The sequence below is a fragment of the Baekduia sp. genome (assembly GCF_035996765.1).
Taxonomy (GTDB): domain Bacteria; phylum Actinomycetota; class Thermoleophilia; order Solirubrobacterales; family Solirubrobacteraceae; genus Baekduia.
This window is the reverse complement of record NZ_DASYJG010000026.1, coordinates 1-115,343: the sequence shown is the minus strand read 5'-3', so window position 1 is coordinate 115,343 and position 115,343 is coordinate 1. Positions and strand designations below refer to the sequence as shown.

General features: G+C 69.8%; 90 protein-coding genes and 1 pseudogene (1 of these 91 running past the window's edge). 52 read left to right on the top strand and 39 right to left on the bottom strand.

The features are described from left to right. The 3 genes from VGO10_RS05600 to VGO10_RS05590 all read right to left on the bottom strand — a co-directional run. On the bottom strand, positions 1-194 hold the 5' portion of the coding sequence (locus VGO10_RS05600) for a hypothetical protein (protein ID WP_327466029.1). Its footprint begins 37 nt before the window's first position; only the first 194 of its 231 coding nucleotides appear in the window; the start codon lies at positions 192-194; the stop codon falls past the left edge of the window. Between the two features lie 123 nt (positions 195-317). Next, positions 318-950 carry a TetR/AcrR family transcriptional regulator gene (locus VGO10_RS05595; RefSeq protein ID WP_327466027.1) on the bottom strand — a complete coding sequence of 211 codons (633 nt, stop codon included), beginning with the start codon at positions 948-950 and terminating at the stop codon, positions 318-320. An 80-nt stretch (positions 951-1,030) separates the two neighbouring features. Next, positions 1,031-3,004 (bottom strand): TetR family transcriptional regulator, encoded by a 1,974-nt coding sequence (locus VGO10_RS05590; protein WP_327466025.1) that lies wholly within the window; start codon positions 3,002-3,004, stop codon positions 1,031-1,033. Positions 3,005-3,148: 144 nt separating this feature from the next. Between VGO10_RS05590 and VGO10_RS05585 the strand changes: the two genes are divergently transcribed. Further along, complete coding sequence (locus tag VGO10_RS05585; protein ID WP_327466023.1) at positions 3,149-4,282, top strand: TetR family transcriptional regulator; 1,134 nt, start codon at positions 3,149-3,151, stop codon at positions 4,280-4,282. Positions 4,283-4,500: 218 nt separating this feature from the next. After that, entirely contained in the window at positions 4,501-5,535 is a 1,035-nt protein-coding gene (locus VGO10_RS05580; protein ID WP_327466021.1) for a TetR family transcriptional regulator, read from the top strand. Here the strand turns inward: VGO10_RS05580 and VGO10_RS05575 are convergent. Beyond that, positions 5,532-6,242, bottom strand: a complete 711-nt coding sequence (locus tag VGO10_RS05575) for a TetR/AcrR family transcriptional regulator (protein ID WP_327466019.1) — start codon at positions 6,240-6,242, stop codon at positions 5,532-5,534. The genes VGO10_RS05580 and VGO10_RS05575 overlap by 4 nt on opposite strands. Positions 6,243-6,453: 211 nt before the next feature. Here VGO10_RS05575 and VGO10_RS05570 point away from each other — a divergent pair, with 211 nt between their 5' ends. From VGO10_RS05570 to VGO10_RS05550, 5 genes are all read left to right on the top strand, one after another. Further along, the gene (locus VGO10_RS05570; RefSeq protein WP_327466017.1) at positions 6,454-7,197 is read left to right on the top strand and encodes a hypothetical protein; all 744 of its coding nucleotides are present in this window, start codon (positions 6,454-6,456) and stop codon (positions 7,195-7,197) included. Positions 7,198-7,315: 118 nt separating this feature from the next. Next, positions 7,316-8,464, top strand: coding sequence for a hypothetical protein (locus tag VGO10_RS05565; protein ID WP_327466015.1), 1,149 nt, complete (start codon positions 7,316-7,318; stop codon positions 8,462-8,464). Between the two features lie 56 nt (positions 8,465-8,520). Next, positions 8,521-9,258 (top strand): hypothetical protein, encoded by a 738-nt coding sequence (locus tag VGO10_RS05560; RefSeq protein WP_327466013.1) that lies wholly within the window; start codon positions 8,521-8,523, stop codon positions 9,256-9,258. A 6-nt stretch (positions 9,259-9,264) separates the two neighbouring features. Then, positions 9,265-11,331, top strand: a complete 2,067-nt coding sequence (locus tag VGO10_RS05555) for an MMPL family transporter (protein ID WP_327466011.1) — start codon at positions 9,265-9,267, stop codon at positions 11,329-11,331. A gap of 125 nt (positions 11,332-11,456) precedes the next feature. Then, the gene (locus VGO10_RS05550; RefSeq protein WP_327466009.1) at positions 11,457-11,888 is read left to right on the top strand and encodes a hypothetical protein; all 432 of its coding nucleotides are present in this window, start codon (positions 11,457-11,459) and stop codon (positions 11,886-11,888) included. Here VGO10_RS05550 and VGO10_RS05545 read toward each other — a convergent pair. The 4 genes from VGO10_RS05545 to VGO10_RS05530 form a co-directional block, all read right to left on the bottom strand. Beyond that, positions 11,885-12,478 (bottom strand): TetR/AcrR family transcriptional regulator, encoded by a 594-nt coding sequence (locus VGO10_RS05545; protein ID WP_327466006.1) that lies wholly within the window; start codon positions 12,476-12,478, stop codon positions 11,885-11,887. The two genes, VGO10_RS05550 and VGO10_RS05545, sit on opposite strands and share 4 nt — an antisense overlap. A 194-nt stretch (positions 12,479-12,672) precedes the next feature. Continuing rightward, positions 12,673-13,383, bottom strand: a complete 711-nt coding sequence (locus VGO10_RS05540) for a TetR/AcrR family transcriptional regulator (RefSeq protein ID WP_327466004.1) — start codon at positions 13,381-13,383, stop codon at positions 12,673-12,675. A 54-nt stretch (positions 13,384-13,437) separates the two neighbouring features. Continuing rightward, positions 13,438-14,049, bottom strand: coding sequence for a TetR/AcrR family transcriptional regulator (locus tag VGO10_RS05535; protein WP_327466002.1), 612 nt, complete (start codon positions 14,047-14,049; stop codon positions 13,438-13,440). 123 nt (positions 14,050-14,172) lie between these two features. Further along, positions 14,173-14,919, bottom strand: a complete 747-nt coding sequence (locus tag VGO10_RS05530; RefSeq protein ID WP_327466000.1) for a hypothetical protein — start codon at positions 14,917-14,919, stop codon at positions 14,173-14,175. Positions 14,920-15,117: 198 nt separating this feature from the next. On the opposite strand from VGO10_RS05530, the gene VGO10_RS05525 reads away from it, so the two are divergent. Genes VGO10_RS05525 through VGO10_RS05500 form a run of 6 tightly spaced genes read left to right on the top strand, consistent with a single transcriptional unit; the run spans position 15,118 to position 23,597 of the window. Next, on the top strand, positions 15,118-16,485 hold the full coding sequence (locus VGO10_RS05525; RefSeq protein ID WP_327465998.1) for an MlaD family protein: 1,368 nt from the start codon (positions 15,118-15,120) through the stop codon (positions 16,483-16,485). Then, a complete protein-coding gene (locus VGO10_RS05520; protein WP_327465996.1) occupies positions 16,482-17,813 on the top strand; it encodes an MlaD family protein in 1,332 nt (443 codons plus the stop codon). The genes VGO10_RS05525 and VGO10_RS05520 overlap by 4 nt, the downstream gene beginning before the upstream one ends. Then, on the top strand, positions 17,810-19,249 hold the full coding sequence (locus VGO10_RS05515; RefSeq protein ID WP_327465994.1) for an MlaD family protein: 1,440 nt from the start codon (positions 17,810-17,812) through the stop codon (positions 19,247-19,249). The genes VGO10_RS05520 and VGO10_RS05515 overlap by 4 nt, the downstream gene beginning before the upstream one ends. After that, positions 19,246-20,739 carry an MlaD family protein gene (locus VGO10_RS05510; RefSeq protein WP_327465992.1) on the top strand — a complete coding sequence of 498 codons (1,494 nt, stop codon included), beginning with the start codon at positions 19,246-19,248 and terminating at the stop codon, positions 20,737-20,739. Before VGO10_RS05515 ends, VGO10_RS05510 begins: the two co-directional genes overlap by 4 nt. Further along, positions 20,736-22,112, top strand: coding sequence for a hypothetical protein (locus tag VGO10_RS05505; RefSeq protein ID WP_327465990.1), 1,377 nt, complete (start codon positions 20,736-20,738; stop codon positions 22,110-22,112). The genes VGO10_RS05510 and VGO10_RS05505 overlap by 4 nt, the downstream gene beginning before the upstream one ends. Before the next feature lie 3 nt (positions 22,113-22,115). Then, a complete protein-coding gene (locus VGO10_RS05500; RefSeq protein ID WP_327465988.1) occupies positions 22,116-23,597 on the top strand; it encodes an MlaD family protein in 1,482 nt (493 codons plus the stop codon). Between the two features lie 20 nt (positions 23,598-23,617). On the opposite strand, the gene VGO10_RS05495 is transcribed toward VGO10_RS05500, so the two are convergent. From VGO10_RS05495 to VGO10_RS05460, 8 genes are all read right to left on the bottom strand, one after another. Further along, positions 23,618-24,196 (bottom strand): TetR/AcrR family transcriptional regulator, encoded by a 579-nt coding sequence (locus tag VGO10_RS05495; protein WP_327465986.1) that lies wholly within the window; start codon positions 24,194-24,196, stop codon positions 23,618-23,620. A 72-nt stretch (positions 24,197-24,268) separates the two neighbouring features. After that, positions 24,269-25,567, bottom strand: coding sequence for a hypothetical protein (locus tag VGO10_RS05490; protein ID WP_327465984.1), 1,299 nt, complete (start codon positions 25,565-25,567; stop codon positions 24,269-24,271). 80 nt (positions 25,568-25,647) lie between these two features. After that, the gene (locus VGO10_RS05485) at positions 25,648-26,553 is read right to left on the bottom strand and encodes a hypothetical protein (protein WP_327465982.1); all 906 of its coding nucleotides are present in this window, start codon (positions 26,551-26,553) and stop codon (positions 25,648-25,650) included. Position 26,554: 1 nt separating this feature from the next. After that, positions 26,555-27,184: a hypothetical protein gene (locus VGO10_RS05480; protein ID WP_327465980.1), complete on the bottom strand. Its 630-nt coding sequence runs from the start codon at positions 27,182-27,184 to the stop codon at positions 26,555-26,557. Positions 27,185-27,680: 496 nt separating this feature from the next. After that, entirely contained in the window at positions 27,681-29,015 is a 1,335-nt protein-coding gene (locus VGO10_RS05475) for a helix-turn-helix domain-containing protein (protein WP_327465978.1), read from the bottom strand. Between the two features lie 212 nt (positions 29,016-29,227). After that, positions 29,228-29,884, bottom strand: coding sequence for a helix-turn-helix domain-containing protein (locus tag VGO10_RS05470; RefSeq protein ID WP_327465976.1), 657 nt, complete (start codon positions 29,882-29,884; stop codon positions 29,228-29,230). A gap of 140 nt (positions 29,885-30,024) precedes the next feature. Then, positions 30,025-30,402 carry a PIN domain-containing protein gene (locus tag VGO10_RS05465; RefSeq protein ID WP_327465974.1) on the bottom strand — a complete coding sequence of 126 codons (378 nt, stop codon included), beginning with the start codon at positions 30,400-30,402 and terminating at the stop codon, positions 30,025-30,027. Next, positions 30,399-30,668 (bottom strand): hypothetical protein, encoded by a 270-nt coding sequence (locus VGO10_RS05460; protein WP_327465972.1) that lies wholly within the window; start codon positions 30,666-30,668, stop codon positions 30,399-30,401. Before VGO10_RS05460 ends, VGO10_RS05465 begins: the two co-directional genes overlap by 4 nt. A 119-nt stretch (positions 30,669-30,787) precedes the next feature. Here VGO10_RS05460 and VGO10_RS05455 point away from each other — a divergent pair, with 119 nt between their 5' ends. The 5 genes from VGO10_RS05455 (at position 30,788) to VGO10_RS05435 (ending at position 33,840) form a co-directional block, all read left to right on the top strand. Next, entirely contained in the window at positions 30,788-31,429 is a 642-nt protein-coding gene (locus VGO10_RS05455) for an RNA polymerase sigma factor (RefSeq protein ID WP_327465970.1), read from the top strand. After that, positions 31,426-31,656 (top strand): hypothetical protein, encoded by a 231-nt coding sequence (locus VGO10_RS05450; protein WP_327465968.1) that lies wholly within the window; start codon positions 31,426-31,428, stop codon positions 31,654-31,656. Before VGO10_RS05455 ends, VGO10_RS05450 begins: the two co-directional genes overlap by 4 nt. 103 nt (positions 31,657-31,759) lie before the next feature. Next, complete coding sequence (locus VGO10_RS05445) at positions 31,760-32,203, top strand: hypothetical protein (protein WP_349258919.1); 444 nt, start codon at positions 31,760-31,762, stop codon at positions 32,201-32,203. Between the two features lie 136 nt (positions 32,204-32,339). Continuing rightward, on the top strand, positions 32,340-32,567 hold the full coding sequence (locus VGO10_RS05440) for a helix-turn-helix domain-containing protein (RefSeq protein ID WP_327465964.1): 228 nt from the start codon (positions 32,340-32,342) through the stop codon (positions 32,565-32,567). Further along, positions 32,479-33,840, top strand: a complete 1,362-nt coding sequence (locus VGO10_RS05435) for a type II toxin-antitoxin system HipA family toxin (protein WP_327465962.1) — start codon at positions 32,479-32,481, stop codon at positions 33,838-33,840. Before VGO10_RS05440 ends, VGO10_RS05435 begins: the two co-directional genes overlap by 89 nt. Before the next feature lie 20 nt (positions 33,841-33,860). Here VGO10_RS05435 and VGO10_RS05430 read toward each other — a convergent pair whose 3' ends face one another. Then, complete coding sequence (locus VGO10_RS05430) at positions 33,861-34,439, bottom strand: hypothetical protein (protein ID WP_327465960.1); 579 nt, start codon at positions 34,437-34,439, stop codon at positions 33,861-33,863. 33 nt (positions 34,440-34,472) lie between these two features. On the opposite strand from VGO10_RS05430, the gene VGO10_RS05425 reads away from it, so the two are divergent. From VGO10_RS05425 to VGO10_RS05410, 4 genes are all read left to right on the top strand, one after another. Next, positions 34,473-34,961 (top strand): HIT family protein, encoded by a 489-nt coding sequence (locus VGO10_RS05425; protein ID WP_327465958.1) that lies wholly within the window; start codon positions 34,473-34,475, stop codon positions 34,959-34,961. Positions 34,962-35,131: 170 nt separating this feature from the next. Continuing rightward, complete coding sequence (locus tag VGO10_RS05420) at positions 35,132-36,358, top strand: glycosyl hydrolase (RefSeq protein ID WP_327465956.1); 1,227 nt, start codon at positions 35,132-35,134, stop codon at positions 36,356-36,358. 35 nt (positions 36,359-36,393) lie between these two features. Next, entirely contained in the window at positions 36,394-38,115 is a 1,722-nt protein-coding gene (locus tag VGO10_RS05415) for a hypothetical protein (RefSeq protein ID WP_327465954.1), read from the top strand. A 168-nt stretch (positions 38,116-38,283) separates the two neighbouring features. Beyond that, a complete protein-coding gene (locus tag VGO10_RS05410; protein ID WP_327465952.1) occupies positions 38,284-39,315 on the top strand; it encodes a methyl-accepting chemotaxis protein in 1,032 nt (343 codons plus the stop codon). 48 nt (positions 39,316-39,363) lie between these two features. Here VGO10_RS05410 and VGO10_RS05405 read toward each other — a convergent pair whose 3' ends face one another. Both VGO10_RS05405 and VGO10_RS05400 read right to left on the bottom strand, forming a co-directional pair. Continuing rightward, on the bottom strand, positions 39,364-39,789 hold the full coding sequence (locus VGO10_RS05405; RefSeq protein ID WP_327465950.1) for a hypothetical protein: 426 nt from the start codon (positions 39,787-39,789) through the stop codon (positions 39,364-39,366). After that, positions 39,786-40,682 (bottom strand): TetR family transcriptional regulator, encoded by an 897-nt coding sequence (locus VGO10_RS05400; RefSeq protein WP_327465948.1) that lies wholly within the window; start codon positions 40,680-40,682, stop codon positions 39,786-39,788. The genes VGO10_RS05405 and VGO10_RS05400 overlap by 4 nt, the downstream gene beginning before the upstream one ends. Positions 40,683-40,919: 237 nt before the next feature. Here VGO10_RS05400 and VGO10_RS05395 point away from each other — a divergent pair, with 237 nt between their 5' ends. From VGO10_RS05395 to VGO10_RS05385, 3 genes are all read left to right on the top strand, one after another. Further along, on the top strand, positions 40,920-42,206 hold the full coding sequence (locus tag VGO10_RS05395; RefSeq protein ID WP_327465946.1) for a TetR/AcrR family transcriptional regulator: 1,287 nt from the start codon (positions 40,920-40,922) through the stop codon (positions 42,204-42,206). Between the two features lie 225 nt (positions 42,207-42,431). Next, the gene (locus VGO10_RS05390) at positions 42,432-46,736 is read left to right on the top strand and encodes a hypothetical protein (protein ID WP_327465944.1); all 4,305 of its coding nucleotides are present in this window, start codon (positions 42,432-42,434) and stop codon (positions 46,734-46,736) included. Next, entirely contained in the window at positions 46,733-50,566 is a 3,834-nt protein-coding gene (locus tag VGO10_RS05385; protein WP_327465942.1) for a hypothetical protein, read from the top strand. The genes VGO10_RS05390 and VGO10_RS05385 overlap by 4 nt, the downstream gene beginning before the upstream one ends. A gap of 15 nt (positions 50,567-50,581) precedes the next feature. On the opposite strand, the gene VGO10_RS05380 is transcribed toward VGO10_RS05385, so the two are convergent. The 3 genes from VGO10_RS05380 to VGO10_RS05370 form a co-directional block, all read right to left on the bottom strand. Beyond that, a complete protein-coding gene (locus VGO10_RS05380) occupies positions 50,582-52,081 on the bottom strand; it encodes an alkaline phosphatase family protein (protein WP_327465940.1) in 1,500 nt (499 codons plus the stop codon). A gap of 24 nt (positions 52,082-52,105) precedes the next feature. Further along, complete coding sequence (locus VGO10_RS05375) at positions 52,106-52,684, bottom strand: TetR/AcrR family transcriptional regulator (RefSeq protein ID WP_327465938.1); 579 nt, start codon at positions 52,682-52,684, stop codon at positions 52,106-52,108. 135 nt (positions 52,685-52,819) lie between these two features. Further along, on the bottom strand, positions 52,820-54,769 hold the full coding sequence (locus VGO10_RS05370) for a TetR/AcrR family transcriptional regulator (protein WP_327465937.1): 1,950 nt from the start codon (positions 54,767-54,769) through the stop codon (positions 52,820-52,822). 106 nt (positions 54,770-54,875) lie between these two features. Here VGO10_RS05370 and VGO10_RS05365 point away from each other — a divergent pair, with 106 nt between their 5' ends. The 4 genes from VGO10_RS05365 to VGO10_RS05350 all read left to right on the top strand — a co-directional run bounded on the left by VGO10_RS05365 (position 54,876) and on the right by VGO10_RS05350 (position 65,127). After that, on the top strand, positions 54,876-56,009 hold the full coding sequence (locus tag VGO10_RS05365) for a TetR family transcriptional regulator (protein ID WP_327465936.1): 1,134 nt from the start codon (positions 54,876-54,878) through the stop codon (positions 56,007-56,009). A gap of 159 nt (positions 56,010-56,168) precedes the next feature. Then, positions 56,169-57,164 carry a hypothetical protein gene (locus VGO10_RS05360; RefSeq protein WP_327465935.1) on the top strand — a complete coding sequence of 332 codons (996 nt, stop codon included), beginning with the start codon at positions 56,169-56,171 and terminating at the stop codon, positions 57,162-57,164. Positions 57,165-57,220: 56 nt separating this feature from the next. Beyond that, the gene (locus tag VGO10_RS05355; RefSeq protein WP_327465933.1) at positions 57,221-61,174 is read left to right on the top strand and encodes a hypothetical protein; all 3,954 of its coding nucleotides are present in this window, start codon (positions 57,221-57,223) and stop codon (positions 61,172-61,174) included. A gap of 41 nt (positions 61,175-61,215) precedes the next feature. Further along, positions 61,216-65,127: an NHL repeat-containing protein gene (locus VGO10_RS05350; protein ID WP_327465931.1), complete on the top strand. Its 3,912-nt coding sequence runs from the start codon at positions 61,216-61,218 to the stop codon at positions 65,125-65,127. 53 nt (positions 65,128-65,180) lie between these two features. Here VGO10_RS05350 and VGO10_RS05345 read toward each other — a convergent pair whose 3' ends face one another. After that, positions 65,181-65,621: a hypothetical protein gene (locus VGO10_RS05345; RefSeq protein ID WP_327465929.1), complete on the bottom strand. Its 441-nt coding sequence runs from the start codon at positions 65,619-65,621 to the stop codon at positions 65,181-65,183. A 281-nt stretch (positions 65,622-65,902) separates the two neighbouring features. On the opposite strand from VGO10_RS05345, the gene VGO10_RS05340 reads away from it, so the two are divergent. Together VGO10_RS05340 and VGO10_RS05335 are read left to right on the top strand one after the other, a co-directional pair. Then, entirely contained in the window at positions 65,903-66,520 is a 618-nt protein-coding gene (locus tag VGO10_RS05340) for a hypothetical protein (protein WP_327465927.1), read from the top strand. Beyond that, complete coding sequence (locus tag VGO10_RS05335) at positions 66,517-67,611, top strand: hypothetical protein (RefSeq protein WP_327465925.1); 1,095 nt, start codon at positions 66,517-66,519, stop codon at positions 67,609-67,611. The genes VGO10_RS05340 and VGO10_RS05335 overlap by 4 nt, the downstream gene beginning before the upstream one ends. A gap of 48 nt (positions 67,612-67,659) precedes the next feature. On the opposite strand, the gene VGO10_RS05330 is transcribed toward VGO10_RS05335, so the two are convergent. Beyond that, complete coding sequence (locus VGO10_RS05330) at positions 67,660-67,980, bottom strand: helix-turn-helix transcriptional regulator (protein WP_327465923.1); 321 nt, start codon at positions 67,978-67,980, stop codon at positions 67,660-67,662. A 158-nt stretch (positions 67,981-68,138) separates the two neighbouring features. On the opposite strand from VGO10_RS05330, the pseudogene VGO10_RS05325 reads away from it, so the two are divergent. Together VGO10_RS05325 and VGO10_RS05315 are read left to right on the top strand one after the other, a co-directional pair. Further along, positions 68,139-68,902: pseudogene (locus VGO10_RS05325) on the top strand (MBL fold metallo-hydrolase). A 246-nt stretch (positions 68,903-69,148) separates the two neighbouring features. Continuing rightward, the gene (locus VGO10_RS05315) at positions 69,149-70,165 is read left to right on the top strand and encodes a TetR family transcriptional regulator (RefSeq protein ID WP_327465919.1); all 1,017 of its coding nucleotides are present in this window, start codon (positions 69,149-69,151) and stop codon (positions 70,163-70,165) included. A 21-nt stretch (positions 70,166-70,186) separates the two neighbouring features. Here the strand turns inward: VGO10_RS05315 and VGO10_RS05310 are convergent, their stop codons facing one another. After that, complete coding sequence (locus tag VGO10_RS05310) at positions 70,187-70,390, bottom strand: hypothetical protein (protein WP_327465917.1); 204 nt, start codon at positions 70,388-70,390, stop codon at positions 70,187-70,189. Between VGO10_RS05310 and VGO10_RS05305 the strand changes: the two genes are divergently transcribed. The 3 genes from VGO10_RS05305 to VGO10_RS05295 all read left to right on the top strand — a co-directional run bounded on the left by VGO10_RS05305 (position 70,389) and on the right by VGO10_RS05295 (position 79,847). Further along, entirely contained in the window at positions 70,389-74,762 is a 4,374-nt protein-coding gene (locus VGO10_RS05305) for a hypothetical protein (RefSeq protein WP_327465915.1), read from the top strand. The two genes, VGO10_RS05310 and VGO10_RS05305, sit on opposite strands and share 2 nt — an antisense overlap. A 9-nt stretch (positions 74,763-74,771) precedes the next feature. Further along, positions 74,772-78,323, top strand: coding sequence for a hypothetical protein (locus VGO10_RS05300; protein ID WP_327465912.1), 3,552 nt, complete (start codon positions 74,772-74,774; stop codon positions 78,321-78,323). 216 nt (positions 78,324-78,539) lie between these two features. Then, the gene (locus VGO10_RS05295; protein WP_327465910.1) at positions 78,540-79,847 is read left to right on the top strand and encodes a peptidylprolyl isomerase; all 1,308 of its coding nucleotides are present in this window, start codon (positions 78,540-78,542) and stop codon (positions 79,845-79,847) included. A gap of 27 nt (positions 79,848-79,874) precedes the next feature. Here the strand turns inward: VGO10_RS05295 and VGO10_RS05290 are convergent, their stop codons facing one another. Further along, complete coding sequence (locus VGO10_RS05290; protein WP_327465908.1) at positions 79,875-82,256, bottom strand: excinuclease ABC subunit UvrA; 2,382 nt, start codon at positions 82,254-82,256, stop codon at positions 79,875-79,877. 63 nt (positions 82,257-82,319) lie between these two features. On the opposite strand from VGO10_RS05290, the gene VGO10_RS05285 reads away from it, so the two are divergent. Then, positions 82,320-82,919: a helix-turn-helix domain-containing protein gene (locus tag VGO10_RS05285; protein ID WP_327465906.1), complete on the top strand. Its 600-nt coding sequence runs from the start codon at positions 82,320-82,322 to the stop codon at positions 82,917-82,919. Continuing rightward, the gene (locus VGO10_RS05280; protein WP_327465904.1) at positions 82,919-84,166 is read left to right on the top strand and encodes a glycosyltransferase; all 1,248 of its coding nucleotides are present in this window, start codon (positions 82,919-82,921) and stop codon (positions 84,164-84,166) included. The genes VGO10_RS05285 and VGO10_RS05280 overlap by 1 nt, the downstream gene beginning before the upstream one ends. 22 nt (positions 84,167-84,188) lie before the next feature. Here VGO10_RS05280 and VGO10_RS05275 read toward each other — a convergent pair whose 3' ends face one another. Then, positions 84,189-84,995, bottom strand: a complete 807-nt coding sequence (locus VGO10_RS05275) for a chitosanase (RefSeq protein ID WP_327465902.1) — start codon at positions 84,993-84,995, stop codon at positions 84,189-84,191. Continuing rightward, positions 84,995-85,180, bottom strand: coding sequence for a hypothetical protein (locus VGO10_RS05270; RefSeq protein ID WP_327465900.1), 186 nt, complete (start codon positions 85,178-85,180; stop codon positions 84,995-84,997). The genes VGO10_RS05275 and VGO10_RS05270 overlap by 1 nt, the downstream gene beginning before the upstream one ends. On the opposite strand from VGO10_RS05270, the gene VGO10_RS05265 reads away from it, so the two are divergent. The 3 genes from VGO10_RS05265 to VGO10_RS05255 all read left to right on the top strand — a co-directional run bounded on the left by VGO10_RS05265 (position 85,173) and on the right by VGO10_RS05255 (position 87,993). Continuing rightward, positions 85,173-85,484: a hypothetical protein gene (locus VGO10_RS05265; RefSeq protein WP_327465897.1), complete on the top strand. Its 312-nt coding sequence runs from the start codon at positions 85,173-85,175 to the stop codon at positions 85,482-85,484. The two genes, VGO10_RS05270 and VGO10_RS05265, sit on opposite strands and share 8 nt — an antisense overlap. A 499-nt stretch (positions 85,485-85,983) precedes the next feature. After that, positions 85,984-87,477, top strand: coding sequence for a hypothetical protein (locus VGO10_RS05260; protein ID WP_327465895.1), 1,494 nt, complete (start codon positions 85,984-85,986; stop codon positions 87,475-87,477). Between the two features lie 165 nt (positions 87,478-87,642). Then, on the top strand, positions 87,643-87,993 hold the full coding sequence (locus tag VGO10_RS05255) for a hypothetical protein (RefSeq protein WP_327465893.1): 351 nt from the start codon (positions 87,643-87,645) through the stop codon (positions 87,991-87,993). 1 nt (position 87,994) lies between these two features. Here VGO10_RS05255 and VGO10_RS05250 read toward each other — a convergent pair whose 3' ends face one another. The 3 genes from VGO10_RS05250 to VGO10_RS05240 all read right to left on the bottom strand — a co-directional run bounded on the left by VGO10_RS05250 (position 87,995) and on the right by VGO10_RS05240 (position 91,281). Then, positions 87,995-88,966 carry a hypothetical protein gene (locus VGO10_RS05250; protein WP_327465891.1) on the bottom strand — a complete coding sequence of 324 codons (972 nt, stop codon included), beginning with the start codon at positions 88,964-88,966 and terminating at the stop codon, positions 87,995-87,997. Between the two features lie 530 nt (positions 88,967-89,496). Further along, the gene (locus tag VGO10_RS05245; RefSeq protein WP_327465889.1) at positions 89,497-90,264 is read right to left on the bottom strand and encodes a class I SAM-dependent methyltransferase; all 768 of its coding nucleotides are present in this window, start codon (positions 90,262-90,264) and stop codon (positions 89,497-89,499) included. A 129-nt stretch (positions 90,265-90,393) separates the two neighbouring features. Beyond that, entirely contained in the window at positions 90,394-91,281 is an 888-nt protein-coding gene (locus VGO10_RS05240) for a class I SAM-dependent methyltransferase (RefSeq protein WP_327465887.1), read from the bottom strand. A gap of 105 nt (positions 91,282-91,386) precedes the next feature. Between VGO10_RS05240 and VGO10_RS05235 the strand changes: the two genes are divergently transcribed. From VGO10_RS05235 to VGO10_RS05225, 3 genes are read left to right on the top strand one after another with little or no spacing between them, the layout of a single operon-like run. Further along, entirely contained in the window at positions 91,387-92,115 is a 729-nt protein-coding gene (locus tag VGO10_RS05235) for an alpha/beta hydrolase (RefSeq protein ID WP_327465885.1), read from the top strand. An 18-nt stretch (positions 92,116-92,133) separates the two neighbouring features. Continuing rightward, complete coding sequence (locus VGO10_RS05230) at positions 92,134-92,481, top strand: hypothetical protein (RefSeq protein WP_327465883.1); 348 nt, start codon at positions 92,134-92,136, stop codon at positions 92,479-92,481. Next, entirely contained in the window at positions 92,445-92,924 is a 480-nt protein-coding gene (locus VGO10_RS05225) for a GNAT family N-acetyltransferase (protein ID WP_327465881.1), read from the top strand. The genes VGO10_RS05230 and VGO10_RS05225 overlap by 37 nt, the downstream gene beginning before the upstream one ends. On the opposite strand, the gene VGO10_RS05220 is transcribed toward VGO10_RS05225, so the two are convergent. Then, positions 92,911-93,054, bottom strand: a complete 144-nt coding sequence (locus VGO10_RS05220; RefSeq protein ID WP_327465879.1) for a hypothetical protein — start codon at positions 93,052-93,054, stop codon at positions 92,911-92,913. The two genes, VGO10_RS05225 and VGO10_RS05220, sit on opposite strands and share 14 nt — an antisense overlap. A gap of 77 nt (positions 93,055-93,131) precedes the next feature. Between VGO10_RS05220 and VGO10_RS05215 the strand changes: the two genes are divergently transcribed. Continuing rightward, on the top strand, positions 93,132-93,542 hold the full coding sequence (locus VGO10_RS05215; RefSeq protein ID WP_327465877.1) for a YciI family protein: 411 nt from the start codon (positions 93,132-93,134) through the stop codon (positions 93,540-93,542). A 6-nt stretch (positions 93,543-93,548) separates the two neighbouring features. Next, the gene (locus tag VGO10_RS05210) at positions 93,549-94,781 is read left to right on the top strand and encodes an RNA polymerase sigma factor (protein ID WP_327465874.1); all 1,233 of its coding nucleotides are present in this window, start codon (positions 93,549-93,551) and stop codon (positions 94,779-94,781) included. A 9-nt stretch (positions 94,782-94,790) separates the two neighbouring features. Here the strand turns inward: VGO10_RS05210 and VGO10_RS05205 are convergent, their stop codons facing one another. Next, complete coding sequence (locus VGO10_RS05205; RefSeq protein ID WP_327465872.1) at positions 94,791-96,320, bottom strand: hypothetical protein; 1,530 nt, start codon at positions 96,318-96,320, stop codon at positions 94,791-94,793. Positions 96,321-96,804: 484 nt separating this feature from the next. On the opposite strand from VGO10_RS05205, the gene VGO10_RS05200 reads away from it, so the two are divergent. Both VGO10_RS05200 and VGO10_RS05195 read left to right on the top strand, forming a co-directional pair. Then, positions 96,805-100,722: an NHL repeat-containing protein gene (locus tag VGO10_RS05200; protein ID WP_327465870.1), complete on the top strand. Its 3,918-nt coding sequence runs from the start codon at positions 96,805-96,807 to the stop codon at positions 100,720-100,722. Continuing rightward, a complete protein-coding gene (locus VGO10_RS05195; RefSeq protein ID WP_327465868.1) occupies positions 100,719-104,483 on the top strand; it encodes a hypothetical protein in 3,765 nt (1,254 codons plus the stop codon). Before VGO10_RS05200 ends, VGO10_RS05195 begins: the two co-directional genes overlap by 4 nt. Positions 104,484-104,539: 56 nt before the next feature. Here VGO10_RS05195 and VGO10_RS05190 read toward each other — a convergent pair whose 3' ends face one another. Beyond that, the gene (locus tag VGO10_RS05190; RefSeq protein WP_327465866.1) at positions 104,540-105,121 is read right to left on the bottom strand and encodes a dihydrofolate reductase family protein; all 582 of its coding nucleotides are present in this window, start codon (positions 105,119-105,121) and stop codon (positions 104,540-104,542) included. Positions 105,122-105,233: 112 nt separating this feature from the next. On the opposite strand from VGO10_RS05190, the gene VGO10_RS05185 reads away from it, so the two are divergent. Further along, positions 105,234-105,689: an ester cyclase gene (locus VGO10_RS05185; protein ID WP_327465864.1), complete on the top strand. Its 456-nt coding sequence runs from the start codon at positions 105,234-105,236 to the stop codon at positions 105,687-105,689. Positions 105,690-105,708: 19 nt separating this feature from the next. Here VGO10_RS05185 and VGO10_RS05180 read toward each other — a convergent pair whose 3' ends face one another. Further along, positions 105,709-107,706, bottom strand: coding sequence for an Ig domain-containing protein (locus VGO10_RS05180; RefSeq protein ID WP_327465862.1), 1,998 nt, complete (start codon positions 107,704-107,706; stop codon positions 105,709-105,711). Between the two features lie 161 nt (positions 107,707-107,867). Further along, a complete protein-coding gene (locus tag VGO10_RS05175) occupies positions 107,868-109,631 on the bottom strand; it encodes a hypothetical protein (protein ID WP_327465860.1) in 1,764 nt (587 codons plus the stop codon). Between the two features lie 82 nt (positions 109,632-109,713). Here VGO10_RS05175 and msrA point away from each other — a divergent pair, with 82 nt between their 5' ends. Further along, entirely contained in the window at positions 109,714-110,229 is a 516-nt protein-coding gene (gene msrA, locus VGO10_RS05170) for a peptide-methionine (S)-S-oxide reductase MsrA (protein ID WP_327465858.1), read from the top strand. A gap of 40 nt (positions 110,230-110,269) precedes the next feature. Here the strand turns inward: msrA and VGO10_RS05165 are convergent, their stop codons facing one another. Together VGO10_RS05165 and VGO10_RS05160 are read right to left on the bottom strand one after the other, a co-directional pair. Continuing rightward, entirely contained in the window at positions 110,270-111,337 is a 1,068-nt protein-coding gene (locus VGO10_RS05165; protein ID WP_327465856.1) for a DUF2855 family protein, read from the bottom strand. A gap of 96 nt (positions 111,338-111,433) precedes the next feature. Continuing rightward, positions 111,434-112,921, bottom strand: coding sequence for a glycine-rich protein (locus VGO10_RS05160; RefSeq protein WP_327465854.1), 1,488 nt, complete (start codon positions 112,919-112,921; stop codon positions 111,434-111,436). Between the two features lie 157 nt (positions 112,922-113,078). Here VGO10_RS05160 and VGO10_RS05155 point away from each other — a divergent pair, with 157 nt between their 5' ends. Then, positions 113,079-113,630, top strand: coding sequence for a dihydrofolate reductase family protein (locus VGO10_RS05155; protein ID WP_327465852.1), 552 nt, complete (start codon positions 113,079-113,081; stop codon positions 113,628-113,630). Positions 113,631-113,665: 35 nt separating this feature from the next. Here VGO10_RS05155 and VGO10_RS05150 read toward each other — a convergent pair whose 3' ends face one another. Further along, on the bottom strand, positions 113,666-114,079 hold the full coding sequence (locus VGO10_RS05150; protein WP_327465850.1) for a hypothetical protein: 414 nt from the start codon (positions 114,077-114,079) through the stop codon (positions 113,666-113,668). A gap of 411 nt (positions 114,080-114,490) precedes the next feature. On the opposite strand from VGO10_RS05150, the gene VGO10_RS05145 reads away from it, so the two are divergent. Continuing rightward, on the top strand, positions 114,491-115,303 hold the full coding sequence (locus VGO10_RS05145) for a hypothetical protein (protein WP_327465848.1): 813 nt from the start codon (positions 114,491-114,493) through the stop codon (positions 115,301-115,303). Positions 115,304-115,343 lie beyond the last annotated feature (40 nt).

The window sequence follows — 115,343 nt, the reverse complement described above, 5'->3', positions numbered from 1 at the left end:
ACGGCCCGGTCACGGACGTCACGCAGCCGGCGCAGCTCGGCGTCGGCGGTCGCGACCGAGTGCAGGTCGATGCCGCCGCAACACGGACATCTCGGGACCGAGAGCGGGCTGAGGAGCGTGTGGGCGCCGCAGTCCAGGCATCCGAGCCTGTGAGCGCCCCGATCGGTCTTGATCTGCCAGCTGGCACGAGCCATGGCGGTCTTCCTTGTCCGCGGTTGCCGAAACTGCTGGCTCCAACGCCGGGACCTGGCCGAACTGGCGGCACGTCGCCGGCGCTCAACGGATGATGGAGTCGACGCGCTCCAGGCCGCTGAGAGCTATGCCGTCGCCACGACGCGCGCCGCCTCTTCCAGCCCGAAGAACGCCGCGATGCACACGTGGCTAACCGCCGGCAGCGCTGATGGCAGCTCATGCAGCCGCCGGTCCAACGCATGCCGGCGCAGCACCTCGAAGATCCCGCCCGTGATGATCTGCGACACGAGCTCGGGCCGTGGCGGCACGTGGCCCATGGCGGCAAAGCCTGGGCCGAGGAACTCGCCGAAGACGTCGAGCACGGACTTGTGGCGCGCGGCGGCACGCGGGCTGAGGATCGGCGGTACGAGGATCGACAGCGATGCCAGTGCCGGGGAGGCGGCCAGGAAGTCCAGCAGCACGCCGAGCGAGCGGTGGGCGGCCGCGCCGCAGTCGCCGGGGTCACCCATGAAGGCGTTGGCGACCGCAGAGAAGGTCTGCTCGGCGCCGGTCTGCAGGGCGTCCAGGACGCACTCCTCCTCGGTCTGCCAGTACCCGAACACGGTGTCGTGTGAGACGCCCGTGCGCGCCGGGAGGTCGGTGAGCCGCACCAGCTCGTAGCCGCGCTCATACGCAAGATCAGCGAAGGCCACCAACAACCTTTCGCGCTCGTTGCCCGGGGTGAACGTCGGGCCTTTGACAAATATTTGATGAGACATCGGCGTTTCCGGCCGATCCTACGCCCGGAGACAGGCGCGTGTCCACCTACAGACAGAAATTGGCGCCGAAGAGGCGTGGTTCAGGTGTCGACGGCAGCCGCTGCGGCGAACGGCAGCTGCGCGATCTCCGAGGCCCGCTCGGGGCCGAAGAAGGGCGCGACCGACAGGTAGCTGATCTCCGGCAGCGCGGCCGGCAGCTCGTCGATGCGGTCCTCTGCGACATAGGTCCGCAGCACGCCGAAGACGCCCTCGGCCAGCATTTCGGTGACGACGCGCGGCTCGGCGGGGATCGGATCTTCGGGAGCCACGGTCGGGGAGATCGCGTCGAAGAAGACCGACGCGTAGCGCGCCCGCCGGGCCAGCGCCCGCGGGCCGAGGTGCTCGACCGCCTCGACGGCCAGGTGCAGCATGTCGGGCTCGGCCGACATCTGCGCGAGCATCGCGCCCAGCGCACGGTGCACGGCCAGCGCGCCGTCGCGCGGGGCGGAGGCGAACGCCGCGGCCATCGCGGCGAACGTCCGGTCGGTCCACGCGTCCAGCGCCTGCAGCGCGCAGTCGGCGGGCGTGTCGAAGTACTCGCCGACGACGGCCGCGTCGACCTTGGCCCGACGGGCGGCCTGCTTGAGCGTCGTCGCCGCATAGCCCTGCTCGGCGACGAGCGCGGCGAACGCCGCAGCGACCCGCTGGCCGTCGTTGACGGGCTCGGGGACCGGGACGATCACCGGGACCGGCGCCAGGCCGGAGATGTGCAGGGCCTCGGCGTCGCCGACCGCGGGCGCCAGCACCGCGTAGGTGAGATGTGGTGCAAGTTGCTGGACATCGGCGGCGTGGCCGTCGGCGACCCAGGAAGCCACCAGCCCCGCGATCCCGCCGGCGATCGCGTAGGACACCAACTCGGAGACCTCGTGGTCCCCCGGGCGGCCACGGCCGAAGAGATCGCCGAACGCGTAGTACGCGTTGTCGACCTTCTCCACTGCCTCGCGCCCGATCGTCAACATGTCGCTGAACCCGAAGCGCGCGAGGTCGGGCTCCTTGGCAACGTAACCAACCCAGGCCCGCACACCCTCGCGCACCGCGGCGGGCCAGCTCTTCTGCGAGGAAGCGGCCGCCCACGTGCGGGCAAAAAGCTTGCCGAAGGCCAGGTCGTAGACCGCGGTGAAGGCCTCGTGCTTGGAGGAGAAGTGCTGGTAGAAGGTCCGGATCGAGATCTGCGCCTCGGTCGCGATCGCCGGGATGCCGATGTCGGCGTAGCCCTCGCGGGCGGCCAGCGCGGTGACGGCGCGCAGGATCCGGTCACGCTGATGGGGGACGACGAACTGGCGCGGCAGGCGCTGGACGTTGCGTGGGAGACCGCGTGTGCGGGGCGCCCCGTCGGCCAGCGGCGTCGGCCGGCCGGGCTTGGGCAGCGGGAGCGGCGTGGCGGTCAGGTAGGTCGCCGCCCAGGCCGCGAGCTCGTCGCTGGCCTTGACGAGGCTGCGCGCCTTGCCCGCGCGCACGCGCCGTTCGAAGGCCTGCAGGCTGCCGGCGGCGACGACCCAGAGCGATGCCTCGGAGAGGCCGGCGGGCGCGGGGAGGTCCGACAGCGCCTCGGCCAGCAGCACGCGCAGCCGCGTGACGAGGCCGCGCCGGTAGGCCGGCCCCGCGGCGCCTGCCGCGAAGACGTCGATGAGCACCAGGTGCGCGTGGGCGGGTCGCGCAGCAGCCTGCTGGGCCAGCGGCTTGAGGACGGCGGCGACCGCGGCGGTGACGTCAGCGGGGGGAGGGTTGCTGCGCCGTGCGGCGGCGACCGCGTCGCACGCATCGCGCACGATCGCGTCGCAGGTGCCGAGCAGCAGTTCGAGCTTGCCGGGGTACTGGGCGTAGAGGTCGCGCGGCGCGACCCGCGCGCTCGCGCAGATGTCACGGATGCTCGTGTCCTGCAGACCGCGCTCGGCGACCAATGCCACGAACGCGTCCTGGATGCGCTGACGATGCAGCCGCGCGCGATCCTCGGGATCCAGCGCGGACGGGCCGCGGGGGAGACGCTGCTCGGTTGGGCGAGGCTCGGACGCCATCTAGAGAAGACCATACGGATGCGCCAAAGCAAACGGTATGTGTGTTGGTGCGATTGGCAGCTTTCGGAATCGGTCTTTACCCCATCAGGTTGACCTGAGGTCTAGGGTGCTCCCCGCGTGTCGGCGAGGCCCCCAGGAGCTGCGATGGCGCCGCTTCCCCGCGGACGCGGCGGGCTGCCGCCGCAGGCCAGCGCGTTCCTGCAGCGGGCGCGGATGCTGGACGCGACGGCGCGCGTGGTGGCGCGGGACGGCTATGCGGCCGCGACGGTCAGTGCCATCCAGGCGCGAGCCGGCGTCTCGCGACGCACCTTCTATGACGCCTTCTCCAACAAGGAGGCCGCGGTCATCGCGGCGCTTGACCTGGCCGCGCGCTACGCGCTGCCGCAGATCCTTGCTGCGGAGGCGGGGCAGCGCGGGTGGGCGGCGGGCGTCGACGCGGGGCTGTCGACGTATCTGCACCTGCTCGATCGTGACCGCGCCTGGGCGGCGCTCTGCCTCGTCGCCGTGCCCGCCGCGGGGGAGGCGGCGCTGGCCCATCGGGACCGGCTGTGGGCGCCGGTGGTGGCACGGTTGGCACCGAGCGCAGGGACCCGTCCGGCGGCGGCCGGGGCGCTGGCCGCGCTCGACAGCGCGCTGCGGGCGGGGCTGGCAGAGCCGCAAAAGCCCTTGATGGCGCTGCGTCCGGAGGCCCTGGAGCTGGTGATCGGCCCGGTGCGGGGCGCTGCGGCGGCGCGGCGCCAGGCGGCGCGCCTGCCGGTCGCGGTCCAGGTGCGGGAGACCGACGCCGGCGAGGTCCGCGCGCTGTTGACGGGTTCGGTCGGCGGCGACGCGTCTGCCGCCGGCGACACCGAACGCCAGGCGGCCATGCGTGCCAGCCTCGGCCGTGCGTTGCGCGACGGCGACGGTCCCGCGCTGTTGCAGGCCGTCGTCGGCTGGCAGGAGCAGCGCGCTGCTGGCGAGCCGGTCGACGAGGCGCTCCGTCGCCGCGCGCTCGAGGGCCTCCGGAACGCTTGGTCCTGCGGGCTGCCGCTGACCGACGTGGCGGCCGGGCCGCCTGGCGCGTGGCTGCCGCGCTCGGCGCGCGACCGCATCCTGGCCTGGCTGACCGAGCACCCCGACGCCACGGCCACCGAGATCGCCGCCGGCGTGGGCATCGGCCATCACTCGACCGTCCACCGCGCGCTGGCGCAACTCGCGTGCGCCGGTGCGGTGCAGCGGCGCCCAGGTCCCGGCCGAGCCGCGCTCTGGCGAACGGCAAATCTGACTAAGAATTTTTGACTTACCTCTGTTCTTGACATTCGTAGACCCGACCATCTACGGTGAGGCAACGTCAAGCCGGAAACGGCGGCGTACCTCCAAGCGTCATCACCGGCGCGCGGGACACGACCGAAGGACACCATCGTGGGCCGATCCAACCCCGACGCGGCGGGCGCCGCGTCGACGCCATGCTGGGCGCGCCGCCGCGCGCTCGACCCCCGCACGGCGGGGTGCCGGCGATGAGCGGCGCGCAGGCCAACCGGCCGCGGCTGACGGTCGTCGAGGCAGGAGACGAACCCACCCACCCCACGGTCCGGCGCGCCTCGCGCGCGGCGCAGCCGCAGCTCCAGCGTGCCCGGCTCATCGCCTCGATGACCGCGCTCTCGCGCGAGCGCGACTGGCACGGCCTCTCGGTCGACCGCATCTGCGAGCACGCCGCGATGTCGCGGCGCACCTTCTACGACCACTTCACCGACGCCGAGGACTGCTTTGCCAGCGCGATCGAGGAGGCGCTGGGGAGCCTCTGGGACGAGGTCGCCGAGCAGGTCGACGCGGCCGGCGACGAGTGGGCCGCGCAGGTCACGGTCGCGATCGTCACCTTTCTCGCCGCGCTCGAGCTCGACCGACCGCGCGCGTGGATGGCGATCATGGAGCCGCTGTACGGCAACGGCCGCGCTCGCGCCGCTCGGCAAGTTGTCGTCGATCGCTTCGTCGCGTTGCTGGAGCGCGGCCCGGCCGACGAGCACGGCGACCGCGTCCCGGCCAACACCGCCGCGGGGACGATCGGCGGCCTCTGGGAGTTGGCCCTGCAGTACGTCTCCGGTGGTGACGACGCCGTCGGGCTCGACGAGGCGGCCGGCTCGGCGATCTTCCTCGCGCTGTCGCCGTTCGTCGGGCGCCACGAGGCCATGCGCCACGCCTTCGGCTCGCGCAAGCCGTCGGAGGTCGTGACCGAGGCGCGGGAGCGCGGGGCCGACAACGCTGTGTCAGACGTCGACGCCGAGGTCACGGCAACGGCGCTCCGCCTCACCGAGCTGGCGGCCGCGGCCCTGCGCCACATCGCCGCGCATCCGGGCTGTGGCAACGTTGACGTCGCCGATGCCGTGGGCGTCACCCACGAGAGCCAGATGAGCCGGCTGCTGCGCAGGCTGGCTGATGACGGGCTGGCGGAGAGTCGCCGAGAGGGGCGCAGCCACGCGTGGGGCTTGACAGAGCGCGGCGCCGCAGTGGCGGCGCGGCTGGCCGCTGAGGAGCGGCGCGCGGATCGGACCTAGGCGCTGGCGCTCTCGGCGCGCGCGAGGCGGCGCCGTTCCTTCTTCAAGATCTCCTGCGCGATCTCGCTGCCGACGTAGGGCTGCAGCAATGCGAAGACGAGATCCGGGAGCAGTCCCGGCAGCTCGGCGTATCTCCCCGCAAGCGCGCGCGAGTAAATGACCTCGTAGATCCCGCCGACCAGCGTCTCGGCGATGATCGGCGCCGGCCGCTTGGTCTTCGGCAGCTCGCCCGCGGCGGCTTGGTCGATCAGCGAGGCCATGGCGCTCATGATCGTGTTGCGCCGGGCGATCGCCTGCGGGCCCGCGGCGAGGACCTCGACGATGCACATGTCGGCGAAGGTCGGCTCCGACGCGATGAACTCCAGCAGCGCGCGGAGACACTCGCGAGCGCGGTCGACGAGGCCGTCGGCCGCGTCGTAGGCCTCCTGCACCCGGGCGAGCAACTGCGCCGAGACCTCGTCATAGGCGGCCAGAAACGCGTCTTCCTTGCCCCGGTAGTTGTCGTAGAACGTTCGGCGCGAGACACCGGACGTCACCACGATGTCCTCGACGCTCATCGCGACGTAGCCCGAGGAGCTGCAGACGTCGGCGACCGCGGCCAGGATTCGCTGACGCTGGTTGGTGACGACGAACTGCCGCGGCAAGCCGTGGCGGCCGGCCGGCAGCTGGTAAGGCTCGCGCGCGCGCTTCTTCTTGTTCTCGGCCACAGGGGAAACATAGCTGTACCGGAGGCTGTTGTCTGCGTCTCTTGGCACAGATCTATGTACGAATCTGGTGAAGCTCTCTGGCCGAATTGGTTGGGGCCCTGCGGAACGGGAGTCGAGCCGCGAACGGTGTCCCGTTTTTGATCCGGTCTTTATGTAGGGATGAGGTTGTGTCTAGACGCCAGCAGGAGCCGGGGGATACGCTCCGCTGCTCATGCGCGTCCGCCCGTCGTTCTTCGTCCTGGCCGCGCTCGCGGTCGCCACCGCGGCCGGCTGCGGCTCATCCTCGGATTCCGGGAAGACCGCGACGGCTGGGCGGGTGGGCACGGGGACCACGGTTGCCACCACGCCCGACGGCAAGCCGACCACCTCGCCGGTGTCGGTGCTGGGCTCCAGCGTGGATGTCAAGGCCGGTCAGGTCGATGTCGCGCTGCGGCTGCGCCAGCCCGCAGACACCGACCCGCCGATCGCCAAGACGGCGCAGCTCAGGCTGCCCAAGGGGATCGACTGGAAGGGTGGGGACACGGTGTCCTGCGACGAGGCGACGCTCAAGCGCGGCCTCGACGCCTGCCCGCCCGGCGCGGTCATCGGCAGCGGCGAGGCCGTCGGTCTGACCGACCAGGCCAAGACGGTCGGGGTGATCAACGTCGTCAACGGCGGTGAGGACGACGTCTACCTCTCGACCACCGTCAGTCATCCGGCCTACGTGAAGACCGTCGTGCCCGGGAAGATCTCGAAGACCGATGACGGCCTGAAGCTCGATTTCACCTTCCCGCCGGATCTGCAGACGATCGCCGGCGTCCCGGTCGGGCTTCAGTCGCTGCGGCTCACGATCAAGCGCGGACCGTCGATGGTGGTCCCGGATTGTCCGGACAACGGCTGGGACTACGACGCGCGGGTGGGCTTCGACGACGGGACGCAGGTCGAGCACGAGGGCAAGGCGACCTGCAGCAGCTGATTGACCAACCCTCGTAAGTGGTACACGGCGACCCAAGTGGGGCGCCGTCACGGTGTGGCACCCCTGCCGACATTAGGACACACGGACGTACCCCAAAGCGCTACGCTGCTCGGCAGTTATGACCCGCGCTGCGAACCTTCCTGTTTCGCCGGTCTCTGCAGGCCGGCACGGTTTCCCGGACGTCTACGTGCGCTACATGCAGCGCACGCGGATCTTCGACACTGCCTGCAAGGTCGTCACCGACCGCGGTCTGCTGGAGGCCAGCTTTGACCACATCCAGCAGCCGACCGGCGTCACCAAAGGTCGTGTCTATGACCTTTACCAGACGCGTGACAACCTGGTGGTCGACGCGATGGCACACGCCCTCACGTTCGCCCAGATGCGTGTCTGCGCGGCGTTCGACCGTGCGCCCACGCCTGCGGAGGGCCTCGACGCCGCGGTCTGGTCGCTGCTGGACGTCGCCTCCAACGCCCCGCAGTGGACGCGGTTCGCGCTGCTGGAGGCGACTGCGGTCGGACCTGACGCTTGGGATCGCCGCGATCGCGCCCTGGCACCGGTGCGCGACCGCCTCAAGCGCCTCATGCCGGCCGACCGCCCTAAGGACGCGCCGCAGTGGAGCGTTGAGGCCGTCTTCGCGGCGCTCCGCCCCCAGCTCGTGGGCGAGGCGATCCTGAAGCCGACCCCGCGCCTGCATCGCGATCTCGTCAACCTCGTCCGCACGATGTGCGGCATGCCGCGGGCCACCGCGACGGTCAAGCGCCCGCCGCGCGACCGTCGCAGCACCGGGATGGTCGGCCGCGTCACCGAGGCCTTCTTCGCGCTCAACGGCGACAAGCACGGCGTCGACGCCCTGCGCGCCGAGCTCGACGTCGCCATCGAGCGGCGCCACGGCCCCGCGCTCTCGCACGCTGTGCGCTGCCTCGTCGCGCGCGACGACGAGCACGACAAGCGCTTGGCCGGTTTGCGCAAGCCGATCCTCGAAGCGCTGCCCGATGGCTGGATCTTCGGCACGCCGCTGCGGTATCCGGGCCCGAGGCCTTACAGCCTCAACTCCAGCCGCCTCCGCGTGCTGGAGGTCGTGCGCGAGACGCCTGACGCCGACGAGGACGCCGTGCGCGGCGCTATTCGCCTGACCGCTCAGACCTGCCGGCGGACACTGCGGGACCTCAACGAGCTGCAGTTGCTCCACCAGCAGCGCGGCGACCGCTGGCGCGTGACCGTCCACGGCCAGGCGCTGCTCGAGGGCGACGCCACGCTCACGGCCTGATCAGACATGTTGACGTTTGCCAAACCACCAGCGTTCCTCTAGCGTCGGCTGCAACTATGCGCTCCCTCGCTCGTCGTCCCCTCCTTCTCACGGCCCTCGTCGCCGTTGCCGCCCTGGTCACAGCGGCCCTCGCCTTCGGCCAGGATCTGGTCCCGATCAAGATCACGTCGGTCACCAAGGTGACGCCCAACAAGGCGGGCACGCCGAAGCATCCGCAGGGGATCAACATCGACGTCAAGACGAAGATCGACACCCCGCGCGACTACGACCCGCCGCTGGCCCAGACCGTCGACGTGTGGATCTCCAAGGGCGGCAACTACAACGGCGGCAAGTACCCCACCTGCTCGCCGCAGACGATGGAGCGTCGCGGCATCAAGGCCTGCCCCCCGAAGTCGATCATGGGCCACGGCACCGGCGTAGCCGACGCTGACGGCGTCGCCTCGATCCCGGACATCACCGTCGTCAACGGTGGCCCCACCAGCGTCTCCTTCTACACCGTGCTGAAGAACCCCGCGCGCGTGCAGAAGGCCGTCACGGCGACCATCGCCAAGCTCCACAGTGGCCCCTGGGGCTACAAGGTCCATGCCTCGATCCCGCGCAGCCTGCAGATCGTCGCCGGCATCCCGCTGCGGGTCGAGAGCCTGCACGTCAACGCCGGCTACAAGTCCTACGCCCGCGACTGGATCGTTACCACCATGTGCCCCTCGGGCCACAAGTGGAAGTACCACGTCGAGGTCCACTACGAGACGGGTCAGATCGCGAAGTTCGACGGCGCCGTGACCTGCCGCAGCTAGATCACGATGCATGGACGACGACGGGCGCTGGCCGTTCTCGCGGTCTGGGCGGCGCTCGTCGCCGTCGCGGCGCCGCTGGCGGTCGGTGGCTCTGACCACCTGACGGGCGGGGGCTTCGAGGTCCCCGGCTCAGGCTCTGCCCGGACCGAGGCCGCGCTGCAGCGTGGCGTCTCCGGCGACCTGCGCGGGACGATGCTGGGCGCGGTGCTCGTCGCACCGCGTGGCGCGCCCCGTGCGGACTATGTGGCCGCGCTGGACGCGCTGCAGCGCGCGGTACGGGCGACGCCCGAGGTCAAGCTGGTGCCGGAGACCAAGGAAGCCGCGCTGTACTACGCCAAGCAGCAGCCCGGCCGGCCGGTGATCGTCCCCTTCGTCACCGGGGTCGACGAGTTCCACGCCCCCGACGTCGGCAAGGAGCTGCGGCGCCACCTCGGCCTGGAGGACGGGCGCCACTACGGCCAGGTCCAGGTGCACCTCATCGGCCAGGGCGCGCTGTGGGCGGGGATGGTGGACCTGACCAAGAAGGACCTCGCCAGCGCCGAGCGCGTGGGCTTTCCGGTCATCCTGGTGATCCTGCTGGTCGTCTTCGGCTCGCTGACCGCCGCGGCGCTGCCGCTGATCATGGGCGGCGTGGCGGTGCTCATCACCGGTGGGATCATCGAGCTGCTCGCTCGGCACACGCTGATGAGCTTCTACACGCCGAACATGGCGTCGATGATCGGGTTGGGCGTCGCGGTCGACTACTCGCTGTTCGTCGTCGTCCGCTACCGGGAGGAGCTCCGCGACGGCGCCACGCTGGAGGAGGCGCGCCGCACCGCGATGCGCACGTCGGGCATCGCCGTCGCCTTCAGCGGCGTGGCGGTCGTCATCGCGCTCGCCGGCCTGCTGCTCGTCCCGACCGCGGCCATCCGCTCGATGGCCGCCGGCGCGATCATCGTCGTGCTCGTCTCGATGCTCGCCTGCGCGACGTTGCTGCCGGCGCTGCTGACGGTCGCGGGCAGGCGCATCAAGCCCGGAAAGCCAAGCGGCCGCCGGTTCGGGGCCTGGGCGCACAGGGTCACCGCGCGCCCCGCTGTCTGGCTCGCCGCCGCGCTGGCGCTGCTGATCCTCCTGGCGGTGCCCGTGACCGCGCTGCACACCGGCGACGGCGTGCTGCGCCAGTTCCCCAAGGGCTCGGAGGTTCGCAAGGGTTTCGAGGCGGCGATCACCACCAGCCGCGGGCCGGGAGACGGCGCGCCGCTGAAGATCCTGACGCCGCCGCCGACGCTCGACGCCGCCGTCAAGCTGCTGCGCGCCGACCCCGAGGTCGTCCACACGGGCGTGCGGACCCGAACCACGGACAAGCGCTACATCCTCATCATCGTCACCCCGCGTCACGACGCCGACGCGCCGGTCTCCAAGCAGTTGATCCACCGGCTTCGGCGCGACCTGCCGCACGGAACGCTGGTTGGCGGCAACACGGCCGCGCAAGTCGACTTCAACCACGCGATCACGGGGTCGCTGTGGAAGATCGCGGCCTGGGTCCTGATCGCGACGTTCGTGCTGCTGCTGGTCATGCTGCGGTCGGTCCCGCTCGCGCTGCAGGCCGTCGTGGCCAACGTGCTCAGCGTCGCGGCCAGCTACGGCGTCCTGACCGCCGTCTTCGTCTGGGGCTGGCCGGACGGTGTGCTGGGCTTCGACGCGCCAGGTTATCTGGATACGGTCACGATTCCGATCGTCCTGGCGGTCGTCTTCGGGCTCTCGATGGATTACGAAGTGTTCTTGCTTAGCCGCATCCGCGAGCGGCGTCTGCAGGGCCGCTCGACCCGCGAGGCGGTGCAGGACGGCCTGGCCTCCAGCGGCTCCACGATCAGCGGCGCTGCGCTGATCATGGTCGCCGTCTTCGGGAGCTTTGCCCTTACGGGCGTGCCGGTGATTCAGGAGGTTGGCCTCGGCGCCGCCGTGGCTATCGCGGTCGATGCGACCATCGTGCGACTGGTGTTGGTGCCTGCGGCGATCGCGCTGCTCGGCGACCGCGCCTGGTCGACCAGGCCTCACGGTGGTCGGACGCGCGTCCCGGAGATCGTCCACTGAAAGACCCTCCAGCGGTTGAGAGGCTTGAGAAACAAATCGGCAAACGCTTCCGTTTCTGCTATTGACCTGCCTCTCTGGCAGCCCTATGGTCGCTCTCCGTAATCACCTCAGGGGAGGTCCCACACATGCTCAGCACGGATGTTCAGCGATCGTTCGGTGACGCTTATCTGGAGGCCACCGCGGCCATGCGCTCGCGCTTCGAGGCGCGGGTGCTGGAGGCTGACAACTGGACCGAGGGGCTCGCGCTGGCCCTCAGCGATCTGGCCGACGGTGTGCTCGCCGATCCCGAGACGGCACGCATGACGGTCACCGACATCCGCTTCGCCCACCGCGACATGCTGTGCATCTGCGACGAGGATCGCCAGGAGACGGTCGCCTCGCTCGCACGCGGGTGGCAGCACCACCACGCCGGTCGCCGCGTCCCCGAGCTGCACTTGGAGTTCCTCTGCGGGGCGATCGGGCACGTGATCGCCGGCGCGTTTGCGCGCGACGAGCTCGACGACCTTCACGCTCGCCTCTTCGGGCTGCTCGCCTTCGCCGACGAGCGCGACCGCTAGGCCGAGCGGCCGACGCGCCGCCGCAGGCGCCGCTGCTCGTTGGCGGCCTCCGTGGCGCCCAGATACGGGAGCAGCGCGGAGTAGGCCAAGTCGGGCAGCAGGTCGGGCAGCTGGTCGATCCGCCCACGGATGACGCGGGCGTAGAGGATCTCGTAGATGCCGCCGACGATGCCTTCGGCGATCAGCTCCGGCGGTCGCCCGCGCTTGGGCAGCTCACGGTCGGCAGCCGCGACGACGAGCTCGGTGAGCTGCTGCAGGGTCTTGTCGCGGAGCGCCACTGCGTCGGGCCCGGCGCTCATCACCTGCACCAGGCACATCTCGGCGTAGTCGGGGTTCTCTGCGAAGAACTGCAGCAGCGCGCCGATGGCGCCCTCGATGCGGGCGGCGAAGCCGTCGGCCTCCTCGTAGGCATCGCGCACCGCGGTCAGGACCCTGCCGCTGATGTCGTCGTAAGCCTGGACGAAGCCGTCCTCTTTCGACGAGTAATAGTCGTAGAAGCTGCGGCGGGAGATGCCTGCGGTGGCGATGATGTCCTCCACCGACATCGCGGCGTAACCCGCGACGCTGCTCACGTCGGCGATGGCCTCCACGATGCGGGAGCGTTGGTTGCGTACCACTTCGTCACGCGACAGCTTGTGGCGGCCTGACGGCAGGTGGTGGGGCTCTCGAGGCAAGGGGCTCACAGGGACGGAAACGTACCCGTGTCCGCGACAGAATGGAACCCCTACCCGCTGAGAAGCACGGAGCGAAAACATCAGTGTGAGCCCAAAAGGCTCTCACCGCCTTACGGTGTGAGCGTCGGGTCCTTGGCGCGAGCCGCGGCTGCGGTCACCGCATGGCGGTACTCGGCACCCGCCACCTCGGTGCCGACGAACGGCAGCAGGACGCTGTAGAGCAACGCGGGCAGGAGGTCCGGGAGCTCAGCCGTCCGGTTGGTGACCACGCGCGAGTAGATCACCTCATAGACGCCGCCGACGACGGTCTCGGCGGTCACGCCCGACACGATCACGGGCGGATGGTCGGGCGCCGGAGGGGTGAGGAACAGCCGGAAGTCGGCCATGGCGCTCATCCGGCGCTCCAACGCCTGGGGGCCCGCTGCGACGGCCTCGACGATGCAGACATGGGCGAGCTCGGGCTCGCCGGCCATCAGGTTCAGAAAGGCCGCCAGCCCGCGGCGCACCTTGGAGGCCCAGGTGCCGCCGGTGGCGTAGGCCCCGGCCACGCCGATGCGCAGCTGCTCGACGACGAAGTCGTAGGCCGCGAGGAACGCCTGCTCCTTGTTGGAGAAATGGTCGTAGAACGTGCGCCGCGACACCCCGGCCAGGGCGATGATGTCCTCGACCCGCGTGGCGCCGTAGCCATTGGCGCTGACGGCGGCCATCACGCCGCCGAGGATCCGCTCACGCTGGTTGGAGATGACGAAGTCGCGCGGAAGCCCGTGGCGACCCGAAGGCAGTTGGTGTGCGGCGCGGGCGTGCGGAGAACGTTGGATCATCGCTTTCGGCGAGGAACATACACGTCTCCGTCACGTGGCGCTAGGTGTTTTCTGTCAATCCGATGCGCGAAGGGTGACGAGTTCGACTAACGCCGGAGTCAGACGCGGCAGCGCCTGGTGCTCTCCGGCCAGCACGCGCTGCTGGACCAGGCGGTGCAGAGCACCGAAGCGCGCCTGTGCCAAGGCGTCGGCGCTCACCGCGCTGGACTTCGGGCCCGGGATCGTGCAGGCCGACAGGCGACGCGCCAACGTGTCCATCGCCGTCTCGTAGGCGGCGACGCCCGTCGGCCCGGCGGCGAGGATCTCGACGAGCAGCAGATGGGCGTGCGCCGGCCATGAGGCCAGGTAGCGCATGAGCCGCCCCAGGGCGGCCTCGAGCTCCTGCGGGCCTTCATCGACGGCGCGCAGGCAGTCGGCCAGCACCATTTCGTGGGCTTCCAGGAGGCAAGACTCGCGGCCGTCGAAGTAGGCGTAGAAGGTGCGGCGCGAGCCGCGTGCGAGCTCGATGACGTCGTCGACGCGGACGTTGGCGTAGCCGTGCTTGGTTGCCGCGCTGGCCATCCCGGCCAGCATCGCGCTGCGCGGGCGGGCCGGCCACCAGGCCGGAAAGGCGACGGCGCCTTCGCGCAGGACGGTACGCCGTGTGAGGTTCGGCCCAGAGGTCACGGCCAGGGATCCTATGAGAGACGTCAATGTTTGCCGAGTGACGGGAGCGCGGAGGCCTTAACGAGCGAGCGCCCGGGCTTGGCGCCCGGGCGCTCGTTTCAAACGAGCTGCTTGAGGCCTAGCTCACTTGGAGCAGGGCGTGCTGCCGTCGTACGTCGCCGAGCCGACCGGCGCGCCCGCGCTGTCGGGGGCGAAGCCCGTCGTCAGCTCGAACGGGTACTTGCCGCCCGAGCACGAGGTGGTGGCCAGCCAGTCCTTGGCGTAGGACTTGCCGCCGGACGTGATCTTGATGTCGCGCAGCGCGATCGGCACACCGGCCACGACCTGCAGGCTCGCCGGGACGACGAGGTGGAGCTTGTAGGCCCACTTGCCCGACATCTTGGTGATCGTGCCCGGAACCGGCTTGGCGACGCGGGCCGGGTTCGTCAGCACCGTGAACAAGAAGACCTTGCTGCCGCCGCCGTTGACGACGGTGATCTTCGGGGTGGTGAGGACCTGGTCGGCGTAGGCGGTGCCGCTGCCGGTGCCCATGATCGACTTCGGCGGGCACTGCGAGACGCTGCCGCGCTCCATGACCGACTGGGCGCACTTGGCGTACTTGGCGCCGTTGTAGAGCGAGCCCTTGGGGAAGAAGACGTCGGCGGTCTGCACGACCGGCTTGTCGACGTCGGGCGACGTCTCCCAATGCACCGTGTAGGTGAGCTTGACGCCCTTCGGCTTCTTCTTGGTGCCCGCCTTGCTGGGGCTGACGGAGACCTTGGCGGTCAGCACGGTGTTGGACGTGTTGGAACCGGATGACTGCGCCAGCACCGGCGCGGCAACCGCCACGCTGCAGGCCAGCAGCCCGACGGGAATCATGACTCTGCGCAAGGGACAACTCCTCCTGGAGACGAAAACGACGATGTACCCGAAACCGCGGGAACGTCGAAAGGTTGCGGCGCGTCCTGCACGATGCGCCTGGGCCGACGCTAGCGGATCGAGACACATGCCTGTTGCTTCACTTGTCCGAGGCCATGTACGATCGTCGCCGCTGCGGAGCCTGGAGGGCTTTGCGCGGGAGGAACCACCTTGACTGCTCCGTCCCATCAAGCCCGCCCTTGGCGGTGGGCGCCCCTCGCACTGCTCGTCGTCGCGGCCATCGCGCTGGTCGTCGTCCTGCGCGGCTCCGGCGCGCACCACTACCGCGTCGTCTTCGCCAACGCCGGCCAGCTGGTCAAGGGTGACCGCGTGCGCATCGGCGGCACGCCCGCGGGCAGCGTCACCTCGATCGACCTCACCGGCGACGGACAGGCTGCGATCGAGGTCAAGGTCAACCACCGCTTCGGGCCGCTGCGCGAGGGCACCACCGCGACGATCCGCCAGATCGGCCTGACCAGCGTCGCCGGCCGCTACATCGACATCAGCCCCGCCCCGACCTTCCGCCCTGCGCTCGACGACGGCGCGACGATCGGCGGCGACAAGACGACACCGATCGTCGACCTCGACCAGCTGTTCAACACGCTGGACCCCAACACGCGCAAGGGGCTGCAGCAGTTCATCGAGGGCTCGGCCTCCTGGTACGAGGGCAAGGAGCAGCAGGCCAACGCGTCGGCTCAGGCCTTCCCGGCGGCGCTGTCGGGCCTCAACCAGCTGGCGACCGAGCTGAGCTCCGACGACGCGAACCTGAGCCGCTTCCTCGTCAAGGCCGGCGATGCGCTCGGCGCCCTCGCCGAGCACAAGGAGCAGCTGACCGACCTTGTCTCCAACACCCGGGCGACGACGGCGGCGCTGAGCGCCAACACGGCCTCGCTGGACCAGGCGCTGCAGCACGTCACGCCGGCGCTGCGCAAGGGTACCGACGCGTTCATCGCGCTGCGGCCCGCGCTCAAGCAGCTGCGCACGCTGGTCAACGTGTCCGGTCCGGCGACCAAGAACCTCGCGCCCTATGCCCGGCAGCTGCGCCCCGTGCTCCAGGAGGCAGTGCCGACGTTCCATCAGCTGCGCGAGATGTTCGCCCAGCCCGGCGCCGACAACGACCTGCTCGACGCGCTGCAGGACCTGCCGGCGCTCGACAACCTCACCAAGACCGGCTTCGCCGAGGGCGAGAAGTCGCTGCAGCAGAGCGCGCCGATCTTCTCGTTCGCGCGCCCCTACGTGCCCGACCTCGTCGGCTGGGTGCGCGACTTCGGCCAGGTCATGGCGACCTACGACGCCAACGGCCACTACGCCCGCACGCTGCCGGTCTTCGACGCCTACTCGACCGCCGACGGCGTCCACCTGACGGCCAAGCCCTACGCCGACCGTGGCCGCGACGCCAACCTCAAGACCGGCCAGCTGCGGCGCTGCCCGGGCGCGGCGGCGCCGGCGCTGCCGGACGGGTCGTCGCCGTTCGTCGACAACGGTCCGCTGGCCAACCCCGACTGCGACCCGGCGCAGCGGCCGGGAGCCGGCGGATGACGCGCGCCCGCATCGTCGCGGCCGCGACGATGGTCGCCGTGTGCGTCGTGGCCGGGTTGGCTATCGGCGCCGGAGACGGCGGTGGCCATCGCTACCTCGTGCGCGCGGTCTTCGACAACTCGAGCTTCGTGATCCCGGGCGAGGACGTGAAGATCGCCGGCGTCAAGGTCGGCAAGATCGACAGCCTCGACCTGACCAAGGACAACAAGGCCGTCGTCGTACTGGACATCACCGATCCGGCCTTCCAGTCCTTCAAGACCGATGCGCGCTGCCGCATCGCGCTGCAGTCGCTGATCGGCGAGCAGTTCGTCGACTGCGTGGCCACGGGCGGCGGCAACGACGGTCGGGCCGAGGCGCTGCCGGCCATCAAGGACGGCCCGGGCAAGGGCCAGCACCTGCTCTCGGTGTCGCACAACACCACGCCGGTCGGGGTCGACCTGCTCAACAACATCATGCGCCAGCCCCAGCGCGACCGCTTCAAGCTGATCATCAACGAGCTCGGCGCGGGCCTGGCCGCCAACGGCGAGAGCCTGCGCGCAGCCGTCCGCCGCGCCAACCCCGCGCTCCAGCAGGCCGACAAGGTCGTCGCGATCCTCGCGCGCCAGAACCAGATGCTCGGCAAGCTCACCGACGACTCTGACACCGTGCTGCGCCCGCTGGCCCAGCACCGCAAGGATCTGGGCGGCTTCGTCGACACCGCCGGGCAGACCGCAGTCGCAACGGCCAAGCAGGGTGACGCGCTGGAGCAGAACTTCGCCAAGCTCCCCGCCTTCCTGCGGGAGCTCAAGCCGGCGACGCAGCGCTTCGGCGCGCTCGCCGATCAGATGACGCCCGCCGTCGCCAGCCTCTCGGCGCAGGCGCCGGCGGTCAACCAGGCGATCAAGGACCTCGGGCCCTTCTCGCTGTCGGCGACGCCGGCGCTCAAGACGCTCGGCAACGTCGCCGACCGCGGCCGGCAGACGTTCCCGAGGATCGGCGGGCTCGTCGACAGCCTCGGCAACCTGTCCAAGCCCCTGCAGCCGCTGGCCTCCGACCTCGGCAATGTCTCGTCGAGCTTCGACACCGCCGGCGGCTTCGAATCGCTGATGCGGTTCATCTACTACTACACCGGCAGCGTCAACGGCGAGGACGCCCAGGGCCACTTCATCCGCTCGACGGTCGACGTGACCAACTGCGTCCAGCGCTCGACGACCTCGCCGGGCTCCTGCCCCTCGACCTTCGAGAAGGGCGCGGGCGACGACGCGGCGTCCGCCAGGGCGACCGCGGCGAAGACCAAGGCCACCACGACGCTCCTGGACTACCTCCTCGGACAGGACGGCGGCAAGTGAACCGCCGTCGCAACAGTTCGATCGCCGGCAACCCGATCCTCATCGGCGGCGTCGCCGTCCTCGTGACGATCGTGGCGGTGTTCTTGTCCTACAACGCCAATCACGGGCTGCCGTTCGTCCCGACCTACGACGTCAAGGTCGAGCTGCCCGACGGGTCGGGCCTGATCCGGGGCAACGAGGTCCGCCAGGGCGGCCATCGCGTCGGTGCCGTCGCGAAGGTCTCGCCCTACACCAAGCCCGACGGCACCGCCGCGGCGATCGTCGACCTCCATCTCGAGAAGGACGTCGGCCCGCTGCCACGCGACACCACGGTGCGGATCCGCCCCAAGTCGCCGCTGGGCTTGAAGTACGTCGCGATCCACCGCGGCAGCGAGAACGCGACCTATCCGGCCGGCTCGACGATCGCGCTCGTCAAGGGCGCGACGCGGCCGGTCGAGATCGACGACTTCTTCTCGATGTTCGACAAGCCGACGCGAGACGCGTCGCAGCGCAACCTGATCGAAGGCGGCAACGCCTTCGCCGGTCGCGGCGGCGATCTCAACGAGGCACTGCACAACCTCAAGCCGCTGGTCACCCACGGCGAGCCGGCCGCGCGCAATCTCGTCGCTCCCAAGACCGGCTTTGCCCGGCTGTTCCCGGCCTTCGCCCAGGCGGCCAACGAGGCCGCGCCCGTCGCCGAGCAGCAGGGCGACCTCTTCGCCAGCCTCAATCAGACCTTCACCGCTTGGAGCTCGGTCTCCGACGACCTGCAGCAGGCGATCGCGCTTGGGCCCAAGGCCCTGGACACCGCAACGCGGGAGCTGCCCGCCCAGGCGGCCTTCACGCTTGACAGCGCCGAGCTCTTCCGCCGCTTCCGGCCCGCCTTCGCGGAGCTGGCCGCCGCCTCCCCCAACCTGGCCGTCGCCTTCCACGCCGGCACCACGTCGCTGCGGCGCTCCTCCCAGCTCAACGGCCGCCTGGTCACCACCCTTCAGCAGCTGGAGGCCTTCGCCGCCGATCCGCGCGTCATCCCGGCGCTGGACCGGCTGACCGAGACGGCGACACTGCTGAAGCCGATCCTCGCGTTCCTCACCCCTGCGCAGACCAAGTGCAACTATTTCGGGTTGTTCTTCAACAACCTGGCCAGCGCGCTGTCGGAGAGCGACGTGGTCGGCAGCATGCTGCGTTTCGGCGTCGTCTCGCTGCCGCAGCTGCCCGGCAGTGAGGCGGGTCCGACCGCGGTGCCGTCCAACGGCCCTGCCGGCAAGGACTTCTCCTCGATCGACGACTCCTTCCTGCACAGCAACCCCTACCCCAACACGGCGGCGCCGGGGCAGACGCAGGAGTGCGAGGCCAACAACGAGGTCTACAAGACGGGTGTCCAGCAGATCGGCAACCAGCCGGGCAGCCAAGGGCTCAACACCGAGAAGACCGGTACCTGGAAGGCGACGCCATGAGGCGCAACCACAGCCTCGGCATGGCGCCGCTGAAGGCCGGGCTCCTCGCCCTCCTCATCCTCCTCATCGGCTGCTACTTCGCCTTCACCAAGAAGGTGCCGTTCCGCCATCACTACACGGTCAACGCCGTGGTGAGGAACTCCAACCTGCTCCTGCCCGGCTCGCCGGTGCGCATCGCCGGGGTGACCGTCGGCAAGGTGGCTAAGGTCGGCCGCTACCGCAACACGTCGATGGGCGAGATCGCCATGAACATCGACAAGGTCGGGCTTCCGATCCACAAGGACGCGACGCTGAAGATCCGCCCGCGGCTCTTCCTGGAGGGCAACTTCTACGTCGACCTGCAGCCGGGCACGCCGTCGGGCCCGGTCATCGACGACGGTGACCTGATCCCGGTGACGCAAACCTCAACGCCGGTCCAGATCGACCAATTGCTCACCGCGCTGCAGTCCGACACGCGCGGCAACCTGCAGCAGGCGCTCCAGGGCCTCGGCGCGGGCTTCGGCAGCGCGCCGAGCGCCGCCGACGATGCCCAGCAGGTCCCCAGCGTCCGCGGCCTCACCGGCGGTCAGGCGCTCAACCAGGCGCTGACCACGTCGCCAAAGGCGCTGACCGGCACGGCTAAGGTCACGACCGGGCTGCTCGGCACTGAGCCGCACGACCTCAGCCGCACGATCGACGGCCTCGGCCGCGCCGCCGCCGGCCTTGACGAGCACGAGAGCGACCTCGGCAGCCTGGTCACCCACTTCAACGCGACGATGGCGAACTTCGCCGCCCACTCGGCGCAGCTCTCGGCGGCCGTCGACCAGCTGGGACCGACCGCCCAGGCCGCCGACGGCGCGTTCGCGCGGCTGACCACGGCTGCCGCGCCGACCGCGACCTTCGCGCACAACCTCTCCCAGAGCCTGCCGGAGCTGCCGGCCACCATCAAGGCCTCCGGGCCCTGGCTCACGCAGGCCAAGCAGCTGCTGACCAAGCAAGAGCTCGGCGGCCTCCTCGACCAACTGCAGCCCGGCACCGCCAACCTCGCCCAGCTCGGTCATGCGACCAAGGTCTGGCTGCCCAAGATCACCGCCTTCAACAAGTGCATCACCAAGGTGATCATCCCGACGGGCAACATCAAGGTCGACGACGGGGACTCCTCGGCCAATGTCGAGAACTACAAGGAGTTCTGGTACGCCATGGTCGGCCAGAACGGTGAGGGGCAGGGCTTCGACGGCAACGGCTCCCTGCTGCGCCTGTCGGCGGCCGGCGGCGGCAACCTGATCCGCAGCGGCAAGTCCAACTACGTGCCCGAGGCCTACCTGGCCAACGCGACGCTGCCGCCGCTGCGGACCCGCCCGGCCTTCGCCGGCCAGCTGCCGCCGATCAACCGCAACGCGCCGTGCTACCTCCAGCCGGTGCCCGACGTCAACGGCCCGGACTCTGTCGGTCCGGCCGACGGCTCCAAGCCCGACGCGGCCTCCTTGCCCGCACCGGAGAAGGTCAAGTGAGAGGTAGCAGCCGCGCGGCGCTCTACAACGGCCTATGGGTCGTCGCGATGATCGCGGTCGCACTGGTGGTCGGCACCTTCATCACGACCCATCAGCGCATCCACATTCCGGCCTGGGTTCCGGCGATCGGGCAGCACCGCTTCGTCCTCAACGCGGAGCTCAGCGGCGCACCCGGCGTCATGCCGGGCCAGGGTCAGATGGTCACCGTCTCAGGCGTGCCCATCGGTGAGATCGGCAAGGTGTCGCTCAAGGACGGCAAGGCCGTCCTGCGCCTCGACATCAAGGAGCATTTCGCGCACATCCACCGCGACGCGACGATCCTGCTGCGTCCCAAGACCGGGTTGAAGGACATGGTCGCCGAGCTCGATCCCGGCACCCAGGGGCCCGACCTCAAGAGCGGCGCGACGATCGGCACCGGGGCCACCAAGCCCGACGTGAACTTCGACGAGTTCCTCGCCGAGCTCGATGCCGACACCCGCGACTCGCTCGTGCTGCTGGTCGGCGGCGCGGGCCAGGCGCTAGGCCACGGCAACGGCGCTGCCCTTGCCAACACGCTGCGCCGCTTCGCGCCGCTCTCGCGCCACACGGCCGAGGCCACCGAGCTGGTCGCCCAACGGCGGACCAAGCTCAAGCACCTCATGCACAACCTCTCGCTGCTGGCCTCGGAGCTGGGCGACCGCGACAAGGAGCTCGGCACCTTCGTCAACGCCAGCAGCGACGTCTTCCGCCGCTTCGACAACCAGAACGCCGCCCTGGCCAAGACCATCGAGCTGCTGCCGAGCACGCTGCAGACCGCCCAGCCGGCGCTGGCCAAGCTCGACAAGCTCGGCGCGACGCTGACCGTCGGCCTGAAGAAGCTCGGCCCGGGCGTGAAGGACCTCGGCCCGACGCTGGTCGGCCTCCGCTCGTTCTCACAGGCGACGGCGCCGGTCTTGCGTGATCAGATCCGGCCGTTCACCGTCGCCGCGCAGCCGACGGCCAAGAAGCTCGTGCCCGCGGCGAACCGGCTGGCCAAGGCCACGCCGGACCTGGCCAGGCTCACCGACGAGCTCAACGTCTTGGTCAACGAGCTGGCCGCCAAGCCCAAGGGCACGGGCATCAAGAGCCAGAGTTACCTGTACCAGGTGCCCTGGGCCAACCACAACACCAACTCGGTGCTGTCCAGCTCCGACGGCGTCGGCCCGCTGCGTCGCAGCCTCGTCTACTTCGGCTGCGGCCCCCTGCAGCTGCTCTTCAAGGTGCTGTCCGGGCCGCCGCCGCGCAAGACCGAGCCGCGCAACCCGACGCTCACCACGCTCATCAAGCTCCTCAACGCCCCCGACTACGACACCCAGGTCGCGACCGGCCAGTGCCCGAAGGCAGCGACGGGCTAGCCCATGATCAAGACCGCTCCCACCTTCGCCCGCATCGCGATCATGGCGATCTTCGCCTTCGGCTCCTTCGCCGGCGGCCTCTACCTCTGGCTCGCCTTCGGCGGCTCGTCACCGCTGGGCACCAAGGGCTACCGCATCCACGTGCTGGTGCCCGAGGCCACCCAGCTGGCCGACCAGTCCGACGTGCGCATCAGCGGCGTCAGTGTCGGCAAGGTCGTCAAGCTCGCCGGCGGCCCGAACGATCGCAGTGACATCACGATCCAACTGCGCTCCCGCTACGCGCCGCTGGCCAAGGACTCGCGCGCGATGCTCCGCACCAAGACGCTGCTGGGCGAGACCTACGTGGAGCTCACGCCGGGCCATCCGGCCAAGGGAACGGTCCCCGAAGATGGCACGCTGCCGCCCGCACAGGTCGAGCCGACCGTCGAGATCGACGAGATCATGTCGACCTTCGACCCGGCGACGCGCAAGCGCTTCGAGGTCTGGATGCAGTCCCAGGCCGAGGCGATCGGCGGCCGTGGCGCCGACATCAACGCCGCGTTCGGCCAACTGCCGGGCTTCACCGAGCACTTCGACGATCTCCTGCGCACGCTCGACGCCCAAGGCCGCGCGGTGACCAAGTCCATCAGCTCGACCGCCGACGTCTTCGACGCCATCAGCCAGCGCGAGGGCGAGCTGCGCGGGCTCATCACCGACTCCAACCGCCTTTTCTCGGTCACGGCCCGCCGCAACCAGGATCTCGCCGGCATCTTCCGCGCACTGCCCAGCTTCGAGCGCGAGAGCACCGCGACGCTGCCGGTATTGACGGCCCTGGCCAAGGACGGCGACCCGGTCGTCAAGCAGCTGCAGCCGGCGGCCACCGAGCTCGGCCCGACCTTCGCCGCGCTGCACGACGTCAGCCCCGAGTTCCGCGGCCTCTTCACCAAGCTCGACGACGTCGTCAGCGCGTCGCAAAAGGGCCTGCCGGCGTTCAACGACATCTTGGCTCGGTTCCCGACGCTGCTCGACGCCTTCCAGCCGTTCCTGCGCAACGCCAACCCGATGGTGCAGTACATCGGCAACAACAACCGCGAGATCTCGGCGTTCTTCGGCAACGTCGTCTCGGCCACGTCACCGCGTGACAGCATCGACGTGCTCAAGAACGCCAAGGACTCGGTCCACTACCTGCGCACGTCGCAGCTGCTCTCGCCCGAGGCGCTGGCCTACCAGGTCCGCCCGGTCGGCTCGTCTCGTCAGAACGCCTACCAGCAGCCGGGCGCGTTCGATCAGCTGCAGAGCGGTCTGCCGGTCCTCACCGCCGGCCCCTGCTCCAATCCCGACCTGGCGCAGCCGACGAGCGCCCTGCCGACCGAGCTGGAGCAGTACATCAGCCCGCTCGTCTACCGCACGGACGGCAGCGACGTCCTGCGGCCGGTCTGCCGCGCCCAGGGCACGTTCCCCGGCTACTCGACGATCTTCCCGCAGCTGCGCGCCGAGCAGCCCTGAGCGCCGGCTGAGCGCGCGGTTCAGCCGGCGATCAGCAGCGCGTCGATGGCGCGTGCGTCGCAGAACGGGATGAGCGCGACGCCGAGCAGCTGCGGCAGGGCCGCCGGCAGCTCCTCGATCCGGTTCTCTTGCACGTGCTGGGTGATGACGTGCACGACGGTCGACCCGATCAGGTTGCCGTGGAAGATCGGGGTGCCGCCGTTGGCCGCGAAGCCGGGCGTGAGGAACGCCGTGAAGGCCTCGATCGCGGTCTCCAGCCGCAGGCTGCCGTCCTGGCCCAGCGTGCGCACGCCGTCGAGACAGGCACGCACATGGACCGGCCTGGCCGCGAGGAACTCCAGGAACGTGGCGAGACCGTCGCGTGCGCTCTGCGGCCACGGCACGTCGCGTGTGCGCTCCAGCACGAGCGCGAACGCCTCGTGGAACGTCGCGCTGAACAGCGCGTAGAAGCACGCTTCCTCGTCGCCGAACAGGCGGCGGACGTCGCGGACCTGGACGTGCGCCTCGATGGCGATCTCGAAGATCGACGTGCCTTCGTAGCCGCGGCGGGCGACGGTGCGCGCAGTGGCCGCCAGGATCGCTCCTCGCTGTGTGCTCACGGCGTGTCGTCCTCTACCACCACAACGACGATACACGCACGTGATTCCATCATTCCAGGATCATGTTGCAGCTCACGCGGCGGGGGCACGGTGCACCAGGCCACGCTCGAGCCGTCCGATGATCTGGCGCGTTCGCGCCTGCGACACGCCCAGCGCCCGTCGCAGCTCGTCTTCGGTGATCCCGGGGCGCTGCGTCAGGATCGCCATCGCGGCCTGCTCCTGGTCGCCCAGCGGCTGGATGAAGAGCCCGGCCGGTGCCTTGTCGGCGTCACCGGCGGCCGCGCTCGTCGGTTCGGGCTCCGGCTCTGCGTCGGCGGGCCACCACTGCTTGGCGGTCCCCTCCCAGGTGGCGCTGATGAGCCGCTGCCCGTTGAGGCGGTCGAGCACCCGCTTGACCATGCTGAGATCGGTGATGCCGATGGCCGCTCCGACCTCGCGGCCCGACACACCCGGATGGGTGCGGATGTAACGCAGCGCCAGCAGGTCGTCCTCGGCCGGGGTCCAGCGCTCGGGCGCGGCGCCGGCGGCGATCGCCATGACGGGCAGCCCGAAGTGGCTCGCTTCCTCCAAGCCGTCGAAGGCCGTGCGCTGCAGCTTGCGCTCGGCGGCGCTCAAGCCGCGCGTCCGGTCCAGCTCGTGCAGCCGCACGAAGGCCCGCCACAAGGCCGTGCCGTCGCCGTCGGCATCGGCCGCGATCAGCAGCGCCTCGAGCTCGCTCGTCGAGCCGGGCAGCCGGTCGAAGGCGTCGTCGACGCGAGACACCAGCGAGCGCTCGTGTGCCAGGAGCCGTCCACGGCCGCGGCGGCGCTCACCAAGCAGGTCGAGCACCAGTGGAACCAGCTCGTCGGTCAGATCACCGAGCCGTGCCGGCGTGCCGTCGGTCAGCGCGTGGCGGATGGCGCCCTCGACGGCATCGATGGCCGCCCACGCGGGCGCGTCGCTGCTGCCGTGCTCTCGCAGCCGCTCCACCAGCGGCTCGAGCCGCCGGGAGCGGTCGAGCCCCGAGGCGATCGGCTCCGCATGGCTGTCGCGGACACAGAACAGCGCCCAGTGCGGTTGGGCATCCGAGAGCGCGAGCGCCTCGACGACGACGGCGCGGATCGCCAGCGGGCGGTCGCGCTGGGCGTCGAACGCGACCCCGATGCGGCGGACGCCGAAATCCAGTCCCACCGCGGCGGCGTCCTCCAGGGCCGCGGCCGCACCCTTGTAGAACATGTAGAACGCCTTGCGGGAGACCCCGGCCTCGGCCGCGACGTCCTCGACTGTCAGAAACGCCGCGCCGTCGCGAGCGGCCACGACGGCGGCAGCTTCGCGCACCCGCGCGCGCTGCAGGAAGCGCGTGGCCTCGGCAGGCAGGCGTCGGCGCGACACGTAGGGGACTGAGGGACGACCGGCGGAGATGTCTCAATCTTATTGAAACACCACGCGTGTACCCCAAAACATTCTGCGACTCAAGCGAGTCGCATTGCACCGGCGAGTGGCACGCCGAAGTGCAGCGCGTGAGGGAGGTGAACGACGACGAGATCGCGGAGCTCGTTGCGCGCCGTGCCATCCACATGCGAAGGCGCCAGCGCCATGAAGACGCGCCACAGGGTGAGCCCGTCGCGCGCGGCCCCCGCCTCGGCGATGATCCGCTCCAGCCGCTTGCGTGCGTCGGGCTCGGGCAGCCGGCCGGCCTCGTACTCGAGCTCGACCAGGCGTGGGCGCACGGGGCGGCGGGTGCGCGTCGCGGCGGCGATCGCGGCGCGGATCTCGGTGGCGGTCGCCACGGGCCGCAGCGCGATCGCGGCGATCTCGTCGGTGGGGATCTCCTCGCCGGCGCGCAGCGCGCGCCGCGTCGCTCCGTCGACGACGTCGAGCATCGCCTGCGCCGCGATGCGCGACTCGACGGCGGGCTCCAGGCGCTCGATGAGCAGCTCGCAGCCCGTCCGGCACAGGGCACGGGCCTCTGCAGGTGCGCCGAGCGACTCGGTCACCCACAGTCGCGCCCACGCGTCGCTGGAGCGCAGGAGCCGGGCATAGGCGTCGATGCCGGCGCAGAACCCCGATGCCCAGTCGACCTGGGCGTCGAAGGCGGCGAGGACGCGCGCGAGGCTGTAGTCGATCGCCGCCTGGTGTGCGGCGATGATCAGCTCCGCAGTGCCGTTGGGGAACAGGTCGTAGACCGTGCGCCGCGACAGGCCGGCGATGTGGACGACGGGATCGATCCCCATCGCCGCATAGCCCTCGGTGGCGACCTGATGGGCCACGGCCTCGAGGATCCTCGCCCGCTGCTCGAACTGCACGCGTGCGGCGTCGCGAGGATCGTTCTTGCTCCGCCCACGCTGGGCAGAGACGCGGTTGCGCGTGTCGGCCAACTCAGCTGACCAGCGAAAGTCCCGAGACGCTGAGCGCCTCGTCCGGCTCGATCAGGGCGAGGACGGCATCAGACATGGCGCGCAGCTCGTGAGTTCGACCCTGTGCGGCGCGGGTGGCGATGAGGCTGATGGTGGCGCTGTTGACGAGCTCGAAGTGGCTTGGCGGCAGCCAGCTGTCGGGCACCATCTCGCGGTACTGCGCCGTCCAGATGGCGACCGAGCCTTGGCGGACCTGCTCGCGCAGACGGACGAGCGGCCGGCCGCCCTTGACGATCTCCACGTAACAGAAGAGGGCGCGGATAGGGTCTTCAGCGAGCGTCGTCAACAGCCAGGCGACGGCGCTGCGCAGGCCGTCACGCGGGGTGGGAGCGCAGCGCCAAGACCAGATGAAGCCGCGCTGCAACGCGCCGGCCGACTCGAGATATGCGGCGCCCAGGACGCCGGTGACGTCCCCATGCGCATGCACATGCGCGTCCGAGGCGCGGATCCTGGCGGCCTGTGCGAGATCCTCGAGCGTGACGTGCTCGATGCCCTGCTGGGCGACGGCCAGCGGCGCCGCGGCCCGCAGCGCCGCGCAGGCGCGGCAGCGTGACCCACACGCTCGCGTTTCGTGACCTCCGGGCCCCAGCACCCGCGAGATCCTAGGACCCCGGGTCCTTCGAGGCAACACCGGTGTTTCCCGCGAGCCGAAACCTGGCACGTCCGCCTGTGAGATTCCTCGCTGCAGAGCCAAATTATTGCCTTTGAGGAAACGTCCAAGTTTCCCGCTTGACAGGTATCTGCAGTGCTGGGCGGAATGGATCCATGGTGACCGTGGAGCAGCACTTCGTTGATCGGGTCGGCTCCACCGTGGCGGCGCTGCTCGGTCTGGCCGAGGAGTCGCCTGAGCTCGCCCGCGCCGTGTTGCCGCAATTGCGCGATCCGCAGGATGCGCTGCGGCGGATCATCGTGGCGGGCATCGCGGCAGGCGGTCGCTGCGACGAGGCGGTCTTTCCGGCTGAGCCGGCGGCCGCCGAGACGGCCTTCGAGGATGCGCTCGACGTTGTGGCGGCGCGGCTGGCCGCTGGTGGCGGCAGCCCGGTCCTCGCCGATCTGGCGCGGCCGATGACCGCGATGCTGGTGCTGCCCTACGTGGGGCTGTCGGCGGTCGCGGCGGCCATGCGGCCGGCGACGCGCACCGCGGCGGTGATCCCGATCGCCGGCGTCAGCGCCAGCACCGTCAACACGGGAGCGAGCGCGAGCAGGTCGGCGGCGCGTTCGCGGCGCACACGATCGGCGCAGAGCTCCCAGGCCCCGGCCGCGACGGCGGAGGAGACCGTCGCCGCGACGGTCGTGTCGGCACGCTCGTAGCCGGTGTCGATGATCGCGGCGAGGACGTCGATCGCCTCGCGCTGAAAGGCGACGCCTGCGGTGCCGAGGCTGAGGGCGTCGATGAGTGCGACCTTCGCGAAGGCCGGCTCCTCTGCCAGGAACTCCAGCAGTGCCCGTAGGCCTTGGGCGATGCCATCACCCCAATCCGTCGGTGCCATCGACGCCGGCAGCGCGGCGGCGAGCGCGCCGCGGCCGCCGGTCAGCATCGTCGCCGCAAAGGCCTCGTCCAGCGAAGAGAAGTGCTGGTAGAACGCCTTGGACGAGATCTCGCTGGCGGTGGAGAGCGACCGCGTCGTGAGGCCGTCGAAGCCGTCGCGGGCCACCACGGTCGCCACGCCGTCGAGGATGCGATCCTGCTGGTGGTGCTCGACGAAGGCGCGCGGCTCGCGCTTGGGGCCGGGCCGCAGGCGGCGCGAACCGTCGGGGCCGACGGGGACGAGCGAGCCGGGGGCGCGGCCGCGCCGGCGTGATGTCGCGGCGGGCATGGTGGGGAGGTCGTCGAGCGCGGCGTTCGCGTAGGTCGCCGCCCAGGCGGCCAGCGGCTCGGCGAGGGCGCGGGGCGACGGGGTCGCGCCGGTCGTGTCCACGCACCCTTCGAGCGCCACGCGTGCCGTCGCGCCGAGGACCGCACGGACGATGTCCGGCGCCGCACCGCCGACAAGTTGGACGGTCGCGTCGAGGACCCGATCGCGCTCGGCTTGCGCGGTCGTGCCGACGGCGTAGGACTCGAGCAGCAGCACGCGGGTGGCGGTCGGATGGTCGGCGGCGAGCGAGAGCGCGCCGGTGATGGTGCGGCGCAGGCGCTCGGCCGGATCGGTGGCGTCGCCGATGATCAGGCGGGCGTGCACCTCGGCCGCCTCGGCCAGTTCTTGGAGGCCGGCGACGAAGCACGCCTCCTTGCTGGTGAAGCGCGTGTAGAAGGTCTGGCTCGAGATCCCGGCGTCGGCGACCAGGTCGCGCACCGTGAACCCGCGGTAGCCCTGGGTGCCGGCACGGGCAACCGCCGCATGCATCAGCAAGCGGCTGGTCGCGTCCAGTTCGGCGGCGGGTGGCACGGGATGGAGACGGGCGGGGGGCGTCGACGCGGTCACTGGCGAGACTCTAAGAACCTCGCATTCTCTCTTGTCAAGTGGATCGACCAGATCAGAAGCGCGGTGTTTGATTACCGCGCGGCGGCAAACGTGCACGTTTACCGCGGGAATGCCGCCGCAGGGGCCGTGTGTCTATATCCTGATAAAAAGCAAAACGTTTGATCTGCTGGGAAAATGCCGGTGTCTCCCGAACGGTCAAACCGCCCGGCCGCCTAGGCCCTGCCTGCCGCCTGCTGGGACTCTGACCAGGCGCGGCTCGGCCCGATGTAGGGCACGAGGCAGAGGTAGACGGCTGCGGGCAGCGAGCGCGATACCGACGCCATGTCGTCGCGTACGGCATGGCGGCGGACGAGCTCGGCGATCGCCGCGCCGATCATGTGCGGGACCTCCGCGGGCACGGGCTCCTTGGCCATCGTCTCGCCCGGCACGAGCAGCGTCTGGAAGCCGGCGATGCTCGCCTCCAGCCGGCGCAGGCCGTCAGGCCCCGCCATCGCCATCTCCAGGAACGCCATGCGCGCGAAGGCGGGCTCGTCGGCGAGCGTGCCGAGGAGCTTCGCCAGGCCCCGACGCACCTGCTCGGGCCAGTGGTCAGTCGAGGCGAACGCGGCCGTCGTGGCGGCCAGCACCTGCTCGTTGATGGCGTCGAAAGAGGCGAAGAACGCCGAGCGCTTGTCGCGAAATTGGTCGTAGAAGGTGCGACGCGAGACGCCGGACCGGCGGACGATGTCCTCGACCGACATCGCGGCATACCCCTTGTCGGCCACGACTTCTGCGACGCCGACGAGGATGCGCGCGCGCTGGTTGTCGGCGACATACGACGGCGAGAGCCCATGCCGTCCACGCGGGAGCCGCTGAGGCGATGTGGGCATGACCGTCTTATACACGGCGACATTTGCCAATGTGAATGCGCCGCTGCGGCGTATCTGACCGGTGAGGTCCTGCCGGTTTGAAAATAGACGTAAAGGCGGAGGGCGACCGATTGTCGCGTTCGGCGCGGCGGCGAAGTGCGTTAGAGGATGAGGCCGAGTCGCGCCGCCTCGCGACCGAGGCGGTCGTCAAAGGTGAGCACCGTCCCGTGTGCGTCCTGGGCCGCGAGCAGAACGCAGCAGTCGGGCAGCTTGAGCGCGGTCTCGACCCGGAGGGCCGCAAGCCTGGTCGCGGCGTTCGGTGGCAGGGGGAGCTCGGCGACGTCGAGCGCTCGCAGCGCTGCTTGCGCGGCGGAGAGGTGGTCGGTGCGCGTCGGTCCGACGAGGATCTCCGCGAGCGTGATCGAGCTGGCCCCGAGTTGCTGGTCGGCGACATCGAGCAGGTGCTCGGTTGCGCGCGAGTGAAGGGCGTCGTGCTGGTCGAAGTGCGCGATCAGCACGCTTGCGTCGAGGACGATCACTCGGGCCAGTCGCCCCGAAGCTGCTCGAGGTATCCGGCGGGGTACGCGCCGGTGAGCGCTCCGCCGGTGTCGATGATCGCGGCGCGCCGGTCCTCACCTGCTCGTTCAGCGCTGGTGGCGATCGCGCGGTGTCCCTCGCGGACCAGATCGAGCAGGAGCTTCCCCGGGCGCTCGCGGTCGTCGGGCCAGCGCCGGGCGGCGGCCTCGAGGGCGCGGGAGATCTCGTCTGTTTCGGTGATGGAGTGTCGTGGCCGCGCGGTCGGCATGGACGAAGTGTAGCACCTGCGCCTAAGTGCTGCACTGACAGAAGAGACCGAGGTAAGAGGTTGGTGGCGGGCGTCGCTAACCGGATGTGTCGTCCCTGCTCGCCGCCATGCTCCCTGACGTGAGTGAAGCTGAGCCACCGGCTGAGGATGTGTCGCGGGCGTGGGTCGCGGCGCTGGGTGCCACGGGGCGTGTGCATGACGATGCGGTGGCGCGGCTGTATGCGCTGCTGCTGCGCGCCGCGCGCTTTGAGGTGCGCCGCCGACGCGCGACGCTCGGTGGGCAGGTCTCAGAACATGAGCTCGAGGACCTCGCCGCCCAGGCCACCGGTGACGCCGTCGTTGCGATCCTGAGCAAGTTGGACAGCTTCCGGGGCGAGAGTCGCTTCACGACCTGGGCCTACAAGTTCGTGTTGTTGGAGGCGTCGGTGAAGTGTCGCCGGCGTGCGTGGCACCGGCGCGAGGTGACGCTCGACGCTGACGATTGGCCGGTGGCTGTGGATCAGGGTCCTTCGAGCCACGCGCTGGCCGAGCAGCGGGAGCTGCTGGACGCCGTGCGCGGCGCCGTCGAGGTGCAGCTGACGCCACACCAGCGCCGCGTGTTCGTCGCGCTCGCGCTCGACGGCGTGCCGATTGACGTGCTCGCCGAGCGGCTGCGCACCACGCGCGGCGCGCTGTACAAGACGTTGCACGACGCCCGGCGCAAGCTGCGTGCGGAGATCGAGCGCGCCGGGCTCGATCTCACCGGAAGGGAGGCATCATGATGGTCTACGAAGAGTTGGTCACGCGGTTGCTGGGGCCGGGTGAGTCGGAGCTCAGCTGCGAGGCGTGCTTCGAGCAGCTGGACCGCTACGTCGACCTGCAGGTGGCCGGTGAGGACGCCGACGCGCGGGTGCCCGGCATGCGCGCGCACCTGCGCGGGTGCCCGGCCTGTCGCGAGGACCACGAGAGCCTGCGCGCGTTCGTCGAGGCCGACGGCGGCGAGCTTTAGCGTCGGCGGGGTCGCAGGTCTTACCGGCAGTCGCCGAGCGGGTAAGGCCGTGCGAGCGGTGGACGCCAATCGCAGCAAGACCACCAACAAGGAGCTGTCCTCGATGTCCAGTCCGCTGCCCGCCCCCCTGCGTCCGATCCCGTTCTCACCGGTCGCCAAGCTCTCTGCCGATCCGGTCGCGCAGGCCTTCCTGCTGCTGCGCATCGCCTTCATCGTCGCGCCGATCCTCTTCGGGATCGACAAGTTCGCGGGGGTCCTGACCGACGACTGGACCAAGTACCTGGCCACGCAGTTCAACGACATCATCCCCGGCAATGCCCAGGACGCCATGCACCTTGTCGGCGTGGTCGAGATCGTCGCGGGCCTGGTGGTGCTCGTGGCGCCGCGCTTCGGCGGCCTGCTGGTCGCCGGCTGGCTCGGCGGGATCATCATCAACTTGCTGCTCGTCGGCGGCTACGGGGATATCGCGCTGCGCGACTTCGGCCTGCTGCTGGGGGCGCTGACCCTGTCGCGGCTGGCGAGCGTGGAGCAGGTTGCGCGGAGGTGATGCTGGGGCTGGTCTGCGTAAAATATTCCCGACCAGGAAAAGAATTCCATCTGTCGGAAGAGTCTTCTAGATTTCCTGATCGGGACAAAATATGTGCGACTAGCGAGAAGAGCTGTTAGAGTTCCCGATCGGGACAATGTCACGCACGGAACTCGTCGCGACATCGGAGCAACTGGGCCAAGCATTGCGTAGGGCACGCAAGGCGCGAGGACTGCGTCTGGAGGACCTTGCGCTGGCGGCCGGCGTCGGCGTGCGGTTCCTCAGCGAGCTCGAACGTGGGAAGCCGACGGTCCGCCTGGCCGAGACGCTGCGCGTCGCCGCGGCGCTCGGGGTGCGGCTCACCCTGGACGATCCGCGTGGCTGATGGCGTGCCCGCGCTCGACGTCCGGTGCTTCGACATATTGGCTGGCCGACTGGTGGACGAGCCCGGGGGGCTCACGTTCGCCTACGAGCCCGAGTGGCTCACCGCGGGGAGGCCGCCGCTGTCGCAATCGCTCCCGCTCGACGGGCCGTTCGACTCCGCCGCGGTCGCCGCGGTCTTCGGCGGTCTGCTGCCCGAGGGCACGCCGCGCGAGCTGCTCGCGCGACGGCTGGGGCTCAGCTCGGGTAACGACTTTGGTCTGCTTGACGCCGTAGGCGGCGACACCGAGGGTGCCATCAGCCTGCAGCCACCCGGCCGCGTGCCCTCGCCGTCGGGTAACGATGTCGCATGGCTCGACGACGATGCGTTGGTCACCCTGATCGATGAGCTTCCCACCCGGCCGATGCATGCCGACGAGGACGGCGAGTACCGCCTATCGCTGGCCGGCGCGCAGGACAAGCTGCCGGTGGTCGTGGGGGACGACGGCCGCATCGGGATCACCAAGGGGCACGCGCCGTCCACGCACATCCTCAAGACGCCGATCCAGCGGTTCGACGACACGGTGGCCAACGAGGCGTTCTGCCTGGGGCTGGGCACCGCGCTCGGCATCGATGCGGTCACGGCGACACCGCACCGCGTCAAGGGCCGTGAGTTCCTCCTGGTCGAGCGCTACGACCGGCGCCGGCAGGACGGTGCGATCCGCCGCCTGCACCAGGAGGACTTCTGCCAGGCGCTCGCAGTTCCGACCAATCGCAAGTACCAGTCAGAGGGCGGGCCTTCGCTGGTCGACTGCTTCGCCTTGCTGCGACGGGCGACGGCCGTTCCCGCGCCCGAGGTCCTCAAGCTGCTCGACGAGATCGCGCTGAGCTTCCTGGTCGGCAATCACGATGCGCACGGCAAGAACCACTCCTTGCTTTACCTCCCCGAGACCGCCGACGCGATCCTCGCGCCGGCCTACGACGTCCTGAGCACCGTCGCTTACCACAAGTCCCATAACTTGACCCGCAAGATGGCGATGGACATCGGCGGCGAGTACCGGCCTGACTACCTCGAGGGCCGTCACCTCGACCGCCTGCTCAACGCCGCCGGGCTCGGCGTCGCTGCCGCCCGCCGCCGCTTGCGAGCACATGCCACGGCCGCGCCGGCGGCCGCGCGCGAGGTCTGCGATCGACTCGTCGCCGATGGTTGGGACAAGCCGGTTCTCGAGCGCATCGTCGCGATCGTCCGCCGCCGCGCCGCACGGCTGACCGCCCTGGCTTCGGCGCCCAAGCCCTGAGCGCGAAAATGTAGAGAAGCTCAGGCCGGGTGCGCCGAGGCGTTCATCGCGGCGACGATCGTCGCGAGGTTCTCGCGCCAGACGTCCTCGGGCGTGGGCGGGAGCACGTCATCCCAGATCATCGCGAAGCCGCTGGCGGTCTGGCGCAGACCGGTCGGGCGGCCCATGAACCACCAGTGCAGGTGCGCGGCGCCCTCGCCGTAGCGCAGGATGTGGACGCGCTCGATGCCCTCGATCGTCAGCACAGCACGCTCGACCCGAGCCAGCATGATCCCCATCTCGGCCAGCATCGCGTCTGAGAGATCGCGTGGGCCGTCGACGTGCTCGCGCGGCTCGAGGATCGCGACGACCGGCAGGCCGCTGGGCGGGAACAACTGCAGCCGCCAGCGTTCGTCGGTCCAGATGTACTGGTCGTCGGCCTTGCCACATGCTTCGCATGCCCGGTCGCCTTCACCGTCGCGGGACGGCTCGGGCTCGGGCGCGCGCAGCGCCTTCGGCTGCACGCCGCCCTCGAATGGCCACGAGTCCCACTCCTGCACGGGCGGCGTCCGCAGCCCTCCGGTGGCGCCTCTGCGTTGGTCGTGTGCGTGCTCGGGCATGGCAGCAGCGTAACCGGTGAGTACGGTGTAACCATGAAGTGGTCGGAGCAGTTCTACGCCTGGCGGGAGGGGGATGGCTGTCCGTCGTGCGCCGACGGCCGGCCGGACGAGACACCCTGGGGCGTGCGGTTCTTCGCGGGCGCCGTGTCGGACGCCTATCTCGTCCGCGCCGACGTGCAACGTGGCCTGTCGATGGTCATCTGGCGCGGGCGTCACATTGTCGAGCCCACCGAGCTCAGCGATGTGGAGGCGGCCGCCTACGGTCGCGAAGTGCTCACGGTGGGGCGCGCGCTTCAGGACGCCTTCGCACCGGTCAAGCTCAATTACAACGTGCTCGGCAACAGCGTTCCGCACCTGCACACGCATATCGTGCCGCGCCACGCCGACGACCCACGGCCCGGCTGGCCGTTCCCGTTCCCGGATCCCGAGCCGGGGCCGATGTCGCAGGCACGTCTGGCGCAGGAGGTGGCGTTGCTGCGCGGCGCACTTGGACGGGACCGTCGTCCGCCACTGATTCGGTGAGTGGTTCTCATGACTCGACTTCCGTCTAGTTGACGGTTCGACCGGTTTGAAGTCGAATCGGGCTCCTGCCCTCAGCGCTTGGCGTCGCACATCGCAGTGTCGTTCTGATCGTCCTGCTGGTCCTGGCCGTCTCCGCGGTGCCCGGGAAGGTTGCGGCTGCCACCGGGCCGGTGACCGGCATATCGGACAACCGTCCCGAGCTGCTCGACGCTCCCGCCTTCCGTGCGCTGAACATCGATGCCGTGCGGCTCGTCGTGCCGTGGGACGCCGCAGACCGTCCCGGCCGATGGGACGCGTGGCTCGATCGGGCCCACGCGGTCGGCGCAGACGTCCTCGTGGCGTTCGACCATGCCGATGGCGATCGCTGCCCCGGGGCACCGTGCGTCCTGCCGAGCATCGACAGCTATGAGAACGCCATTGCGGCGTTTCTGCGTGTGCATCCTGCAGTCCACACGCTCACGGCATGGAATGAGCCCAACCACCCCTCGCAGCCGACGGCCCATGCCCCCGACGCGGCGGCGGCCTACCACGACGCCGCACGGCGAGTGTGCCCGAGTTGCACCGTCGTCGCGGGCGATCTCCTGGATGGCGCGGCGATGGCGTCCTACCTCGCCGCGTATCAGAGCGCCCTCGTCACCCCGCCGGCCGTCTGGGGCCTGCATGACTACTACGACGCCACCTACTTCCAGAGCTCTGGCGTCGATGCCCTGTTGCGAGCGACGACCGGGCCTGTCTGGCTGACCGAGACCGGCGGCCTCGTCTCGTTCACCTCGGCCGCGGGCTCGCTGCCCTACGACGAGCAGCGGGCCGCCGACGGCGTGAGCTGGATCTACCAGCTCACCGACCGTCGTCCGCGCATCGCGCGGGTGTACTTCTACCAATGGCAGGGCGATCCCGGTAACGCCTTCGACTCGGGGCTGGTCGGCTACGACGGCACACCACGCCCGGGCTACGACATCGTCCGGGCGCGCGTCGGTCTGCGTGCAGGGGCGGCGCCGATCTTGGCGCCGCGCACCGGTGACAAAGGCACGCCGCGGTCGTCGGTGTCGCAGCGGCCCGTGATGCTCGCACCACCCGGACGCACCGCGCGCCTGCGGACGCTCCGGCGCCTCCGGCTGCTGTCGCACGGCCGCCTCGAGCTGCGGGCCCGCTGCATCTCCTTCGATCCAGCCGAGACGCGCTGTCGGCAGCGACTCGTCGCCCGGGTCACCGGTCGCGTTGTCACGCGGGTCGTCGTCGACGTTCGTGCCGGCCGAACCTTCGTCCGGGTCGTCCGCCTGCCGGGCTGGGCGCGGCGGGCACTGACCAACCATGTCGTCCAACTTCAGTCCTGTCGCGTCGAGCGCCCTTCATGCACGGCGCGCGTCGCAATCCCGCTCAGTCGAGTCAAGCGATGAGCATCACCTGCACGCCCATACGCAAGGAGCATCACATGCCCGTTCCGTTCGTTCGTCCTCGCTCGTCGCATCTACGCTCCGCGCTCGCGACGCTGCTGTCGCTGTTGCTGCTCGCGTTGGCCCCTGCCATCTCGCAGGCCACGACCAGCTCGATCAGCGGCCACGTGTACGGAGGATCCGGCACGGGGACACCGCTGAGCCACGTATGTGTGGCGGCCGTGATCGGCTCGGGCGGGTATCCCGGTGACTATGGCTACGGTGGCGGCTATCCCGGCTACCCCGGCTACCCCACCTATCCCGGTGACGACGGTTACAGCAGCTACTCCATCGCGGCGTGGGGCTTTACGAGCGCCGACGGCAGCTACGCCGTCGAGCACCTCGATCCCGACCAGACCTACAAGGTCCAGTTCAACGCGTGTCCCGGCACCGGCGGGGCCGGCTTCACCGCGCAGTTCTACGACGGGGTCTCCGACTTCGGCCAAGCGGCGACGCTGCGACCGACGGTTGCGCATCCGAGCACCGGCATCGACGGCCACCTACCGAGCCTCGACGCCGCTCCTGTAACCACAATCACCGGTGGCCCCGCACCCAACGCGGCGACCAACCAGACTTCGGCGCGCATCGCGTTCGTCGCCGACCAGCTGGGCGCCACGTTCGAGTGTGCCGTCGACGGCGGCGCCTATGCCTCCTGCGTCTCGCCCTTTCTCATGAACGGGCTCGCTGCAGGCGGGCACTCGTTCAGTGTCAGAGCACGTGTCAACGGCAAGATCGACACGCATCCGTCGTCGGTGTCGTGGACGGTCGATCCGTCGTCGCTGACGAGCACGTCGCACGGCACGGTCACCGCCGGCGGCACCTTCAGCTCTGACGCGGGCGCCGCGCCGACCGCTGCGGTTCCGGTCGTCGTAAGCGTCACGCTGCCGTCGGCCGGCGGCGTGACGCTGACCAAGGAGCCCGCGACGACGCCGAGCGGCAACGGCTACACGGTGTTCGGCCAGCAGATCGACATCGCAACCACGGCGAGGGACGGGGGCGGCGAGGTGGTCGGCACCGTCGCGAACCCCATCATGGTGTCCTTTCGCATCGCCGCCTCGCAGATTCCGGCCGGGACGGACCCGGCCACGGTCACGGTCCTGCGCAACGGCAGCCCGGCGGCCGCGTGCGCGTCGGATGACGGGACGGCGTCACCGGATCCGTGCGTCGCGAAGCGGCGACAGCTTGCCGACGGTGGCCTGGTGATCGATGTGCTGACGACGCACACCAGCACGTGGAACTTCGCGGTGCTGTCGGACGCGACGGTCGACCCGCCGACCACCACGCCGGGCAATCCGCCGGCCGGCCCGCCCGCGCCGGCTGGCCCCGGCGATCAGGGCGGCGGTGTCCGTCCAGGAGCCAAGGCCCCCGTGCTGACGTTCTCACCGCTGCGCGGCCTTCGTCTGGCGAGCCTCCTGCGTTCCGGCCTTGCGGTCCGGCTGTCGTGCGCGAAGGCGTGTCAGGTCGACATCAAGCTGACGGTGTCCGCCGCGGTGGGCCGGCGGCTGGGGCTGAGCAAGCGCAAGGGCAAGGCGCCGGTGGTCATCGGGTCGGCGTCGGCGAAGCTGACCGACAAGCGCAAGACGGTCGTGGTGCGCCTCACCGCCAAGGCGAGCAAGGCCCTGCACAAGGTTCACTCCACGGTGGTGGTGGCCGTTGTGGTTCGGGCCCGCGACGCCGGCGGAGCGACGATGGCGACGCGCACGGTGAAGGTGAGGCGCTGAGAAGCAAGCAACGACGGTCTCCCTGGGCGTCCGCGTGGCCGGCGCAGGCGCGCGTCAGTGTGACCTTGGTCACGGATTGGTAAGGCGGCTCAAGCCATTGGGCTCCGGTGTCGAGGTATCTGGCTGGGTCTTCTGCCATTTCTCCTCTGACACTCATGGAAGTCCCATATGCCTGAACGCGTCGTCAACATCGCCAGCGAGATCAGTGAGCTCGCGGCCGAGAAGCTGCGACAGATCCAGCGGGTCGCCGACTCGACCAAGACCCTGGCCCTCAACGCGCGCATCGAGGCGGCCCGCGCCGGTGACGATGGCCGTGGCTTCGGCGTCGTCGCCGCCGAGGTCGGAGAGGTCGCCGGGCAGGTCCGGGTCCTCTCCGAGGGGCTGACCGAGGAGATGTCACCGCGGATCGAGGAGCTCAACGTCCTGGGCGGCGAGCTCGTCGCTCAAATCCGCGGCCGCCGGCTGGCCGACCTCGCCCTTAACGCCGTCGAGCTGATCGACCGCAACCTCTACGAGCGCACCTGTGACGTCCGCTGGTGGGCGACGGACTCGGCGCTCGTCGAGGCGTGCACTGAGCCGGAATCGACGCAGCGCGCCGCGTTCGCGTCACACCGGCTCGGCGTGATCCTCGACAGCTACACGGTCTACCTCGACCTGTGGATCGCCGATCGCGACGGGCGCGTCCTGGCCACCGGCCGCCCGGACCGCTACCGCCAGGCCATCGGCGCGAACGTCGCCGGCGAGCCCTGGTTCGATCGCGCCATGACCACCCGCGACGGCGGCGACTTCGCCGTCGACGACATCACCACCGAGCAGCGCCTCGACGGTGCGCCGGTGGCCATCTACTCGACGGCGATCCGCGCCGGCGGCGACCGCCAGGGCGCGGTGCTCGGCGCGCTGGGGATCTTCTTCGACTGGGGTCCGCAGGCCCAGGCGATCGTCGACGGCCTGCGCCTCTCCGACGACGAGCGCGCCCGCACGCGAGCGCTGCTGCTCGACGCACACGGCCGGGTCATCGCCGCCTCCGATCGACGCGGCCTGCTGACCGAGCGGCTGGTCCTGCGCACCGACGGCCGCGAGAGCGGCTACTACGCCGACGGCGAGACGGTCGTCGGCTTCGCCCACACCCCGGGCTATGAGACCTACGAGGGGCTCGGCTGGTACGGGGCGATCGTGCAGGGCACGGCGCGGCGCGGCTGACCGGGCGACGACGGTCTTCTGGCCATCAGCCGATGACCGCATGCGCGATCAGCACCGCTGCACGGTCTGGCGCACCTCTTCGGCCGGCAGGTAAGGGGCGAGGACCAGGCAGGTGAGCTCGGCGAGTGTCGACGGCAGCTCGGCGACGCGGCCTTCGAGGGCGTGGCGCGTGATCAGATGCAGCACGCCCCCGGTGATGAGCTCGGCAGTCAGCAGCGGGAGGTCGGGGTCAGCGTCGTGGCCGGGAGTGAGGAAGGACGTGAACGCCTCGCGCGCGGCGTCGAGATGCTGGTCGCCCCCCGGGACGTAGCGGAGCTCCACCAGGTAGGTGCGTGCGTGTTCGGGCTCGGCACCCAAGAAGCCGAGCAACGCGCGGAGCGCCTCGCGCACGCCGTCGGGCCAGAGGTCCTCGCGCTCGTAGGCGTCCAGCGCCGCGGCGTGGGCCAGGTGCAGGCTCTTGAAGGTGGGGTTCATCGGCCGGCCCCTGCCGAGGCCGACGCGTAGAGCTCGTAACCCGTGGCAGTGAGCGACCACGATCGCCGGCGGCCGCGACGCTCGCCGAGCGTGACGAGCCCCTGATGGTGCAGTCGGTGCAGGTAGCGGCTCACCTGGCTGGCGTGGGTGATGGCCAACTCGCGTTGGAGGTCGGTGTTGCCGGCCCCGGGGTGGGCGGCGAGAAAGGCCAGGGTGCGAAGGAGCCTGGGGGTCACACGCTCGCGCCGGCTGTCGGGCGGTTCAGGCGTCGACGCTTGGATGAGGCTCGCTCGCGGCGTCGAGCAGCGCGGCGGCGGGGGTGCGAGGGCCAGCGTGCCGGCCGTCTCGGCGCCGAAGATCAGCACGAGGCAGGGGTAGGCGACCTCCCGGTAGAGCTCCTCGGGATCGATCCGCGCAGCCGGGGAGGTGAGCTCATCGTGCAGCCGGTCGAGGCCGGCGCTCAGCAGCGCGCGAGCGATGCCGGGGTGTTCGGCGGCGCCCGCGAGGTCCTGGATCATCGCGGCAAGGCGATCGAGCGCTTGCCGGCGTGCTTCGAGTGCGGCCGGGCCGGCGGCGAGCGCCTCGACCACGCACATGCGTGTCAGCTCCGGCTCGTCCTCGATCAGGCAGATCGCCTCCCACGCCGCGGCTCGCAGCCGCTCGGCCGAGGTGTCCCGCTCGGCGCAGCACGCGGCCAGCGCGTTGTAGAGCAGCTCGAAGCCGTGTTCCAGCGCCGCGATGAAGCACTCCTCGCGGTTGTCGAAGTGCTCGTAGAACGTCCGGCGGGACTTGCCGGACCGGACGCTGACGCGCTCGACGCTGGCTGCCGCGTACCCGTGGGTGGCGCTCACCCAGACCATCGCCTCCATCAGCTTGCCGCGATGATCGGTCATGCCCTGCCCTCGTCATCCGGGATGTGCCGCTCGGAGGTGGCCCGATGCGGAATCGAGAAACGACTCTGGTGCTCCATAGCTCGATGGGTGACGACTGTAGACATAGCGATGTGTTGCAGTCAAGCAGATTACCCAAGAGTCAGTTTTGACCGAAATCGTTCCACTGTCGGAGACACTGTTGTCCACCGCGTCAATTCCTTGGGCGGACAAGGCCTGAGGGCGTATAGCCTCTGGCGGGTGGCAAGTCAACGAAAGACACCGGAGCCCCTGTTCAAGCCCCTGCCCTCCGGCAATCGCGGCATCTCACCCGAGCGCGTCGCCCATCACCAGCGCATGCGCTTGATGGGCGCCATGCTCCATGCCTGCGATCAGCACGGGTTCGCCACCGTCACGGTCTCGGAGCTTGCGCGACTGGCCTCGGTCTCCAACCGCGACTTCTACGAGCTTTTCTCCAGCAAAGAGGCCTGCTTCCTGGAGACCCACGACTTCATCGTCGCGGAGGGAACCGCACGGGTCGCCGCTGCGTTTCGTGCTCAGGACGATTGGCGCGACGGGCTGCGCGACGGCTTTGACGCCTTCTTCACCGTCGTCCAGGAGGAGCCGACCGCCGCGCATCTGGTGATCGTCGATGCGCTGACCGCCGGGCCGCAGGCTCGTGCACATCGCCGACGGGCGATGGCGGCGTTCGAGCGCATGCTCCGCGAAGGCCTCGAGCAAGCGGGCCGGCCATCGCGGGTCGATGACGTGACGGTCGGCGCCATCATCGCCGGAACCCGCCGGGTCGTCTACCGCCACCTCCGCGATGGCACGATCGACGAGTTGCGCCAGGCCGGCGGACCGATCATGGAGCTGGTCCTCCTGCTGTGGGAGGCCGCCGGGCGTCGCCCGCTGCCGCAGCCAGGGGAGACCGCTGCCCCCGTCGCGCCGGTGTCCACGCCGCCTGCCGACGCCCCGGCACGGGAGCGGATCCTGGCGGCCGTCGTCGAGCTCGCCGTCGCCGACGGCTACGCCGGTCTGTCGTTGCCGGCCATCGCCAAGACCGCTCGCTGCTCGATCCAGACCTTCTACAAGCACTTCGCCACCAAGGAAGCTGCCTTCGGCGAGGCGCTGTCGCGCGCACATGACGCTGCGCTGGCGGCGGTCGGCCCGACCATGGTCAGCGATGCGCCGTGGCCGCAGCGCGTCGCCGAAGCAGTCACGGCCTTCTTCGAGGACTGCGCCCAGCACCCGGGGGAGTGCGAGCTGCTGCTGCGCAGCGAGATCGGGGGACCACCCGGAACCCTGGACCGGACCGACGCGGCGTTCGCGGCGTTTGTCGCGCTGTTCGTGCCACCGCCGTCGAGCCCGCATGGCGGGGTCCCGGAGCTGCTCGTCGAGTGCCTTGGCGGTGGGCTGATGCACATCCTGCAAGAGCGCCTGGCGCTCACCGGCCCCGCCGGCCTGCCGGCGATCGCCGACCAGGTCACTTACCTCGTGGTGGTCCCGGTCCTGGGCGTCGAGGGTCTCGCGGCCCTGTCGGTCTAGACAGGGCCGTTGCCGTCGGGGCGAAAGCGCGCGAGGGCGTCTCTCCCATTTGATTCGGGAGCCATAGACGTTTCCCAAAGTTAACTCCCAGAGACTTGGGTAATCGACTTGACTCGATCGGGAGAAGCTGTCTAGAGTCGCCTTCGCGAAGACACCGCTGTCTTTGCAGCGCGCCGGGTCGGCGTCTGTGTCTGAATGGGTCAAGAGGAGACGGTGAGGACTTCCATGAGAAGCGACATGGCGACGTCGGTGTCGCAGCAGAGCCGCGCGAGCCGCCACGGGCTGACGGCCTTGGCACTGGCCTTGGCGCTGACGCTGGTCGCGGTGTCGGGAGCCTCGGCGGCGCAGACGCGCGAGACCGTCACGTCGTTCGGACCCGACGGCACCTCGGCCACGACCCTCACCGGTGCCAGCCAGCTGAGCATCGACCAGGCCGCCGGCAAGCTCTACGCCCTCGACCAGGGCACGAGCGAGATCCATGGATTCGACGTCTCGACCCCCGGCGCGCGCGGCCCGCTGGGCGGAGCCTTCCCCCTGACCGTCGCCGCCGCGAACGGCGCACCCGACATCGCGGTCGACAACACCGGCTCGTCGACCGCCGGCAACTTGTACTACCTCGCCGAGTCCTCTGGCCTGTACGGCTACGACGCAGCCGGGGGCGCCCTCGCTGGCGGCTTCCCGGTTTCGGGCTTCGGCGACCCCTGCGGCGACGCTGTCGACGCCTCCGGCCATGTGTGGGTAGGCGATTACAACGCGCTGGCCGTCAAGGAGTTCAGCGCCGCCGGCAGCCCTCTCGGCTCGGTCGACACCTCAGTGCAGGGCAATCCGTGTCACGTCGCCTTCGACGCCGACAACGACCTCTACGTCGCGGCGTACTCCGGTGCGGTGTGGAAGTACACGGCGTCCAGCGGCTACACGGTCGGCACCGAGGTCGACTCCGGACCGACGAGCGCGCTGACGGTGGACCGGTCCACCCACCAGGTCTACGTCGCCCACGCCGACCAGGTGAGCGTGTACGACGCCGCGGGCGCCGCGCTCTACCGCTTCGGCGCAGACGTCACAGGAGCCTTCTGGACCGGTGTGGCGGTCGATCAGGCCACCGGTGAGGTCTTCGTGGCAAGCGCCGGTGACAACACCGTGCACGTCTTCGGGCCGGTGGTCGACGTCGCCGACGTGACGACCGCGACGGCCGCGTCCGTCGGTCCGGCCGGCGCGACCCTGAGGGGCACGGTCAACCCGGTCGGCATCCCGGTCACCGACTGCCACTTCGAGTACGTCGACGACGCCGGCTTCCAGGCCGACGGCTTCGCGAGCGCGACGACCGCCGCCTGCACCCCGGCCCCCGGGTCGGGCTCCAGCGATGTCCCGGTCACCGCCGAGCTCTCCGGCCTGTCTCCCGAGACCACCTACCACGTTCGGCTCCTGGCGGTCAACGCCAACGGCGCGGCGCGCGGGTCCGAGCAGTCGTTCACCACCACCGTCGCGGTGCGAGGGCTCAGCACCGCCACGGCCACCGCCGTCACGAAGACCAGCGCCTCGCTGCACGGATCCCTGGATCCTGACGGCGTCGCGATCACCGACTGCCACTTCTCCTACACCGACGACGCCGACTTCCAAGTCAATGGCTTTGCCAACGCCGCGAGCGCCTCCTGCACGCCCGACCCCGGCTCCAGCGCCGGTCGCGTCGTGGTCACGGCCGCGGTGGGCGGTCTCACCGCCGCCACCACCTACCACTTCCGCCTCGTGGCGACGAACACCTACGGAAGCACCGTGGGCGACGATCACACCTTCCTCACCGCCGAGCCGCCGCTCGCCGCCACCGATGGCTCCGGCCCCGGCGCCGGGCCCGGGCTCGCCACCCTGCAGGGGCGCGTCAACCCCAACGGCTACGCGGTCACGGACTGCAGCTTCGAGTACGGCACGACGCTCGAGTACGGCAGCACGACCCCGTGCGACCAGAGCCCGTCGAGCCTCGGCGCAGGCTCCGCCGACGAGCCGGTCAGCGCGGCGACCGGGCCGCTGGAGCCCAACGCCACCTATCACTACCGCCTGCGCGCCGCGAACGTGACCGGCAGTCGTCGGGGCGACGATCGCACCTTCACCACCGGCCCGGCGGCGGCGGCCGACACCTGTCCCAACGCCGCCATCCGCGCCGCGCAGGGCGTGAGCGCCACGGAGCTGCCCGACTGCATGGCGTTGGAGCAGGTCAGCCCGTCGCGCAAGGGCCAGCAGTGGGCGAGGTCTCCGAGCGTGTCGATCGACGGGTCGCACGTCCTGTTCTCGTCGATCGCCACCCTGGGTGACGCGCCCACCCACCTCAGCGCCTTCGGTGACGACTACGTCGCCACCCGTGGAACGTCTGGCTGGGCGACCTCGTCGACGACCCCGCCGCCCTCGATCACGACGATCGTCGGAGGGGCCATCGCCTACACGCCGGACTTCACCAGCTGGTTCCACCTGGCGGGGACCCCGGACCAGGAAGCGGCCCATGAGCGCGCGGCCTTCCGCGGCGGCATCGGTGGCGTCTTCGCGCCGCTGTCGCCGTTGCTGACGCCGCTGAGCGGCGTCGGCGGGGCGAGCTTCGCCAGCGCCTCCGGCGATCACTCACACCTCTATGTGTTCGGTGGCGAGGAGGGAAGCGACAGGGACACCTCCTACCTGCCCGGCGACCCCCAGCCCGCCGGCTTCGACGTCGACAACAACATCTACGTGATCGCACCCGACACGGATGGCGGGCAGTCGGTGGCCCTGCTGGCCCGCGACCGCGACGGCAAGCTCTGGGGCGGCAACTGCGGAGCGCGCGTTGGCGGCCAGCGGGCCACCAACGGTCCCGATCTCTACCTGCCCAACGGGCACCGCGACCAGGGTGCGATCTCCCCCGACGGCAGCAAGGTGTACTTCTCGACCCGCGCCGACCAGGCGGCCACCGGCGACTGCAGCGCCGCCAGCAAGATGCGCATCCTGGTGCGCGACGAGACGCCCACCGGGCCTCGGATCCAGGAGCTGATCGCGTCCGAGTGCACGCGGGTCTCGCCGGCGTGCGGCACGGACCCGGGCGAGGACGTCTACCAGGGCGCCTCGGTCGACCAGACCCGTGTCTACTTCACCAGCAACCGGCAGCTCGTCGACGCCGACCGTGACGGCGACGCGACCTCGTGCAGCAACACCGCGGCCGTGCCGGGCTGCGACCTCTACGTCTACGACGCCACCAAGCCCGCGGGGCAGCGCCTCACGATGGTCTCCGAGGGCGATGCCAGCGCGGCGACGCCCGGGTCCGGGGCCGACGTCACGAGCTCCATCACGGCGATCTCGGCCGACGGCTCGCACGTCTCCTTCGTGGCCAGGAGCGTCCTCACCACCAAGCCCAATCCTGAAGGCGCGGTGGCCCAGGACGGCGTGAACAACCTCTACGAGTACACCTATCCGGAGGGTGACCTCGCCTACATCGGCACCGTCGACGACGCTGACCGGGGACACCTCTTCGGCGACGCCCGCAACTGGGCCAACGACGCCTACGCGGTGCCGATCCTCGGCGTGGACGCCCAGGGCCACCAGGTCGGCGGCGGCGGTCACGTCCTGCTGTTCAGCTCCCTGGCCCCGTTGACGGCCGACGACCACGACAGCTCCAAGGACGTCTATCGCTACGACGCGGACGCCAAGACGCTCACGCGCGTGTCGAAGGCCGGCCCGGGGGGATCGGACGACGGTGCGTTCAACACCGTCACCGCCGTTCCTCCGGAGGCGCAGAGCCCCACGGACTACGCGGTTCGTGGCCGCTGGGTCAGCGAGGACGGCGACGACGTGGTGTTCGTGACGTCCGAGGCCCTGCTCCCCGGCGACGTGAACCGCGCCGAGGACGCGTACATGTGGCGCGACGGGCATCTCTCCCGCCTGCCAGGGAACGCGAGGGGCGCGGGCGGAGCGGCGCTGAGCTTGCCGACGCTGTCGCCCGACGGTGCGACCGTCGCGTTCGCCACCGACGCGCCGCTGCTGCCGTCCGACGGCGACACGGTCCAAGACATCTACGTCGCGCGAGTCGATGGCGGCTTCCCGATCTCGTCGGCGGCCAAGCCGTGCGACCCGCTGGCCGATGTCTGTCAGGGCGGCGGCGCCGCGCCGATCCTCCCGACGAACGACACCGCGGCGCCCGGGTTGGGCAACGCGCCGACGGCGGGCAAGCTGAGCGTCAAGGCGCTGACGGCGGCGCAGCGAGCGGCGCTGGCACGTGGCTCGACGGTGTCGTTACGCGTCACCGTCGACGGCGCGGGCCGCGTGCGGGCGAGCGGCAGCAGCCTGATCAAGAAGCGGCGGGCGCAGGTGCTGTCGGCGACCGCGACCGCGGCGCGCGCCGGAGCGGTCACGCTGAAGCTCAAGCTGTCGCTGACCGCCCGACGCGCGCTGAGCCGGCTGCACAAGCTGAAGGTCACGCTCACCGTCAGCTACGCCAAGGCGGCGCGGCCGGTGACATCGAGCCTCACGCTCGTCAGCGCCAAGCGAACGACCACGACACGGAAGGGAGGTCGGTCATGAGCTTCCTCACCGATCGAGCCAGTTCCACGAGCGGCCGCCGCAGGGCCGGCCTCGCCACGCTGGCGATCATCGCCTCGCTCGGCCTCGGCGCCGGCAGCGCCGCTGCCGCCCCGTCGCTGGGTGTCAGCCTCACCCATGACGACAGCGAGGTCCAGCGCGTGTCCGTCGAAGCCACCGGCGGGACGTTCAGGCTCTCCTACGGCGGTGACACCACCACCGATCTCCCCGCCAGCGGCGTGAGTGAGACCGAAGGCGCGGCCGGCATGCAGGCCGCCCTCAACGCGCTGCCGTCGATCAGCAGCGGCGGAGGCTCGGTCTCGGTCGCCGCCGTCATCGGCGGCGACGGCGGGCCCCAGTACTTCATCACCTTCGATGGCGGTCCACTGGCGCATGTGGACGTCCCAACGATGACGGCATCACAAGGCTCTGCACCGCTGATCGGCCTGAGCTCGAGGGTCTCGACGGAGACGCTCCACTCGGCGGGGGTCAGCTTCAGCGACCGGCGGATCGACTACCGCGTGAAGGTCACCCCGAGCGGGGTCAGCGGTGCGGTGACGCTCGTCCTTCAGCTCCCAGCCGGTCAGGACGTGTCGTTTCTCAGCCAGAGCGCGGTCCTCAGCGGCGACCCGACCGTGGGCTGGGACTGCACCACGACGCAGTCCTCGGGCGCCCAGCTCGCCACGGCGACCTGCACCCGGTCAGACGTTCCGGCGCCCGGCGCGTCCTATCCGACGCTGCTCGTCATCGGCCGCCCCGGTGCCAACACGCCCGCGGACGCGGTCGCGGTGGCGACGGTGTCCGGCGGTGGTGCCGCACCGGCCACCGCGACCGACGCCTACGCCTACACCCCGGCCCAGGTGTTCGAGATCTCGCGCTTCGAGGCCCGGGCGACGGACGCCACCGGTGCCGACGACACGACGGCCGGCGGACACCCGTTCTCCGCCAACGCCAACTTCCTGTTCCCGCGGTATCGCAACCTCAGCGGTCTCCTGAGCGTCATCCCCAACTCGACCGCGGCTTACTACTACAACCCGATCGAGCATCTCAAGGACGCCTTCACCGACCTGCCGCGAGGGTTCGTCGGCAACCCGCTGGCCGCTCCCGAGCTCTGCCCGGGTCTCGACCAGGTCCTGACGGGGAGCTGCCCACCGGGCAGCGCCGTCGGCGGCGTCACGCTGGACCTCATCGGCTTCGGCACGGGACTTGGACCGCTGGCGGTCTACGCGATCAAGCCCGAGAAGGGAGAGCCGGCCGAGTTCGCCTTCGCCGAGGGCAACTCGAACACGACGTACACCCTCGTTCCGCGGCTGCGGGCCGATGACGGCTACGCGATCACGCTCGTGGCCAACCCGGTGCCGCTGGACCCGACCACGCTCGGCATCGAGGACGTCACGCTCTGCTCGTTCGGGGCAAACACCAAGCGCACCACCCCGCCCGGGTTCAACGGGATCCAGCTCCTCGACGGCTGCAAGCGGGCCGACGACGCCGACGCCAACCCCCAGCCGCTGATCACCAACCCCAGCTACTGCGCCGCGCAGCCGCCCACGACCAGGTTGACGGTGGACTCGTGGGAGCACCCCGACGTCCTGCGCTCCAAGGACTTCGCCGCGCCGGCGCTCACCGGTTGCGACGCGGTGCGGTTCGACCCCACCGCCGTCCTGACGCCGACGTCGCATGACGCCGACGCCGCGACAGGGCTCGACGTCGGGCTGTCGGTGCCGACCGACGGGCTGCTGCAGGATGACGGAATCGCCCAGGCGCACCTCAAGAAGGCGGTCGTGTCGCTGCCGGAGGGCATCACGGTCAACCCGTCGGGCGCCACCGGCCTGGAGGCGTGCACCAACGACCAGCTCAAGCTCGGGACCAACGACGCGACGGCGTGTCCGGACGGCTCGAAGATCGGCACGGTGGAGATCACCACGCCGATCCTCAAGGAGCACCTGACCGGCGACGTGGTCCTGCGCACGCCGACCTCGACCGATCCCACGTCGGGCGGGATGTTCCGTCTGGCGATCATCGTCCAGAGCGAGGAGCGCGGCATCCTCGTCAAGCTTCCCGGCTCGGCCGTCGCCGACCCCGCGACCGGGCGGCTGACCGCGACGTTCGACGACAACCCGCAGCTGCCGTTCAGCGCGCTGAAGCTCAGCCTCAAGGGCGGCTCACGCGGCATCCTCGCGATGCCCCAGGCATGCGGGAGCATCTCGACCACGGCGACGCTGACACCGTGGAGCAGCGCCGCTCCCGTCGTCCAGGCCACCCCGGTGACGGTCACGGGCGCCTGCGCGGCCGGGTTCGCTCCCAAGGTGGACGCGGGTAGCTCCAACCGTCAGGCGGGAGGGTCGGGGACGTTCTCGTTCCAGTTCTCGCGACAGGACGGCGAGCAGTGGGTCAACGGGTTGACGGCCGTGCTGCCGACCGGCCTGCTGGCTGACATCAAGGACGTGCCGCTGTGCACCGGGGCACAGGCCGACGCGGGCGCCTGCCCAGCGGCATCGAGGATCGGAAGCGTTGACGCGTCCGCCGGGTCGGGGACGCCGTTCACCCTGGAGCAGAAGGGCTCGGCGTACCTGACGGACGGCTACAAGGGCTGTGCCTACGGCCTGGATGTCGACATCCCGGTGGTCGCCGGACCGTTCCGCGGCGCCTTCCAGCTGGGTGACGTCAATGTGCGTCAGTCGCTGTGCGTCGATCCGATCGACGCCCACGTGACGGTGACCAGCGATCCCCTGCCGACGATCTGGCACGGCATCCCGCTGCGGGTCCGCAGCGTGACGGTCGCGGTCGATCGGCCGGGCTTCATGCTCAACCCGACGTCGTGTGACGCCAAGGCCGTCACCGCCGCTCTGCGCTCGCCGCAGGGCGCGACGGCGCAGGCCAGCTCGCCCTTCCAGGTCGACGGCTGCGCGGCGCTGGCGCTTAAGCCGAGCCTGGCGATCTCGTTGACCGGCAAGGGGCAGACCACCGACGACAAGCACCCGGGCGTCTCCGCGGTCCTCACGCAGCCCGCCGGCCAGGCCAACCTCAAGCGCGTCCAGGTCAGCCTGCCGCTCAGCCTGGCGCTGGACCCCGACAACGCGCAGGCGCTGTGTGAGTTCACCGACGGCTCGAAGGTCGACCCGGTCTGCCCGGCCGGCTCGATCGTGGGGCACGCGTCGGCACGCACGCCGATCCTCGGTCAGCCGCTGACGGGTCCGGTGTACTTCGTCAAGAACGTCCGCACCGACGCCAAGACCGGCCGGCAGATCAAGACCCTGCCCAAGCTCGTGATCCCGCTGACGGGCCCGAATGGCCTCAGGATCAACCTCGTCGGAACCAGCGGCGTCGTCAGCAACCACCTGGTGACGACATTCGAGAACATCCCCGACGCGCCGGTCAGCGACTTCGCGCTGACCATCACCGGCGGCAAGCACGGCATCTTGGTCATCTCAGGCACCGATATCTGCAAGGCCACGCAGAAGGCCACGCGGCAGGTCGACGGTCAGAACGGCAAGACCGCCGACGCGACGATCACGCTCTCGACGCCGTGCAGGCTCGGCGTCGTCGCCTCCAGCCACAGCTCGAAGTCCCTGAGCGTCACCATCGGTGGGGTCGGAGGCGGAAGGGTCGTCGTCTCGGGGAAGGGCATCGTCACCACATCGCGCACGATCGCCGATGCGACCACGGTGACGGTGCAGCCGAGGCTGACCAGCTCGGTGCGCCGGACGTTGGCGCGCCGTCACGACGTCAGGCTGACGGTTGCGGTGTCCTACCGGCCCAAGGGTGCCAAGAAGGCACGCGTCGCTCACAAGCGCCTGCTCATCCACGGCCGGGCCAAGGCGCAGCGCAAGTGACGCGGTGCGATCCTCCTACGGCTGCCCCGGCGGCAGCCCCGCCATCCGCAGCGACTGCGCGATCGTCACGAAGTCCTGCTGGAAGTCGTGGAGGATGAGCGGCTGGCCGGCGCCGTCGGGTGAGACCGACGGCGCCTGGGCCGGCGCGGCCTGACGCTGCTCGCGGGCCTTGGTGCGCCAGGCGTCGATCTTGCCTTGGACATCATCATGGTCCGGGATGTCGCTGCGCAGCGCGTCGGCGAGCGCGACGCCGACGTGGCGGGCGCCCTGGACGCGCTGGGGCATCTGCGCGATCGCGTTGTCAGGGTCCTTGGCGAACCGGCGCAGGATCGTCTTGATCAAGCTGGTGTGGTCGAAGACCTCGTGGCAGACGCCCTTGGCGACCCTCGGTCCGATCAGCAGCGCCGGCACACGGACGCCGAGCGTGGCGTAGCCCGAGTCGTCGTGGACGGCCGGCGGCTTGACGTGGTCATAAAAGCCACCGTGCTCGTCGTAGACGACGACCAGCAGCGTCTCGTTCCAGCTCGGGCTGCGGACGAGCGCCTCGTAGATCTGCAGGATGAACGCCTGGCCGGCCCGGATGTCTGACGGCGGGTGGTCGTCGTTGGAGTTGGGGTCCAAGACGTTGAGGTCGATGAAGTTGGGGTCGATCCAGGAGACGTCGCGCAGCTCGCCCTTGGCGGCGTCGTCGAGGAAGCTGTCGTGGCCGACGATGAGCCCCTCGCCGACCTGGGTCGCCAGCGCCAGCTTGCGGCGGTCAAAGAACGCGAAGTTGTCGCGGTTGATGTGCTTGAAGTCGCGATGGCGGCCGTCAGCGGCGCGCAGCGTGGCGGGGTCGTGGGAGTACCAGCGCCACTGCTTGTCCTCGAGGTGGTGGGTGAAGGTCGGGACGTCGTAGATGGGCGCCCCGGCGAGCAGGTCCGGATGGCCCGGCAGCATGTCGGTCAGCGCCTTGATGAAGCTGAGCTTGACCTTGGGCCCCTCGCGGCCGGCGAGCGAGTACAGGCGGTTGGGCCAGGTGTCACCGGGCACCGAGCTGTGCCAGGCGTCGCAGACGCAGTAGTTCCGCGCGAGGAAGTCATAGGTCGGGAGGTCCTGGCCCGTGTAGTGGCCCATCGGCACCGACCACAGCTGGCGGGCGACGTTGTCGGCGGGCTTGCGCGTTTCGACGAACGCCTGGACGAAGCCGCCGTTGTGGCCGTCGGGATGGGGATGGGCCGGGTAGCCCGCGCCGAGCTGGGTCGCGACGCCGTGCTTGGAGTGGTCGGGGTCCAGCGCCTTGCGCAGCGCCTCGCCGGCGCGCATGACGGTGTTGGCGTCCGCGTCGAAGGCGTGGATCGGCACGGCGTTGCCGTCGCGATCGAGGTTGAGCTCGGAGCCGGTGAGGCCGTTGACCTCCGGCATGCCGTCGCCGGTGAGGTAGCCGAGCATGTGATCGAAGGAGCGGTTCTCCATCATCACCACCACGACGTGCTTGACCTGCTGGAGACGGTCGAGATGCTCCTCGTCGCTCATGCGCCCTGCCCTTTCGCTCAGCGATCAGTGGTTGTCGACGACCTTACTGACCCGCATCGCCTCATCGATGCCGAAGAACGTGCAGACGCAGACGTAGCTGATGGCCGGAAGGGCGTCGGGCAGCTCGTGCAGGCAGCCCCGCAGGGCGTGGTCGCGCACGACCTCCTCGATGCCGCCGCCGATGCAGAGCGAGACGGTCGGGGGGTCGGGCGCCGGGCGCCCCATCGCCGCGAAGCCCGGCCCGAGGAACTCGCAGAAGAGATCCAGCATGCTCTGCTGCTGGGCCTGCACCAGCGGCCCGAGGCGGGGGAGCTCGACGGTCGCCAGGAAGGTCATCTCCGGGCAGCCGGCCATGTCGCGCAGCATCGCCGCGAGGGCGAGGTGGGCGACGAGCGGGCAGTCGCCGTCGATGTGCATGAAGCTCTCGGCCAGGCGGCTGAAGGACTGCTGCGTCGCGGCCTGCACGGTGTCGAGCAGGCACTCGGCCTCGCTGTGCCAGAAGGCCGTGACGGTCTCGGTCGGCACGCCCGCGCGCTGCGCGACATCGGCGAGCCGCGTTGCCTCATAGCCCTGGTCGTAGACCACGGCGGCGAAGGTCGCCATGAGCTCTTCGCGTTCGTCTCGGGGCACGAACGTTGACGTCGGAAGACGACCGCGTTCCATTTTGTCGACTGTACGGGCAAGCGATGCCACGCCGCAACGGCGACTTGGTGACGGCAAGGCCCGCGCGCGGCGCGCTCAGTTGGCCAGCGGGCTGCCGGTCAGCTCGGCGACCCGGCGCGCCTCGTCGGCGCCGAAGAACGGCGTCAGGCACTGCAGGCTCAGCGCCGGCAGCTCACCCGGCAACTCGGCGATCCGGTCGTCCTGGGCGAAGCGACGAAGCACCGCCATGATCCCGTTGAGCACCATCTCAAGTGCCGACAGGGGCTGGGGCGCCTGCTGCTCGCCCGCCGGGATCTGGCCGGCGATCAGCTGGAAGAACAGCGCGATGTAGCGCTTGCGCAACGCCAGCGCGACGACCGCGATGTCCGGGTCGTCGTTGACGGCCAGCGCCGCGTAAGCCGGCGTGCGGCCGATGTGCCACAGCGCCGCCTCGAGCGCTCGATGGGCGGCCAGCGGCGGGTCGTCGGCCGCGCCCAGGAACGCGCCGGCGGCGATCATGACCAGCCGGCCGGCCCACCAGCCCAGGGCCTGGGTGGCGCAGTCGAGCTCGTCGTGGAAGAGCGTGTTGGCGACGTCGAGCTCGACGCCGACCTGTTGTGCGACATCGCTGAGGCGCGTCGCTTCCAGGCCGTCGCGCGCCACGGTCTCGGCGAAGGCGTCCATCAGGCGGCGGCGATCGTCGGAGGTCGCGGCCGCGTCGGGCTCCTGGACCGCGGCGTCGGCCGCGCGGGCGGCCGCGGGCAGGCCCAGGAGCGGGGTGAGGATGACCTCGATCATCGGCGCGGCGAGCGCCGGCAGCTCGGCCGCGCGCCCGTCCAGCACCCACTCGGCCGCCAGCGCGCTCAGCCCGCCCGTCATCGCCGCCGGCAGCACGCGCGGCAGTGCGGACCCGCCGGCGGCGCGCCCCAGCTGGCGGGTGAAGGCCTGCAACGTCTCGTCGACTGCCGGCGCGCCGGCGCGGCCGGCCGACGCCGCGTCGACGAGCAGCAGGCGCGCGCGCTCGGGCCGGGCCTCGAGCAGGCGCAGGCAGGCGATGGTGGCGGCGGCGACCTTGGCGGGACGATCCGGCTGGCGCGAGGCCGCGTGCCAGGCGGCGGCGAAGAGCGCGCTGAACGCGCTGTCGTACGCGGCCGCCCACGCGTCTTCCTTGGTCGCGAAGTGCTCGTAGAACGCTTCGAGCGAGAGGCCGGCGCAGGTGACCAGCTCGCGGACGGTCGTCGCCTCGAAGCCCTGCTGCGCCGACACGTACAGGACGGCCTCGAGGATCCGCGCGCGCTGATGGCGGCGCACGAAGCCCGAGGGCAGGCCGTGGCGGCCGCCCGGCAGCGCCTCGATGACCGGCGGCGGCGGGGTGACCGGCGCGGGCACGAGCAGCGGATCGGGCACCGGCAGCGGGCGCGGGTCGTCGGTCTCGTACATCGCGCCCCAGGTGGCGAGGTCCAGCGCGGCGGCGCGCAGCGGTCGCAGGCGACCGGACCGCAGATGGCCGTCGAGGACGTGCATCGTGCCGCCGGCGAGCACGGTCAGCACGGCCTCGGAGATGGTCAGCGTCCCGTCCACGGTCGCTGCCTGTCGCAGCCGATCACGCAGGCCGGCGGTCAGCGAGCGGCGGCGCTGCAGCCCCGGCGGCCCGAGGGCGCCGAGCTCGATGATCGCCGTGCGGGCGGCCGCGGGCTGGTCGACGACGATGTCGACGACCGCCGAGAGGACGCCCGCCAGCGCGTCGCGCAGATCTCCTGGCGCGATGGCCCGCGTCCGCAGGCGGCTGCCGGCGTCGGCGATGGCCGCGTCGACGGCGGCAAGGACCAGCTCCTGCTTGCCGGCGAACAGGTCGTAGAACGTCGCGGTCGACACGTTCGCGGCGCTGGCGAGCTGGGTCACGGAGGCCGCGCCGTAGCCCTGCTCGGCGACGACCTCGATCGCGGCGGCTTGTAGCCGCGCGCGGTACTCGGCGGCGGCGGCGTCGGCGTCCAGCGCATGCCGCCCGCGCGGCAGCCGGCGAGACGGACGTTCGACGGGGGCCATACGCCGTCGAGGATACGCCAAAGAACACCTCGGACACCATGTCCGTCGAGTTCGACAGAAAGAATTGATTCGGAAAACTAGACGTGTTTCGACTACGATCACGTCCATGTCGAGAAACAGCGACGTTGCCTCGACGGCGGCCGTCGAGCTCGAGGCGCTCCCACCGGAGGCGCAGGCGTTCCACCGGCGGGCCCGGATCGTCGACGCGGCGGTGCGCGAGATCGCCGAACGCGGCTACGGCGCGGTGACGGTCGCCGACATCGCCGAGCGCGCCGGCGTCACACGCAGCGTGTTCTATGGGACCTTCGGCGACAAGCAGGAGGCGCTGATCTGGGCCTACGACGCGGCCGCGGCCTACGCGATCCCCCAGATCCTCGACGCGCTCGCCGCCGAGCGCGACTGGGTCCGCGGCGCGGCGGCGGCGCTGGGCACCTACCTGACGATCCTCGACTGCGACCGCGCGTGGGCGCTCGTCTGCCTGCGCGACGTGCCGGCCGCCGGCGAGCGCGCGCGGGCGGCCCGTGACGCGGTGCGGGCTCCCATCCTGCGCGCGCTGGAGGAGCAGGTCGCGACGCAGCCGCCGGCCGGGGTGGGGGTGGACACCGTGCTGACCGCGATCGACGCCGTCACGATCGACTGCCTGCGTCACGATCCGGGGCAATCGCTGCTGGAGCGCCAGGAAGAGCTGACGGCCCTCGCCCTGGCGGCGTTCACCGACGAGCCCGCGGCGCTGGAGCCTGCGGCGGCTGAGTTGCAGGAGTCGCCGTTCGGCGGCGGGGAGCTCGATGTGCTGCTGGGCGGGGGAGAGACTGCGCAGGCCGATCTGGAACGGCTGGTGATCGAGGCCGCCGCGCAGCGCGACGGCCCGGCGTTGTGGCGCGTCGTCGTCGCGCTGGCGCAGCGCCGGGCGGCCGGCGAGCGGGTCGCCGAGCGCGCCGAGCAGCTCGCGCTCGACGCGCTGGACGAGGCGTGGTTCTTCGGGTTGGTGCTCGATCCGCGCCGGCCGCCGGCCGACGCCGCCGTGTCGCACGAGGAGCTGCGCCACCTGCGCTTCCTCGCCGCGCATCCGGCGAGCACGGGGGAGGAGATCCGGCGGGGCCTGGGGGTCCGCCACCTGTCCCAGGTCAACCGCACGCTGCGCCGCCTGGAGGCGCGGGGGCTGGTGCGCCGGGCGCCGGGGGCGGGCCGTTCGAGCGCGTGGACGGTGAAGTCAACGAGCCTGGACGAGTTACTCGACTGAAATTTCTATACCGGCAAAACTTGACTCCGAACATCTAGGCGTTTACGGTGCTCGTCGCACCACGGGTTGCCGGTTTGGCAAGGCGTCGGTGTGAGGGAGCGGTGAGCCGCCGGGAAGGCGGCCGCCGTGGGTTGAGAGATCACTGCTGGAGGAGATGACGTGTCCGCTGTACCTGTCCCCGGGGTATCGATGGCCCCTGCCGTGTCGCAGACGCGGGAGGCCGAGACGGTCCCGCACGCGCGGCGCAGCCGGATCGTCGGCGGCACCTCGGCCCAGCGCGACCGGCTGATCGGCGCGATGGGCGAGCTGGTTGCCGAGGTGGGGCTTCCGGCGGTCGGCGTCCACCACGTCTGCCAGCGGGCGGGCATGTCGCGCCGCACGTTTTACGACCACTACGAGCACCGCGACGCCTGCTTCATGGACACCCTGCAGGAGGCCTTCGACCGGCTGCTGGCCCATGTCGAGGAGGCGGTCGACGCCGCCGAACCCGAGTGGGAGGCGCGCACGGTCGCCGCGACCCGCGCGCTGATCGGCGCGCTGGATGCCGATCGCGTCCTGGCGCAGCTCTGCGTGGTCTCGGCGCTGGGCGCCGGCCACGACGCGCTCGTCCTGCGCCACGGCGTGGCGGACAGGATCGTCGCGATGCTGGGCGACGCGCCCGCGCCGCTGGCACCGACCGAGCTGGTGCTCGCGGGTGCGTTTGGCGCGCTGTGGGACCTCGTCCACCGCCGCCTGACCGAGCAGCCCGGCGGGTCGCTGGCCGACCTCGGGGAGGTCGCGACCTACCTGGTGCTCGCGCCGTTCGCCGGCCGCCGCCGCGCGGTGACGCTCGCCGGCCGGGGAAGCTCGATCGCCTTCGTGACGCGCTGGAGCCCGAGGGCCGCCGGTGCTGACGTCCGCGGCCTGGTCGTCACCGAGCTCACGCGCCAGACGCTGAGCTACCTCAAGGCCCATCCGGGCGCGTGCAACGTCGACATCGCCCGCGGGGTCGATGTCCGGCACGAGAGCCAGATCAGCCGACACCTCGTCCGGCTCGAGCGCGCAGGCGTTGTGCGCCGCCGCAAAGAGGGTCGCACCAATGCTTGGCAGCTCACCATTCTCGGCAGCGAGGCCGCCGACGCGGTGCTCGGCCTTTCCGACGGTTCCCAGCGATGAGAGAGAGAACGATGCACACGTCCTTGCCGGCCCTTCCTTCGAGCGGGACTACCTGCATGACCGACTGTTTGGCTGATGGCGGCGTTGGGGCGCCGGCGAGTCTGGCTCTCCATCTGCGTTTCGCGCGGCTTGTCACGCTTGTCGTTGTCGCGCTGCTCGTCTTCGGTGTGGCTTCGGCCTCGGCCGTCCAGACCCATGCGTTCTCGTCGAGCTTCGGGTCGGCGGGCGCAGGGGCGGGCCAGCTTTCGGGCCCGGCGAGCGTGGCGGTCAACAACCAGACCCATGACGTCTACGTCGCCGACACCGGGAACGTGCGGGTCTCGCAGTTCTCGGCGTCCGGGACGTTCATCCGCGCCTTTGGCTGGGGCGTGGCGGACGGGCTGCCGGTGGCCGAGACCTGCACGCTGAGCTGTGAGGCCGGGGTGGCGGCGTCGGGTGCGCTGGCCACGCCGACGTTCATCGCCGTCGACAACTCGGCGGGCGCGTCAGCGGGCGACGTCTATGTCGGCGACACCGCGACCAACGCCGTGTTCAAGTTCGACGCCACCGGCAACCTCGTCACCACGTGGGGCAGCGGCGGCCGGCTCGACGGCTCGACGGCGACCGACGGCCCGTTCGGTGCGCTGGCGGGGATGACCGTCGACACTAGTGGCACGCTCGACGTCTTTGACACCAACACCAGAATGTTCGAGTTCGGTCAGAACGGCAGCTTCTCGACCAACTTCACGACCGTCCGCGGGACCAGTCCGGCCGGCCTGTCGGTCGATGCGGCGGGCACCTTCTTCAAGGTCAACGGCGACCTCAGCGTCGAGCAGTTCGGTGCGGCCGGTGACGACATCGGCCAGGTCACGACCGGGGCCACGAGCACCGGCATCGCCACCGAGCTCTCCACCGGCGACCTCTACGTCGACAACGGCGCCACGATCGACCACTACACCTTCACGACCTGCACGCCGACGCCGAGCGCCGGCTGCACGCCGGCCGACTCCTTCGGCGCGGGCGCCCTCACCGCAGGCGCGGGCCTCGCGGTCGACCCGTCCGATCAGACGGCTTATGCGGCCGACGCCGGGGCGGCGCAGATCGACGTCTTCGTCCCGGTCATCGTGCCCGACGCCGGCACCGACGCCGCCTCCAGCGTCCAGGCCGACTCCGCCGTCCTCAACGGCCATCTCGATCCGGCCGGCGGCGGCGCCACCACCGATTGTCACTTCGAATACGTCGATGACACCGCCTTCCAGGCCGGCGGCTTTGCCACACCCTCCACCGCGCCCTGTGCTGAGGGCAGCGCGTTCTCGAGCCCGGCCAGCGTCCACGCGGCTCTCACCGGCCTGACGCGTGCCACCACCTATCACGCGCGCCTCGTCGTCACCAACGCCAACGGCACCACGCGCGGCGGCGACCAGACCTTCACCACCCAGAGCGCGCCCACCGTCGGCGACTCCTTTGCTAGCGAGGTCGGAACCTCCGAGGCGACCGTCAACGCCGTGATCAACCCGCACGGGCTCGCGACCACCTACCGCGTCGAGTACGGCAGCGACACGAGCTATGGCACCAGCGTGCCCGCTCCCGACGCGCCGGTCGGCTCCGGCACCGGTGACGTCAGCGTCCGTCAGCTCCTGTCAGGCCTCAGCCCTGACACCACCTACCACTACCGCGTCGTCGCCACCAACCTGGTCGACACAGTGACCGGTCCTGATCGCACCTTCCACACCACCGCCAATCCTGTCGCCGGCGAAGACGCCTGCCCCAACGCCTCGCAGCGCACCGGCTATGCCGGCTACCTCTTGGACTGCCGCGCCTACGAGCAGGTCTCGCCGGTCGACAAGAACAACACCGACGCTCTCGCGGTGTTCCAAGGCGTTCCGGCGGATATCTCGCGCAGCTCGACTTCGGGCGATGGCCTGCTGTTTGCGACCATCGGCGGACAGTTCGCCGGCGAGCCGAGCGGCGCGTTTTATAACTACTACCTCTCGCGCCGTGGTGCGACGGGCTGGGCGACGCACGGGATCAACGCACCGATCGGCGCCGGGAACCAAGGAGATCTTCCGGACTCATACGGCAACCGGCTGTTCACCGGCGACCTCGACGCTGGCGTGGTCACCACCGATCGAGGGCCGACGCTGACCAGCGATGCGACCGTGGGACAGGGGAACGTCTATCTCTCCGACCTCTCCGACCCGGCCCAGCCGACCTACCGCGTGCTCACGCCGCGCTTTCCCAATGGCGGTGGGGCCAGCGTCAAGGGCGCCTCGGCCGACCTCACGCACGTCGTCTTCGAGTCGCGCGACGCGCTGACCGCCGATGCTCCGTTGCTGCAGATCTCCACGGGTTACAACGGTCCGGTGTACGCGAAGAACATCTATGAGCGGGTGGGGGGCACATTGCGTCTCGTCAACATCGCGCCCGATGGGACGCCGATCGCCGCGGATGGCAATCGCGTCACGGTTGAGCGTGGGGCGGTCTCGGCGGACGGTGCGCGTATCGTCTTCCAGGGCGGGGACGGCAATCTCTATGTGCGTGAGAACGGTACGAGCACCGTGCAGCTGGATGCCTCGCAGGGTGCTGGGCCCGGGGGAGGTGGAGTGTTTCTCGCAGCCAGCACCAACGGCTCGAAGGTCGTCTTCTTTGACGACGACACTGCCGGCCTGACGCCCGACACCATCGCGGGCAGTGGGAGGAACCTCTACCTCTATGACCTCGACGCGCACACGCTGACCGATCTCACGCCGAGCGCGCACGCCGATGTCGGCGGCGTCGTGGGCGTGAGCGATGACGGCTCCTACATCTACTACGCCACCCTGAGCGGGAATTGCCAGCCGGGAGACCCGCAGACCAGCTGCAGCATCTTCCTGTACCACGCCGGCACGACGCGGCTGGTCAGCACGGTGACTGGTGACGACTACAACGATTGGCAACAAGGCGGGACGGGCGGGGCGATCTACGGTCCGGTCTCGGTCACCCCTGACGGATCTCATCTCGTCTTTCAGTCGCAGGGGATATCGGCGGGGTATGACAACGCTGCGGCGAGCGGCGACTGCGGTGTCCATTCCTGGACCAGCGCGGCGTTCGGACCCCACTGCCCGGAGGTCTACGTCTATGACGCCTCGTCTGACCACCTGACGTGCGTCTCGTGCAACCCGACCGGCGCGCGTCCGCAAGGAGCGTCCATTCTCTCGGCGTCGGCCCCGGGAGTCCTCGGGTACGTGGGGTACGGGGTTCACAGCATCTCCGACGATGGCCAGCGCGTGTTCTTCAACAGCGGCGACGCGCTGAGCGCTCGCGATGCGAACAGCATTCACGGCTGCGCGCCGACCGGCTCTCTGCGCACGACCTTGCCCTGTCAGGACGTGTATGAGTGGGAGGCCGATGGGTCAGGATCCTGCCATTCCGCGGCCAGTAATGGTGGTTGTCTGAAGCTGATCTCCAGTGGCAGCGGTGACTCCGAGGCGCTCTTCCTCGACGCCAGTCCCGATGGCCGTGATGTGTTCTTCGCCACCCGTGACCAGCTCGTCGGTCAGGACAACGACAACCTCTACGACGTGTACGACGCACGCGCGGGGGGCGGCATCTCGTCGCAGTCTCCGCCGTCGCCGTCGCCGCCGTGCGCCGGTGATGCCTGCAAGGGCGCACTGGGCAGCGCGTCGTCGCCGCTCAGCGCTGCGACGGTCAGCTTCGCCGGTCCGGGCAATGCAACACCGACCGTGGCGAAGGCGATCGCGAACGTTCGCGTCAGCCGCAAGACGATCGTTGGTGAGCGTCTCGTGCTGACCGTCAAGGTGCCGGCCCGAGGGCGCATCACGATCTCGGGCGCACACATCAAGACCGCCCGCAAGAGCGCGACCAAAGCCGGGACCTACAAGATCACCGTGTCGCTGAGCACCGCCGGCAGGCGGCTCCTCAAGGCCAAGCACCGGCTCAAGCTCACCGCACGGGTCGGCTACACACCCGGCACCGGTGACGCGTCGTCCGCGACGGTGGCAGTGACGCTGAAGAGCAGGAGCGGCAAGTGAGCGCGCCAACGACCATCACCTGCCCGAGCAGAGAGGCCAGCATGACACGATCCAACAGCAAGACCCCGATCTACGCGACGCTCGTCGTGCTGTCCCTGATGGCCATGTTGGTCCTCGTGAGCCAGGCGACGGCCGAGACCGGTCGCCAGCAGACCGCTACGTTCGGCAGCTTTACCGGTCGGAGCCCGCAGGCGCTGACCGTCGATCAGGCCACCGGCGATGTCTACGCGCTGGACGCCGACGCCGGTGCGCTGATGCGGTTTACCGCGACCGGTGCCCCGGACGACTTCACCGCCGGGCCCGGAGCCGGCACCAACCGGATCACGGGCCTGCCGCTTCTCAGTATCGACTACCGCCTCGCGGGGGTTGCGGTCGACAACTCCGGCGGTCCGGCCGATGGAGACGTCTATGTTGCCGACGGCGCGGGTGCGATCCAGGTCTTCGCGCGCAGCGGCGCGGCGCTGACGACCCTGCACGGCTCGGGCACGACGGCCGGAAGCTTCGGCCTGGCCTGCGGTGTGGCCGTCGACCAGGCAAACGGCGACGTCTACGTCGGCGACTACAGCGACCAGCGTCTGTGGCGTTACTCGCCGTCGACCTCCACCGTCGCGGAGTCCGACTACTCCGGTGCGGTGGCGACGGCGATCACGCCGTGTGCGGTCGCCGTGGCCGCCGACAAGGTGTACACGGCCGACACCTACGATCTCCCCGCGACGCTCAGTCTTCAGAACAATGTCGACCGCTTCAACGTCTCAGATTTCGCTCTCGGAACGCCGCCGCCCAGCCCGACCCCAACCGTCATTCGCGCCGATGGTCCGACCGCGCTGGCTACCGACCCGGCCTCCGGAAACCTCTACATCGGCGAGAGCGTGTCTGACGGCCACGTCCACGTCCTCGATCCCTCCGGGACATCGCTCTACTACTTCGCCGGCGACGCGGCGCTCTCGAGCCCGTTGGGCGTCGCGGTCAACGGCGCCACGGGGCGCGCCTACCTCGCCGATGGCTTTCACAACATCATCGACGTCTTCGCGCCGGCCGCGCCGCGGCCGGGCTTCGGCTTCAAGAGCTTCGACGGCGGCGTCTTCGACCAGGACGGCAACGCGGTCACGCAGGCCGGGTCGCACCCGTACGAGGCGAAGACGTCGCTCTCGATCAACCCGACGTTCGATGCCGCCGGACATCCGATCCCTGAGGGGGTTGCGAAGGATCTTCAGGTCGATCTTCCGCCCGGCCTGATCGGCGACCCCAACGCCGTGCCGACCTGCACACAGCAGAAGTTCATCGAGTTCACCTGCCCGAACGACACGGCGGTCGGCTACATCGGCACCCGCACGACCACCGATGGCCACACCCAGTTCTCGTGGAGCAAAATCGCCAGCCTCGACCCGCCGCCGGGTGTCCCTGCCGAGTTCGGCTTCGTGTACAACGGCGTCCCCATCCGGCTGGATGCATCGGTCCGCACCGGTGGCGACTACGGCCTGAGCGTCACCGTCACCGACATCAACGAGACGCAGGGCCTTCTGTCCAGCTCCGTCACGTTCTGGGGTGTCCCGGCCGATCCAGGCCACGACGCCTTGCGCGGAAGCTGTCTCAGCCCTCTCGGCCGCGTTGACGGGTCCGATGTGCCGATCAGCGCGGGTGACTGCCCATCAGACCAGCCGCTCAGGCCGCTGTTGACGCTTCCGGCCTCGTGCACCGGGCCGGTCACCACGACCGTCCGCGCCGACCCATGGGAGAACCCCGGGGTCTTCGCGACCGCGAGCTTCCTGAGTCATGACAACCAGGGCGACCCTGTCGGTGGGACCGGCTGTGACCGCCTCGACTTCACGCCGTCGATCAGCGTCAGCGCTGACACGTCTGCCGCTGACGCGCCCGCAGGACTGCACGTCGCTCTTCATTTGCCGCTCGGGGGCCTTCGCGATGTCAACGGTCTGGCCGAGGCCAACCTCAAGCAGGCGGTGGTGACGCTGCCCACAGGGTTCAGCGTCAACCCCGCGGCGGCCGATGGGTTGCAGGGTTGCTCGTCGGCGCAGGTCGACCTTCATGGGGCGGGTGCGGCGCACTGTCCGGATGCTTCGAAGGTCGGGTCGGTGGAGATCGACACGCCGTTGCTGGATCATCCGATCAAGGGCTCGGTGTATCTGGCGGCCCAGAACGACAATCCGACCAACTCGGTGTTGGGCATCTACGTCGCTGTCGACGACCAGGAGTCGGGGGTCGTGGTCAAGTTGGCGGGCAAGGTGCACGCCGATCCGGCCACCGGCCAGCTGACGACGACGTTTGATGACAACCCGCAGTTGCCGTTCACCGATTTCAAGCTGGACTTCTTCGGCGGGCCGCACGCAGCACTGTCGACCCCCGAGACGTGCGGGACGTTCACGACGACGACAGCACTCTCGCCGTGGAGCGGGACGCCGGCTAAGACGCCGAGCGACAGCTCGGTGATCGACGCCAATTGCGCGGGCGGGTTCGCTCCGTCGTTTGCGGCGGGCGCCACGAATCCCTCGGCGGGGCACGCAACGGGCTTCACGCTGCAGTTGGCGCGTGCTGATGGTCAGGAGCACATCCGCACGGTCACCACGACGTTGCCGGGCGGTCTGCTGGCAAACGTCGGCTCGGTGCCGTTGTGCTCGGATGCCGATGCCTCGGCGGGGACGTGTCCCGCCGGCTCGCAGGTCGGCAGCACCGACTCGGCAGCCGGGCCGGGCTCTGCACCCTTCCATCTGCCGGGCAAGGTGTTCCTGACCGGCCCGTACAAGGGCGGACCGTATGGTCTGTCGATCGTCGTGCCGGCGATCGCTGGGCCGTTCAACCTCGGCACCGTGGTCGTGCGTGCGGCGATCCAGGTCGATCCGATCGACGCGCATGTGACCGTCGTCTCCGATGACGTGCCGAAGATCCTCGACGTCAAGGGCGACGACGGCGACACCAACGGGTTCCCGGTGCGGATCCGCTCGATCGCGGTCAACATCGACCGGCCCGGGTTCATGCTCAACCCGACCTCGTGTGATCCGATGAGCATCGGCGGGTCGATCGGCTCCTGGGAAGGCTCGACCGCGACGGTCTCCAGCCGCTTCCAGGTCGGCGGCTGCGCCGCCCTGCCCGTCGCGCCGAAGCTGGCGATCGCACTGACGGGCAAGGGCCAGACGACCGACGACAAGCACCCCGGCGTGCACGCGACGGTCAGCCAGGCCCCGGGGCAGGCCAACCTCAAGAAGGTCACCGTCAGCCTCCCGCTGAGCCTGGCCCTGGACCCCGACAACGCCCAAGCGCTGTGTGAGTTCACGGATGGTTCGAAGATCGACCCGACGTGTCCGAAGGGCAGCATCGTCGGCAAGGCGGTCGCGCACACGCCGATCCTCGATCAGCCGGTGACCGGGCCGGTGTACTTCGTCAAGAACATCCGCAAGGACCCCAAGTCGGGCCGCGAGATCCGCACCCTGCCCAAGCTCGTGATCCCGCTCACCGGTGAGAACGGCATCCGCCTCAACCTCGTCGGCACCAGCAACGTCGTCAACAACCGACTCGTGACGACCTTCGACAACATCCCCGACGCACCGGTGTCGGACTTCACCCTCGACATCGACGGGGGCAAGAGCGGCATCCTCGTCGTCTCGGGCACCGACATCTGCAAATCCACCCAAGTGGCCGACCAGCAGATCAACGGCCAAAACGGCAAGACCGCTAACGCCGATGTCTATCTCCAGACCCCGGCGTGCCCGCTGAAGATCCTGTCCAAGACGGTCGGCAAGACCAGCGTCGCGGTCAAGGTCGGCGGCCTCGGTGCCGGGAAGGTCACCGTGACGGGCAAGGGGATCAAGAAGACGACCAAGACCATCACCAAGTCGACGGTCGCCACGATCACCGCCAAGCGCACCAAGGGCAAGCCCGGCAAGGTCACGGTCTCCTTCGACCCAACCGGGCCGGCGAAGGCGCGCAAGACGAGCAAGTAGGACTGGCGCGTGTCCCGGGTCGCGGCGGGTGCCGCGACCCGGGCCGGCTTGGCTCAGCCCTTGACCGCCTTGGCGTAGACGCCGAACAGCCGGTCCAGCGCCTGAGCGGCGAGGCGGTCGACGGTGATCTCGGCGAGGAGGTCGGGCTCGATCGGCTTGTCGACAGGCAGACCGTCGAGCCGGTCGTTGTTGCAGCGGGCCAGGTCGTAGCGGCGGTGGCGCAACTGCTCGACGAGGTCGTCGGTCAACGGGACCTCGAACTCCTCGGCGTCGGTACCGGGACCGCCGGGGTCCCAGCCGACGGCGGTGATGAGCGCCGTCGCGGCACAGAAGCGCATCGCCAGCGCGTACTGGGCCTCGGGGCCGTAGAGGAGGAAGTCCTCGAACAACTCGTGGCCGAGATCCATGACGGTCTTGGCCTGGAGTCGGAGGACGTCGGCGGTCTCGCGGTCGACGACGACCAAGCGAGCGTGGGTACGCTGCGGGGTACTCATGGGAGTTGTAGCTCCTTTGGGTCATGCCCCCGGCCGTTCCAGCGGTGCGGGGGTGATGTTTTGGATGAGTGGGGGAGACTAGGGGGTGGGGCGGATGGATGTGGAGTTGTTGGTGTGGTTGGAGTCCCCTCACCACCTGCCGGGCGTCCGGCAGCTCGACGCTGTATATCACGCATTTGTGATAATCTTATCACATGGCTGCGATAAGAAGTCATGTGCTACCGGTTGGTCCCCCGGTGCCGCGACGTCGTCAGATCGGCCGCGAAGGGGATATCGCGCGCTTGGCCGATCAGCTGCGCAACGGCGAACACACAGTCCTCGCCGATCGCCGGCGCACCGGGAAGGCGACGGTCGCGCTCGGTGCCCTTGACGTTCTGGCTGGCGACGGTTGGACGGTGGTCGGCCTCGATTTGTCCGAGGCTGGCGAGGGTGGCCCTGTGCTGGCCGAAGGGTTGGTCGCTCAAGTTGCCCTCCAGGAGGCGAGGGTGGAGCGGGGTGAAGGCTTCGGATACGAGATCTGGGATCTGCTTCGGCCGGCTGGGGGCGCTGATGAGCGGGATGCAGACGCGATCGATGATGCGCTCACCAGTCTCCGGGCCTCGGGGTCCGCCGGTGAGCAACTGACTTGGGCGCTCGACTTCGCGACCTCTACCGTGCGTGGCGCGGCGGGGACCATCCTCTTCCTAGACGAGATCCAACGTCTGGAGTACTGGCCAGATCACGACGCCGTCGCAGTCATCCTCGACGCCTCGGCCGGCGAACCTCACCGGACGATGCTCGCCGCGAACCGAACCGCCGAGATGGCCCAGTTCGCCGATGTCGACCTCGCTGACGCTACAACGGCGGATGCCGGGGTAGCCGCCGCGCGCGACACGCGCCTGTGGGATGCCGGACGATGACCGACCTTGCGTCCGTCGCTCGCAAGAGCGAGATCGAGCGCGTCGCTTCGTTGATCGCCGCAGGCGAGCTGCTCCTGGTTCATGGGCCTTGGCCGACCGAGGCGGCCGCTGTGGCACGCGGCGCCCTCGGCAGCCGACAGGTGGCCCACGTCCGCGTCGCTGCGTGCGGCGATGACGCTGCCCTCGCGCGCGCGTTCGTCTCGGCGGCGGCAGAGGCCCTCGGCGGTGACGCGCGGCTTCTCGCTGCGTCGGCCGACACGCTTTCCCCTGCCCAGCTCCGCATCGTGCTGCGCTTGCGCAGAGAGCTCGCCATCGACGATGACAAGTCCCCGGCGGCGACCAAAGGATCGAACGATCCTGGTGCGGCGCTCGTCGCGACCACCAGGAGCGTTGTCACGCTCCTCGGGTCTGTTGGCGCGACGCTCCTGGTGGAAGGTGCCGACGAGCTGCCTGCGGCAAAGAGGTTTCCCGATGGTGGCGCGGTGTTGTGGGCTATCAGATCAGTGGCGCAGCAGATTCCAACACTGAGCATCGTGTTCACCGGTGGCCCGGATGCCGGGGAACTCGTCGAGGATGAGCGTCAGGCGTTTCTCGGATGGGGGCGGTCGATCGACCTCAAGCGCGTCGCGCCCGAACGCCTGTCGGAGTCGATCTCGCAGACGGTGGGCGACCGGCTCTCACATGACGCGGTGGCCGACGTCGCCGCCGCCGCTGACGGCGCTCCGTGGCTGGCGCAAGAACTGGTCGACCGGATGCTTGCTCCCTCGCCCGCCGGCCCGTCACAGGGGCAAGCGTTGGCATCGCTCCGAAGCGCGACCCAAGCGCTGCGAGAGCTCGCTTGGTCGACTGGGCCCGAGTTCGCGGTCTTACTGCGCGTAGTGGGTGAGTTGCATCGCTCCAGCCATGCCGTCTGCTCGGCCTTGGCATGGGATGACCCTCCATACGGTGTAGGGGGCCCAAGCGACGTGAACCGCGCACTTCGCGTGTTGCACCGCAACGCCGTCGTTGAGCGGGCGGGCGCCCGCCGCTGGCGCCTGTGCGATCCGTTGTTCGCAGAATGGCTTCGTCAGAACAGCGCACGTTTGCGATAGACGTCTCGGCCGACGATGCGCCGTGCCGCGCAACGATCGACGGTAATGTCAGCCATCGCCGGTCAACCTCTTGGGTCGCACGCGTCGCGGTAGCTGCTCATCGGCCCGTAGTCGTCCGACGTCGCTCTCGTAAGGATCGAGTGCGCGCGTGGCGCCTTCGATGATGCCCAGGCCCCGGAGCACCCGCAAGACGTTCTCCAGACTCACGCCGCCATCGCCGCGCTCTAGACGGCTGATCGTGTCGCGATGCACTCCCGCTCGGTCGGCGAGCTGGGCCTGCGTCAAGCCGCGAAGCTTGCGCCACGTGGTCAGGTCATTGGCGACTTGGCGCAACGAACGACCGATCTGTCGCGGCACAGAATGCGGCATATAGCCGGCACAATAGCACTTAATGTCGGCAAAAACTGGCATTAGTTGCTGTGATCCTCATTACCGTCCTGAGCAGCCCAAAGAGACCGCTCGGTGACATTCGGGCCTTCCGGGCGGCGAAGTGCGCGTACGGTTACATTTTGGGCCGACTCGGTTGAATGTCTCCGATCCGTGACATGTACGTGTCGCGGAGCGCGCTCGCTCGGCCGTGGGTCTGCCCGACATCGTGGAGGATGTGGCCCATGCAACAGCTCGCCGACGACGTCTGGCACATCCCGCTGGCTCCGCGCGACGGGGTCAACGCCTACATCTTGGGCGATGTCCTGGTCGATGCGGGCATCAAGCCGATGGGCGGGAAGGCGGTCGCCGCGGCGCGCGAGCGTGGTGTGACGTCGCATGCGCTGACGCACGCGCATCTCGATCACGCGGGCGGCTCGGCGCGGGTCATTCGCGAGCTGGGGCTCGACGGCCTGGCGGTCGGTGTGCTGGACGCGCCGGCGGTCCGGGACGGTGGCAGCGAGCCGCCGCCGCACGTGGCGGGGCCGCTGCAGGGGATCGCGCGCGCGATCGGGCGCTTCCCGGCCTCGCCGGTGGCGAGCGAACTGCGCGAAGGCGATCTCATCGGCCCGGGTTCGTCGTGCTCGACGTCCCCGGCCACTCGCCGGGCCACGTCGCGTTCTGGCGCGAGGCCGACCGGCTGCTGATCGCCGGCGACGTGTTCTTCAACATGAACCCGCTGACGACGGTGCCGGGCCTGCGTCAGCCGCTAAAGGCGCCGACGAGCGACCCCGCGCTCAACCGGCGTTCGATGCGCCGCATCGCCGAACTGGAGCCGAGCGTCGTCGGCTTCGGGCACGGCCCGGTCGTCCGTGACGCGGCGCCGAAGCTGGCGGCGGCGGTCGCGCGGCTTCCGCGGGACTGACGTAGCGCAACCCCTCCTGTTTGAGACGACCCGGGCGTCGTACGTCTGGGTGCGTGATCCGGCGTCCTTCCGACCAGGTGAAAAGCAGTTCACCCACGTCGTCGTTCCTCGACACTTGACGAGATAGAAACCGTAGTGTCTAATCGTTGACCAGGAACACCGGTGGTGCACCAAATCGCGCCACCGCCACGACGGTACGGAGGGCACGATGTCTGCAGCGCGACAGAGCCCGGGAGCGCGGGCGCGATGACGCACGCCCGCGATCGGGGCATGTCCGGGCCGGCCGCCCAGCATCAGCGCGGGCGCCTCGCCGCCGCGATGACGGTGCTCGCCGCCGAGCAGGGCTGGCAGAACGTCACCGTCGACATGGTGTGCGAGCGCGCGATGATCTCCAAGCGCACGTTCTACGCCCTGTTCGCCGATCGCGAGGACTGCTTCGTCCTGGCTGTGCAGCGATCGGTCGCGTGGCTCATCGACGGCGTCGCGAGCGCGGTGGTCGTCGCCGGCGACGAGTGGTCGGCGCGCGTCGGCGCGGCGCTGAGCGCGTTCTACCTCAACTTGGACGCTGACCGGCTGCGCGCATGGCTGATCGTCATCGAGACCGTGAACGGCAGCGACCGCGCGCGCGAGGTGCGCCGTGCCGCGCTGGAGCAGCTAGTGCGCCTGGTTGATGAGGGTCGCGGGGCCGTGCCGCCGACCGGCACGGCCGCGGTGGGCGCGGTCATGGAGCTCGCCTATCGCCATCTCACGGGACCCGATGCCGAGTCCTCGATGCTCACGCTCATCGCCCCGGCGGCCTACCTCGTGTTCGCGCCCCGGCTTGGCCGTCGCGCGGCGCTGGCCGAGGCCGAGCGGCTCGCCGGAGCGGTCGTCGCCGCGCCGCGGGTCGAGGCCGCCGACCACCTGGCCGAGGACAGCACCCTGCGCCTGACGCGGCTGACCGAGGCCACGCTCCTGTACGTCGCCGGCCACCCCGGCGCGCGCAACGTCGAGATCGCCGCCGCGATCGGCGTCGAGCACGATTCGCAGATCAGCCGCCACCTCCGCCGCCTGGAGGATGCCAAGGCCGCACGTCGCACCCGCGACGGACGCTCGAACGCCTGGGAGCTCACGGCCGTCGGCGAGCGCCTGGCGGACGAGCTGCGCGAGGCTCAGGACAGCATCTCGGACGGTGGCGAAGGTTTCCACTTGACAGAGATAGAAACCGTAGTGTCTAATCGTCACGGGACATGGATGTGTCTGGATGACGCGTCCGCCCGCTGAGTGAGGAGAGAGGTTGCAGGGTCACAACATGCCGAGCACGGCGATCGCCGCGCTCACGTTGCGCTGCCGCGAGCGGCGCAGCACCACCACCACGTGCCATTGCCGGACCGGCGACGTCCTCGCGCTCTGCGGCGGAACAACCGTCCCTTCAACCACGCCCGCGGGCTGACGCATTCCCATGAACTTGATCAGCGCCACCAACACCACGAGAAGGACCACCTGCATGACTGACCGTTTGGTTGATGCCGGCGCTGGCGCGCCGGGCGTCTCGCTTCGTCCGCTGCGGGTGGCGCGGCTTGTCACGCTCGCGACCATCGCGTTGCTCGTCTTCGGTGCGGCGTCGGCGTCGGCCTTGCAGACGCATGTGTTCTCCTCGAGCTTCGGGAACTCGGGTTCTGGTGCCGGTCAGGTGTCGTCTCCTTCGGGTGTGGCGATCAACGTCACCACGCATGACGTCTACGTGGCCGACACGGCGAACCTCCGGGTCGATCAGTTCTCCTCGGCCGGCTCGTTCATCCGTGCCTGGGGCTGGGGAGTCGCCGACGGGCTTCCGTCGCTTGAGATCTGCACGCTCTCCTGCCAGGCCGGGATCCCGGGCACCGGCGCGGGCCAGTTCACGACCCCGACCTTCATCGCCGTTGACAACTCCGCCGGAGCCTCCGCAGGCGATGTCTACGTGGGCGACACCGCAACCAACCAGGTCCAGAAGTTCACCGCGTCCGGCAGCCTGATCACCGCCTGGGGCTCAGGCGGCAAGCTCGACGGCACCACCGCTACCGACGGCCCCTTCGGCGCCCTCGCGGGCATCGCCGTTGACACCACCGGCAACCTCAACGTCTTCGACACCAGCACCCGGCTCTTCCGCTTTGCCCAAGACGGCCTCTTCATCACCGACCTCACCACCGCCCGCGGCACCAGCGCCAACGGCCTCGCCGTCGACGCAGCGAACAACTTCTTCAAGGTCAACGGCGATCTGTCGGTCGAGGAGTTCCAGGCCGACGGCACCGACACCGGCCAGGTCACCGCCTCCAACGCGACCACCGGCATCGCCACCGACTCTGCCACCGGCGATCTCTACGTCGACACCGGCGCCGCGATCGAGCACTACTCCTTCCCGGCGTGCGTTCCGGCCTTCTTCTCCGGTTGCACGCCGGCTGACACCTTCGCCTCCGGCCACCTCGCCGCCGGCGCCGGGCTCGCCGTTGATCCCACTACCGGCACGATCTTCGTTGCCGACGCCGGCAACCAGCAGATCAGCGTCTTCGGCCCAGTCATCTTCCCCGACGCCACCACCGCCGCGGCTGACGCGGTGGCCAAGCACACCGCGACGCTCAACGGCCACGTCGACCCGGCCGGCGGCGGCGCGGTCAGCGCTTGTGCGTTTGAGATCACCGATGACGCGACCTTCCAGGCCCAGGGCTATGCCGGCGCCTCGACCGTCGCGTGTGATCAGCCAACGCCGATCGCCGCGGCCGCCGACGTCACCGCCGCCGCGACGGGTCTGGTCGCGGCCACGACCTATCACTTCCGGCTGCTGGCCACCGATGCCCAGGGCACAGCACAAGGCCAGGACCAGACGTTGACCACCAGCCCGGCCGTCGACTTGACCATCGGCGCGGCCGACCCGATCAGCTCGATCTCCGCCACGCTCAACGGCCACGTCGACTCGACCGGCAGCGGCGACATCACCGCCTGTCACTTTGACTACACCGACGACGCCACCTTCCAGACCTCGGGCTTCACCGGGGCCCAGACCCAGCCCTGCACGCCGGCGACGCCGATCTCGGCGTCCAGCGACGTCTCCGCGGCCATCACCGGCCTCCTGCCCGACACGACCTACCACGCGCGTCTCGTCGCGACCGACACCGACGGCACCACCATCACCACCGATCAGGCCTTCACCACACTCGCGCTCCCCAGCATCACCGTCACCGCGGCTACCGAACTCACCACCACCGAGGCCAACCTCACCGCCAAGATCAACCCCCGCGGCGCCGACACCACCTACCGCTTCCAGTACGGCACCGACACCTCCTACGGCACCTCGGTCCCCAACCCCGCGGCCGGCATCGGTGACGGCACCACCGACGTCTCGGTCTCCGAGCACCTCACCGGGCTGAGCCCCAACACGACCTACCACTACCGCCTCGTCGCGACCAGCGCCAACGGCACGACCACCGGACCCGACCACACCTTCATCTACGACACGACCGGGCAGGGACTGCCCGATGGCCGCGGCTACGAGATGGTCACCCCGACGCAGAAGAACGGCACGCTGGTCGGCGCAGCCCTCTTCAGCCTCCCCCCTGAGCTCTCAGACGATGGCTCCAGCCTTTCGCTCGTCGCCACGCAGTGCTTTGCCGGCGCCGGCTCCTGCCCCGTGTTTCGCGGGAACATCGGGACCCCTTTCTCGTTTGAGCGCACCGCCGGCGGCTGGCAGCCAACGTCGCTGGCTCCTTCGGCGACCCAGTTCGATTCGAGCACTGGCGTGCAACTCAGCTCTGAAGCTGGGGCCGGTCTCTTCCGCGCCCCCACGTCACCGGGCGGCGAGGACGACTTCTACGCCCGCCGGCCCGACGGCTCCTTTGTGAACATCGGCCCTTCCACTCCGCCCGCAGCGGGGACAACGCCCCCCGACCTCATCCAACCAGGTGTCAGCGCCGCCACTGCTGATCTCTCCCACCTCGCCTGGGCGACTGACCACCCCATCTGGCCCTTCGACGCGACGGATGCTTCCTCGTCATCGGCATACCAGTACGCCGGCATCGGGAACGTCCAGCCCCTGCTTCTTGGCGTCAGTGGTGGCCCGGGCAGTACCGACCTGATCAGCACCTGCGGGACCTTCCTGGGTTCCTCTCCCAACAGCACCTATCCCGGCACTATGTCCGTCGATGGCCGGACGGTCTACTTCACCGCGCAGTCCCAGCCGAACACCGGCGGCCAGTCGACTCCCTGTCCCGGCGGCTCGGGCGCCAACGCCTCGATTCCCGTCCCGGCCGACACCCTCTACGCCCGCGTCGACGGTTCCCTTCCGACAGCGCACAGCGTTTCGATCTCCGAGCGCTCCCCGCTGGACTGCACCACTTCTGCGTGCACCAGTTCCACGCCGGCTATCGCCTACTTCTTGGGTGCCTCAGCCGAGGGCTCGCGGGCTTTCTTCACCTCCACCCAGCAGCTGACTGACGACGCCAGCCAGGACCCGGTCGCCGCCGATCAGGCCGGCTCCACGGCCTGCGCCAGACGCATCACCGGACCCAACGGCTGCAATCTCTATCTCTATGACTTCTCTCGGCCTGCCGGCCACCAGCTGGTTGACGTCTCCGCTGGCGATAGCTCCGGTAGCGGCCCGCAGGTGCAGGGCATGCTCGGGTTCTCCTCCGATGGCTCCCATGCCTACTTCGTGGCCAAGGGCGTCCTCACGGCCGCCGGCAACGCCCAGGGCCAGAGGGCCCGTCTCGGCGCCGAGAACCTCTACGTCTATGACGCCGACAGCGGTCAGACGGCCTTCATCGCCGCCCTGTCTGACAACGCCCTCGACGTACAGCAATGGGTCAATAGTGGTCTCCAGTCGGCGAACGTCACTCCCAGCGGTCGCTTTCTCGTGTTCACCAGCCACGACCAGCTCACCCCCGATGACAGCAGCACGCCAGCGGCGGCCCAGGTCTTTCGCTATGACGCCTCGACTGGCGAGCTGATCCGCATCTCGATCGGTGACAAGGGCTACAACGACAACGGCAACAGCTCGACCACGGACTGTGGTCAGGGCAACATCTGTTCTGAGGACGCCAGCATCGTGCGGCCCCACGTGGGTCGTGCCGGCCCCGCACGCATCGATCCGACCATGTCTGACGACGGCTCCTACGTCTTGTTCCAAAGCCCGCTCGCGCTCACGCCCGGCGCCCTTGATCGTGCCCGGATCGCCGACGAGGCGGGCTCGCCTGTCTACGCCCTCAACGTCTATGCGTACCACGCGGGCCGCGTCTCGTTGATCTCTGACGGCCGCGACACCGCCTCCGGCCATCTCTCGCCGTGCTTCACGGCCTCGGGCGGAATCTCGGCCGTCTGCCTGATCGGTGCCTCTACCAGCGGCCATGACGTGTTCTTCTCCACTGCTGATCAGCTTGTCCCGACCGACACCGACACCCAGGTCGACTACTACGACGCCCGGGTCGGTGGCGGCTTCCCGTACACCCCGCCACCCGAGTCGTGCAGCGGCGACAGCTGTCACGGCGCTGCGGAGAGTCAGCCCACGACCCCTGCGGCCGCGAGTGTGACGTTCAGTGGCCCGGGCAACGCGACGCCGCCGGCTACGCCGGTGAAGGTCAAGGTCCTGAGCACGGTCGTGCATGGCTCCCGGTTCTTGGTGGCCGTCAGGGTGCCGGGCAAGGGACGGATCACGATCAGCGGTTCGGGGATCAAGCCGGTCGGCAGGTCCGTCGGCAAGGCGGGGACCTACAAGGTGCGCGTCGCGCTCACCGCCAAGGCGGGCAGGGCGCTCAAGCGCAAGCACAAGCTCAAGCTCAGGCCGCGTGTTGTCTTTGCGCCGGCCGGCGGCCCGTCCTCCTCGGCGACCGTCTCGCTGACGGTCAAGGCGTAGGTGGCCACGATGACCAAGGAGACAATGAACATGACCACGCTCAGCCACGCGCCCCGAAACCATACGTTCGCCGCACTGATCACGATCGCAGCCGTGGTCCTCGCGCTCTGCGCCGCAACCGCGAGCGCCGCAGCACCCGCTCCCGGCTGGACCCTCGATAACTTCGCGATCCCGACCAACTTCTCCGCGGCCGACAACGCCACCTGCACCAGCTGGCCTGGTACCGGCTATTTGCCTCCTTGCGACGGCTACGCGATCACCGCCACCAACGTCGGCGCCCGGCCCACCGACGACTCGATTATCACCCTCGCCGACTCCCTGCCCCATGGTCTCACCGTCCAGCACATCAAGCTTTTCTGGCTGGGCCCCGGCGCAGACGACGCTGGTGTGAACCCGAGCACCGACTTCGGTGGCTCCTTCTGTGACACCTCCGCAGTCCGGTGCGACGCTCCCTTTACCCTCGCCCCCGAGGACATCCTGCAGATGCTCGTCTACGTCACCGTCGACCCGGGAGCCTCCGGCCCCGTGCACAACTCCGCCAAGGTCTCCGGGGGTGGCGCCGCCGACGTCACCGCCACCGCCGAGAACACCGTCGGCGCTGCCGCGCCCCTCTTCGGTCCTGCCGACTTCAGCTCCTCGCCGACCGGCGCCGACGGCGCACCCGAAACCCAGGCCGGCGCCCACCCGTTTGCCCTCACCACCCGCATCGGCCTCAACAACGAGTTTCGGATAACGCCCGAGGGGTTCGTCACCTTCTCGGGCCCGACCAGCATCGAAGATCTCCGAAACGTGGTCGTCGATCTTCCCCTCGGCTTCCTCGGCGCGGCCAGCGCCGCTCCTACCTGCACCCTCGCCCAGCTCACGGTTGGTAATGCGGGAGCTGGCGGCAACCACCTCTGCCCCCCCGATACGGTCGTCGGCCACCTTCGCACCGAGCCGAACTCCGCCGATTCGGCCAACAGCCCGATCTGGAACATCACCCCGGAGCACGGCGTCGCCGCCGAGTTCGGCTACGTCGACGGCCTCAACGCCTCCCATGTCCTCTATGCCCGGGTCGTCCCGGGCCCCGACGGCTACGTCCTGCAGGTCAGCGGCCTCGACGTGCCTCAGGTCTCGATCCAGGACGTGGTCACGACCTTCTACGGCAACCCCGCCGTCCACGACGGCTCGGGCAAGATCCCGGTGGCGATGTTTGCCAACCCGTCGCATTGCGATGGCCGGCCGCTGACGACCACGATCCACATGGACTCCTGGCAGCATCCGGGCTCGTTCAAGGCCGATGGCCCCCCGAATCTCTCCGATCCGGCTTGGAAGTCGGCCTCGTCGACCTCGCCCGCGGTCACCGGGTGCAACAAGCTCCGCTTCGACCCGACGATCTCGGTCAAGCCCGACGCGACGTCGGCCGATGCGTCCGCCGGCCTCGACCTCGGGATCAAGGTCCCCCAGCCGACCGACCCGAACACCCTGGCGACGCCGCCGCTGAAGAAGGGCGTCATCACCCTGCCTCAGGGCATGAGCGTCAACCCGTCTGCGGCCGACGGCCTCAGCGCCTGCAGCCCGGCGCAGATCGAGCTCGGCTCGGCCTCCCCGCCGACCTGTCCGGACGCGTCGAAGGTTGGCACCGTTGAGGTGCAGAGCCCGCTCCTTCCCGGGACGCTTTCGGGGTCGGTCTACCTCGCCACCCAATACGACAACCCCTTCCACAGCCTGCTCGCGGGCTACATCGTCATCGACGACCCGGCCACCGGCGTCGTTGTCAAGATCCCTGGCCGCCTCGACACCGATCCGAGCACCGGGCAGATCACCGGCGTCTTTGACAACAACCCGCAGCTGCCGTTCTCCGAGTTGCGGATCCACTTCTTCGGCGGCCCGCGCGGCAACCTGGCCACTCCCGACAAGTGCGGTACCTACACGACCACCTCTGACCTCGAGCCGTGGTCGGCGCCCGACTCCGGTCCCGACGCGACGCCGGCCGACAGCTTCCCGATCACCAGCGGCTGCTCGGTCGCGTTCGGACCAGGCTTTGAGGCCGGCACCACCAGCCCGATCGCCGGCACCTACGCGCCGTTCGTCCTCAAGCTCACACGCCAACCGGGCTCCCCGCAGGTCGTCGGCCTCGACACCACGTTGCCCGAGGGCCTGCTCGGCAAGCTCGCCGGGCTCAGCCAGTGCTCCGAGGCGGCGATCGCCTCCGCCTCGGCCTCCGACAGGACTGGTGCTGCGGAGAAGGCAAGTCCTTCCTGTCCGGCCTCGAGCCAGGTCGGCGTCATCGACGTGGGCGCCGGCTCAGGAACGCCCTTCTACGTGCAGGGAACCGCCTACCTCGCCGGCCCCTACAAGGGCGCCCCGTTCTCGCTGGCGTTGGTGACGCCGGCGGTCGCCGGCCCGTTTGACCTGGGCACGGTGGTGGTGCGTGCGGGTCTGTACATCGATCCGATCACCGCGCAGGTCACGGTGAACTCCGATCCGATCCCGACGATCGTCGACGGGATTCCGTTGCGGATCCGCGACATCCGCGTCAACACCAACCGCCCGGACTTCACGTTGAACCCGACGTCCTGCGATCCGATGGCTATCGGGGCGCAAGTGTTCGGAACTGACGGTGCGACGGCAGCGGTGTCCAGCCGGTTCCAGGCCGGCGGCTGCGCCGGGCTGGCCGTTGCGCCCAAGCTCGCGATCAACCTCACAGGCAAGGGGCAGACCACCGATGACAAGCACCCCGGTGTGCATGCGACGGTGAGCCAGACGCCCGGGCAGGCCAACCTCAAGAAGGTCACCGTCACGCTGCCCCTATCGCTGGCGTTGGACCCTGACAACGCGCAGGCGTTGTGCGAGTTCACCGATGGCAGCAAGATCGATCCGACGTGTCCGAAGGGCAGCATCGTCGGGCACGCCGTCGCGCACACGCCGATTCTCGATCAGCCGTTGACGGGCCCGGTGTACTTCGTCAAGAACATCCGCAAGGACCCCAAGTCGGGCCGTGAGATCCGGACGCTGCCCAAGCTCGTGATCCCGCTGACCGGCGAGAACGGGCTGCGGCTCAACCTGGTCGGCACGAGCAACGTCGTCGACAACCACCTGGTCAACACGTTCGACAACATCCCCGACGCCCCGGTCAGCGACTTCACGCTGAACATCGATGGCGGCAAGAGCGGCATCCTCGTCGTCTCGGGCACCGACATCTGCAAGACCACGCAGATCGCCGATCAGCAGGTCGATGGCCAGAACGGCAAGACGCAGACGGCCAAGATCACGTTGGGCACGCCCTGCGGCCTCGGCATCGTCGGCTCAAGTCACACGAGCACGAGCCTGAAGCTCACCGTGGGAGGCATCGGCGCGGGCAAGGTCAGCGTCAGCGGCAAGGGGATCGCCAAGACAAGCCGGACGATCGGCGGCGCGACCACGGCGACCCTCACGGCCCGCCTCTCGAAGGCTGCTGCGTCCCGTCTCAAGCACCATCACGACGTGCGCGTCAAGGTCACGGTGTCCTTCACCCCCAAGGGTGCGAAGAAGGCCAAGACCAGCCACAAGACCATCACCATCCACGCCGCCAAGAGGTAGCCGATCCCGCCAGGGCTGCCGCAGCGCCTCCGGGCGCTGCGGCAGCGAGCTCGATCGCTCATCGACGCCATGCTCCTGCCAGCCGGCACGCGCCGCGGGCCCCGCCGGTAGTCTCTTCGCCCGGCGACGGTGGCGGCTCGATGACGCGCCGCCCTACCGCGCGCGGTAGGGCGGCGCGGCGGCGCCCGGACGTGGGTCGAACGACGAGGAGAACCCGTGAAGGTGCAGCGTGCGTTGATGGCGATGATCGTCGGTCTGGCCGTGGGTGTGGCCGGGTGTGGGGGAGGCGGCTCCGACGGCGGCAGCACGGCCGCCACGAGCGCCTCCGGAGCTCCGACGACGTCGACCGCGTCCCCGGCTCCGGCCACGACCACCACCCCCCGGCCAGGCACGCGCGTGCCGAAGCCCGTGCCGAAGCCCTCGGTGCCGACGCTGCAGCCCGCGCCCAAGGCCAAGTCCGTCTCGCTGCCCGCCGGCGCGGTGGCCAAGGTCGGCGACCAGGTCATCACGCAGGCGCAGTACGACCAGCTGCACGCCGCGAGCGTCCGCAACCTGCGCAACGGGCCTTCGCAGATCGTCTCCGACCCGCCGCACTACACCAAGTGCGTCGCTTCGCTGCGCACGTTCTACGCCAAGCTGCGGAGCCGAAGCAAGGCGGCTGCGGGCTCGAGCAAGAAGCGGCCGGCACCCGCCACCCCGGCGTTCAAGACGCCCGGCACCGCGGCCTTGCGGGTCCAGTGCCGCCAGCGCCGCGTCGGCCTGATCACGGCGGCGATGTCGCAGCTCATCCAGGGCGCGTGGACCACCCAGCAGGCTAAGGCCGAGCACGTGAGCGTCAGCGACGCCGAGGTCGCCAAGGTCCTCGCCCAGCAGCGCAAGGCCTATCCGTCGGCGGCGCAGTACAACCGCTTCCTCAAGGCCAATGGCCTGACGGCGGCGGGGCTGGCCGAGCGCACGCGGGCCGGGCTGCTCAGCCAGAAGCTGACGGCCAAGCGCAACGGTGCGGTCGCCAAGGTCTCCGACGACCAGGTCAACGCCTACTTCGCCAAGAACAAGGCCCAGTTCGGCCAGCCCGAGCGCCGCGACCTCCAGGTCATCCGCACCAAGACCGAAGCCAAGGCCAAGGCCGCGCAGGCCGCGCTCAAGCAGGGCACCAGCTGGAAGACCGTCGCGGCCAAGTACTCGGTCGACCCGATCTCCAAGGCGGCGGGCGGCACCCTCCCGTCGGTGGTCAAGGGCGCCGTGGACCCGGCGCTGGGGGCCGTGGCGTTCAGCGCGCGCGTGGGAGCGGTGGCCGGCCCGGTGCACGGCAAGCAGGGCTTCTGGCTCGTGCGGGTCAACAAGATCCATCCCGCCGTGACGCCGGCGATCGGGCCCTACCGCGACCGGATCCGCCAGCTGCTGCAGAGCCAGGCGCAGGGCAAGGCGGCGGCCAAGGCCAATGCCGACTTCCAGGCCAGCATGAAGGCCAAGACGATCTGCCGCGCGGGGTATGTCGTGGAGACGCTCTGCGCCAACGGGTAGCGGGGTGCAGTCCCGGCGCTGCTGCGGTCAGGCGTCGACGTAGGTCGCGAGGTGCTCGCCGGTGAGGGTGGCGCGCCCGTCCACGAGGTCGGCGGGCGTGCCCTCGAAGACGATCCGGCCGCCGTCCTGGCCGGCGCCGGGGCCGAGGTCGATGATCCAGTCGGCGTGGGCCATGACCGCCTGGTGGTGCTCGATGACGATGACCGACTTGCCGGCGTCGACGAGCCCGTCGAGCAGGGCGAGGAGCTGCTCGACGTCGGCGAGGTGCAGGCCGGTGGTCGGCTCGTCGAGGACCAGAATGCCGCCGCTCTCGCCGAGGTGGGTGGCCAGCTTGAGCCGCTGGCGCTCGCCGCCCGACAGCGTGGTGAGCGGCTGGCCGATGGTGAGGTAGCCGAGCCCGACGGCGGCGAGCCGCTCGAGGATCTTGTGCGCGGGGGGCACGCGCGCGTCACCCTCGCCGAAGAACGCCGCGGCCTCGGCCACCGGCATCGCGAGCACCTCGCTGATGTCCTTGCCGCCGAAGGTGTACTCCAACACGGACGCGTCGAACCGCTTGCCCTCGCACTCCTCGCAGGTGGTGGCGGTGCCGGCCATGATCCCCAGGTCCGCGTAGATGACGCCCGCGCCGTTGCAGTTGGGGCAGGCGCCCTCGGAGTTGGAGCTGAACAGGCCCGGCTTGACGCCGTTGGCCTTGGCAAACGCCTTGCGGATCGGGTCGAGCAGGCCCGAGTAGGTCGCCGGGTTGCTCCGTCGCGAGCCGCGGATCGCCCCCTGGCCGACCGTGACCACGCCGTGGCGATCCTCCACGGAGCCGCGGATCAGCGAGCTCTTGCCCGACCCGGCGACGCCGGTCAGCACCACCAGGACGCCAAGCGGGATGTCGACGTCGACGCTCTGCAAGTTGTTGGTGTCGGCGCCGCGGACCTCCAGTTTGCCATTGGCCGCGCGCACCGTCTCCTTCAATGACGCGCGGTCATCCAGGTGGCGTCCGGTGACGGTGTCGCTCTCCCGCAGGCCCGCGACGGTGCCCTCGAAGACCACCTCGCCACCGGCCGAGCCGGCGCCGGGGCCGATGTCGACGGCGTGGTCGGCGATCGCGATCGTCTCCGGCTTGTGCTCCACGACGAGCACCGTGTTGCCCTTGTCGCGCAACTGCAGCAGCAGACCGTTCATCCGCTGGATGTCGTGCGGGTGCAGGCCGATCGTGGGCTCGTCGAAGATGTAGGTGACGTCGGTGAGCGCGGAGCCGAGGTGGCGGATCATCTTCGTGCGCTGCGCCTCGCCGCCCGACAGGGTGCCCGACGGCCGGTTGAGCGAGAGATACCCGAGCCCGATGTCCACGAACGAGTCGAGCGTGTCCCGGAGGGCCTCGAGCAGCGGCGCGACAGCGGGCTCGTCGCGGTCGCGCACCCACTGGGCGAGGTCGCGGATCTCCATCGCGGAGACGTCGGCGATGCTGACGCCGTCGATCTTCGACGAGCGCGCCGCCTCGCTGAGCCGGGTGCCGTCGCACTCCGGGCAGGTCGTGAACACCACCGCCCGCTCCACGAAGGCGCGGATGTGCGGCTGCATCGCCTCGACGTCCTTGGAGAGAAACGACTTCTGGATCTGCGGGATCAGACCCGAGTACGTCAGGTTGATCCCCTCGACCTTGATCTTGGTCGGCTCGCGGTAGAGCAGGTCGTGCAGCTCGCGCTTGTTGTACTTCTTGATCGGCTTGTCGGGGTCGAAGTAGCCGCAGCCGCGGTAGATCCGGCCGTACCAGCCGTCCATGGTGTGGCCGGGGATCGTCAGCGCGCCCTCGTTGAGCGACTTGCTGTCGTCATAGAGCGCCGAAAGGTCGAAGTCGCTGATCGAGCCGCGACCCTCACAGCGGGAGCACATGCCGCCGACGCGGCTGAAGCTCGCGCTCTTGGTGATGGTCTTGGCGCCGCGCTCGACGGTGATCCCGCCGCTGCCGTGGGCGGAGGCGACGTTGAAGGAGTACGCGCCGGGTGAGCCGATGTGCGGCTGGGCGAGCCGGCTGAAGAGGATCCGCAGCATCGCGTCGGTGTCGGTGACGGTGCCGACGGTGGATCGGGGGTTGCTTCCCATCCGCTCCTGGTCGACGCTGATCGCGGTCGTCAGCCCTTCGAGGACGTCGACGTCGGGCCGGGCCAGCGTCGGCATGAAGCCCTGCACGAAGGCGCTGTAGGTCTCGTTGATCAGCCGCTGAGACTCCGCGGCGATCGTGCCGAACACCAGCGAGCTCTTGCCCGAGCCCGAGACGCCGGTGAACACCGTCAGCCGGCGCTTGGGGAGCTCGATGCTGACGTTCTTGAGGTTGTTCACGCGCGCGCCGTGCACGCCGATCACGTCGTGGCTGTCGGCATCGTGTCGGGCGGGCGACTGCGTCTTGGTCCTCGTCATGGGGGCGCATGCTAGGCGTATTGACGGCGCGTCCAACTTTGGATTTACTCTGCATCAGGTCAAATGGCAGACGTCACCACCAAACGGGCATATCGGATGGTCGCGCGGGCTCAGGCGGCGGCCGTGACCCACCAGCGCGTCCTCGCGGCGGCGTGGGAGCTGTTTGCCGCTAAGCCTTATGAGGATGTGCGGCTGGCCGACATCGCCGAGGAGGCCGGGGTGACGGTCCAGACGCTGCATGCGCGGTTTGGCCCAAAGGACCAGCTGTTCGTCGCGGCGTGGCGCAGCACGATGGATCCGGAGGCGGCGCGGCGCGACGGCGCGCCGGTGGGCGACGTCGAGGGCGCGGTACGCCTGATCTATGACTCTTACGAGCTCCGCGGCGACGCCGCCCTGCGGCTGATGGCGCAGGAGGAGCGGATCGCGGCGGTGCGCGAGATGACCGACGACGGTCGGGCGTGGCATCGCGATTGGGTGCAGCGCACGTTCGTGCCGCTGCTCGATGGTCTGCGTGGCGCGGAGCGTGAGCGGCGGCTCGTCGCGATGGTCGTGGCTACCGACCTGCTCGTCTGGAAGCTGCTCCGCCGCGAGATGGGCCTCGGTCGTGCGGAGGCGCAACGCGTCGTCGTCGGCATGGTCAACGCGACAAAGGGCGCCCGCTGATGGCGCGGCTGTTGGCCTACACCTCGCCCGCACAAGGCCATGTCTTTCCGGTGATGGGGATGTTGCTCGAACTCCAGCGTCGTGGCCACGACGTGCACCTCCGCACCCGGGCCTCCGATGTCGAGCGGGTCGCCGCGCTGGGGATCCACGCCGCGTCGGTCGATCCGCGGATTGCCGCGGTCGAGCTCGACGACTGGCGCGCGCGTTCGCAGATCGACGCCCTGCGGCGTGTGGTGCGGTTCTTCGCCGCGCGCGCCGAGTTCGAGATCCCCGATCTGCGCCAGGCGATCGCCGACGTCCGCCCCGATGCGCTGATTATCGATGTCAACTGCCTCGGCGCCGGGTACCTGGCGGAGACCGCCGGCCTGCCATGGGCGCAGTACTGCCCGCATCCTCCACCGATGCACTCGGCCGATACGCCTGCCTACGGGCTGGGCCTGGCGCCAGGCGGCGGGCCGCTCGGTCGCTTGCGCAATCGCCTCAGCACCGCGCTGTCGGACCACATCGCAGCGGGCATGCTGGAGCCCCTCAACGTGCACCGAGCCGCTTTGGGCCTGGCGCCGGTGCGCGTCTGGCACGACCAGTACCTAGCGTCTGATCGCTTCGTGCTCTTTACCGCCGAGCCGTATGAGTTCCCGCGCAGCGATTGGCCCGCGTCGGTGCGCCTGGTCGGGCCCGGCGATTGGGAGCCGCCGGCCGAGCCGCCCGACTGGCTGGCATCCGAGACGCGGCCGATCGTGCTCGTGACCGCATCGACCGAGCGCCAGGGCGATGACAAGCTCGTGACCGCGGCGCTCGACGGGCTGGCCGGCGACCGCCTCGCCGTCGTCGTGACCACCGCGGCCCACGACCCCGCCGCGTTCACCGTGCCGCCTGGTGCGCGCGTCGCGCGCTTTCTCCCGCATGCCCCGATCATCGCTCGCGCCGCCTGCGTGGTCTCCCACGGCGGACAGGGCACCACGCAGAAGGCGCTCGCCGCCGGCGTGCCCGTCTGCGTCGTGCCGTTCTGCCGCGATCAGTTCGACGTCGCCCGGCGCGTCGATCGCGCCGACGCCGGCGTCCGGCTCTCGCACCGGCGATTGACCGCCAAGCGCCTGAGTGCCGCCGTCGACCAGGCGATCGCCAAGCGGCCTGGGGCGGGCCGGGTCGCGAAGATGTTCGCCGCGGCCGGTGGTTCGCCGGCGGCCGCCCAGGCCATCGAAGAGCTCGTCGGTGAGCAGGCCGTTGCCGGCGATGGCCGACCGTGAGGCCGGTGGGGAACGCGCTGCCTCAGCGCAGCACGAACGGCGCCGTGTCGTGCCACGGGTTGACGCGCACCGGCGGTGTGAGGCCCATGTGCCCCTCGCGCAGCAGCGCCGCTAGCGCGTCGACGCGGCCGACCGAGTCGGGCCAGTCCACGCGTCGTGCGCGGTTGTGCGGGTGCAACAGATCGGCGTGGCGCACCCGCAGGAACGTCGCCAGCCAGCGGCGCTCGGAGACCGCGCGGCCGGGCAGCGCGTGCAGGCGCCGGCGGGTCCGGTCGATGAGCGCCGGCAGCCCGTCGGGGTCCTTCTCGACCCCGTGCTCGATCGCCGTGTCGTAGAAGATCGCGATCGCCAGCGGCGTCGTCAGCCGGGCGGCGGCGGCCATCACCGTCGCGGGCGTGTAGTACAGGACGTTGACGACCTGATCCTGTGCGGCGCGGAACGTCGCGTCCTGTGCGGCTTGGCGCCAGTCGGCGACGAAGTCCTGGCCGAGCCCGCTCGTCCTCGCGCTCCCGGTCGCAGCGCGGTCGCGCAGGACCGGCAGATAGTGAGCGAGTGGCGTCTGCGGATCGCTGTCAGCGTAAGTCTCCACCGTCATCAGCATGTCGCCCGTCGCCGAGCAGAACCCGGCCCGGCCCGCGGTCAGACCACAGCCGTCGTGGAGGTTCTCGATGTACCCGTACTGCAGGTGCGTCGAGCTGTTCTCGAAGACGCTGACGAGCTCGTCGGCGACCCGCCGCTGCGTCGTCGTCAACGGATCGGCGGACGCCGCGCCGCAGAGCACGCACGCCGCGACCGTCGCCGCCATCATCCACCGGATCCATCGGGCCATCACCCGTAGTATCGGCGCAGCGGCCGAAAACCTGCGGTCTTCCTGACGGGTCGGACATCCGGGCGCCTTGTGGCAAACGGCACGACCAAGGCCTGCAGGGGGACCTCGCCGAGGTAGCGCGTGTCCTTGTTGAGCACCGCCGCGCGCTGGCCGAAGCCGCCCTCGCTGCGGACCGCCTTGAGCATGTTCTGGAACATCTGGTCCGGCGCTGACGCCCTTGGGCGCCACGAACTTCGCGATCCGCTGCAGGAACGGGATGCCGACGTCCTCGGGCATGAACGGGACGCCGACCTCCGGCAGCAGGCAGCCGGCGTGGGCGGCGTCGGCGTCGTCCATGACGAGCGTGGCGTCGCGCCCGACGACCTTCATCATGGCGACCGCGTCGGCGTCGACGCCCTGGGCGACCGCCTCGGTGGAGTTGACCACCGGCTTGGTGATGACGACCTTGCCGCCCGGACCATGTCCTTGACGACCAGCTCGTACTTTTGACGCGGACGAGGTAGGCGTCGGCGTACTTTAGCTGTAGGGGCCCCTGTACGGAAATCTACGTACTGACGATCAGTTGCTCGCCGCCCCTGTTCCAGGCCTCGCGCTCAGGTTCGGCAAATCGATCAGCGAAGTAGTGTAGGGTGCCGCGGTCGCCGGTGCGCGGCGCAACGCAATGGGGATGATCCAGAACGACACGGCAAGGCTCCAACAGCTCGAGGAGGAGCAGGTGGTCGCCGAGCGTGATCGCTCGGACGAGTTGGGGATCTACGTGTTCGCGCTCATTTACGACTGGAAGCTCTGGGTCCACCGACGCGTCGAACAGGCCACCTTCACGGGAAGCGTCACCTATCAGCGCCGGACGAGCATCGATCTGACGATCCCATACAAGAAGACACCCCTCACCGCGCCGGGGGAACTGCCCATGTTCTGCCTCCCGCTGACGTTCGTTGTCAAGCGGCGCCTGCGCAAGTTCACCCTCGCCGACGAAGATGGCCGGACGTTGCCGCTGCTGACCCGTGAGGACAACGTCGCGATCTCGGCGGCGGTGCTCGTTGCCGCGGCACAAGCCGTCCGAGAGACCGACGAGCCCATCCCGGAACGGCTCCGCGATGACTTCGTGCGCCTGGCTGACGCGCCACGGGAGTCCGCGCAGGCCGCGCTCGATCGCGTCTTCGCGGTGCAGTCGTGGGAGATCGAGGCAACAAAGGAATGGCGGCGCGCCCTCCGAGCAAGCGACATGTTCCGGCAGGTGGCCGCCGATCTGAGCATCAACTTCCTTGTGCTCACGAAACTCACCGGCACGTTCGGGGAACGACGGGTGCTCAAGCTGTCCTACGAGGAGCAGGGGACCGTGCCAGCGATGACGGTGCGGGCCTCGCTGCGCAACGGCTGGGCGCAGAGGACGCGCATGCGCGAGCGCCGAAGGCAGTTCACCGAGTGGCGGGGACGCAGGCGCCACCAGCAAGACGTGAACCGATGGGTGCGCTTCGGAGGCCACACCCGGCTCATGGTCCAGACACGTGGACCGCGGCCGCTCGCCGACGTCCGGGTCGAGGTCTCCCGTTATGGGCAGCGCCGCTGCGCGGCGACGACCGGCAAGGATGGCTGTGTCGAGTTCGCGCTGCAGCAGGGCGCCTACGAGATCAGCGCGGGACCGGTCGACGGCGGTGGGCGGCCGGCGCGGGTGACCGTCGTGCTCACCGGCAACGGGCGTAAGGTCAAGCGCCTGAACTTCCCCGGGACGGCAAGGAATCGCACTGCGGCTGACGGAACGCTCCGCGACCTCTCGCACACGATCACCCGCAGCATCGGGTGGCGGTCGCGGCCCATCATCTTCGACGCGCCGGCGGTCGGGCACTGTCGCAGCTTCCACTTCGAGGTGGAGGTTCCCGACCAACTCAAGTTGACCACCGCACGTCTTGAGGCCACACGTCCGGTCGTCACGGCGCACCAGGACATCGATGCGCTCGAGCCGGACGTCGAGAATGTGGCCCAGCAACGCGCCCATCTGCACCTTGCGCTGGTGCCATCGAGTTGGACCGGAGAGGTGATGATCCGGGTGCGTCCGCGGGCATCGTTCATCGTCCGCGCCGGCTACGGGAGCTCGCTCGTCACGACGCTGCTGCTCGCGATGACCTGGAGGTGGTACAGAGACCTCACCGGCGTCGTCGGATCGATCGCAACCCTGCTGTTGTTCGTGCCCGGCGGACTCTCGGCGTACGTGGTAGGCAGCGGCGAGAGTCCCCTTGCGACCAGCGTCGCGTTCGGGATGAGGCTGTTGGCCGTCGGTGTGGGAGCACTCGCGTTGACCGCCGCCTCGGTGATGATCTTCGCTCGCGAGTGGGTGGTCACGGGCAGAACCGTCGTCCTCGAGCCGTACGCTGGAGTCACTGGCTGGCTCCTCGGCGGCACGACGGTCCTCAGCGCCATCATCACTCTGATCTTCGCCAACACCTGGATTCAGACCCGTCGCCTCAAGGAGCAGCGCGATTAGGGTGTCCAGACGCGCCTATTTGGGCTTTTGCCGCATGGATCGGCGGTCGAGCACGTTCTTGGGGGATGACCGTCACCCGTCGCGCGTTCGCTGGGTGGGCGCATCGACCCAGTTGGCAGGGGGAAGTGCCCACGCAGAACGCTTCCACGGGCCTAGAATCAACTGTTGCATGAGGAGCTTTCGGTGAGCGATAAGTCGCAGAGCGGATCGAACGGCAACGGCAATGGTTCGAATGGGACGAGCGCCGCGAATCTCGACACGGCCATTCGGCAGCACATCGCGACCCAGGTCGCCGACCACGGCGCCGCGGAGACCGGCTACACCCACATCCCGTCCGTGATCGTCCGTTCGGCAGAGGGTGTGACGGTGTTCGGCGGGGTCGAGGACGACCACGAGCGCAGGATCGGCAAGTGGCTCGACCGGCAGATCGAGGGTTTTTCTGGTAACCAGAACGAGGCTCTAGAGCCGTCAAAGGCCGAGGCGACGCCGACGACCGATGCGCCGCCGCCGGCCTGAATCAGGCTGACACGTCCTCGTGTTTTGATGCCGTGATCTGGGTGTCGCTGGTGACGGTCGCCAGCGCGACGGGGAGGATCTCCGGTCGGCTCACCGCGATATAGCCCGGCATCGTTCGTGACTCCTGGCTGAGGTCCAGCAGCTCTTCGTACTCGCGCATGAGGTCCCTGGGGCTGCCATCGCACATATGTACCTGCCCACCTGCGATTTCGAGCGCCATCAGCGCGGCGAGGTCCCACGAGACGGTTGGCCGCGGCTCGTAGATCCAGCCGAGGTGGTCGAGAATGAGGTTAACGACCGCCGGGTTGCCGGCGCCGACGGTGAAGATCGAGATGTCCTCGACCTCTCTTGCCGGGCTCGCCCAAAGGTCCTTGATCTTGTCTGCGTGGCCCGGCCGCGCTGCGACGGCCGCCATCGCCTTCAGGTTCCCGGGAAGCGGTGTGGACCCGTCGCGGACGTACCGCATGTTCGGCGCGCCGAACGTGCCGGGCACGTCGATGACGACCTTCTCCTCGGATTTCGCGAAGGACACCATGCCGGTGGGCGTGACCGTCATGTGTGCCATCACGGCGAGGTGGCCGTTCGTGCGGACGCGGCTCACGGTGATCGACGTGCTGAACGCCTGTCGCAGGTACTTGAACGGGTCGGAGCCGTCGATCGCGTCGCACTCGACGATCAACTGTCGCGGCTCGAGCCGGTAAGCCGGGGGCGCAGGCGACTCCTCCCCGAAGTAGAGGGTGTCGGACCCGAAACGCACGCGGACCTGCTCCTTGATGTGGCGGTCCAGTTCGACGTCTTCCTCGATGGCGGCCTGCCCGTGATGAGCATCGAGTGTGAAGACATGGGCTCGCGGGCCATCGCCGACGCGGGCGCGATCGACGTACTGCTGGGTCAGTCGTGCGCACGAACGGCCGATGGCCACCAACTCCTGGCGTACGACTTCGTCGTGCCCGAACTCAGAGGTGCCGGTCACACCCCTCTTCCGGATTTTCATACATCCTCCGGTGTCTCAGTCAGGTCTTTCGATCGGGCAAGCGAGAAAAGCCCGGGAGGACTGAGAACTGAGACCGCAGTTTCGCGACACACGCGAGTGCAGTTGATCGCAGTCTCACCCTCCCGGAGCCACAGCGGGCACCAATTCACGGCGAAGCGTAGCGACAGCGTCTGGCGCTGTCGAATGGATATACGAGGCGTCGCCCGCAATCTGTACACAACATCGTTTGAATTCGAGATCGTTCGCCAGCGAACCCAAACGACGGCAATCGTCCACGGCCCAGAACCACGCCGGGCCCGAAGCGATCTTCGGGCCCGATGCGGGAATTGGTGGTGCTGGGCGAGCTCCGCTCGCTCACCTCGACCGACCGGTGGCGGCTGATCCTGGCTCGGGTCAGACTGCCGGTCAACTGAGGTGCCGCGGAGCCTAGCGCGCGTTCCTGGCGTCCGCCAGCCGTCTAGGCCAGTGGGCAACATGATCTACATAAGGAGTCACCGACGTGACGCGCGTCAGTCCCGCCCTCTCGAGCGCCCGCTCGTCCTCGTCGGGCGCGCGACCAGCCACAGCTGGTCGGGGCGGTGCTCGTCCATCGCGGTGCGGGCGTCGTCGACGGGGAGGTCGGGCAGCAGCTCGGGTGGCCGTGACCGCATCGCGATGCGCTGGATCTCGTGGGTGGAGGACAGGCGGTCGACCAGCCGGTCGGTGACCCCCGCGACGTAGGCGTCGTGTGTCTCGATCAGGAGGGCTGCGCGGCGGAGGCCGGGGATCCGGGTCGGGTCGATCATGGTGTCCTCGGCGCCGTCGATGTCGCAGATCACCAGCGGGGCGTCGGCGCCGACGCAGAGCTCCTGGATCGCCGAGTGGGTCGCCGTGCCGCGAACCTCGACGCGGACGCCGTTGGCCGCGGCCATCCGCGCGGTCAGCCAGCGGGCCGAGCGTCGGGTGTCGAACGCGACCACGCGCGTCTCGGGAAGCCGGCGCGCCAGGCCGACCGCGTAGTAGCCCTCAGCGGAGCCGAGGTCGATGACGACGTCCGGCGTCGCCGCGATGAGCTCCTCGGTCGCGTCGGCGACCTCGAGCTCGTAGGTGCCGGCGAGCTTGGGCAGGAGCGGTGAGACCGAGACGTCGGTCACGTAGCGCAGGCCGGCGAAGGGGCCTTGGCGCACGGTCTGGTCCGGCGAGAGGCGGCGGGCGATCTCGCGCTCACGCCGGACCGCGTCGCGGTAACGCCCACGCGTCAGCGCGAGGGCGGCATGCGCCGCAGGAATGCCGACCACGGGGACCGCGTCCTCGATCCACCAGCGCAGCTTCCTCGATCGATGAGCGGACGTGCGGTTATCGGGCATCTAAGAGCACACCGCCGGCCGACCGCACCGGTGGGGAGCTGGAGCGTAACAGTCGTCGGGTCAGCCCGCGTCGGGCACGCGAGCGCTGACGATCCAGGCTGACGCCGGCGCGACGATCTCGCCCGCCGCGGTCTGGTACTCGCCGGCGAGCGCGAGCAGGTCCTGCTCGATCAGCGGGCGGACGCGGTCGGCGTCGTCGCCGGCCAGCCGGACGGTCTCGGCGGCGGGCCCGAGCGCAAGGGCGACCTCGACGGCCTCCGCGGGGTCCTGGCCGACGAACATGTCGATGTCGACACGGCGGAACGTCATCTGCTCGAAGCCGGCGGCCTTGAGGACGTCGCCGGTCGTGTCGGCGTTGGCCATCGAGAACGGGCCCGGGCCGCAGGTCAACGCTTCGGACTCCTCGGCGTTGGGCTTGGGCACGTGGCGATCGACGACCTCCTCGGAGCGATACATCCACTCGTTGTCGAGCTTGCGCCGCCAGACGACCATGACGAGCGTGGCGCCCGGGCGCAGCGATTGGCGGACGTTGCGCATCGCTGCGACGGGGTTGGCGAAGAACATCGTCCCCATGCGTGCGAAGGCGTAGTCATAAGGGCCGCTCAGCGCCTCGGTCTGCACATCGGCAACGCGGAACTCGACGTTCTCGACGCCGGCCGCCGCCGCTTCCTCCTGGGCCGCTTCGATGAAGCGCTCGGCGGCGTCGACCCCGACGACGTGGCTCTCGGGCCCTGCGACAGACGCAAGCTGCTGCGCGGTGTCGCCGAAGCCGCAGCCGATGTCGAGGATCCGGTCACCGCTCCGCGGAGGCTGGCCGGCGATCGCGACATCACCAAACCGCTTCAGCGCCACCACGAAGATGTGCCGATACTGGCTGAAGCGGTCGAAGAGCACCGTGTTCCAGGCGGCCGTCGCCTCGTTGTTATCGACGTAGACCTTGTCAGCCATGGCACCGAATATACGCCGACCCGAGAGCCGTTCCTAGGGGCGCGGCCAGCGGTACGCTGCTTCCCGGGCACCGCCAACGCCACGACAACCTCATAAGGGGCAGACATGCCGAAGCCGACCATCGTCCTGGTTCACGGAGCATGGGCCGACGCGTCCAGCTGGAATGCCGTAGCGACCGAGCTGCAAGGTCAAGGCTTCACCGTGCTCGCCCCGACGAACCTGCTGCGAGGGGTGGCGATCGACGGGCCGTACATCTCCTCGTTCCTCGCACAGCGCACCAGCGGTCCCGTGGTCCTCGTCGGCCATTCCTACGGCGGCTTCGTCATCACCAACGCCGGAGCCGACGGTGGTGACGTGCGAGCGCTGGTCTACGTCGACGCGTTCGTCCCCGAGGAGGGCGAGAACGTGTTCCAGATCCTGGGAGGTTCCGGGTCGGCGCTGGACGTGCCCGATCCGACGACCGTGCTCGACATCGTCGGCTACCCCGGCGGACCCGACGGTGACGCGGAGGCCTTCTTGAAGCCCGACACGGTGCACAACTCGTTTGCCCAGGACTTGCCCGAAGCGGATCGCTGGCTGATCGTGGCGGGTCAGCGGCCGATCACGTTGAGTGCCAACACCACGGCGTCCGGCGCGGCGGCGTGGAAGGGCCTGCCGAGCTGGGCGGTGGTGGGCACCGAGGACCGGGTCATCCCGCCGGACACGCAACGCCACATGGCAGAACGCGCAGGCGCAACGATCAGCGAGGCGCCGGGCTCACACGTCTCGATGGTGTCGCATCCTCAGGTCACCATCGACGCGATCCTGGCCGCCGTGGCCGGTATCGGGGCCTGATCCGCGCCGCTGGCGGACATGACTGCCGCTGACGTGGCGCGTGGCGCCATGCTCAATGAGGAGGAGTTGTGGCGGGAGATGGTCCGCTGGTCGGGTGGCCTGATCCACGAGCAGGACGGGCTGCTGTTCGTCGCGGGACCCAGCAACTACCTGCGTGTTGCGATCCGGATGGACCCGGGTGTCGATGCCGCCACGACGTTGCGCCGCGCCGGGGAGTTCTTCGACGCATCCGAGGGTGGTCACATCGTGCTCGTCCGCGAGCCCGATGACATCGATCTCGCGCGCGCCGCGCGCGCCGTCGGTACGTCCCGGCGTGGACCGAGCGTCCGATGGCCCTCCACACGTCACCTGACCTGTCGCCGCTGACCGAGGACATCGACGTACGCGTCGTGTCGACGCCGGACCATGTCCTTGATTACGGAAGGGTCGTCGCCGAAGCCAACGATGACCCGGGCGAGCGCGAGCGAGCCGGCTTGCTGTTCCACGACCGCACGATCCTCGTACCGCACGTCGCGGCGCTCGTTGCGTACGTCGATGGCGCGCCGGCGTCCTGTGCGATGACGCTTGTCAGTCACGGCGTCGCCGGGGTCTTCTACGTCGCGACGGTCGAGCGTGCTCGGCGACGCGGTCTTGGCGATGCCCTGACGCGCGCCGCCGCTCGCGCCGGATTCGAGCTCGGCGCTCGTGCAGCATGGCTCGGCGCTTCTGGGATGGGTGCGGAGCTCTACCGGCGCATCGGGTTCTCGGATCTCGGCACGACCATCGTCGAATATGAGTCGCCGGCGATCGGCGAGCTCAGCGGCGCTTGAGCTTCACGTGCTTGGTGATGGTCGTCTTGTTCCCGGCGATCGTGACGATGACCGTCAGCGTCGTCGTCGTCGTCGCCGTCGTTCGGAGACCCGTGGCGCGACGGTCTCGGAACTCGATGAGTGATTCCATGTCGAGAAACTCCGACCCGCTCCGCTCACCACGTGAACGGCCCCGACAGGCGCGGCCCACGACACCAGGAGACCACCATGCCCAAGTACCTGCTCCTCAAGCACTACCGCGGCGGCCCGGAGCCGCATCATCCCTTCCCCCCGATGGACCAGTGGGCCCCCGAGGACGTGGAGGCGCACATGGCCTTCCTCAGGAACGTCAGCGAGCAGCTCAAGGAGAACGGCGAGTACGTCGGCGTGCAGGCGCTCACGCCCGCGCAGACCTGGGTGCGCTACGGCGGCCCGGACGCCGCGCCCGTCACCACCGACGGTCCGCACCCCGAGACCAGCGACCTGATTGCCGGCTGGTACATGATCGACGTCGAGTCGCGCGAGCGCGCGCTCGAGGTCGCGGCCTACGTCTCCTCCGAGCCCGGCCCTGGCGGGGGGCCGCTGTACGAGTGGATCGACGTCAGGGAGATCATGTCCGGGTCGTCCTCGGACGACTGACCCGGCGTGACCGGCGAGCCGACGCGAGGGCTGGACGAGGGCGCGCTGCGCGCTCTCGTCCCGCGGGTGCTCGCGAGCCTCGTCCGACGCGGGGAGGACTTCGACGCCGCCGAGGACGCGCTGCAGGAGGCGTTGTTGGAGGCCTTGCGGGTGTGGCCCGAGCACCCGCCGCGCGACCCGCAGGCGTGGCTGGTGACGGTCGCGACCCGTCGGCTCGTCGACGCCCGCCGCAGCGAGGCCGCGCGTCACCGGCGCGAGGAGGCCGACCACGCCGAGCCGCGGTCGGCCGGGGTGGGCGGGGCCGATTTCGGCGCCGAGGGCGATGACACCCTCTTCCTGCTCTTCTGCTGCTGTCACCCCGACCTCGCGCCCGCCTCCCAGGTCGCGCTGACCCTGCGCGCCGTCGGCGGCCTCAGTACCCGCGAGATCGCCGACGCCTTCTACGTCCCTGAGGCGACGATGGCCCAGCGGATCAGCCGGGCCAAGCGCATGATTGCTGGCCCGCCCGCCCGGCGCCTGGACCAACCCGGCGACCTCGCCGTCGTCCTGCGCGTGCTCTACCTCGTCTACACGACCGGCCATACCGGGGGACGGATCGATCTGGCCGGCGAGGCGATCCGGCTCGCCCGCCAGCTCACCCTCGCCACCGAGGAGCCGGAGGCGCGCGGGCTGCTTGCGCTGATGCTCCTCAACCACGCCCGCCTCCCGGCGCGCTTTGACGCCGAGGGCCGGATCGTCACGCTCGACCGGCAGAACCGCGGCCTGTGGGACGCCCGCGAGATCGCCGAGGGCGTGCGCGTCCTGCAGTCGGCGCTCGCCATGCAGACCGACGAACGGCGCCCCGACCGCTATCAAATCGAGGCTGCGATCGCCGCCCTGCACGACGACGCGGCAAGCGCCGAGGAGACCGACTGGCCGCAGATCCTCGCCTGGTACGACGACCTCGTCGCCCTCACCGACGACCCGGTGCACCAGGACCCCGCCGCGGTGCTCGGCCGCGCGGTCGCCGTCGGCCACGCGCTCGGCGCTGCTGCCGGGCTGCGTGAGACCGATCGGTTACATCAAGTGCTCGGCGATCGTCATCGCTGGCACGCCGTCCGCGGCCACTTGCACGAATTGGGCGGCGATCTCCCTGCCGCCGCCACGGCCTACGCGGATGCTGCCCGCCGGGCCACGGACGTCACCGAGCGCGACCACCTGGTTCGTCAGGCGGCCCGCGCACGGGCGGCCGCGCTGTGACGGGGCGGCTCAGCCCTTCGACAGGGTGATGGTGCTCTGGAGGTTGACGTCCAGCGTGCAGGTCTGGCCACCGCCGCCGCAGTCCGAACTGAAGGTGTGCTGGAAGTTGACGGGGAGCGTGACCGACGGGTCGTCGGGCAGGTTGACGCTGGGTGCCCAGGCGTCGTACCACTGCTGGTCGAACGCGTCGCCCGGTTGCGAGAGGGCCTCGGGCGGCTCGAAGAAGAACAGGCGGTAGTACGCGCAGTCGCTCCCGTCTGTCGTGTCGCTGGAGACCAGGAACGTGCCCCATCCCGGGACGCCGCCGGTCTGGACGTACCACGTCTTGGGGGCGGTTCCGGTGAGCGGGGGCGGAAAGACCGTCGTCGTGTTGTAGTACTGGTCGGGCGCGGCCGGCGGGCTGAGCGTCGCGCTGCAGGAGGGCCCGTTGTCGCGGACCGAGCTGAGCGAGCCATTGAGCCGCGAGAACGTCCACTGCGTGGCGCCGACGGCCCACCCGTCGCGCGTCGCGGTGCGCGACTCGGACCAGTCGGCGTGGAAGGTCTGCACGACCGCGCCGTTGTACAGGGTGTTGGTGGCGTCCTCTGACCCGGAGTAGGTGATGGTGATGAGCCCGGAGGGCGTCGGGGCCGGTGGCTGCGGGACGGGCGTCGTGGGCGCGGGCGTCGTCGGACCCGGCGGGGTCGGAGCGGGCGGCTGCGGGTCCGGCTTGCAGTCGCGCTGCCCGACGCCGTGGCCGACGCGGCGCAGGAGGTCCCCGACGTCGTCGATGCTGCTGTCCTTGTCGCCCGCGGTCCGGATGTGGTCGATGACCGCGCCGGTCTTGCCGTCGGTGACCGTGATGTCGACGATGGGCTTGCCGTCGGCGTCGACGGTCACCTTGCCGGTCACGACGCGGTCGGGCTGGGACTGGTCGACGGTGAGCCGCGTCTCGGTCCGGCCGTCGTCGGACCACTGCTGCTCGCGCGCACGGGCTTCGGTGACCTGCTTGGAGATGTCGAGCAGCTTCTCCTTGCTGCTCTGGCATTCGGGGAGCAGGCCCTGGACGAGCGGGTCGATCGCGTTGCCGCCGTGCATGCCAGAGCCCGTGGCGGTCGTCACGGGGATCCCGCCGATCCCGACGCTCCCGTCGCCGGTCGCGGCTGCCCGTGCCACCGCGCGCAGCGCGGCGCGCTTGGCCTTCAGCGGCGGGTCGCCCGGCAGGTCCACGGTCTGGTCGCGCTTGCCGAGCGCCACGACGTTGCTGGACAGGAACCGCGAGCGCCCGCGGCGCAGGTCGCTCGCGCGCCCGATCAAGATGTATGTGCCGGTCGGCAGCGCCAACCGGTAGCGGCCCTTCGGCGCCGCGACCGTCGCGACGATGGCGCCGGAGTTGGCGTCGACCGCGGTCACCGCGCCGAAGACGTTCTTGGCCGGCGTCGGCCACCGGCTCAGCGTGCCGTGCAGGATGGGCTTGGTCGCGGCGCCCGCGGGCGCCGCGAGCAGCGCCAGCGCTGCGAGGAGCGCGAGCAGCAGATGGCAGGAGCGGGTGATCGGCATCGCGCGGGAGCTTATGGCGCGGTGCGCCTGCGGAGGCCTATACGGACAGCCGGGGATGGCGTGCGATCGCTGGGTTCAGACGGTCGGCGGCCCGGCATGTGCCGGTGGTGCCGCTGATGGGGAACGTGCGCGGTGCCCCGATGGGTTGCTGGTCCGTCGGAGCCCGCGCATCTCATACTTGACTTTGCCGAAACGTTGGCGTTACATTGCGTTCAGCTTCGAGAAACAGCCATGTACCTGTCGTGTGCGGCAGGGGGTCGGCTGTGAAGCGGGAGGCCTAGGTCGAGCTCCGCCGGAGTCGGGTCGGCCTAGGGCACATTGCTGGAGGAGATGTTGTGGGTCTAGGAACGATGGACACGGCCGCTGACGCGGCCGTGATCGCTGGTGCGCAAATGCAGCCGCCCAACCGCGGCGCCGAGGGTGCCGCCCTGAACTTGTCTCGCCCTGCCGAGGCACAAGCTGTTTCAACGGAGGTCTCCCACTGATGGCCATCTTGCGCAAGCCGCCGACCGATGGCGCGCCGCGGCGACGCCGGCTCTCGAGGCTGCTCCTCGTCCTCGCCCTCGCCAGTGGGGCCGTCGCCCTGCTCGTCACGCCGGCGCTCGCAGCCCAGGTGCGCTCGCAGATCTCGAGCTTCGACGGCTCCGGGTCCGATGCGGGCGCGTTCGGCACCCTGGCGCGCCTTGCGATCCACGAGTCGACCGGGACCGTGTACGCGATCGACGCCAGCAGCAGCGTCGTGGACAAGTTCGACGCCAGCGGCGCCGCGCAGGACTTCTCGGCGCTGTCCACCTCGTCGCTGGACGGAAGCCACGTCACCGGCCCCGACGGTCCGGTCACCTTCAACATCTCCGCCGACTCCGACCTTGCCGTCGACAACTCGGGCACGGCCACCGACGGGCGTCTCTATGTCATGGAGGAGTTCGGCGCCACCGCCTTCGCCTTCAACGCCGACGGCACCTACATCCGCAAGATCACGCTCCCAGGGGCGGACACGTGTGGCATCGCCGTGGACTCCGGCGGACACGTGTGGATCTCTGACTACACCAGCCAACGCGTCATCGAGTACGACGCCGCCGGGGTCGCGACGGGCACCACCATCGACACCTCCGGTCAGGGCAGCCCCTGCCACATCGCCTTCGACTCCGACGACAACCTGTACGTCGCGCTCTTCGGCGGGTTGCTGGTCAAGTACGACTCCTCCGGGGCCTTCCAGGGCGTGATCGACTTCGACGGGACCTCTGCCGTTGCGGTCGATCCGGCGACCGACCACGTGTTCGCGGTCCATCGGGACCACGTCAGCGAGTACGACGCGGCCGGCGCGCCGGTCCTCACCTTCGGCCAGGACGATCTGTCGGGCGCGACGGGCATCGCCGTCCACGGCGCCACCGGCCAGGCGTACGTCTCCGACTCCGCCGACCAATCGGTGCACGTGTTCGGCGCGCCCGCCACGCTGGTCACCGTCACGACGGGCGCGGCAACCGCCCCGACGGCGTCGAGCTTGACGCTCAACGGCACGGTTGATCCGGAAGGCACGTCGGTCACCGACTGCCACTTCGCGTACGGAGCCACGATCGCCTACGGGCAATCCGTTCCGTGCGCCGAGACCGCGGGTGACATCGGCACGGGCACAGGACCGGTCTCGGTCCATGCCGACGTCAGCGGGCTGGATGCCAGCACCGACTATCACTTCAAGCTCGTCGCCGCGAACGCCGCCGGCGTCAGCGACGGCGCGGACGCGCCGTTCTCGACCGCGGGCGGCCCGACCGTGACGGGCAGCTCGATCTCTCATCTGACGTCAAGCGCCGCGACGTTCAACGCGCAGGTCAATCCGCGGGGCAGCGCCACGACCTACCACGTCGAGTACGTCGATGACGCGCATTTCCAGACCGGCGGCTTCGCCAACGCCGCCACCGTGCAGACCCCCGAGAGCGCCCCGATCGGATCCGACCTCACGGCGCACGACGTCAGTCAGGCCCTCACCGGCCTGGAGCCGAGCACGAAGTACCACGTTCGCGTCGTCGCGACCAACACGGTCCAGACCACCAACGGCTCGGACCGCCCGTTCGTCACGCTTGCGAGTGTGTCAACCACATCAGGGCTGCCGAACGGCCGTGCCTACGAGATGGTCACGCCCGCCGACAAGGGCCCGGTCGCCTACGCGGGAGACTTCATCGACAACGAGGTGCACTATCAGGTGACGCCGGACGGTAACCAGCTCGTCTACTCGCTCAGCCTGGGGCTGCCGGATGCGACCGCAGGAGGCCCCGTTCGCTACCGCGCAGATCGCGGCGCGTCGAGCTGGGTCTCCAGTCAGCTCACGCCGCCGGCGTTGATCCCCGTGCGCGACAACGCCAACGGAGACAAATCGCCGCAGACGGGCACCTATCAGTACTTCTCGCCGGATCTCTCCTGCGGGGTCGTGATGAGCATCGAGCCGTTGACGGCGGATGCGCCGCCGTCGATGGTCGCGGCCGGCAACCCCAACCTGTTTCGCCGCAACGCCGATGGCTCCTACACGGTCTTGACGAACCAGGCGCCTTCCGATCTTGACGCCACCGGGGGGATCTTCCCGTACACGGTCGAAGGAGCGGCTTCCGACTGCAGCCGAGTGGTCTTCAGCTCCAGGTACCAGTACCCGGGGGTCGGCGCGAGCGGCCTCTACGAGTGGTCAGCGGGCAGCCTCCGCAACGTGGCTGTGCTGCCTGACGGCACCGTGGCTGGCGGAGCGAGCGTGGGCTACCAGAACGACGACGGCGGCAGCAGCTGGAACGCCGTCTCCACGGATGGCACGAGGGTCTTCTTCTCGGCGACGAGCAACGCGGGCGGCGATGCCGGCACGACGGCGCTCTTCCTGCGTGAGAACGGTCAGAGCACGGTTGACGTGTCTCAGTCGAAGACGGGGACCATCACCCAGGGTGCGGCGTATCAGCTGGCCTCGAAGACGGGGGATCACGTCCTCTTCTTGGCCAACTACGGTCTGACGACCACGTCGAGCGCCGGGCCGACGACCGCCGACTGCACGCAGGTGACCAAGGCGGCGTGCGACCTCTATGACTACGACGTGCAGACCGGTGATCTCACCGATCTGTCCGCCGACGCCAACTCGGCCGATGGCAACGGCGCCACGGTCGCCGGGGTGCTCGGCGCCTCCGACGACGCCTCCAGCGTCTACTTCGCCGCCCAGGGCCAGCTCGTCTCCGAGCAGGGCAAGACGTACGCGGCCAACGCCGCCGAGCAGACCTACAACATCTACCGCGCCCACGGCACGACGACGACGTTCGTCGGCGTGCTCAACCAGAGCGACCTGGGCCATGATCGGTTCACGACGGAGAACGCGTCGGGCGCGCTGATCTCGGGTGCCAGCTTCGGGGAGTGGCGCTCGCGGGTGACGCCTGACGGCCGGAACCTGCTGTTCAGCTCGAGTGCCAACGTCGTCGGGTACGACAGCGGCGGCGTTGCCGAGGCCTACCGCTACTCGGCCGACTCCGGGCTGACGGTCTGCGTCTCCTGCCGTTCCGACGGCGAGCCTTCCGTCGGCACGCCGGCCACCGAAGATGGAGCCGCGGCGCCCCTCGAGGAGTCCGCAGGCTTGACCCGGACGCCGCTCGCCCCGCCGCGGACGCTCAGCGACGATGGCAAGCGCGTGTTCTTCACGATGCCCGACGTGCTTGCGTCTGGGGCCGTGCAGGGAGCTGTGAACGTGTACCAGTGGGAGGACGGAGTGGTCTCGCTGCTCGCGTCAGGCCCGACGTTCGTCAGTCCCATCAACCAAGGGCTGACGTTCGTCGGTGCGAGCACGAGCGGTGACGACGTCTTCATCAGGACCAACGCCCAGCTCGCGCCGTTCGACACCGACCTGCGTGCCGACATCTACGACATCCGGGTCGGTGGTGGGCTTCCGGGCCCGCCGCCGCCGGTGGTGCCTTGTGACGCGCTGACCGACAAGTGCCAAGGGTCGGGCAGCCCGGCCACGGCGCCGTCGCTGACCACGCTCTCGCCAGGTGCGAACGGGAACACCCTGCCGGCGCCGCGTGGCACGCTGAGCGTGCGACCGCTGACGGCCGCGCAGCGGACGTCGCTTGCGGCGGGCAAGACGGTGACGGCGACGGCGACGATCAACGTGCCCGGCACGATCAAGGTCGCTGGCACCAGCACGATCAAGAAGCGCAAGGTCACCGTGCTGTCGGCCAAGGCCACGGGCGTCAAGGCGGGCTCGGTCACGCTCAAGCTCAAGCTGTCGTCGACGGCTCGGCGCGAGCTGATCCGCACCCACAAGCTGACCGTCGCGCTTTCGGTCAGCTTCTCCAAGGCGGCCGATCGTGTGACGCAGACGCTGAAGCTCACTCACTCCACACGACGAGCCACCGTCTCTGTCGGTGTCAACCGAAAGGCGCGGTGACCACAACCATGCTCGAGAACTTCTTGACGTTCGCACGGCGCTCCACGTTCACAGTGATCCTGACCAGCCTGGTTGTGCTTTGTGCCGGTGCGCAGGTCGCGCAGGCGGCCTCTCCGGGGTGGAAGATCCTCGGGGCGACCGGGCCGACCAACGTGCCGTTGACCCACAGCGAGACCCAGCAGGTCGCCGTCGACGCGACCGGCGGCACCTTCACGCTGACCTTCGGCGGCCAGACCACCGACGCGATCCCGTACGACGCGACGCCGTCTGCGGTGCAGTCGGCGCTGCAGGCGGTCTCCTCGATCGGCGCTGCCGGTGGCACCGTCACCGTCGCGGGAGGTCCTGGGGACTTCGGTGGCACGAGCCCGTACACGATCGCGTTCGGTGGCAGTCTGGCCGATGAGGATGTCGCGCAGATGACCTCCGATCCCGGTCTGCTGGCCCGGTTCCTCGGAAGTCCGAGCGCGACGGTCTCGACGCCGACAGACGGTGGCGCCGGTGGCCTCAGCACGATCGCGGTCTACGCGATCAACGTGGGCGGCGTCGCCAGCTCCGGCACGGTCACGGCGACCGTGACGCTGCCGTCGGGGATCACCACGTCAGCTGTGCCCAGCGGACAGGGCTGGAGCTGCACCCCGGCGACCGCGGGGCAGAGCTCGTTCACGTGCACCAGCACGGACGCCGTGGCCCCGAGCGCGGTGGCCCGACCGATCAAGGCCCCGATCCTCCGCAGCCCCTCGACGCCGGGCACCGACACGGCGCACCTGTCGATCTCCGGCGGCGGCGCGTCCGGCTCGGCCACCTACGACGAGGCGATCACCGGCTCTTCGAGGCCCGCATCGGCCGGCGTTGCGGCGTTCGTCGCCGGCGCCTATGACGCCGATGGCAACGCCGAGACCCAGGCGGGCGCGCACCCCTACAGCGCCACCACCATGTTCCTGGTCAACACCGTGCTCGGGACCAAGGACACGGTCGTGCCCGCGGGTGACCCGCGCGACATCAAGGTGGACCTGCCGCCGGGCTTCGTCGGCAACCCGCTCGTCACGCCGCGCTGCCCGATCACCGGTGGCACGTACGAGTGCAGCACCGACACGATCGTCGGGGTGGCGGGAACCTTGCTGAACAGGTTCGGCGTGGAGACGGACATCGGCGCCCTGTTCAACGACACGCCGCCGGTCGGGAGCCCGGCCGAGTTCGCGTTCAACCAGGCCACGCTCAACGTGCCGCTGGTCGCGAGCGTGCGCAGCGGCGGGGACTACGGCGTCACGATCACCGCGCCGAACACATCGCAGGCGCCGTTCGTCATCTACGGCGCGACCGTGACGATCTGGGGCACCCCGGCCGCGGCCGCCCACGACACGCAGCGCTGCGTCATCGTCTCGCTTTGCTCGTTCTTTCCGAAGCCCAGCACCGCCGTGCCGGCGCGGCCGTTGTTGAGCAACCCGACGGATTGCCCCGCCGAGGCGCTCGCTGCGCCGGTCGTCGGCTTCAGCATCAACTCGTGGCAGAGCCCTGGGGTCTTCGACACGGTGTCGGCGGTGCAGCCGGCGGTCACGGGGTGTGACCAGGTTCCGTTCGAACCGTCGGTCTCGGTCACCCCGACCTCGTCGCTGGCGGATTCGGCGTCCGGGCTCGATGTCGACATCTCCGTGCCGCAGGACGGGCTCGCCGATCCAAGTCAGTTGGCGACGGCCTCGCTGAAGAAGGCGGTCGTGCAGTTGCCCGAGGGCGTGTCGGTCAACCCGTCGGCGGCGACCGGCCTCGACGGTTGCTCTGACGACCAGGTCGGGATCAACAGCCTCGATGCGTCGACCTGTCCGGACGGATCGAAGATCGGGACGGCGACCATCGACACGCCGCTACTGGATCAGCGGGTGACCGGGGACGTCTACCTCGGCACCCCGAAGTCGACCGATCCGACGTCGGGAGAGATGTTCCGGCTGTTCATCGTCGCCCGCAACGACCGCTACGGCGTGAGCATCAAGCTGCCCGGCAGCGCCGTGGCCGACCCGCTCACGGGTCGTCTGACGGCGACGTTCGACAACAACCCCAAGTTGCCGTTCACCGATCTGAAGGTGACGTTCAAGGGCGGTTCGCGCGGGATCCTGGCGATGCCCCAGCAGTGTCAGACCTCGGCCTCGACGGCGACGTTGACGCCGTGGAGCGGGAGCGCGGCGGTCACGCAGTCGACGGCGGTGACGGTCGGTGGCGATTGCTCGTTCGGGTTCCATCCGACGCTCGCGGCGGGGATGTCGTCGCCGGCAGCAGGTGGGAGCGGAACGTTCAGCTTCAACTTCGCTCGCACCGACGGCGAGCAATGGCTGCAAGGGCTCACTGCGCAGCTGCCGACCGGCCTGCTGGCCAGCGTCAGGGGCATCCCGCTGTGCGGGAGCGCCGACGCCGCGGCCGGCACCTGCCCGGCGGCGTCGCGGATCGGCTCGGCCGATGCGTCTGCGGGGTCGGGCGACCCGTTCGTGTTGCAGAAGAAGGGTGACGTCTACCTCACCGAGGGCTACAAGGGCTGTCCCTATGGCCTGGCGGTCCGGGTGCCCGTCGAAGCCGGGCCGTTCACGGGCGCGCTGGCATTGCCGACGATCGTCGTGCGCCAGTCGGTGTGCGTCGATCCGATCGATGCGCATGTGACGGTGACGTCGGATCCGCTGCCGACGATCGACGCCGGCATCCCGTTGCGGGTGCGGACGGTGACGGTGGCGATCGACCGGCCGGGGTTCATGCTCAACCCGACCGACTGCACGCCCAAGGCGGTCACGGGAACGCTGGGCTCGGCTCAGGGTGCGACCGCTGCGGTGAGCTCGCCGTTCGCGGCCGCCGGGTGTGGGAGTCTGGAGCTCAAGCCGAAGCTGGCGTTGTCGTTGACGGGCAAGGGGCAGACGACCGACGGCAAGCATCCGGGTGTGGATGCGGTGCTGACCCAGGCTGGTGGGCAGGCCAACCTCAAGAAGGTCGAGGTGCGGTTGCCGTTGTCGCTGGCGCTGGATCCCGACAACGCGCAGGGGCTGTGTGAGTTCGTCGATGGCTCCAAGGTGGTTCCGACGTGTCCGGCGACGAGCATCGTGGGGTCGGCGACGGCGGTCACCCCGATTCTCAACCAGCCGTTGACGGGGCCCGTGTACTTCGTCAAGAACATCAGGATCGATGCCAAGACGGGCCGGCAGATCAAGACGCTGCCCAAGCTGGTCGTCCCCCTGGTCGGCGAGAACGGGCTGCGGCTGACGTTGACGGGGACCAGCGCGGTGCCCGACAACAAGCATCTGGTCACCACGTTCGAGGCGATCCCGGATGCCCCGGTCTCGCGGTTCGAGCTCAAGGTCGACGGTGGCAAGCACGGCATCCTGGCCGTCTCCGATGCCGATGTCTGCAAGGCCACCCAGATCGCCCGCCAGCAGGTCGACGGTCAGAACGGCAAGCAGGCCGACGCCGACATCATGATGGGCACCCCATGCGGGCTAGGGGTGGTGGCCGCCAGCCACGGCGCCACGGCGCTGAAGTTGACAGTCGGCGGGATCGGGGCAGGCAAGGTCACGGTGTCGGGCAAAGGCATCAACAAGACCAGTCGGACGATCAAGAACGCCACGACGGTCAGCTTGGCGCCGAAGCTGACCGCGGCAGCCAAGCGCACGCTGGCCCGCCATCGCGACGTCAAGGTCAAGATCACGGTGACGTTCACCCCGGCGGGTGCCAAGAAGGCGATCACGGCCCATAAGACCCTGGTCATCCACGGGACCAAGGCCAAGAAGTAGCAGCGCGGGCGGGCGCCGGTCGACCGGCGCCCGCCTCGCCGACCCGCTGGACGGATTCAGGCGTGCAGGGTGGGCCGGTAGACGAGCTCTTTGATGTTGTCGTCGAGCGTCCGGCTCTCGATCAGCTCGAGGTCGAAGTCGGCGGCGCCCTGGAAGATCGGGTCCGTCCCGGTTTGTCCGGTGATCACGGGAAAGAGCGTGACCTGGACGCGGTCGACCAGACCGGCGGCCATCAGCGCGCGGTTGAGCGTCAGGCTGCCGTGTGAGCGCAGCGGCACGTCGGACTCCTCCTTGAGCCGGGCGACGACGTCGACGGCGTCACCGCTGACGACCGTCGCGTCGGGCCAGTCCAGCGGTCCTTCCAGCGTTGACGACACGACCGTGGCCGGCATGTTCCACATCCGGGTGACCCACGGGTCGCGCACCTCGGACTCCTCGGTGCTGTCGGCCAGCATGTCGGCGAACAGCCGGATCGTGTTGGCTCCGAAGACCATCCGCTGCTGCGTGTCGAACGAGGCGAGGCGGTGGTCGAGCAGCTCGGGGCCCTGCTTGCCCCAGTAGCCGCCCCAGTCGCCGCCGTCGACAGAGCCGAAGCCGTCGAGGCTGGAGAAGATGTCGAAGGTGTAGGTCGCGGCCATGATGCGCTCCTCGCTTGCGGTCGAATCGGGTCTGAACCTCAAGACGGCAAGCTGCGGCGAGACTCATCGCCCTGAACCGCTCGTGCGTCGCTGGGGGGTAGGGTCGGGTGTTATGGAGACCGAGACGCCGGCCGTTGAGACCGTGATCGCGCGCGACGCGATCGAGAACGTCTGCGCGGGCCGTCTTGACCGCATCGCGGAGTTCTATGACGAGGAGTTCGTGGACTACGTCAACGGGATGGTCTTCCGCGGCCATGACGAGGGCCGGGAGTCGATCGCGTTCTACCAGTCGCTGTTCAGCCCGCTGCGCTTCGAGGTCGACGAGCAAGTCACCGAAGGCGACCGGGTCGCCAGCCGATGGACCCTGTACGGGACCAATCGCGGCCGCCGGGTCGTGTTGCACGGCATGGTCATCAGCCGCATCCGCAACGGGCGGATCATCGAGGACCACGCGTTCTCCGACACGCTCGCCCTCCCACGCGCGCTCGGCGTCTGGCGAACCCTCGCGGTCCTGGTGGACATCGCGCGCGGGCGGGTCAAGGTGCCCAAGGGCGCCATCGGCGGATAGACCGCGCGCTCCTGCGCGTCTACGGGACCCTGACGCGACGGGTGGCCTGGTCGCTCCCAACGCCCGTGCTCCCGGCGAAGCGGGTGCTGACGGAGATGGTCGCCTTGGGGGTGTGGGCGACCCCGGAGAGCAGGATCCGCAGCTGCCAGCGACCGTTGAGGATCCGCGCTCGCTGGGTCAGGGTCTTCGATCGCCCATGCACGCGAGCGCTGAGCTTGATGCTGACGGTGCCCCGGGCCTCCTTGGCGATCGTGCCCTCGACCGTGATCGCCAGCTTGGTGCAGACCCGCCGGTGCGATCGTGCGACGGTTGCCGATCCAACGGCGCATCGCGTCCGGACGGACGTTGCGCCCAGGTGCTTGATCAGGAGGTGTGCGCGGACCGGCGGGGGCGGAGGGATCGGCGGGCCCGGATCGGTTGGCGGGCCCGGATTGGCCGGCGGGCCCGGACCGGCCGGCGGCGCCTTCTCGAAACGCGCGGTCGGCGTCGTACCGGCTCCGACCGTGACCTGGCACGCACCCGCACCCGAGCAGCCCTCCGACCAACCGGTGAACTCCGAGCCGGCGGCCGGGTGCGCGATGAGCGTCACCACGGTGCCGTCGTCGTAGGAGGCTTCGCAGGCACCGGCCGACGTCCCGCAGGCGGTGATCCCGGCCGGGCTGGAATCGACCGCTCCGGAACCGCCGCCTGTGGTGGTGACCTTCAACGCAGAGATCCTGGCCGCCAGCGCGATCGTGAGCGGTGACGAGGCCTGCGTGCCATGGCTGTCGGTCACCGTGATGGTGGGCGTGTAGGTGGCAGCTGGCTGCGGACAAGGTGCCTGCACGCACACCGCGGTCATCGGCGTGCCGGAGATCTCGCCGCTCGCCTGGTCGATCACGAGGCCCGGCGGCAGGCCGGTCGCTGACCATTGGTATGACGGGGTTCCACCGGCGGCCTGGACGACCTGGGCGTCATAGGGCGCGTCCACGGCGCCCGGCGGCAGCGCGCCGCTGGTCAGCACGAGCGGGGGCACGTCGGACTCGGGGGTGAACGTCGTGACGTCGCCGGTCGCGGTGACCGCTGCGCAGAGCGACGCCGACGCGCACGACACGCTCGTCACCCCGCCGCCTCCGCTGTAGCGCTGTATCCAATCAAGGCCCGCATTCGGCGAGGCGAAGATCCCACCGTGGCTGTCGGCGACGGCGCAGGTCGTACCCGTGCAGTCGACCGCGACGAGCCCATCCGCGCCGTCGACGGGCTGCCGGGAGGCCGTCGCCGCGCCATCGGCGTCGATCGCGAGGTGGAGGACGTCGCCGCTGCCGTCGACGGCGAGGCACGATGTCGTCGAGATGCAGGAGACGCCGCGCAGGGCGGTCGTGCCGTCGACGTTGGTCGAGGTCCATGGGGATTCGTCGGTGATCTCCTCCGTGGCGACGTAGACGTAGCCCTGGCTGCCGGCCTCCACGCAGAACGACGAGGACCGGCAGGAGACGTCCTGCAGATCACCGCCTTCGCCGGTGACGCCCGTCAGCGCCCAGCTGAAAGCAGCGGACGGATTGGAGGTGAAGCGGATGTTGCCGCCTCCCTGCGCGCTCGCGCAGAACGAGGTCGATGCGCAAGAGATGGCTCTGACGCCGAAGCCCGGGCTCAAGGACGTCAAGAAGGTACCTCCGAGCGAGGTCGCGCGGTAGATCCTGCCGCCGCCGTTGACGGTGTCGGCAGCCAGCAGGCAGAGGGTGATCGCGGGGCACTCGATCGCCCAGCTCGGGCTCGTCCCCGGGCCGCTCCACGAGCTCCACGTCGCCGCCGAGGTCGCGCTGACGTTCGTCGCGTAGAGGGCGTTGCCCTGGCTGTTGGCGGCGACGCAGGTCGTCGTCGCGGGCACGCAGGAGACGCCGTTCAAGCTGTGACCGGCGTCGATGGTCTGCGTGTGCGTCGCGTCGTAGCCGATCGGGCCGGCGGCGGCAGGACCGGCGCCGCTGAGCACTGACGCTGTCGCGGCGACGACCAAGCAAGCGATGACACGCCTGACCATTCGGTTCATGCTCCTTGTGGCGTCCACGCCATGCCCTTCCGTTCCGATCATCACACGACCCCTTCGACCTCGAAAACGCGTCGACATCCTATCGGCGCGAGACGCACGCTGCCGAGGTCCTGCGGCCTCCGGCGGCATGGCCGGAGAGATCGAGCGGTTCGTCAATGGCCGTGGCGGCGCGGCGTGCAGGTGCGGTAATGGCGTGCTTCGGTCAGGGTCTTGCCGCCGGTGAGCGTGAGCGTGATCTTGACGCTGAAACGGCCCTTCGGCAGCGAGCGCAGGTTGACGGTCGAGCGCAGGCGGCTGCCCTTGCGTACTCCGACGCTGTGTCCGTTGACGACCACGCGGGCGGAGACAACCGGGGAGCCCTTCGGCACCCGCAGGCGAATGCTGAAGCGCCGGCGGCTCACGCAGCGCTGCGCCGAGGGCAAGACGACGAGCTTGCCGATCGACAGCGCTGCCGAGTGCGGCGTCGCCTTGTGGGAGGCGGCGACCGGTGCCGGCGGCGAGGCGGCCGGCGGCGTCGCGGCGGTGGGCTGTGGCGTCGTGGTCGACGCCGCGACCGCGCACGGCGAAGGCCCGTGGTGGGCCGGGTCGATCGTCGTCGCAGCTGACATCGGGTAGGGCTGCTGGGAGGGAATGGTCCGGAAGACGTCGATTGCGTCGTCCTGGCAGGCGAGGGCGGCCGACGGTTGGTCATTGCCGATGCCGAGCGTCTGCGGCAGACCGAACGCGGTGGCGCCCGCCGCGCGGAACACGGCCCGCTCGGTGCCGGCGTTGGTGTCACCGGCGGTGTGCGAGCCGTCGTGGCCCCAGGCGATCAGCGTCTGCTCGTTGGGTGCGACGGCGACTGCCGGTCCGCTGTTGGCAGCATCCGTGTCGAGCACCGTCGGCGGCTGGGAGAATGCCTGCGTCGTCGGCGCGGTCGCCTGCTCGACCTGTGTCGTCCCCGACACGTTGCGCGTCCACGCCGCGGTGACATCTCCACTGGGGTCGACGGCCAGCGCGGCAATGCCGGCACCGGTGTCTGACAGCGCCTGGTCGGCTCCGACCGTGCCGTCGGCCGCGAGGGTCTTGGCGTGGAAGCTCTTCGGTCCGCTGGAGGTGTCTCCGTAGGCGTAGACGACCGTGGCCAAGCCCGAGTCGGCGAGCACCAGCGCCGGTGCGAACGCCGAGGCATGGATCGGGGTGAGCGGCAGCGGCGCGCCGACGGTGCCCTCCCTCGAGACCCGCGCGGCCTCGATGTGGCTCTCGATGTTCGGGTAGTTGACGACCGTGTCGTGGGTCCACGCGATGATGCCGGCGCCGGTGTGGTCGAGCGCCGGGAGGATCGTGCTGCCGTAGGTGTCGGTCTCGACCGCGGGCGGTGTCGTTCCGAGTGCGAACGGCTGGCCATGGTGGCGGTACTGCACGCGCAGGTTGCTCGCCGCGAGCGAGCCGTCGGTCCACGTGAGCAACTCGTCGCCGGCGGGGTCGACGGCGAGTCCCTCGGGGTTGCCGGGGGCGACGGTCTGGGCGTCGCTCCACGACCCGCCGGCAGGGTGGTCGGCGACTTCGACGCTGTCGACGCCTCCGGAACCGAGCGCCTCGCCCCAGACCACCGTTGCGTTGCCCGTCGCATCGATGACGGCCGTCGGGGTGTAGGCGAAGTCGCCGGGGATCGACAGCACCTTCGGCGCAGAGAACGGTCCGTCTGCGTCGCGGGTGCTGGCAACGACCTCGGTGTCGCCACCCGCGTCCTCGCTCCAGACCGCGACGGCGTCGCCCTTCGCGTCGGCGGCCACCGTCGGCCGGTAGGCGTTGGCCTCGCCCGCCCCGATGGGCGTCGCGGGCGTGAAGACCGGATCCGCGTGTGCGGTCGCGACGGTCGCGAGGAGCACGCCGGCGACGGCCACGAGCACCGATCGAGCAGAGGACGCGCTCATGCCGAGCAGCCTACCGCTGAGGGCACGCGCGATCATGCGTCAGACTAGGCCGCACACGAGGCTTCGGAGCAAGGAGACGACGATGAGCGAGAGCACCGAGACGGCGATCCTCGCGGGCGGTTGCTTCTGGGGTGTCCAGGAGCTCCTGCGCGCGCGTGACGGGGTCATCGCCACGAGGGTCGGCTACACCGGTGGGAGCAACGACCACCCGACCTACCGCAACCATCCCGGGCACGCCGAGGCGGTCGAGATCGTCTTCGACCCCGAGCGCATCTCCTACCGCGACATCCTGGAGTTCTTCTTCCAGATCCACGACCCGACGACCAAGGACCGTCAGGGCAACGACCTCGGCTCGAGCTACCGGTCCGAGATCTTCTACCTCAGCGACGAGCAGCGTCGGGTCGCGCAGGACACGATCGCCGACGTCGACGCCTCGGGCCTGTGGCCCGGCAAGGTCGTGACCGCGGTCAGCGAGGCTGTCCCGTTCTGGGAGGCCGAGGCCGAGCACCAGGACTACCTCCAGAACTTCCCCACCGGGTACACCTGCCACTTCCCGCGGCCGGGCTGGAAACTGCCGCACCGCGAGCCCGCCGCCTGACGACGGGGCTTGCTCCCCGACGGTCGCACGTGGGCCGTTCTCAGATGGTGAGGACGTGTGCGGTGGCGGGGTCGACGTGGCCGGCGAGGACGGCGAGGTAGGCGGTCTGCACGGCGTCGAAGCCCTCGCCCTCGATCGGCTCCAGCCAGCCGGCGACCCACTCGCGGAACGGATGCCACGCCGCGGCGACGCGGTCGTTGAGGCCGGCCGGACCCCAGTCCGTGCCACGCTTGGTGATGCGATCGGGCGCGAAGAAGAACTGCGGCGCCGGGCCCGGAAGGCCCGTCGCGCCGGGCGCCAGCTCCTCCCAGTGGGTCGCACCGACGACGACGCTCGCGACGAGCGCGTCGCCGAAGTGGGAGTGGACGGCGAGCCGGACCTCAGCGTCGCCCGCCACGTCGACGAACGTCGCCGGGCCGGCGTCGAGCCCGCCGACCTCGTCGTAGGCCACGACGTGGGTGTAGATCCCGAGGCCCTCGACAAACGCGCGGCTGCGGCTCGACGTCAACCCGATGATCTCGACGCCCGACCGCTGGGCCAGCAGGAACGCCGCGGCCAGCGATGTCTTGCTCGACGCGCTGGAGATGAGGATCGGGCCTGCATCGGTGCGGCCGTCGTCGTCCAGGGTGTCATCGATCAAGAACGACGTGTAGAACAACGGGCGCAGCAGCATCTGCAGCGCCTCGGTGTCGTCGGTGTAGAACGGATCCGTGGGGGTGCTCAGGTAACGCTGGTAGGCCGACGGCAGCGGCTTGCGATGCGGCGCGGCGTCGACGAAGCCGTGCTCGTCGGCGCCGGCCGGCGTCACGACCAGGTGCGTCGAGGGCGGCAGGTAGCCGTAGACGCGCGTACCCTCCTGGACTCCCTCGGCCCGGCTCGACGCGACCTCCGCGAAGCCCCACATCGGCACGTGGCCCCAGCCGTCCTGCGCGGGGAAGAAGTCCCAGTAGCGCATGCCGTCGCCGAACACCGCGTAGGTGATGTTGTTGGCGGTCAGGCCGAACCGCTGCACCCGTAGCAGCGCCTGACCCTCCTCGAGCTCCGGCGTGGCGGACTGCGCCACGCGGCAGGTCCGCAGGTCGTCTCGGCGGACCAGGAAATCGCTCATGAGGCGAAGCCTAACCGCGCCCCGAGACCACGAAGTCAGACGCTCAGACGCACAGCGATGTCGGTGTGCTTGGCGGAGGGGGTCAGGCCGCCGTCGTCAGCCGATGACGACGGCGGTCTTGACCACCGTCTTGCCGCGCTTGAGCGTCAGCGTCGAGTAGCGGCCCGGCGCGATGTGGCGCGCCGGCGTGAGCAGGAGCTGCGTCACGTCCTTGGAGACCCGCGCGGTCCCGGAGCCGTAGTTGGCGTTGCGGTTGACGAGCGTCGCGATCTGCAGGTGCCCGCCGGGCAGCGTCGCTCCGGCTGGCACGTTGACGATCCGGCAGCGCAGCGCCGCGTGGCGGTGCAGCAGGCCGGGGTGGCAGGTGGCGAGGACCATCGGGGTCGCGGCCTTGGCCGCGGGCGTCACGGGAGTCGCCGCCGCCGGCGCCGGCGTCGCGGCGACCGCCGCCGCCGGGGCGACCGAGGCGACCGCCGCCGGCGCGTCCGGCGCGTCCGGCGCGTTCGGCGTGTCGACGACCGACGTCCCGCTCAGCGGGATCGCCAGCGGCCCGGCCGGGTCGTCGGTCGGAACGGTCAGCGTCGCTGAGCGTGCCCCGGTGTCGGTGGGCGCGAAGAAGACCGCGACCCGGCAGCTCACGGTCCAGTCGTCGCAGGTCGACTGGCCAAGGAGGAAGTCGTCGGCGTCGGGCCCGGTGACCGTCATCTCACCAGTGACGATGAACGGCCCGGCGCCGTGGTCGACCAGCGTCAGCCAGTGCGCCGCGACCGTGCCCAGCCGCTGGTGGTCGCCGAAGTCCGGCGCGCCTTCGTAGGCCACGGCCGGCAGGCCGGCGGAGATCGCGACGTGGCCGCCGGCGTACCCGGTCTCGGTGCCGATCGCGCCGTTGGCGACGTCGGGGCTCACGTAGCTGGAGCCGGCGCCACCGCCGCTCTCGTCGCTGCCGCCGCCCCCGCCGCCGAAGTACCCGCCGCCGCCTCCGCCGCCGCTGACGCTCAGGCTGCTGGCCGTGCCCGCGCCGCCCTGGGCGCCCACGCCCGGGTGACCGTCGCCGCCGCCCAGCCCCGGGCCCATCAACGTGCCCGGCTGGCCGGGCGAGGGGCCGAAGCCGGCCGCCGCGACGAGGCCGCCCGCGCCGCCTTCGTTGTTATAGGACGCGCGCCCGCCGGCGCCGCCGGCCACCAGGATGCGCGACGCCAGCGAGGTCGGGTCCATCACGTCGGCCTGGCCGCTGATCAGCCGGACGTCCGAGGCGCCGCCGCCGCCGCTGGCGTAGTAGTCCCCGCCGGCGCCGCCGCCGTTCCAGGCGCCGTCCGAGCTGATGGTGCCCGCGACCTCGACGTACAGGTGCTCGCCGGGCGTGACCGCGTAGTCGCCCGAGACGTTGGCGCCGTGCTGGCTGTAGGACATCCCGCCGATGGCGTCGATGTGGACCGAGGTCGTCGACAGCGGGACGGTGTACACCGCCTCGGCCCCGGGGGTGCTGAAGTTGGTGACCTGCGGGAAGCCGGTCGCGTGCGCCGCCGGGGCGGCGAGCAGGAGCGCGCCGAGGACGGCGAGCGGGACCGAGGAGCGTCGGGGCATGATGTCCCGGTCGATCGGCCATCCGCGTGTCCGCCTTGAGACCCGCCAGACGGGTCCAGCCTTCGTCGGGGCTCGTAGGCGACCGCCCTAGGTTGCGTTTCGCTCGAACCCGTCCAACGAGCGATGAGTTCCCGCGAGAGGGCGGGTCTCTACCGTCATGAGCGAGAGAAAAGTCGTCCTCAAGATGGTCCTGTCCCTCGACGGTTTTGCCACGTCCCTCGACGGGACCCATGAATGGATGTTCGAGTGGTTTGGCGACGACTCGAGCGAGCGGAGCCTCCGGGCGCTCCAGGAGGCCGGCGTCCACGCGATGGGCCGCCGCAGCTACGAGATCATGGGCCCGCACTGGGCCGCGTCGGAGGGGCCGATCGCAACGGCGATGAACGACAAGCCGAAGGCCGTCTTCTCACACACCCTCGAGAAGGCGGAATGGGGACCGGCCGAGATCTTCGGCGACGTCAGCGCGGGCATCGCGGACCTGAAGGCCCGGGACGACGAAGGCACGATCCTGGTCCATGGTGGTCCCGACTTCGCCAAGTCGCTGACGCGCCTGGGCCTCGTCGACGAGTTCCAGCTGTCGACGGTCCCGATCGCGATCGGTGCGGGCCGCAGCCCATTTGCGGACCTCAAGGAGCACCTGAAGCTCGAGGTCGTCGATGAGCAACGCTTCCGAAGCGGAGCCCTCGCGCAGGTCCTGGTGCCGAGGTAGCTCGGGCCGTCCGCGCCGTACGCCACCCACATCCGCTACCAGAGGGCGATCGGGACCTCGCCGAGGTAGCGCGTGTCCTTGGTCAGCACGACGGCGTGCTGGCCGAAGCCGCCCTCCTTCTTCACGACGGCGAGCATGTCCTTGATCATCTGCTCGGTGGAGACGCCCTTGGGGGCGACGAACTTGGCGATGCGCTGCAGGAACGGGATGCCGACGTCCTCAGGCAGGAACGGCAGGCCGAACTTCGGCAGCAGGAAGCCGGCGTGGGCGGCGTCGGCGTCGTCCATGATCAGCGTCGCGCCGTGCTCGGCGAGGTCGGTGGTCACGCCCGCCGCGCGGGCCTTGACGTTGCGATCGACGTAGCGGCGCATCACGAAGTCGCGCTCGGCGGCGTCCAGCGGCCCGAGGATCGGCTTGCCCGCCGCGTCGCGGCCCAGGACCTTCGCCATGCCGACCGCCGGGCCACGGCTTGTCGTCGAGCGGGACGTCGCCCTCCTTGCCGATCAGCTTCTTCAGCTGGGAGGTTTCCAGTTGATGTAGGTCTTCGTGAAATCGCGAACCGCTTCCTCTGCGGTAGTGGCAGACGGCGGCTGTGAGGCGGAGGGTGCGGATCGGGAGTCCAGTGTATTGACGTGTCCTCCGTCGCTGTGTAGGTTCATCATCGCTCAGCACTAGTGATTGGAGTCTTAGCTACACAGAACTTACTTATTCTTAGTGTATGTCGTAGCGAACGAGACCCTTGACGCTGAGCGATTTGCCAACGAATTGATGGAGGCCAGTTGTCTCACAATGCAAGGTGGTTCCCGGACCACGGCAAGCACGCCCAGCGACTGCGGGTGGGCGTGCTAGCGACGTTTCTCATGGTGTTGCTCGTTGCCTGCACGGCGCGCGCTGAGCTTGCCTCGGCTTACCTGGCGCCGCCGCCCGGAAAGCCGCCGGCCGGATGGATTTCGCCCGAGGTCGGGACGCCAGCGCCGCCCGGCGTTGACTACAGCGCGTACGCTGACGCTCACCTAAGCCTGGTGGCGCCACCCAGGTCTCCGGGTCAGATGCAGACAAATGCTGTCCAATCGACGCGCGTATGCAGCATCGCGGACGGAACGTTGCCGCAGAACCAGCGGTTTGCAACGATCCGCAACATCCCTGGCGGCCTGGTGGTGGGGAATTGCCGTGGAGGTTCCACCGTCTATCAACACGGACAAGACGGCAACGCCGCGTGGGGCTTTGACTTCGTCAGCGAGTTCAACAATTGCGGATGGCTGCTGTACTCGAACAGCCCTCTCGCCAACAACAACCCCAACAACCACTGCCTGAACAGTCCGACGAATCCGGCGCTGTCGTCGTTCATGTACTACAGCAACTGCCCACCGTCAAGCTGCAGTGACGGCAGCCCAGCGCACCTAGCGACAAACTGTCAAGCCTACGCTAACGTCAACCCTGGGGTGCCGCACAGTGCCCCGGCAAGTCCGACGTGGGTGCATGCTGCGGGCGAGCTGTTGCTTTGGCGATACACAACGGCTGACGGCCTGTGGGTCATGGCACGACATCCTCAGATCGCGTCGGGAGACGGCAACTGGCTGTTCTACTCGAGCAGCTGCTTCGCAGGCACCTCTGATCAATTCATCACGCTGAATCCTTACACCGTGACCTGGTACCGTGGGTCGCCCGCGTAGGGCTCCAACAATCGGTTTGGGGCGCGCGGCAGCTTTGCTG

Excerpts from the sequence above, each read along its gene's own strand:
- VGO10_RS05275 (WP_327465902.1), bottom strand. The coding sequence starts at position 84,995 with ATGGCCCGATGGATCCGGTGGATGATGGCGGCGACGGTCGCGGCGTGC.
- VGO10_RS05590 (WP_327466025.1), bottom strand. The coding sequence starts at position 3,004 with ATGGCGTCCGAGCCTCGCCCAACCGAGCAGCGTCTCCCCCGCGGCCCG.
- VGO10_RS05540 (WP_327466004.1), bottom strand. The coding sequence starts at position 13,383 with ATGATCCAACGTTCTCCGCACGCCCGCGCCGCACACCAACTGCCTTCG.
- VGO10_RS05165 (WP_327465856.1), bottom strand. The coding sequence starts at position 111,337 with ATGAGCGATTTCCTGGTCCGCCGAGACGACCTGCGGACCTGCCGCGTG.
- VGO10_RS05185 (WP_327465864.1), top strand. The coding sequence starts at position 105,234 with ATGGAGACCGAGACGCCGGCCGTTGAGACCGTGATCGCGCGCGACGCG.
- VGO10_RS05345 (WP_327465929.1), bottom strand. The coding sequence starts at position 65,621 with ATGAGTACCCCGCAGCGTACCCACGCTCGCTTGGTCGTCGTCGACCGC.
- VGO10_RS05200 (WP_327465870.1), top strand. The coding sequence starts at position 96,805 with ATGGCCATCTTGCGCAAGCCGCCGACCGATGGCGCGCCGCGGCGACGC.
- VGO10_RS05350 (WP_327465931.1), top strand. The coding sequence starts at position 61,216 with ATGACACGATCCAACAGCAAGACCCCGATCTACGCGACGCTCGTCGTG.
- VGO10_RS05220 (WP_327465879.1), bottom strand. The coding sequence starts at position 93,054 with ATGGAATCACTCATCGAGTTCCGAGACCGTCGCGCCACGGGTCTCCGA.
- VGO10_RS05410 (WP_327465952.1), top strand. The coding sequence starts at position 38,284 with ATGCCTGAACGCGTCGTCAACATCGCCAGCGAGATCAGTGAGCTCGCG.
- VGO10_RS05405 (WP_327465950.1), bottom strand. The coding sequence starts at position 39,789 with ATGAACCCCACCTTCAAGAGCCTGCACCTGGCCCACGCCGCGGCGCTG.
- VGO10_RS05520 (WP_327465996.1), top strand. The coding sequence starts at position 16,482 with ATGACGCGCGCCCGCATCGTCGCGGCCGCGACGATGGTCGCCGTGTGC.
- VGO10_RS05335 (WP_327465925.1), top strand. The coding sequence starts at position 66,517 with ATGACCGACCTTGCGTCCGTCGCTCGCAAGAGCGAGATCGAGCGCGTC.
- VGO10_RS05445 (WP_349258919.1), top strand. The coding sequence starts at position 31,760 with ATGTCCAGTCCGCTGCCCGCCCCCCTGCGTCCGATCCCGTTCTCACCG.
- VGO10_RS05190 (WP_327465866.1), bottom strand. The coding sequence starts at position 105,121 with ATGGCCGCGACCTACACCTTCGACATCTTCTCCAGCCTCGACGGCTTC.
- VGO10_RS05570 (WP_327466017.1), top strand. The coding sequence starts at position 6,454 with ATGCGCGTCCGCCCGTCGTTCTTCGTCCTGGCCGCGCTCGCGGTCGCC.
- VGO10_RS05145 (WP_327465848.1), top strand. The coding sequence starts at position 114,491 with ATGGTGTTGCTCGTTGCCTGCACGGCGCGCGCTGAGCTTGCCTCGGCT.
- VGO10_RS05285 (WP_327465906.1), top strand. The coding sequence starts at position 82,320 with ATGGCAGACGTCACCACCAAACGGGCATATCGGATGGTCGCGCGGGCT.
- VGO10_RS05415 (WP_327465954.1), top strand. The coding sequence starts at position 36,394 with ATGCCCGTTCCGTTCGTTCGTCCTCGCTCGTCGCATCTACGCTCCGCG.
- VGO10_RS05375 (WP_327465938.1), bottom strand. The coding sequence starts at position 52,684 with ATGGCGACCTTCGCCGCCGTGGTCTACGACCAGGGCTATGAGGCAACG.
- VGO10_RS05595 (WP_327466027.1), bottom strand. The coding sequence starts at position 950 with ATGTCTCATCAAATATTTGTCAAAGGCCCGACGTTCACCCCGGGCAAC.
- VGO10_RS05270 (WP_327465900.1), bottom strand. The coding sequence starts at position 85,180 with ATGCTCAAGGCGGTCCGCAGCGAGGGCGGCTTCGGCCAGCGCGCGGCG.
- VGO10_RS05440 (WP_327465964.1), top strand. The coding sequence starts at position 32,340 with ATGTCACGCACGGAACTCGTCGCGACATCGGAGCAACTGGGCCAAGCA.
- VGO10_RS05155 (WP_327465852.1), top strand. The coding sequence starts at position 113,079 with ATGAGCGAGAGAAAAGTCGTCCTCAAGATGGTCCTGTCCCTCGACGGT.
- VGO10_RS05300 (WP_327465912.1), top strand. The coding sequence starts at position 74,772 with ATGACCAAGGAGACAATGAACATGACCACGCTCAGCCACGCGCCCCGA.
- VGO10_RS05330 (WP_327465923.1), bottom strand. The coding sequence starts at position 67,980 with ATGCCGCATTCTGTGCCGCGACAGATCGGTCGTTCGTTGCGCCAAGTC.
- VGO10_RS05565 (WP_327466015.1), top strand. The coding sequence starts at position 7,316 with ATGACCCGCGCTGCGAACCTTCCTGTTTCGCCGGTCTCTGCAGGCCGG.
- VGO10_RS05470 (WP_327465976.1), bottom strand. The coding sequence starts at position 29,884 with ATGCCCACATCGCCTCAGCGGCTCCCGCGTGGACGGCATGGGCTCTCG.
- VGO10_RS05430 (WP_327465960.1), bottom strand. The coding sequence starts at position 34,439 with ATGCCCGAGCACGCACACGACCAACGCAGAGGCGCCACCGGAGGGCTG.
- VGO10_RS05230 (WP_327465883.1), top strand. The coding sequence starts at position 92,134 with ATGACTGCCGCTGACGTGGCGCGTGGCGCCATGCTCAATGAGGAGGAG.
- VGO10_RS05510 (WP_327465992.1), top strand. The coding sequence starts at position 19,246 with ATGAGGCGCAACCACAGCCTCGGCATGGCGCCGCTGAAGGCCGGGCTC.
- VGO10_RS05370 (WP_327465937.1), bottom strand. The coding sequence starts at position 54,769 with ATGGCCCCCGTCGAACGTCCGTCTCGCCGGCTGCCGCGCGGGCGGCAT.
- VGO10_RS05500 (WP_327465988.1), top strand. The coding sequence starts at position 22,116 with ATGATCAAGACCGCTCCCACCTTCGCCCGCATCGCGATCATGGCGATC.
- VGO10_RS05205 (WP_327465872.1), bottom strand. The coding sequence starts at position 96,320 with ATGCCGATCACCCGCTCCTGCCATCTGCTGCTCGCGCTCCTCGCAGCG.
- VGO10_RS05160 (WP_327465854.1), bottom strand. The coding sequence starts at position 112,921 with ATGCCCCGACGCTCCTCGGTCCCGCTCGCCGTCCTCGGCGCGCTCCTG.
- VGO10_RS05215 (WP_327465877.1), top strand. The coding sequence starts at position 93,132 with ATGCCCAAGTACCTGCTCCTCAAGCACTACCGCGGCGGCCCGGAGCCG.
- VGO10_RS05290 (WP_327465908.1), bottom strand. The coding sequence starts at position 82,256 with ATGACGAGGACCAAGACGCAGTCGCCCGCCCGACACGATGCCGACAGC.
- VGO10_RS05450 (WP_327465968.1), top strand. The coding sequence starts at position 31,426 with ATGATGGTCTACGAAGAGTTGGTCACGCGGTTGCTGGGGCCGGGTGAG.
- VGO10_RS05240 (WP_327465887.1), bottom strand. The coding sequence starts at position 91,281 with ATGGCTGACAAGGTCTACGTCGATAACAACGAGGCGACGGCCGCCTGG.
- VGO10_RS05425 (WP_327465958.1), top strand. The coding sequence starts at position 34,473 with ATGAAGTGGTCGGAGCAGTTCTACGCCTGGCGGGAGGGGGATGGCTGT.
- VGO10_RS05555 (WP_327466011.1), top strand. The coding sequence starts at position 9,265 with ATGCATGGACGACGACGGGCGCTGGCCGTTCTCGCGGTCTGGGCGGCG.
- VGO10_RS05550 (WP_327466009.1), top strand. The coding sequence starts at position 11,457 with ATGCTCAGCACGGATGTTCAGCGATCGTTCGGTGACGCTTATCTGGAG.
- VGO10_RS05150 (WP_327465850.1), bottom strand. The coding sequence starts at position 114,079 with ATGGCGAAGGTCCTGGGCCGCGACGCGGCGGGCAAGCCGATCCTCGGG.
- VGO10_RS05175 (WP_327465860.1), bottom strand. The coding sequence starts at position 109,631 with ATGAGCGCGTCCTCTGCTCGATCGGTGCTCGTGGCCGTCGCCGGCGTG.
- VGO10_RS05280 (WP_327465904.1), top strand. The coding sequence starts at position 82,919 with ATGGCGCGGCTGTTGGCCTACACCTCGCCCGCACAAGGCCATGTCTTT.
- VGO10_RS05225 (WP_327465881.1), top strand. The coding sequence starts at position 92,445 with ATGGCCCTCCACACGTCACCTGACCTGTCGCCGCTGACCGAGGACATC.
- VGO10_RS05315 (WP_327465919.1), top strand. The coding sequence starts at position 69,149 with ATGACGCACGCCCGCGATCGGGGCATGTCCGGGCCGGCCGCCCAGCAT.
- VGO10_RS05310 (WP_327465917.1), bottom strand. The coding sequence starts at position 70,390 with ATGCAGGTGGTCCTTCTCGTGGTGTTGGTGGCGCTGATCAAGTTCATG.
- VGO10_RS05385 (WP_327465942.1), top strand. The coding sequence starts at position 46,733 with ATGAGCTTCCTCACCGATCGAGCCAGTTCCACGAGCGGCCGCCGCAGG.
- VGO10_RS05380 (WP_327465940.1), bottom strand. The coding sequence starts at position 52,081 with ATGAGCGACGAGGAGCATCTCGACCGTCTCCAGCAGGTCAAGCACGTC.
- VGO10_RS05305 (WP_327465915.1), top strand. The coding sequence starts at position 70,389 with ATGACTGACCGTTTGGTTGATGCCGGCGCTGGCGCGCCGGGCGTCTCG.
- VGO10_RS05365 (WP_327465936.1), top strand. The coding sequence starts at position 54,876 with ATGTCGAGAAACAGCGACGTTGCCTCGACGGCGGCCGTCGAGCTCGAG.
- VGO10_RS05560 (WP_327466013.1), top strand. The coding sequence starts at position 8,521 with ATGCGCTCCCTCGCTCGTCGTCCCCTCCTTCTCACGGCCCTCGTCGCC.
- VGO10_RS05235 (WP_327465885.1), top strand. The coding sequence starts at position 91,387 with ATGCCGAAGCCGACCATCGTCCTGGTTCACGGAGCATGGGCCGACGCG.
- VGO10_RS05180 (WP_327465862.1), bottom strand. The coding sequence starts at position 107,706 with ATGGTCAGGCGTGTCATCGCTTGCTTGGTCGTCGCCGCGACAGCGTCA.
- msrA (WP_327465858.1), top strand. The coding sequence starts at position 109,714 with ATGAGCGAGAGCACCGAGACGGCGATCCTCGCGGGCGGTTGCTTCTGG.
- VGO10_RS05460 (WP_327465972.1), bottom strand. The coding sequence starts at position 30,668 with ATGCCGACCGCGCGGCCACGACACTCCATCACCGAAACAGACGAGATC.
- VGO10_RS05355 (WP_327465933.1), top strand. The coding sequence starts at position 57,221 with ATGACCGACTGTTTGGCTGATGGCGGCGTTGGGGCGCCGGCGAGTCTG.
- VGO10_RS05400 (WP_327465948.1), bottom strand. The coding sequence starts at position 40,682 with ATGACCGATCATCGCGGCAAGCTGATGGAGGCGATGGTCTGGGTGAGC.
- VGO10_RS05585 (WP_327466023.1), top strand. The coding sequence starts at position 3,149 with ATGGCGCCGCTTCCCCGCGGACGCGGCGGGCTGCCGCCGCAGGCCAGC.
- VGO10_RS05390 (WP_327465944.1), top strand. The coding sequence starts at position 42,432 with ATGAGAAGCGACATGGCGACGTCGGTGTCGCAGCAGAGCCGCGCGAGC.
- VGO10_RS05580 (WP_327466021.1), top strand. The coding sequence starts at position 4,501 with ATGAGCGGCGCGCAGGCCAACCGGCCGCGGCTGACGGTCGTCGAGGCA.